This window comes from Antarctobacter sp., from assembly GCF_048262615.1.
In the GTDB taxonomy this organism is placed as follows: Bacteria; Pseudomonadota; Alphaproteobacteria; order Rhodobacterales; family Rhodobacteraceae; genus Antarctobacter.
This window is the reverse complement of record NZ_JBLXFB010000018.1, coordinates 1-91,128: the sequence shown is the minus strand read 5'-3', so window position 1 is coordinate 91,128 and position 91,128 is coordinate 1. Positions and strand designations below refer to the sequence as shown.

Sequence of the window (91,128 nt, the reverse complement as noted above, 5' to 3'; positions counted from 1 at the left end):
AACCTGCCGGTCAAGATCGTCTGCGCCCTGCCCGGCCTGACCACCGGCTACGGCCCCAGCCATCAGGCGACCGAGGACCTCGCCATCTTTCGCGGCATGCCCAACCTGACCATCGTGGATCCCTGCGATGCGACAGAGATCACGCAGGCCACCCATGCCATCGCCGACCACCCCGGCCCGGTCTACATGCGCCTCCTGCGCGGGCAGGTGCCGGATGTGCTGGGCGAATACGGCTACACGTTCAAACTGGGCAAGGCACAGGTAATCCACGGCGGCAGCGACGTGCTCTTCATCTCCACCGGTTTCATGACCATGCGCGCGCTGGACGCCGCCCGCGCGCTGAAGGCCGACGGCACCGATTGCGCCGTCCTGCACGTGCCGACGATCAAACCGCTGGACACCCAAACCATCCGCGCCGAAGCCGCCAAGACCGGCCGCCTTGTGGTCACGCTGGAAAACCACACCATCGTCGGCGGGCTGGGTGAGGCGGTGGCCGCAGACCTCATGCGCGCCGGCATCCACCCGGCCTTCGACAGCATCGCCCTGCCGGATGAATTCCTCGACGCGGGCGCCCTGCCCACGCTGCACGATCAATACGGGCTCTCGGTCAAGGCCATCACGGAGCGCGTGAAATCCCGGCTCTGACCCGCGCTTCTTCTGTCCAGAAATATCCCGGGGGAGTCGCCCAAAGGCGGCGGGGGCCATGCTGAAAGCATGCCTCTGGCATGATGCCCCCTCCCCGGCCAACCACAGGAAAAACGATGCTTCTGAAACACAAGACCGCTCTGATCACCGGTGCCGCCAGCGCGCGCGGCCTTGGCAAGGCGACTGCCAAACTCTTTGCCGAAAACGGCGCGCGCATCGCCATTCTGGACCTGAATGCCGAGGCCGCCCGCGCCGCCGCCGCCGATCTGCCGGGCGAAGGCCACATCGGCCTGCCCTGCGACGTCACCAGCAAGCCGCAATGCGAGGCCGCCGCTCAATCCGCCATCGAGGCCTTTGGTCAGGTCGATATCCTCGTCAACAATGCCGGGATCACCCAGCCGCTGAAACTGATGCAGATCGAACCGCAGAACTACGATGCGGTGACAGACGTCAACCTGCGCGGCACGCTCTACATGTCTCAGGCGCTGATCCCGCACATGCGCGACCGCAAGACCGGCAGCATCGTCAATATCTCGTCCGTCTCCGCCCAGCGTGGCGGCGGCATCTTTGGCGGTCCGCACTATTCGGCGGCCAAGGCGGGCATCCTTGGCCTGACCAAGGCCATGGCGCGCGAACTGGCCCCCGATGGCATCCGCGCCAATGCGGTCTGTCCGGGCTTCATCGCCACCGATATCACCGAGGGTAAGCTGACCGACGAGATGATGGCACAGATCCTCGCCGGCATCCCCATGGGCCGCGCGGGCGCGGCCAGCGACGTGGCGGGGTGCTGCCTGTTCCTTGCCTCGAACCTCTCGGCCTATGTCACCGGGTCAGAGGTCGACGTGAACGGCGGGTCGCTGATCCACTGACCAAAACGCAAGCGGCGGACCTATGGCCCGCCGCGCAGTTTCAAGGGTGAGACGAATTTTCGACGAAAATTCGCCCCGCCTGACTTACGATGCCGCCACGGTCGTCTGGCGCTGCTCGCCCAGCCCCTCGACCCGCACCACCATCTCGTCACCCGGTTTCAGAAAGCGCTGCGGTTTCATGCCCATGCCAACGCCCGAGGGCGTGCCGGTGGCGATGATGTCGCCCGGTTGCAGCATCATGAATTGCGACATGTAGCTGATGATCTCGGCCACGGTAAAGATCATGTCCGAGGTATCGCTGTCCTGCACGGTCTCGCCGTTCAGGTCCAGGCTCACCTTCAGGTTCTGCGGGTCGGCAACCTCGTCCGCCGTCACCAGCCACGGACCGGTCGGGCCAAAGGTCGGGGCCGATTTGCCCTTGATCCACTGGCCGCCCTTCTCGATCTGGAACTCGCGCTCGGACACATCATTGATGACGCAATAGCCCGCCACGTAGGACAGCGCGTCCGCCTCAGAGACGTAAGAGGCGGTCTTGCCGATCACCACGCCCAGTTCGACCTCCCAGTCGCCTTTGACCGAATTGCGCGGGATCACCACCGGATCATAGGGGCCGGACAGGGCAGAGCTGGCCTTGGAAAACAGGATCGGTTCCTTGGGCGGCTCCGCCCCGGTCTCGGCCGCGTGTTTGGCATAGTTCAGACCGATGCAGAAAAAGTTCGGCACCGAGGCCACGCAGGACCCGATCCGGCCCGGATCGGCCACCACCGGCAGGCTGGCGGGGTCGATGGCGCGCAAGCGGTTCAGGGCCTCCAGCGACACGGAATCGCCTGCGAAATCCGTCACATGGGCCGACAGATCCCGCACCTGCCCGTCGCTGTCCAAGATGCCGGGCTTTTCGCTGCCCGCCGGGCCAAATCGCAATAGTTTCATCTCTGTCCCAATCCTTGTTTCTGGGGTCCGTGATTGTCCGTTCCGGGGTCACTCCACCGCCGGTGTGTACTCTGTGTCGTCGGCATCGAAAACATCGACGATATTGACCAGCAAATGGTCCAGATGCGCCTGCACATGGGCCTGCGCCGCGACGGCATCGCGGGCACGCAGGGCGGCCACGATATCCGCGTGCTGGCGCAGCACCCTGTCGCGGGACCGTTTGCGGCTGGCCGACAGATACCGCGCGCGCCACAGCCGCGCCAGCAGCGCCGCGTGGGTTTCGGCCAGAACCGGGTTGTTGGCCGCCTGCGCAATCGCCCGGTGAAAGCTCATGTCGACCTCGAACAGGTCCAGCCGGTCAAACGTGTCATAGTCGCGTTCCATGCGGTCCGCCACTTCGGCGATCTCGTCGATCTCCACATCGCTGGCGCGCTGGCAGGCCAACCGCACCGACAGCACCTCAAGCGCGGCCATCACCTCGATGTTGTTGGCGACTTCCTCAAAGCTTGGCTTGGCGACGATGGGCGATCTTGCCGGGCGCAACTGCACCAGGCCCTCTTTCGCCAGCATCCGAATCGCCTCTCGCATGGGTGTCCGGCTCACCCCGAGTTCCGCCGCGTGGTCGCGTTCCTTGACCGGTGTCCCGGGGGGCAGCAGCCCGCGCAGAATGTCCCTGCGGAGCCGAGTCGCGATCTGTTCCGGCAGCGTACCTTCTCCCATGGCGCAGCCCACCTCCCTGATTCCGCACCCTTTTTGCGCCTGCCAAGGCACCCTTGCATGAAGAATATTTGGTATACCAAATTTCCTTGCCTGTCGATAAGGCTTTGGTTAGCGTGGCGTTACCGGATGGTATACCATCCCGAGCAGGGGCGTCGCCCCGGAAGTCAAAACAGGCGGGGGGGAGCCCGCCGCAGGGAGGAATATATGAAGAATCTTCTGACGACGGCCGCTGCCGTTGCCATTGCCGCGTCCGCGGCATCCGCGCAGGACGTCACCCTTCGCATCCAGACACACTACGCGACAGAACACCCCTCGGGCATTCTCGCGGCCCAGTTCGCCGACGATGTCGAGGTCATGTCGGGCGGCACAATCGACGTCGAGATGTTCTACAGCTCGTCCGTCGTCGCCACCACCGAGACATTCGACGCCGCCATCAACGGCATCCTCGATTGCGACATGACCGGCGGCGCGTACCAGACCGGCAAGAACCCCGCGTTCCAGTTCGTCGGCGACATCATGGGCGGGTACGACACCCCCTGGCAGCAGCTCAGCTGGCTCTACTACGGCGGCGGCTACGAGGCCGCGCAAGAGCTTTACAACGCCGAGAACATGCAGCTTGTGGGCTGGTGGCTCTACGGTCAGGAATCGCTGTCCTCGTCCAAGCCGCTCGCCGGTCCCGAAGACCTCAAAGGCTGGAAATTCCGGTCGCCTCCGGGTCTGGAAACCGAGATCTTCGAGGAAATGGGCGCACAGCCCATCGTGATGGACTTCACCGAGATCTTTACCGCGCTTGAAACCGGCATCATCGACGGCGCAGACGCCTCGGGCCTGAACAACAACGTCGGTCTGGGCCTCTACGATCTCGTCAACCACGCGACCTACCCCGGCTTCCACTCGATGCCGTCGGACCACCTTGCGTGTAACCTCGATGTCTGGAACGGCCTGAGCGATCAGCATCGCCGCATCCTCGACACCGCGATGCAGAAACTGTCGCTGCACACCGCCCTGTCGAACGAAAAGAAGAACGCCGAAGCCGCCGCCATGCTGACGGCCAAGGGTGTGACTCTGCACGACTGGTCGGCCAAGGACCGTGCCGACTTCCGCAAGGCGGCTCAGGTGGCCTGGGATCGCTGGGCCGAGAAAACCCCGGAGGCCGCAGCACTTGTCGCAAGCCACCGCGGTTATCTGGGCCAGCTTGGCCTGATCGCCGACTGATCGCCTGACCTGACGGACGTGTGACAAAGCGGCGGACTCTGCTCGGGGTCCGCCGCATCGCGTCTCCGCAGCGCGCCGGATCGACGATCCGGCCGTCATCAGGACACCAGGAAATGAAAGCAGGGAGGTTGGGCATGAATTCCGAAAGCGTGTGGCTGGGGCCACTCAGAGCACCAGTTAGATGGGCCATGATCGTCTTTTCGGCGTTGGCAGTGGCGACTTACGCATGGCTGATCCTCAGCCTTTTCATCAAGGCCGAACCGCTCGGCATGCATGACATGATCCGTCCACAGGGGCGTTTCCTTGTCATTCTGATGATGACCACACTCACGCTTGCGCTGATCTTCGGCGCGATTTTCACCTCTGACATACGCGGCAGCATCGAGGTCGAACGCACCGGACCTTTCGACATCATCAGTCTGGTGATGGGGCGGCTGGCGATGTTGGGGATCACCTTTATCGTTATCGTGATGTCCTATGAGGTGGTCGCCCGCTACGTCTTTAGCGGCGGCACGCTCTGGGCCAACGAACTGTCGCTGTGGATTGCCGCCATCGTCTTTCTGTTTGCCGGCCTCTACGCGATGCAGCAGCGCAGCCATATCCGCATCTATGTAATCTATGACATGATGCCCCGCTGGATGCAGAAACTCTCGGACGTGATTTCCGTGTCGCTGATCTGGGTCTTTGCCTTCTGCCTTGTCTGGGGCGGCTACGCGGACGCGAAACGCCGCCTGCTGCGCCTCGAAGGCTATGGCTCTGCGTGGGATCCGCCGATCCCCGGCACCGTCAAGACCGCCGTTCTGGTGATTGTCATTCTGGTTGCGCTTCAGGCACTGTCGAACCTGATCGCCGACTGGAACAAGGCCCCCGAACACCACAACCCCGCCGATGAGATCGACGAGACAGAGATCGAGAACATCCGCAAAACCCTGGAAGTGGACAAGAACTGATGGTCGACATCGGCACACTCTCCCTTATCGTTCTCCTGCTGATGTTCGTGCTTCTGGCCATCGGTATGCCGCTGGGCTTTGCCTCGGCCTTTCTGGCCGTTGTCACGCTGGTGCTGAAATTCGACGTCGACATCCTGTTCCGCAGTTTCGGGCAGGGGCCGTTCAACGTGCTGGGTCAGGCGGTCTATCGACAGATGGTCAACTACGTCCTGATATCGGTGCCGCTCTTTATCTTTATGGCGGCGCTGCTGGAACGGTCGGGCATCGCGCGCGACATGTATTCGTCGCTGAACGTCTGGCTGTCGCGCACCCGTGGCGGCATCGCCATCGTGACCTCGATCATGGCCGTCATCATGGCCGCCATGTCCGGGATCATCGGCGGTGAGGTGGTCCTGCTGGGCCTGATCGCCCTGCCCCAGATGCTGCGGCTGGGCTATAATCAGAACCTTGCCATCGGCACCATCTGCGCGTCGGGCAGCCTTGGCACCATGATCCCGCCGTCGATCGTGCTGATCTTCTACGGGCTGGTGACAGAGACCTCGATCAAGGCGCTGTTCACCGCGTCCTTCCTGCCCGGCTTCATGCTGGCGACCTTCTTTATCGTCTACATCATCGTGCGCACCCAGCTTGATCCCGATCAGGCCCCCCTGCCGCCGCAGGAACCGGGCGCGCCCGAAGGCAATGAGAAACGCCTGATGTTCGTTGGCTTCGTGTCGCGCTTTGGCATGTGGATCACCGGGGTGCTGACGCTGCGGGCGCTGTTCTTCACCGTGACCGGCAACAACGTGATCACCGAAGGCGTCGATCCGATCTTTCTTGGCATGGTCGCGGATATCCCGTGGCTGATCGGCACCTTCGTGCTGTTCGGCGTGATCATGTATTTCATCGTAGGGATGGAACGCACCGCCAAGGGCTGGGAGATGGGTCAGGGCCTGATTGCCCCCATCGTCGTCATCGGCGTGGTGCTCGGGTCGATCTACGGCGGCATCACCGGCATCACAGAGGCGGCTGGCATGGGTGTGGTGGCGGTCTTCACCATCAGCCTGATCCGACGCGAGATGACCTTTGAGATCGTCTGGGACGCGCTATTGCGGACGCTGAAATCCACCGGCACGATCATCTGGGTCACCATCGGCGCGGCGGCCCTTGCGGCGGCCTATACGCTGGCGGGCGGGCCAACCTATGTGGCCAACCTGATTGTCGGCGCGGACATGCCCACCATGGGGATCATCCTGATCATGATGCTGGTTTTCCTGATCATGGGGATGTTCATGGACTGGGTCGGCATCGTGCTGCTGATCATGCCGGTGTTCCTGCCCATCGTGGTGCGCCTCCCGGCAGAGGAAATCGGGTTCCTGGGCAGCGTGGATGCGCGTTTTGTCCCGATCTGGTTCGGTGTGGTGTTCTGTATGAACATGCAGGTCAGTTTCCTGTCGCCGCCCTTTGGTCCTGCGGCCTTCTACCTCAAATCGGTGGCGCCGCCGCATATCTCGCTGACAGATATCTTCCGCGGCTTCCTGCCCTTCATCGCGCTGCAACTGCTGGCGTTGACGGTGCTGCTGGTCTGGCCGCCCATCGTCACGATCTTCCTGTGACGTCTTGATCCTTGGCCGGACCGGGGTCTGCCCCGGTCCGGCCTGCCACCCACCACCCGCCGGGTATTGCACCGGCGGTTTCCGCGACAAGCGGTCAGGCGCAGCGCGCGCCCGCCCCGCAACGACGACTGCATACGACCCAGACAAGCCCCCCACGGGTTCCTCAAGGGAGATGAGTCCATGCCCCTCATGCTGACCCCGGACCAGATCGAGTTTTTCAACACCCAAGGGTACCTCGTCGTCGACGATGTGCTGGACACCGCCACGCTGGGCGCGGTCAAATCGGAATACGCCGACCTGCTCGACAGCCTTTATGCGGGCTGGCAGGCCGAGGGCCGCGTGCCCGCCGACGCCACCGGCCTCGATTTCTGGCAAAAGCTGCTGATCTCCTACAAGGCGGGCTGCGACTGGTTCCAGCCGATGGATATCTCGCTGCCCGGCGGCGAGATCGCCGCCGACACGCCGTTCCACTTTGGCCCCGCCGTCTTTGACATGCTGACCACCCCGCGCCTGCTGGACATGGTCGAGGATCTCATCGGGGCCGAGCTGACCTCGAACCCGATCCAGCACGTCCGCCTGAAACCGCCCGCCGTGACGCTGCATTCGGATGAATTGCGCGCCCATGTCACCGCCACCGACTGGCATCAGGACCGCGCCGTCGCCCATGAGACGGGTGACAAGACGCAGATGGTCACCGTCTGGCTCGCGATCTCCGACGCCACCGTCGAAAACGGCTGCTTGCAGGTGGTGCCCGGCAAACCGCAGATGTACCCGCATTGCCCGCAGAAACAGACCGCCATCGCGCCCGGCTGTCTGGATGAGACAAAGGCCCTGCCCCTGCCCGTCAAGGCCGGCGGCGCGGTGCTGTTCCACCCGCTCACACCGCACGCCTCGCTCGCCAACCGCTCCGATCGGTTCCGGTGGAGCTTCGACATCCGCTTCAACGTCACCGGCCAGCCCACGGGCCGCGCGCATTTCCCCGCGTTCATCGCCCGCTCGCGCAGCGCCCCCGACAGTGAACTGCGCGACTGGCGCCTCTGGCAGGCGATGTGGCACGACACCCGCGCCCGCCTGTCCGGCCAGCCGCATATCCCGATCCACCGCTGGAGCGCCGACAGCCCGGTCTGCGCCTGACCGCGACACGATTTTTCGACGAAAAATCGCCTCACCGACCCGATCAAGCCCGTAAAGGAAACCCATGACCACCGTTCGTCTGTCCGACGCCGACAATGTCGTCACCGCCGTCCTGCCTCTCGAAATCGGACAGGAGGGCGCCACGCAACTGATCCCGCGCGGGCACAAGCTGGCCACGCAGGACATCGCCAAAGGCGCGCCGGTGATCAAATACGCCCAAGTCATCGGCTACGCGGCAGAGGACATCGCCGCAGGGGCCCATGTCCACACTCACAACCTCGAATTCCGCAACGTCGACACCGCCTATGAGTTCGGCACCAACCTGCGCCCGGTGCCCCCCGCCACCACCAAAGACACCTTCAAAGGCTACCGCCGCGACACCGGCCGCACCGGCACCCGCAACTACATCGCCGTCCTAACGAGCGTGAACTGCTCGGCCACCGCCGCGCGCAAGATCGCCGCCCATTTCACCGAAGACAAACTGGCCGACTACCCCAACGTCGACGGCGTGGTCGCCTTTGTCCACGGCACCGGCTGCGGCATGGCCGGTCAGGGGTCCGAAGGGTTCGAGGCGCTGCAAAGGGTCATGTGGGGCTATGCCCGCAACCCCAATGTCGGCGGCGTGCTGATGGCGGGCCTTGGCTGTGAGATGAACCAGATCGACTGGCTGGTCGAGGCCTATGGCCTCAAACCCGGCCCGCTGTTCCAGTCGATGAACATTCAGGACGTCGGCGGCCTGCGCAAATCCATCGAACTGGGCATCGCCAAGATCGAAAAGATGCTGCCCGTGGTGAATGAGGCCACGCGCACCGACTGCCCCGCCTCTGACCTCATGGTGGCCCTGCAATGCGGCGGCTCTGACGCGTGGTCCGGGATCACCGCCAACCCCGCCGTGGGCTACGCCTGTGACCTGCTGGTCGCCCAGGGCGGCACCGGCGTGCTGGCCGAGACACCGGAAATCTACGGTGCCGAACACCTGCTGACCGCCCGCGCCGTCGACCGCGCCACCGGCGAAAAACTCATCGACCTGATCCGCTGGTGGGAAGATTACACCGCCCGCAACAAGGGCAGCATGGACAACAATCCCTCCCCCGGCAACAAGAAGGGCGGGCTGACCACCATCCTCGAAAAATCGCTGGGCGCGGCGGCCAAGGGCGGCACCACACCGCTCACCGGCGTCTACAAATACGCCGAGCCGGTAACGGCCAAGGGCTTTACCTTCATGGACAGCCCCGGCTACGACCCGGCCAGCGTCACCGGCCAGATCGCCTCGGGCTGCAACCTTGTCTGCTTCACAACCGGGCGCGGATCGGCCTTTGGCGCAAAACCCAGCCCCTCGATGAAGGTGGCCACCAACACCCAGATGTACACCCGCATGACAGAGGACATGGACATCAACGCCGGCAGTATCCTCACAGATGGCCGCAGCGTCGAAGAGGTGGGCCGCGAGATCTATGAAATGTGGTTGCGCATGGCCTCTGGCGAGCAATCGAAATCAGAGGCGCAGGGCCTTGGCGATTACGAATTTGTACCATGGCAGATCGGGGCGGTGATGTGATGGCCGCCCCCCTGCCCCTCTGCGTGATCGGTGCAGGCAGCATCGGGCGACGCCATATTGAGGTCGCCACCCTGTCCCCCGCCATCCACCTGACGGCGGTGGTCGAACCGCAGGCCGACACCCGCGCAAAGCTGGCGCAACAGGGCCTGCCCATGGTCGCCTCGCTGGAAGAGGTGCCAAAGGAAACCCGCGCCTGCGTCATCGCCACGCCGACGCCGGATCATATGCCCTCGACCCTTGCCGCGCTGTCGTGTGGCTGGGCGGTGCTGGTGGAAAAACCCTTTGCCGAAACGCTCGACAATGCCCGCACCATGATGCAGGCCGCCGACACCGCCGGTCTGCCGCTGATCGTCGGGCACCACCGCCGCTGTCATCCCTATGCGATGGCCATGCGCGACGCCCTGCCCGCCATCGGTCCGCTTGTGGGCCTTCAGGGCTTTTGGTCGGTGCGCAAACACGACACCTACTACGATGTGCCGTGGCGCCGCCTGCCCGGCGCGGGGCCTCTGGCCAGCAACCTCAGCCATGAGATCGACCTGCTGGGCTTTATGACCGGCATCCCGACAGAGGTGACGGCGCTGACCTCTTCCGCCACCCGCGGGCTGGTGATCGAGGATACAACTGCACTGGCCTTCCGGTTTGAGAACGGCGCTCTGGGGTCTTTCCTGATGTCCGACGCCGGGGCCTCGCCCTGGTCGTTTGAGGCGACCTCGGGAGAAAACCCCGAGATTGCCGGATCGGATCAGGATTACCTGCGCTTCACCGGCACCCTTGGCGCGCTGGCCTTTCCGTCGCTGACCCTCTGGGGCGCGTCAGGTCCGGGTGAGGTCGAATGGTCCAAACCCTTGACGCGCACCCCCGGCCCGCATTTCGACAAGATCGACCCGATCCGCGCCCAGATCGACCGCTTTGCCGCCCTTCTGGACGGTGGAACAGATGACGTTCTGTGCCGCCCCGAAAACGGATTCGCCGCGCTGGAAATGACACTGGCCACGGCCCTGTCCGGCCAGACCCACCGCCCCGTCAAACGCGGCGAGGTGCCGGGCGACTTCACAGGAGTTCTGACATGAGACTACAGGGCAAACGCGCCTTTATCACCGCCGCCGGTCAGGGCATTGGCCGCGCCATCGCCGAAGGCTACGCCCGCGAGGGCGCGGATGTGACCGCCACCGACCTGAACCCCGACCTGCTGGAGGGGCTTCAAGGCACCAGTTTTGCGCTGGACGTGACCGACAAAGCCGCGCTCACCCGCGCGATAGAGGCGGCAGCCCCGGATATTCTGGTGAACTGCGCCGGGTTTGTGCACGCGGGCGCGCTGCTCGACGCGACAGACGACGATTTTGACTTTGCCATGACGCTGAATGTCCGCTCGCAATTCCACGCGATGCAGGCGGCGCTGCCGGGCATGATTTCACGCGGCGGCGGGTCGATCGTCAATATCGCCAGCATCGCGGGCAGCATCGTCGCCGCACCCAACCGCTGTATCTACGGCGCGTCCAAGGCGGCGGTGATCGGCCTGACCAAATCCGTGGCGCTGGATTATGTGACCAAGGGCATCCGGGTGAACTGCATCTGCCCCGGCACCGTCGACAGCCCCTCGCTGCATGACCGGCTGCGCGCCATGGGCGACTACGAGGCCGCGTTACAGGCCTTCAACGCGCGTCAGCCCATGGGCCGCATCGGCACGCCGCAGGAAATCGCCCATCTGGCGATCTACCTTGGCTCGGACGGGGCCGCCTTTACCACCGGACAGGCGCATGTGATCGACGGCGGCTGGGCCACCGGCTGAGGCACCCGCGCCGGGCGGCGGCGACAGGCCTCCGCCGCGGGCGCAAGTCCTAACACTTCGTAAAATCGTCTCTGTAACCCATTGATTTTACATATCCCGAAACCTGTCCACACGTGGACACCCCATTGACGCCCCTACACGAACGGCCCAAAACCCCCTCATGTCCGAAGCAAAACCCCGCGAAGACCGCACCGCCTCCGGCGTGCTGATGATGATGCTGGCCGTGGTCGGCTTCACCTGTATCGACAGCGCCGCGAAATGGCTGATCCTCGCGGGCCTGCCCGCCCTTCAGGTGGTCTTTGCCCGCTACGCCGGGCATTTCATCGTCGCCGTGGCGCTCTACGGCTCGCAAGAGGGCCGGGCGGCCTTCGTCTCCAACGCCCCCGTCCGCCAGCTCCTGCGCAGCTTTTTCCTGCTCGGCAGCACGGTGTGCAATTTCACCGCGCTGAAATACCTGCCGATCACCGTGACCACGACCATCATGTTCGCGGGGCCCATCGTCGTCACCCTGCTGGCCATCCCGATCCTCGGCGAAAAGGTCGGCCTGCGCCGGATCGCGGCGGTCTGCGTCGGCTTTCTCGGGGTGATCGTTGTGATGCAGCCATGGGGCGTCTCGTTCCACCCCGCGATGTTCCTGTCGCTCGCCGCGCTGACCATGGCGGCCTTCTACTTCATCATGACGCGGCTGCTGGCCGGGATCGAAGGCAACGCCACACAACAGATCTGGTCCAGCGGCGTCGCCATGCTTGCGCTGCTGCCCTTTGTTCTGGGCGGCTGGGTCTGGCCGCAGGGCAGCACATGGATCGCCTTTATCGTGATCGGCATCTTCGGCGCGGGTGGCCATATCGCCGCCGTGACCGCCCACCGCTGGGCCGACGCCTCGATCCTCGCGCCGGTGATCTATATCCAGATCTTCCTCGCCGCGCTGGCGGGCATCCTTCTGTTCGACACATGGCCGACCGTCTGGACGCTGGGCGGCGGCGCGATCATCATCGCTTCCGGCCTGTATATCTGGCAACGAGAGCGCAAGATCCGGGGCCGCGTCCGCCGCCCCGTTCCCAGCACCCGCTGATCATCATGGGGTGACACGAATTTTCGTCGAAAATTCGCCTCTCATCCCCGCCCGATATAGGGCATCGCCGTCGCCATCACGGTCATGAACTGCACGTTCGCCTCCAATGGCAAAGACGCCATGTGCAGCACGGACGACGCCACATTCGACACATCCATCACCGGTTCGACCGCGATAGAGCCATCCGCCTGCGGCACACCCTTGGTCATCTTGGCCGCCATATCGGTCAACGTATTGCCGATGTCGATCTGTCCGCAGGCGATCCCATAGGGCCGACCGTCCAGCGAAATCGACCGCGTCAGCCCGGTGATCGCATGTTTCGACGCGGTATAGGGCGTCGAGCCCCAACGCGGCACATAGGCCGACACCGACCCGTTGTTGATGATCCGCCCACCCTGCGGGTCCTGCGCCCGCATCCGGGCAAAAGCCGCCCGCGCACAGATAAAAGACCCGGTCAGATTGATGTCGATGCAGCGCCGAAAATCGTCGACGCTGATCTCGTCCACCGATCCGCCCATGACCGATACGCCGGCATTGTTGAACAGCGCGTCGATCCGCCCCCATTGCGCCAACGCCTTGTCAAAGGCCGCATCCACCGCCGCCTCATCCACCACGTCACAAACCATCGCCAGCGCGTTTTCGTGGCTGTCGGCCATGGCCTCCACGCTCTCCGCCGTGCGCCCGACGATCCCCACGCGCCACCCCGCGCCCAGAAATACCTCCGCGCAGGCCTTGCCGATTCCGCGCGCGCCCCCGGTGATGATGATCGTCTTGGACATACGCCCCTCCTTGTATTTCTTCTGTCTGAAAATATCCCGGGGGGGCCGAAGGCGGGGGGCAGCGCCCCCCTCCCGGCCTCACCCCCCCATCCCCGATCAGTGATTGTCGCGCGGCAAGTCCTTGGCGATGCGCTGATAGGCTGTCGCCAGTTCCAGACAGCCGCCCTCGGCCAACTGCCCCACATGGGTGCGATAAATCTCTTCCCACGGCGTCTGGTGGACGATCTCCGGCGCCTGCCACGCGTCGATGCGCGCCTGCCACGCGGCGTCATCCACCAGGGCATTCATGGTGCCCGCCTTCAGGTCCAGCCGCACCCGGTCGCCGGTCCGCAGATGGGCCAACCCGCCGCCCACCACCGATTCCGGCGAGGCGTTCAGGATCGACGGCGACTCCGACGTGCCCGATTGCCGCCCGTCGCCCACCGTCGGCAGGTGGTTGATCCCCGCCCGGATCAGCGCGTCGGGCGGCTGCATATTGACCACCTCGGCAGAGCCGGGATAGCCGACGCAGCCGACGCCGCGAATGAACAGGATGGTCTTTTCGTCGATTTCCAATGCGGGATCGTTGATCCGGTCGTGGTAATCCTCCGGTCCCTCGAACACCACGGCCTTGGCCTCGAACACCCCCTCATTGCCCGGCTCCGACAGGAACCGCTTGCGGAAATCCGGTGAGATCACGCTGGTCTTCATCAGCGCACTGTCAAAGAGGTTGCCCGACAGCACCTTGAATCCGGCCTTTTCCCGCATCGGCGCGTCGTAGCGGCGGATCACATCGGTATCCAGACTGTCGACCCCGGCAAGGTTGGCCGCCATGCTGTTGCCCGTGGCGGTCATCGCCTCACCGTGCAACCGCCCCGCGCTCATCAATTCGCCCATCACCGCCGGCACCCCACCGGCGCGGAAAAAGCTTTCGCCCAGATACTCCCCCGCAGGCTGCATGTTGACCAGCAGCGGCACGTCAAAGCCGACCGTCTCCCAGTCCTTGACGTTCAGATCGACCCCGGCATGACGGGCCACCGCCTGCAAATGCGGCGGCGCATTGGTCGAGCCGCCAATGGCGGTGTTCACCACGATGGCGTTCTCGAACGCCTCGCGCGTCAGGATGTCCGAGGGTTTCAGGTCCTCATAGACCATCTCGACAATGCGCTGGCCGGTCTCATAGGCCATGGTCATCCGCTCCCGGAACGGCGCGGGGATGGCGCTGTTGCCGGTCAGCGACATGCCCAGCGCCTCTGCCATGGCGTTCATGGTGCTGGCGGTGCCCATGGTGTTGCAATGGCCAAGGCTGGGCGCGGAGGAGCAGACCCGCGCCATGAATTCCTCATAATCGATCTTGCCCTCGGCCAGCAAACGGCGCGATTCCCAGACGATGGTGCCGGACCCGGCGCGCTTGCCCTGCCACCAGCCGTCCAGCATCGGACCGCCGTTCAGCGCGATGGCGGGCAGGTCCACCGTGGCCGCCCCCATCAGCATCGCCGGCGTGGTCTTGTCACAGCCCGTTGTCAGCACCACCCCGTCGATCGGATAGCCATGCAGCACCTCGACCAGCGACAGGTAGGCAAGGTTACGGTCCAGCGCGGCGGTGGGGCGCTTGCCGGTTTCCTGTATCGGATGCACCGGGAATTCCATCGGCACACCGCCCGCCTCGCGGATGCCCGCCTTGATCCGGTCCATCAGAAAGACGTGGATCTTGTTGCAGGGGGCCAGATCGCTGCCGGTGTTGGCGATGCCGATGATCGGCCGCTCGCCCTGCAATTCCTCGCGGGTGAAGGTGCTGTTCTGGTAGCGCTCTACATACAGCGCGGTCATCCCCGGATTGTTCGGATTGTCGAACCACTCCTGTGAGCGAAAGCGCTTGTTTGCGCGGGTATCGGACATGACCATTCTCCCCCTCTGGCGCCCGCCGATTCTGACGGGTCTCAACTCTTGTGCGAGCATTTCAATTTGGTATACCAAATGCAAGCAACCTCGCACGAGAGCGCAAAAGACAGCAAGGGCGCAGAACGCCCTGCCCCCGGAGGAAACATCATGGCATGGAACCCCGCCGCACGCCTCGCGGCGTCACTGGCGCTGGTCTTGACCTGCACGACACCCGCCGCCGCAGACGACCGGCTGGACCTTGACGCGGTGCGCGCCTGCGTCGCGACCGCCATCGATCTGGGCAAGAAACCCACCGGCTGCGTCGACAGCGCCCACACCGCCTGCCTGCGTGTCACGTCAGAAACACCGGCGGTGGCCGCGCTCTGTTTCGAAGAGGCCCGCACGCAATGGTCAGAGGCCATCGCCAACCGCATGGACCACCTGCGCGACACCGCGCCGGAACGCATCGCGGCGCTGGCCGGGATCGAATTGAAATACGATCTGCTGTCGTCACTGGTGCAATGCGACCGGATGGAAGAACTGGCGCTCCTGCGTGAGATCCCCTCCGAAGAGATCCGCACCCAGAAAAGCCGCTGCACCGCCACCGCCTCGGGGCTGGCCTATATCCGCCTGCTCTGGCGCTTGCCCGACCCCGACCCCGACCCGATCACCCCGGAGGAAAAACAGCCATGATCGAAGTCCCGCCAAAGCTGACACTGGTCAAAGGCGCGCCGCGCCCGACAGCCGACCAGATCGCCGCCTTTCAAGGCGTCGAGACCGCCTTTCTCTGCGATGCCATGGGCGGCATGGGCGCGATGGACACCAACATCGCGCCACTTGGATTTGGCCGCGACCTTGCCTGTGTCGCCGCGGGCCCCGCGCTGGTCGCCGACAGCGGCCCCGGCGACATCATCGCCACGCTGGCAGCGGTCAACCTGCTGACACCGGGCGACGTGTTGGTCCATGCGGGCCACGGCTTTCAGGGCAGCGCCACCATTGGCGACCAACTGTCGGGCATGCTGAAAAACGCAGGTGCAGCGGGCTTTGTCACCGACGGCCCGATGCGCGACTACGAAGGCATCGTGGCCGCCGGGCTGCCGTCATGGTGCACCGGCCTGAACCCGAACTCGCCTTGCGTCTCGGGCCCCGGAACGCTCGGCGGATCGGCAAATGTCGGCGGCCGCCATGTGGCCACGGGCGACATGATCGTGGCCGACCGCAATGGCGTCGTGGTGATCCCCTTTGCCCAGATCGACACGGTGATCGCCAAACTCCAGGAGGTCGCCCGGCTGGAGGCGGAACTGGAGGTCAAGGTCAAAGACGGCTTTTGCAGTCCGATGGACATCGCGGCCATGCTGGCGGACGGCAGCGCGGTGGAGATCGGGTAAAGAGGGGGCGCTGCCCCCGCCTTCCTTCGGTCGGCTCCCCCGGGTGTATTTTTACAGAGAAGAAACACAAAGCCCGTGGCTTCTTCTCTGTACAAATACACCCGGGGTGAATGCGCGAAGCGCAGAGGGGCAGCGCCCCTCTCTCCGCCCCCGGTCAGGCGAAGGCGCTTTTGGCCCCGCCGCTTTGCTGCGTCTTGAAGATCGAGCTGTTGTCGGGGGCGGGCGGCAGCGGCATCCGCACCGGCACCTGTTCCAGTCGCGGTTCCAGACAGGGCTGGCCGGTGATCATGCGGTCCTGCAAATCCTGCCAGAACAACCGTTGCCCCAGCGAGTGGATATAGCTCGACGCGCCCAGGAGCGGCCAGGCGTCGGCGCTGGCGCATTCGTAAAACAGGATTTGCCGCGCCCGGTCAGACACATTGGGGGCCGAGCCGTGCAGGATCCGCACGTGATGCACCGTCATGTCCCCCGCGCGCCCTGTCAGCGTCACCGCCTTGTCGCGATGGAACTGCGGGTCGTCCGGGTCTACCGCACCGCAAAACACGCCGCCCGCATGGTGGCTGAGCACCGGCCCCTTGTGAGAGCCCGGCACCACCATGAGCGGGCCGTTCTCCGGGGTCACATCGCGCAGCATCAGGCCAAAGGCCAGCAGCGAGTCGTTGGTGGCCGGGTAGAACGCCCAGTCCTGATGCCATTCCACCGCAGCGCCGCCGCCCGGCGCCTTGGTGTTCAGCTTGGAGGTGTTGAGGAAGGTGTCCGGCCCCAGCAGGTCGTTCAGGACCTCGGTGACTTTTGACCGTTTCAGGATCTGGTCATAGATGGCGTGCCGCTTGTGCGGCAGCTTGATCCGGGTCAGGCGCGGCGCATCGGGACCATGCCCGCGATCGAGATCATAGATCTCGTCGCTTTCCGTCACCTGCCGCGAGGCGTCGATCAACCCATCCGTCACCGTTTGCAGGTCGGCCAGTTCCTGCGGTGTCACCACCTGTTCGACCTTCAGATAGCCATTGTCAGCGTAAAAAGCCTTTTGCGCGTCAGTCAGCATTGTCACGACCTTTCTTTGCCTCTTGTTCCAGATCCAGTCCGTTCATCCGGGCCACGTGGTCGGACAGGAACGGGACATAATCGTCGGCGTAGCCCTGCGCCTCTACCTGGGCGAAATATTGCCGCGTGGCCGAGGCCATGGGCGACAGCGCCCCCGCCTCAGCCGCCATGGCCAGCGCATAGCGCACGTCCTTGGACGCATTGGCGATCGAGAACTTGTGCGCGTCGCGGTCCCGGTCCACCGCATAGCTCATGAAGGTGTCGAAGAACCCGTTGCCCAGCCGGGACGAGCCGATCACCCGCTGGACCGTGGAGGGCGGAATGCCGACCTTGGCCCCAAGGCATGTCACCTCGGCGTAGAGCGCGGCATAGCTCATCGCGATGGTGTTCATGATCAGTTTCATCTTGTGGCCCGCGCCGACAGGCCCGACGTGGTTGATGTTGCCCGCCCAGCATTCCAGCACCGGCAGGATGCGCTGGAACACCGCCGCATCGGCACCGACCATCGCGTCCAGCGTACCGGCCTCGGCCTCTTTCGGCGTGCGGCCCAGCGGCGCGTCCACCATGTGCCCGCCCCGTTCTGCCAGTTCAGCGGCCAGTGCCAGCGTCACGTTGGGATCGGAGGTCGAGCATTCCACCACGATCAGCCCGTCGCGCATCCCGGCCAGAATCCCGTCCGGGCCGCGAAACACGCTTTCGACCTGCGGGGCGTTGGACAGGCAGATGTGAATCACCTCACAGGCTTCCGCCACCTCGCGCGGGGTTGTGACCTCGGTGGCGCCGCGCGCCAGCAGATCCTCGACGGGCGCGCGGTTGCGGTTGCCCTTCACCACCAGCGGGTGTCCCTTTTCCAGCAGGTTCTTCGCCATCCCGTGTCCCATCAGACCGACACCGATGAACCCTACACTGACCTTCTCCGACATACGCAGCCTCCCCTGTTGCGCGACCCCGGCCGGGACAGCGGGCGGGGTGATGCGGCGACAGGCCGCGAGCGGCGTTCAGTCGTCCCCCACACGCCGTTGACTTCCCGCCCCGGCTGGTCTTGAGTGCGGATGGTATACCAAATGGGCCGCCATGCAAGCGCGCCCCGACAGCACGTCACGGGAGGAAAAACATGCCGGCACCACGGGGGCCCGCCCCATGCTGACCTTTGCGCTTGCGGTCTTTTTCCTGATCATCACCCCCGGCCCCGGCGTGTTGTCCACCGCCGGTCTGGGCGCGGCATACGGGTTTCGTCCCGGTCTGGCCTATGTGCTGGGTCTGTTCATCGGCACCAACCTTGTGGCGCTGGCGGTGATTTCGGGTGTGGCGGCCATCGTGCTGTCGGTTCCGGTCATCCGCACCGTCCTGATGGCGGCCTCCATCGGCTATCTGCTGTATCTCGCCGCGCGCATCGCCTTTGCCGGCAGCAAGATCGCCTTTATCGAGGCCAAGGCCCCGCCCGCCGTCCTGTCGGGCATCCTGTTGCAGGCGATCAACCCCAAGGCCTATGCGGTCAACACCACGCTGTTTGCGGGGTTTCCCTTTGCGCCGGGCAATATCCTCTTTGAGACCACCGCCAAACTGCTCATCGTCAACGCCATCTGGATTCCAATCCATCTGGTTTGGCTTTATGCCGGGGCGACGTTGCACCGGTTGAACCTGTCTCAGACCGCGCATCGCCGCATCAACTATGCCATGGCCGCCTCCATGCTGGCGGTTGTGGCCCTTGCCATCCTTTCCGCCGGAGGTGCCCTGGATGCCGAATGACGCCGCAATCGCAGCGCTGTCCCACCTGTTGGGAGACCGCCTGTCCACCTCCGACGCAGAGCGCCGCCTGCACGGTCAGAATGAGACCTACTACCCCGACACCCCGCCCGATGCGGTGGCCTATCCGGACTCCACCGCTGAGGTGTCGCAGATCCTCGGGATCTGCCACGCCCACGCCTGCCCGGTGACGGCCTACGGCGCGGCCAGTTCGCTGGAGGGACAGCATCTTGCGCTGCACGGGGGGATCAGTCTGGATATGAGCCGCATGAACCGCGTCCTCAGCGTCCAGCCAGAGGATCTGACCTGCACCGTGCAGCCGGGCCTCACCCGCAAGCAGTTGAACGAAGAGCTGCGCGCCACCGGGCTGTTTTTCTCGGTCGATCCCGGCGCGGACGCCAGCATCGGCGGCATGGCGGCCACCCGCGCCTCGGGCACCACCGCCGTGCGTTATGGCACGATCCGCGACAACGTGCTGGCGGTCGAGGTCGTCATGGCCGACGGCACGGTGATCCGCTCCGGCAGCCGCGCCCGCAAATCCGCGACCGGATATGACCTGACCCACCTGATGGTCGGCTCCGAGGGCACGTTGGGGATAATCACCGAACTGACCCTGCGCCTGCACGGCCAGCCGGAATGCATCACCGCCGCCACCTGCCGGTTCACCGACGTCCAACAGGCCGTCGCCTGCGTGATCGCCACCATCCAATGCGGCATTCCGATGGCCCGCATCGAACTGTTGGATCACATGATGGTGCGCGGCTTCAACGCCTATGCCGACGCGGGCCTGCCGGAAGAGCCGCATCTCTTCCTCGAATTTCACGGCGCGCCGGAGGCGGTCGCCGAACAGATGGCCAGCTTTGAAGAGATTGCGCAGGACAGCGGCGCGCGTGGCTGGAAGACGGCAACCACCACGGAAGATCGCAACGCCCTTTGGGCGATGCGCCACAACGCGCATTATGCCTCCGCCGCGCTTGGCAAAGGCAAACACATCTGGCCGACGGATGTCTGCGTGCCGATCTCGCATCTGGCAGAGGCCATCGCCCAGTCGCAGGCCGATGCGCAGCGCCTTGGCCTGACCGCCACCATCGTCGGCCATGTGGGCGACGGCAATTTCCACGCCGGTCTGTCGGTGGATCCAAACGACCCGGATGAAATGGCCCGCGCGCATGAGTTCACCCATGCGCTGGGCGACACCGCGCTGCGCCTTGGCGGCACCGTGTCGGGCGAACACGGCATCGGCATCGGCAAACAGGCCTTCATGACGGTCGAGCACGGGCCTGCCCTTGGCTACATGCGCGCCATCAAACAGGCCTTCGACCCCAAAGGCATCCTCAATCCCGGCAAGCTGTTGCCGCCCGAGACCCAAAAAGAGGCCGCAGAATGACGCATTTTCTGACGCTTGGCGAAATCATGGTGGAAATGGCCCCGGCCCCGGACAGCCCCGGCCTGTTCCGCCTCGGCTATGCCGGCGACACCTTCAACACCGCATGGTACGCGCGCCGCCTGCTGCCCGCCACATGGACGGTCAGCTATGGCACCGTGATCGGCGACGACCCGATGTCCGACGACCTCGCCCAATTCATCGAGCGTCAGGGCATCGCCACCGACACGCTGCGCCGCGTGTCGGACCGCACCGTGGGCCTCTACATGATCCAGACCCGCGACGGCGAACGCAGCTTTTCCTACTGGCGCGGGCAATCGGCGGCCAAGACGCTGGCCGATGACCCGGACTGGCTGGACTCGGTCTTCAAGGACCGCGCGGTGATCCAGTTTTCCGGCATCACCCTGGCGATCCTCACGCCCGCCGCGCGCAAGACGCTCTGTGCCGCGCTGGCCCGTGCCCGCGCCGCAGGCAGCCACATCGCCTTTGACACCAACCTGCGCCCGCGCCTCTGGGACAGCGCCGAGGCGATGCGCTCCGGCCTGCTGCAAGGCGCAAGCGTCTCCGACACCGTCCTGCCCAGCTTTGACGAGGAACAACTGGCCTTTCAGGACGCCACGCCAGAGGACACGCTGCGACGCTATCGCGCCGCCGGGGCCACCTGCGTGGTGATCAAGAACGGCGAGGCCCCCTGCCACGGCTGGTCCGACACGGACGGCACCATCACCTGCACCCCGCCAGAGGTGCCCCGCGTGGTCGACAGCACCGCGGCGGGCGACAGTTTCGGCGCCGGCTTCCTTGCCGCCCGCGCCACCGGGGCCAGTCTTGGCACCGCCATGACGCGCGCCGCCCATCTGGCCGCAGAGGTCATCCAGCACCCCGGCGCGCTGGCGCCACAGATCTTCGATGAAGGAAACAACCTATGAACATCGTCATTCTCGGCGGCGCCGGACTTGTCGGCCAGAAACTCGCCCGCGCCCTTGCCACACGCGGCACCCTGCGCGGGCAGGCCATCTCTCGCCTGACACTGGCCGACATCACCGACCCCGCCCCGGTCGACGCGCCCTTTGCGGTCGACAGCCTGACCTGCGACATCACCAATCCCGCTTCGGTCGCGCAGGCCATCCCCGACGGCACAGATGTCATCTACCTGCTGGCGGCGGTGGTCTCGGCCCATGCCGAAGAGGACTTTGACTTTGGCTACAAGGTCAACATGACCGGCACGCTCAACGTGCTGGACCGCGCCCGCGCCCTCGGCACCCAGCCGGTGCTGGTCTTCACCTCGTCCATCGCGGTCTTCGGCGGCGAGACACCCCAGCCCTTCACCGATCACTCGATCCCGAACCCGCAGATCAGCTACGGCGCGCAAAAGGCCATCGGCGAGATCCTCGTGAACGATTATTCGCGCCGCGGCTTCATCGACGGGCGCGGCTTTCGGCTGCCGACAATCTCTGTCCGGCCCGGCAAACCCAACCGCGCCGCCTCCGGGTTCATGTCGTCGATCATTCGCGAACCGCTGCAAGGACAAACCGCCAATTGCCCGGTCGACAGGGATTTCCCGCATTTCTACCTCTCGCCGCGCAAATGCGTCGAAAACCTGATCAAAGGCGCGGAAATCCCGCGCGAAGCCCTTGGCCTCAACCACTGCATGACGATGCCCGGACGGGTCTGGACCATCGGCCAGATGATCGACGCCCTGACAGCCGTCGCCGGGCCGGCCCCGGCCAAGCTGATCACATGGGACAGGCAGCCGGAAATCGACCAGATCCTGCAAGGCTGGCGCATGGACATCCGCCCGGAAAAAGCCGCCCGCCTCGGGCTTGAAGCGGATGAAAGCTATGAGGACAACATCCGTTATTTCATGGAGGACGACCTGCCCGCCTGACAATGGCCTCGGGTTTCTTCTGTCCAAAAATATTCCCGGGGGGCGGCTCGCAGAGCCGGGGGGCAGCGCCCCCGTCCCCGACCAGACAAGGACGACACACATGCCAGATTTCGCACTCTATCCCAGCCTCAAGGGCAAGACCGTCTTCATCACCGGCGGGGCCTCGGGCATTGGCGAGGAAATCGTCCGCGCCTTTGCGGCGCAAGGCGCGCGCACCGGGTTTGTCGATTTCAACCGCGACGCAGGTGAGGCGCTGGCCGCCGAGACCGAGGGCGAGGTCGCCTTTGAATATTGCGACCTGCGCGACATCGAAGACCTGAAATCCGCCTTCGCCGCGCTGGCCGAAAAACTCGGCCCCGCGACCGTGCTGGTCAACAACGCCGCCCGCGACGACCGCCACAACTGGCAGGACGTCACCCCCGACTATTGGGACGAACGCATGGCCACCAATATCCGCCACATGTTCTTTGCCATCCAGACGGTTGCACCGGGCATGATCGCCGCCGGTGGCGGCTCGATCATCAACATGGGGTCAAACAGCTGGTGGGAGGCGGTCGGCGGCATGCCCGCCTATACCACCGCCAAATCCGCCGTCCACGGGCTGACCCGCACCATGGCGCGCGATCTGGGAGACCACAGCATCCGGGTCAACGCCGTGGTGCCCGGCTGGATCATGACCCAGCGGCAAAAGGATCTCTGGGTCACCCCCGAAGCCATCGAGAAACACCGCCAGCGCCAGTGCCTGCCCGACCTGATCGAGCCGGTCTATCTGGCGCGGATGGTGCTGTTTCTCGCCTCTGACGACAGCGCCATGTGCTCCGCCAGCAACTTCATGGTCGAGGGCGGCTCTATATAGGGCGCGGGTGTCGGGCGGGGTTTCCCCCGCCGTCCCCTGCTATTCCGCCGCCATCTGCGCCGTGGGCGTCGACTGCGACATCGCCATTTCCTCGTCGGTCATGCCCTCGGCCACGCCTTCGAACAGCGGCGTGGACAGATAGCGCTCACCGGTGTCGGGCAGCATCACCAACAGCACCGATCCCGCGGGCGCGTCCTGCGCCACCTCCATCGCGACGGCAAAGCTGGCCCCGCCGGAGATGCCGGTAAAGATCCCCTCTTCGGCCGCCAGCCGCCGCGACCAGCCGATGCTGTCCGGCCCGCCAACCGGCAGCAATGCGTCATAAAACCCGTTGTCGATGCTTTCCTGGAGCACCCAGGGGATGAAATCCGGGGTCCAGCCCTGGATCGGGTGCGGGTTGAAATCGGGGTGGCCTTCGGTCGGCTGATGGTCCGCGTTGCGGGTGTTCACATAGCCCGATCCGACAATGGCCGCGTTGGACGGTTCGCTGAGGATGATCTTGGTCTCCGGGCGCTCTTTGCGCAGGACACGTGCAACCCCCGTCACCGTGCCCCCGGTGCCATAGCCGGTCACGAAATAATCCAGCTTGTCACCGTCGAAATCGGCCAGAATCTCACGCGCGGTGGTGCTTTCGTGGATGTCGGCATTGGCGGCGGTCTCGAACTGGCTGGCCAGAAACCAGCCGTTCGCCTCGGCCAGTTCCTTGGCCTTGGAGTACATGCCAAAGCCCTTCAGCTCCTTGGGCGTCAGCACCACCTTGGCCCCGAGAAAGCGCATCAACTTGCGCCGCTCGACAGAGAAACTCTCGGCCATCGTGACCACCAGCGGATAGCCCTTGGCGGCGCAGACCATGGCCAGCCCGATGCCGGTGTTGCCGGAGGTCGCCTCGACCACCGTCTGTCCCGGTTTCAGCCGCCCGTCGCGTTCCGCCGCCTCGATGATGCCGATGGCAAGACGGTCCTTGACCGATCCGGCGGGGTTGAAGGCCTCGAACTTGACGTAGACCGTGACGTGCTCTGGCGCGATCCGGTTGATGCGGATCGCGGGGGTGTTGCCGATGGTGTCGAGCACGCTGTCATAGCGACGCCCGCGCCCCTCTGTGCTGCGCTGGTTCATGGTGGTCTCCCTGCTGTTGGTCCGCGCGCCGGCGCGGTGTCCTGTCGGGCAAGCCTAGCAGATTCGGGGCGGGTCTGTCCGCGCGGTCAGGCTGCCTTGGCCACCCATTCATCGACCAGCGCGCCCAGCGCGTCCCAGTCGGTGTATTCGTGGTCCACATCCAGATCGGCACCGGGGTCTTTGGCGGCCACGATGCGGCGCATCACGAAGCGGCGGAAAATGTCGTAGTCGGAGGGTCTGTAAGCCCCCGCCACCTGCGCCACTTGCCCCGGCTGCCAGCCGGTCGCATCGGCAAAATCCTTTACGATCCCGTCCAGCCCGCGCCAATCCCCGGCATCATGCCCGGCGGCGGCCAGAGAGACGGACAGGAACAACACCGGACGGGCCTGCAAGGCGCGGGCCTGCGTGGCGGCGAATGCGCTTATCTCGCTCTGGTAATGGCCAACGTGGACAGAGGCCGCAAGGATCACGCGGTCAAACCGGGCGGGATCAATATCCTGCGCGGCAGACACCGGCAGCAATTCGACGGAATGCCCCGCATCCACCAGTCGGTCGGCGACAAAGCGGGCGATCTTGCGGGTCTGCCCCTCGGTCGAGGCATAGGCGATCAGCAGTTTCATGGCACATCCTCCTGTGGCGCGGAGGATGGCCGGTCTTGCTCGCCGCCGCCTTGACCAAAGTCATGGCGATGACATCCGGCGTAGGGTGGGTTTTCAACCCACCCTTCCGGCCCGGTCAGTTCACCGGGGTCAGCAGGTCGCGCCCTTCGAGAAAGGCCGCCACGTTGTCCAGTTGCAGCACCGCCATGGCGGTGCGTGTCTCGACGGTGCCCGACCCCTGATGCGGTTGCAGCACCACGTTGTCCAGTTTCAGAAACCGCGGATCAAGGTTCGGCTCGTTCTCGAACACGTCCAGACCCGCGCCCGCGATGGTGCCCGCCTCCAGCGCGTCCAGCAGCGCGCCCTCGTCAATGGTCGATCCGCGCGAGATATTGACCACCACACCGCGCGGCCCCAGCGCCTCGATCGCCGCGCGGCTGACATGGCCCTTGGTTTCCGGCCCGCCGACCAGCGCGATCACAAGGAAATCCACCGCCTTGGCCAGTGACACGACATCCGCGTGATAGGTCCAGCCCGGTGTCTCTTTTTCAGAGCGCGAGGTATAGTGGATGTCCATCTTGAACGCCGCCAGACGGTCGGCGATCTCACGCCCGATGCGCCCCAGACCGACAATCCCGACAGTCGACCCGGACACCTTGCGGTTCAGCGGGATTTCTCCTTCGGTGGCCCAGCGGCCCGAGGCGGCATGCGCATGACCCCGGATCATCGTCCGCGCCTGCGCGATCAACAGCGCCACCGCCAGATCCGCCACATCGTCCGACAGCACATCCGGCGTGTTGGTCACCTTGACGCCGCGCGCGCTGGCGGCGGTCACGTCGATGGCGTCATAGCCCACGCCGTAGTTGGCGATCAGGCCCAGTTGCGGCAGCAGGTCCATCGTTTCCGCGCCAAAGGCCGTGTGCCCCTTGAAGGCCACCGCGCGAAGGCTGGCGCGCAGACCCGCGTCCAGCGCCGCGATATCCGCAGGCCCGTCCACAAAGGCCGCCGGAAAGGCCGCGCTCAGCCGGTCACGCTCTTCTTGCTTGAAATTCTTGCCGCAGATCAGCAGTTGCGTATCGCTCATGGTCCTCGCCTTTTGTCACAGAAGTTTGCGGATGCGCGACAGCGCCTCCAGAATGTTTTCGGTCGAATTGGCATAGGAGAACCGCAGATAGCCCTCGCCCCACGCCCCAAACGAGGTTCCGGCAACCGTCGCCACACCGGCCTCGTCCAGAAACCGCGTTTCGGCCTGTTTTGAGGTCAGCCCGGTGCCTTCGACATTGGGGAAGGCATAAAACGCCCCCGCCGCGTCGGCGCAGCGCACCCCCGGCAGCGCGTTGAGTTCGCGGACGATCACCTGACGGCGTTCGTCAAAGGCGGCGACCATGTCGCGCACCGCGTCCTGCGGGCCTTCCAGCGCCGCGATCCCGGCGTATTGCGTCGCCGCGTTCACGCAGGAATGGTCATTGATGCACAGCCGCGTGGCATGAGCCACCAAGGCATCCGGCCAGACCGCGTAGCCCAGCCGCCAGCCGGTCATGGCATAGGTCTTGGACCAGCCGTCCAGCAGGATCAGCCGGTCGCGGATTTCGGGGTAGTTCAGCAAGGAGGTGTGTTCCCGCCCGCCATAGAGCATGTTGGAATAGATCTCATCCGACATCAGCGCCACCTGCGGGTGATCGGCAAGGCCCGCCACCAGCTTGTCGATCTCGGCCTTGGGCGTCACCCCGCCGGTGGGGTTGGCGGGGGAGTTGATGATGATCAGCCGGGTCTTGTCGGTGATCTGGCCCAGCACCTCTTCGGCGTTGAAGGCAAAGCCGTTTTCCTCTTTCAACGCGATCGGCACCGGGGTCGCGCCGGAATACTTGATGACGCTTTCGTAGATCGGGAATCCGGGGTTGGGATACATGATCTCTGCCCCCGGCTCACCGAACATCAGCACCGCAAAGAACATCGTCGGCTTGCCGCCCGGCACCACCACCACGTTGTCGGGGTTGACCTCTGCGCCGTGGCGGCGGTGCAGGTCGGCGGCCACCGCCTGCCGCAGCGCGGGCAGGCCATTGGCGGGCGTATAGCCGTGATGGCCATCGCGCAGCGCCTTGATCCCGGCCTCGACGATATGCGCGGGCGTCTGGAAATCCGGCTGGCCGATGCCAAGGTTGATGATGTCGCGCCCCTCGGCGGCCAGCTTCCCAGCGCGGGCCAGTACCACAAAGGCGGATTCGGTGCCCAGCCGGGACAATCCCGCGGCGAGTTTCAGTTCGGTCATGGTCCCTCCCCGGCCCGCTTGGGCCTCGTTTGTGATTTTGGTATACCAGAACGCGGGTAAGGAAAAGTGTCAAAGCCTCGGGGCGCAGGCCCTGCACAAGATTGACTCACCTCCCAAAGATTGTTTACTTGGAAACCAAAATCCCGGCATTCGAGAGCCCGGCATTCGAGGGAAGGAGCATTCCGCGATGACTGCGCAACCACAGACCATGGGCGACGGCCTGATCACCTATTCACTGGACGGGGACGTGGCCCTTATCGGCCTCAACCGCCCGGACAAGCGCAACGCCCTGTCCGACCGTTTTGTGATCGCCCTTGGCGAGGCCGTGGCCCGCGCCACGACCGAGGCGCGCGCCGCCGTCCTGCATGGACATGGCAAACATTTCTGCGCCGGGCTGGACCTTGCCGAACATTCCGAAAAGCCGCTGTTCGAGGCGGTCAAGGGCTCGCGCCTCTGGCATCGCACCTTTGAGACCATCGAGATGGGAGAAATCCCCTTTGTCTCCGCCATCACCGGGGCCGCCGTGGGCGGCGGGCTTGAACTGGCCGCCAGCACCCACATCCGTGTCGCCGAGGACAGCGCCTTTTTCGCCCTGCCCGAAGGCACGCGCGGCATCTTTGTCGGCGGTGGCGGGTCGGTCCGCATCGCGCGGCTGATCGGGCCCGCGCGCATGGGGGACATGATGCTGACCGGGCGCTCTGTCTCGGCCTCGGACATGGAACGCTGGGGCGGCGTGTCCTACGTGGTCGCCGACGGCACCGCGCTGGCGCGCGCGACAGAAATCGCCCGACGGATGGCCCAGAACGCCGAATTCACCAATTACGCGATCCTGAACGCCCTGCCGCGCATCGCCGACATGTCCGCCGACAGCGGGCTGTTCACAGAGGCCATGGTCGCCTCGCTGGCCACCATGACGCCCGAGGCGAAACAACGCCTGAAGGATTTTCTGGAAAAACGCGCCGACAAGGTGCAGGCACCCGACGCGCACTGAGGGCAAAGCCCCGGGAGGAGACACCATGCTGAACGCCGACGACCTGATCGCCATTGATTTCCACACCCACGCCGAGGAACCCTGCTGCGGCGCGCGCGACGACGGCTATGACGACTTTCAGGCGGGGATGGCGAAGTACTTCAAGAACCCCGCCGGCGCCTCCGGCATGTTGCCCTCGGTCCAGCAGACCGCCGAATACTTTCGCGAGCGTAAGATCGGTGCGGTGATCTTTCCTGTCGATGCCGAACGCGAAACCGGCTTTCGCCGCTACTCGAACGAGGAAGTGGCCCAGATTGCGTCTGAGAACGACGACATCCTGATCCCCTTCGCCAGCATCGACCCCGCCAAGGGCAAGGCCGGTGCGCGTGAGGCGCGACGTCTGGTCAAGGAATTCGGTGTGCGCGGCTTCAAGTTCCATCCGACGATGCAGGGGTTCTATCCCAATGAACGCTGGGCCTATCCGCTCTATGAGGCGATTGCCGAGGAAGGCGCGATCATGCTGTTTCACACCGGCCAGACCGGCGTCGGATCGGGGATGCGCGGCGGCATGGGCATGCGGCTGAAATACTCCAACCCGGTGCATGTGGACGATGTCGCCGTCGACTTTCCCGACACGCCCATCGTGCTGGCGCACCCGTCCTTTCCATGGACCGAAGAGGGGCTGATGGTCGCCCAGCACAAACCCAACGTCTATATCGACATGTCCGGCTGGTCGCCGAAATACTTCCCCAAGCTGTTTGTGCAATACGCCAACACGATCCTGCGCAAGAAGATGCTGTTCGGCTCTGACTGGCCTGCCATCACCCCGGACCGCTGGCTCAAGGACTTTGCCGAGCTCGACATCCGCGAAGAGGTGCGCCCGCTGATCCTCAAGGACAATGCCCGCCGGTTGCTGAACATCTGACGCGGGCCCCTGCCGCACCTCTTGTCCGATACAGACCCGCAGGTTCCGCGTAGGGTGGGTTTTCAACCCACCGCCTGCACCCACCGCCTGCACCACATGAGGCCTGACATGACACACCCCCGCGCCCTTATCGCCGGTGGCGGCATCGGCGGTCTGGTGACCGCGCTGACGCTGCACCAGATCGGCCTGCCCTGCACCGTGTTCGAATCCGTCCGCGATCCGAAACCGCTGGGCGTCGGCATCAACCTGCAACCCAACGCGGTGCGCGAACTGTTCGATCTGGGCATCGGGGCGGACAGGCTCGACACGGTTGGCCTGCCCGCCCGCGAATGGGCGCTGGTCGGGCTGAACGGTGCGGACATCCATGCCGAACCGCGCGGGCTGGAGGCTGGCTATCACTGGCCGCAATACGCCGTGCACCGGGGCCGCTTTCACATGATGCTGTACCAAGAGGTGCTGGCCCGGCTTGGCCCCGACGCCATCCGCACCGGCTGTCGCGTCACCGGCTACGACCAGACAGGCAAGGACGTCACCGTCCGGGGTGAAAGCGCCAATGGCCCTTTCACCGAAACCGCCGACCTGCTGATCGGGGCCGAGGGCATCCATTCGGCCACGCGCGCCCAGATGTTTCCCGATCAGCCGCCGATCCACTGGGGCGGGGCGCTGATGTGGCGCGGCACCACCCGCGCCAGACCCATCCGCACCGGGTCCAGCTTTGTCGGGCTGGGCACGCACCGGCACCGCATGGTGATCTATCCGATCTCGCACCCGGACGCGGAGGGGCTGGCCGAGATCAACTGGATCGCCGAGCGCACGCTGGACGCGGGCGAGGACTGGCGCAAGACCGGCTGGTTCCGCGAGGTGCCGATTGACAGCTTTGCGCATCACTTCGACCCGTTCCGCTATGACTGGCTGGACGTGCCCGCGCTGATCCGGGGGGCCAGCCGCGCCTTTGAAAACCCGATGATCGACCGCGACCCGATCCCGACATGGGTACAGGGGCGCGTGGCGCTGTTGGGTGACGCGGCGCATGCGATGTATCCCACCGGCTCGAACGGGGCCAGTCAGGCGGTGGTGGATGCGCGCTCATTGGGGGCCTGTCTGGTGGCCCATGGCGTGACGCCTGCGGCGCTCCGCGCCTATGACGACAGGCTCTGTGGCCCGGTGTCCAAGCTGGTCCTGCGCAACCGGGGGGCTGGCCCCTTTGGTCTGCTGAACATCGTCGACGAGCGTTGCGGCGGCCACTTCGACGACATTGACGCGGTGATTCCACCGCAAGAGCGCACCGCGTTTCTGGCCGACTACAAGGCGGCCGCCGGCTTTGCCATCGAGGCGCTGAACGCCGCACCGCCAACCCTGCCCACGGGCGCAAGGATTCCCCCTGCACCGCCCTCTTGATGATGGAATTTCGTCATTCTGGATGCAATAGACTCTCACGGATGACGAAAACCATCGCTTTCAAAACCCTGTCCCCTCGACGGATGACGCCGGATCGGTTAGCGATAACATGCCGGTTCCGGGGTGGGAGGAGGCAGCGGACATTCTCTGCTGACAAGACACCGGGGCATTGCTAGGCTCATCCCCGGAACAAGGTCCGGGACAGGGCCGATCCGTCAAGAAAAGCCCGGCTGTCCGGGAATTCTGTCCAATGGAGGAGACATCTATGAAGAAACTACTGCTGGCCACCGCGGCCCTCGCAGCCATGGCATCCGCCGCCGCAGCCGAGCGTTATGTCCTGATCACCCACACGCAGGGCACCGACCCGTTCTGGCCAGTGGTCGAAAAGGGTGCCAAAGACGCCGCCGCCGCTGTTGGCGCAACCCTCGAATACAACTTCGACCCCTCCGGTGACATGTCCGGCATGGCCAAGCTGATCGAAGCGGCCGCCGCAACCGATCCCGATGGCATCATCGTCTCCTTGCCCGACGCCGACGCTCTGGGCGGCGCGATCCGTGACGCCGTCGACTCCGGCATCCCGGTCATCACCATCAACTCCGGTCTCGAATTCTCGAAAGACGTCGGCGCCCTGATGCACGTCGGCCAGCCCGAGTACGACGCCGGCAAGGCCGCCGGTGAGCGCGCCAAGGCAGAAGGCGTGACCAAGGGTCTGTGCCTCAACCAGGAAGCCTACAACACCGCGCTCGTCGACCGCTGCACCGGCTATTTCGACGCGTTCGGCGCCGAGCTGAACCAGATCGACGTGTCGAACGACGTCACCCAGATCAAGACCCGCACCGCCGCCGCCCTTCAGGCGGATGAGTCGATCGACGGTCTGCTGGCCGCCGGTCCGCACGTCTGCGAAGCCGCCTGGGCCGCCGTCGAAGAGGTCGGCGCCGACGTGCATCTGGCCTGCTTTGACCTGTCGCCCGGCGTGATGGACCTGATCGAAGCTGGCAATGTGGCCTATACCATCGACCAGCAGCAGCGCCTTCAGGGCTATATGCCGGTCATCGTCCTGCACCTCTACAACACCAACGCAGGCATGTTGCCGGGCTCCAACATTCCGTCCGGCCCCGGCTTTGTCGACGCCACCAACGCGGGCGACGTCAAATCACAGGCCGGCGTGAACCGCTGATCGCGGGCACGGACCGGAACAACGGGGGGACAGACGGCAACGGCTGTCCCCCTTTTTGATAAATCCTAACAGTATTGGGGGGTCTCATGTCTGACCGCAGTGAAGCGGACCGACTGGCTCAGGAATCCGCCCTGGCGCGCCTTGTGCGCCGCCCGGAAGCCGGTGCCTTTATCGTCATGATCGTCGTGGTGACGATGATCACCTTCGCATCGGACTTCAAGGCGTTCAACGCTCTGGGTCTGAAAAACAATCTGGCCATCATCGCCCAGTTCGGGATCATCGCCACCGGCGCGGCCCTGCTGATGATCGGCGGCGAATTCGATCTGTCGATCGGTTCGATGATCGGTTTTGCCGGCATGTCCATGGCCATGATGTTGAAATGGGGCCTGCCCTTTGGTCTGGGCGAGGCGACGCCGTTCCTGGCCTTTGCCATCACATTGGCCATGACCCTCTCGCTGGGCTGGCTGATCGGCACCATCGTCGTGCGCTCCGGCCTGTCCAGCTTCATCGTCAGCCTCGCCTTCCTGTTCTTCCTGCGCGGCACCACAGAGGTCTCCTTTCGCCTGATCAACCAGTCGACACAGATTTCCGGCCTGCCCGATTTCAAGGAAGAAAGCTGGGTCGCATGGATTTTCGGCGGTGAGGTCTTTGGCTGGTTCTACGACGCATGGTTCGCGCTGGGCGGCAATATCAACCGCCGCGGCGAACAGTGGGTCGATGGCTTTGACGCCCGCGTCTTGTGGTGGATTGTCATCGCCGGTCTGGCCTATTTCATCCTGTCGCGCACCCAGCTTGGCAACTGGATCTTCGCCACCGGCGACAACAAGGACAGCGCCCGCGCCAACGGTGTTCCGGTGAACCGGGTCAAGACCGGCCTGTTCATGTTCACCGCCTTCTGCGCGACGGTTTTCGCCGCCTGCCAGGTGTTCGACACCAACACCGCCGACGCCGCCAAGGGCAACCTGATGGAACTGAACGCCATCGCCATCGCGGTTGTGGGCGGCACATTGATGACCGGCGGCTTCGGGTCGGTGATCGGGGTGGCCTTCGGGGCCGTGACCTTTGGCCTTGTGGCCAACGCAGTGTTCTACATTCCGTGGCTCGACGGGTCGTTCTACCGCGTCTTCGTGGGCGTCGTCCTGCTGGCCGCCGTCTTTGCCAACGAACGTATCCGCAAGCGCATCACGGGGGGAATTTGAGATGGCGGAACCATATCTTCGCGTCGAAAATATCGTCAAGAAATTCGGCCCCTTCATCGCCCTCAACGGCGTCAACCTTGAGGTCTACCCCGGCGAGGTCCACGCGCTGCTGGGCGACAACGGGGCCGGGAAATCGACCCTGATCAAGACGCTGGCGGGCGTGCACAGCCCGACCTCCGGTCAACTCTACATCGAGGGCAAACCGGTCAGCTTCCGCAATCCCCGCGATGCGGCGGACGCCGGGATCGGCACGGTCTATCAGGATCTCGCCGTCAACCAGTTGATGAGCGTCACCCGCAACTTCTTCATGGGGCGTGAACTCAAAGGGCCACTGGGCACCATGCGCATGCGCGAAATGGACCAGATCGCCCATGACGAGATGCTCAAGATCGGCATCGACTTTTCCGATCCGACGCAGGCGGTGGGCACCATGTCCGGTGGCCAGCGCCAGACGCTGGCCATCGCACGCGCCATCTACTTTGGCGCCAAGGTGCTGATCCTCGATGAGCCGACCTCGGCTCTGGGGCAAAAGCAGCAGATGGAAGTCCTCAAGACGATCAAGCAGGTGAAAAAGCGTGGCGATATCGCCATCATCTTCATCACCCACAATGAGATCCACTCGCGTCTGGTCGGCGACCGCTTCACCTTTCTGGCCCTCGGACAGGTGATCGGCGCAGGCAAATCCGAAGACATCAGCGATCAGGAAATGCGCCGCCTGATGTCCGGCGGGACCGAAATGGGCGACCTCGCGGGCGAACTGGCGGCGATCTGACGCCCCCTGCCCGCTGCGTTTCAGACCCGCCCCGGCACCGGGGCGGGTCTTTTCATGTCTCGTGGGCCGCGCGGTTGATAATGCCGCGACGCCCACCTAGGCTGAACACGCCACCATCCCAACAGCTTGGCCTGACCCGCATGACGTCGCTCATCCCGCTTGGACATGACCTCTGGACCGTCGAGGGCGCCGCGATCCGCGGTGCCGGTGGCTTTGATTTCCCGACCCGCATGTGCCTTGCCCGGCTGACCGACGGCAGCCTCTGGGTCCACTCCCCGATCGCGCTCACCGCCGCCCTGACATCCGAAATCGCCCGGCTGGGCCCGGTCCGGCACCTTGTCGCGCCCAACGATCTGCACCACAGGTTTCTCTCCGACTGGGCTGCGGCCTTTCCGGCGGCCATCGTCCACGCAGCCCCCGGCGTGGCGCAGAAAAGCCCCGGCGTCGTGGTCGATGACGTCTTGACACCGGACCCGCCCGCCATCTGGGCCGACCTGTTCCAGCAGGTGATCTTTGACGGCAACATGATCACCACGGAAGTGGTGTTTTTCCATCAGCCCAGCGGCACCCTGATCTTCACCGACCTGCTGCAACAAATGCCGTCCGGGTGGTACAAGGGCGGGCGCGCCACGGTGGCCCGCGCCGACCTGATGACCGGGGACTATCCCTCGGTGCCGCGCAAGGTCCGCATCGCCTTTCGCAACCGCCGCGCCCTGCGCGCGGCCATCGCCAAACTGCGCCGCCTGCCGGTACAGCAGATCGTCATGGCGCATGGCCCGGTTGTCAAAGAAAACGCCGCCAAGGCGCTGGACAATGCCTTTGCATGGGCGCGCTGACGCCCGCCCACCGCACGGTGCCCTCAGCTTTCGTCAAGGATCGGGGCGCATACCCATCCCCGGTACCACTGAAAACCGGATCATGACCCCGCTTGGGGGCCTTTTGATCTGCGCAGATCTCGGGGGCGACGCCCCATCGGGCCGGGTTTGACACCCCGGATCGACGATCCGTCCGGCGGCCGCCGTTTTCAGCTTTCCCGATACCCTGCCTTCCCCGCCCGGTCGCGCACCGCTGGCGGGCAAAGCTGCTGTCTTATCGCTTCTTCTCTGTCCAAATACACCCGGGGGTGAGGCCGCAGGCCGAGGGGGCAGCGCCCCCTGCCCCGCCCGCCGCTACAGACCGACCGCCACAAAGGCGCGGGCCAGCTTGTCCACCAGTTCCTGCGCCTGATCCTCGGTCAGGATAAACGGCGGGGCCAGCAGCACATGCGCGCCGTCCTTGCCGTCGATGGTGCCGCCGCCGGGATAACAGATCAGCCCCTCGGAAAAACCCGCCGCCTTGATCTGGGCATGGATCTTGCGGCCCGCGTCGATGGGGGCCTTGCTGTCGCGGTCCTGCACCAGTTCCAGCCCCAGAAACAGCCCGCGCCCACGAATGTCGCCGACATGCGGGTGCTGGCCAAAGCGGTCCTCCAGCAAGCCGCGCAGCACCGCGCCCATGGGCGCCACGCGCCCCACCAGATCATCGCCCACCAGCCGGTCCAGCACCGCGCCCGCCGCCGCACAGGCCACCGGGTGGCCGACATAGGTGTGGCCGTGCTGGAAAAAGCCGCTGCCACCGGCGATCACCTCATGCATCGCCTCGGTACACAGCATCGCGCCAATCGGTTGATACCCCGCGCCCAAGCCTTTGGCCACGCACAGGATATCCGGCGCAACCCCGTCCTGCTCGCAGGCGAACAGCGTGCCGGTGCGGCCCATGCCGCACATCACCTCGTCAAGGATCATCAGGATGCCGTGGCGGTCACAGATTTCGCGAATGCGGCGGAAATATCCCGCCACCGGCGGCACCGCGCCCAGCGTCGCGCCGACCACCGGCTCTGCCACAAAAGCCATGACATTCTCCGGCCCGACGCGGGTGATCTCAGCCTCGATTTCGGCGATCAGCCGGTCGCAATAGGCCGCTTCGCTTTCGCCGTCTTGTTGACCGCGATAGGCATAGCAGGGCGCGACGTGGCTGACCTCCATCAACAGCGGCGCAAAAGGCGCGCGCCGCAATGCATTGCCGCCGGTGGCCAGCGCGCCCAGCGTGTTGCCGTGATAGCTCTGCCGCCGCGCGATGATGCGGGCGCGGCCTGTGTCGCCGCGTTCCAGATGGTACTGACGCGCCAGTTTCAGCGCCGCCTCCATCGCCTCGGACCCGCCAGAGACCAGATAGGCCCGGTTCAGCGCGCCGGGCGCCAACGCGGTCAGCCGCGCGGCCAGCGCCTCGGCGGGGGCGGAGGTGAAAAACCCGGTATGGGCAAAGGCCACCTCCTCCAACTGGCGCTGGATGGCCTGCGTCACATGGGCGTCGCCGTGGCCCAGACAGGACACCGCCGCCCCGCCGGAGCCGTCCAGATAGGCCTTGCCGGTGGTGTCGTACAGATACGCGCCCTCGCCCCGGCTGACCGTGGGCGGAACATGGGTGCTGCTGCGGTGAAAGACATGGGTCATGCGGGTGAATACCTTGTGGGGTGCGGGGCGTGTGGGTCGGCGGGATGCGCCGCCAGCGCGGCCCGGAACCGGGCGGACTTGTCCGCTGTGCTGTCGGGTGCGCGGCCCACAGGACCGACGCGGTGCCGATCCGCCCCGTTCGGGGCCTCCGACAGGCAGGGGCACAAAGGCAGGGATCGCGGGGGAAACGCCATGGCGCGGTTGCTTTTCTCGACGCACCGCTGACCTTGCGGCAGCGTCCAATGAAACACATGTTTCCCATGTTGACAAGATTTAAAACATATGAAACACCTTGAAACAGTAGGTTTTCCGGGGGGAAGATGCCGGTAGAGCGTCTGGAGACACGCATTGCCCGCCGTTACGGCGGGCTCAGCCACAAACTGCGGGAGGCGGCGGACTATGTCATCGCCCACCCGGTCGAGGTGGCGACGCGATCCTTGCGGTCAATCTCGGCGTCCAGCAGCGTCTCGCCCGCCACCTTTTCACGGCTGGCCCGCGCGCTGGAGTTCGACAGCTACGAATCCCTGCGCGAGCTGTCGCGGCAGGTGGTTGGCGCGCAGATCGTGACCTTCTCCGAAAAAGCGGCGCAATTGCGTGCCTCCGGCGAAGGGGACGGTGAGGCCGCCATGCTCGACCGGCAGGTCGGGGCCTGCATGGCCAATCTCGCGGCCCTGACGCAAGAGATCGACCGGAGCCAGTTGCAGACGGCGGTGGACCGGCTGGCGCAGGCGCGCCGGGTGATGCTGTTCGGCGCGTTTGCCTCACACGGGGTGGCGGAACATGTCGCCTATCTGACCAACTACATTCAGGCCGACTGGACGGTGGTGTCGCACTCCGGCACCCCGCTGGCCGCCAGTCTGGAAACCCTGTGTCCAGAGGATGTCTTTCTGGTGATCACCAAGACGCCCTATGCCCGCCGCGCCGTTCTGGCGACCCGCATGGCGCGCGAACAGGGCGCGACCACAGTTGTTCTGACCGACCGCCACGCCTGCCCGGCGTTGATGCATGCCGACATCGGATTTTGCGTGCCGTCGGACAGCCCGCAGTTCTTTTCATCTTACGTAGCGACACTTGCCTTGATGGAAACTTTGGTTGCGATGCTCGTCTCGCAATCCCAAGATGACGTCAGCGAAAAGATTCGCTTGGTAGAGGAAAGAAACGAACGTCTGGGCGATTTCTGGGCGGACTGACACCTCAATCAACAAAACCGACAGGAGAGTAAGTATGTTTATCAAAGGAAAACTTGCAGCCATGGCGGCCGTGGGTGTGGCGCTCACCGCACCGATGGCCTCGGCGCAAGAGTTCATCTCGATCGGCACCGGCGGCGTGACCGGCGTGTACTATCCCACCGGCGGAGCGATCTGCCGTCTGGTGAACAAGTCGCGCAAGGAGCATGGCATTCGCTGCGCCGTGGAATCCACCGGCGGGTCCGTCTACAACATCAACACCATCAAGGCAGGTGAACTGGAATTCGGCGTCGCCCAGTCTGACTGGCAGTACCATGCCTACAACGGCACCTCGACCTTCTCGGACAACCCCTTCCCGGAAATCCGCGCGGTGTTCTCTGTCCACCCCGAGCCGTTCACCCTGATCGTGCGCGCCGACAGCGGCATCGAAAGCTTTGAGGGCCTCGAAGGCAAGCGCGTGAACATCGGCAACGCCGGCTCCGGCCAGCGCGCCACGATGGAAGTGGTCATGGAGGCCTTCGGCTTTACCATGGACAGCTTTGCACTGGCGACCGAGTACAAAGGCTCGGAAATGGCCAAGCAACTGTGCGACGGCAATATCGACGCGATGATCTACACCATCGGTCACCCCGCCGCCGCCATCAAGGAGGCCGCGACCACCTGTGACGTCAAACTGGTCGACGTCGTGGGCGAGCCGATCGACAAGCTGGTTGCCGACAACCCCTACTACCGTGTCGCGACCATCCCCGGCGGCATGTACACCGGCACCGATGAAGACGTGACCACCTTTGGTGTGGGCGCGACCTTTGTCACCTCCGCCGACGTGTCCGAGGACGTGGTCTATGTGGTCGCCAAGGCGGTGATGGAAAACATCGAGGATTTCCGTCAGCTGCACCCGGCGTTCGAAAACCTCGACCCGGCGCAGATGGTCAAGGACGGCCTGTCGGCCCCGCTGCATGACGGCGCGGCCAAGGCCTACAAGGAACTGGGCCTGATCGAATAAGGATCGCCCGACATGCGGCGGCGGGAGATGCCCGCCGCCGCATTTCCTTTGGGCGATCAAATATCTTCGAAGATATTTGCAGACGCAGTCCCTGCGTCTTTTGGCACCCGGTGGCCGCGGTCTGACCGATTATCGTGCAAACCGCCGCTTTCACCCCGCGCCACCAAATGTCTTCGAAGACATTTGCAGGGCTTTGACGCAGCCTTGCCCAAGAAAAACAAACCAGGGGGACACCATGGCCGAGACTAAGGCACAGGACCGCAGCGCCGACGATATGGTCGCAGAGGCCGATACCGGCGCGCGCAATCCGTCGGCCGCATGGCAGGCAAAACTGATCATCGGCACCTGTATCGTCTGGTCGCTGTTCCAGCTTTACATCGCCTCGAAGGTGCCCAGCATTCTGGCCACCTCCACCGGCATCGGCTTTTTCGCCAATATCGTGGCGCAGTCGCGGTACGTGCACCTTGCCTTTGCGATCATGCTGGCGACGTTGGCCTTTCCGCTGACCAAATCCGCCCCGCGTGACCGTATCCCGGCCTATGACTGGGCGCTACTGGTGCTGGGCGTGGCGGCCTGTCTGTACCTTGTGGTCTTCCGCTTTCAGATCGCCGACCGTCCGGGGCTGTGGAGCACGTCGGACATCGTCATGTCCGCCGTCGGCATGTCCGTGCTGATGGTCTCGGTCTACCGCTCTCTGGGTCTGCCGCTGGTGGTCATCGCCTCCTGTTTCATCCTCTTCGCCTTCTTTGGCGGCTATTCCGAATGGGCCCGCAATATCACCAACTACGGCGGCGCCTCACTGTCCAAGGCGCTGGGCCACTACTGGATGCAGACCGAAGGCGTGTTTGGCGTGGCCCTTGGCGTCTCTGCCGACATGATCTTTTTGTTTGTGCTGTTCGGCGCGCTGCTGGACCGCGCGGGTGGCGGCAACTGGTTCATCAAGGTGGCCATCGCCCTTCTGGGCGCGCTGCGCGGCGGACCGGCCAAGGCGTCGGTCCTGTCGTCGATGCTGACCGGCATGATCTCCGGCTCGTCCATCGCCAACACCGTGACCACCGGCACCTTCACCATTCCGCTGATGAAACGCATCGGCTTTCCGGCGGAAAAGGCCGGCGCGGTCGAGGTGGCGTCCTCCACCAACGGCCAGCTGACCCCGCCGGTCATGGGGGCCGCGGCCTTCCTGATGGTGGAATACGTCAATATTCCCTACATCGACGTGGTCAAACACGCCTTCCTGCCAGCGGTAATTTCCTACATCGCGCTGCTCTATATCGTGCACCTTGAATCGCTCAAGATGGGGCTGAAGGGACTGGAAAAGCCCGGTCGCAAGATCGGCGTGCTGATGATCCTGATCCTGTTCCTGTCGGGCTTTATCTTCCTTGGCATCTGCGCCTTCCTGATGATCGGTCTGCGCGGCATCCTTGACCCGATCATGGGCGACTCGATCTATGCCGCCGTGGCGCTGATCGGGGTGCTCTACGTGGCGCTTGTGTCACTGTCCGCGCGCTATCCCGACATCGAAGAGGACACGGACACCGACGCCGCGCCCATCGCGCCGCGCCTGACACCAACCCTGATCGGGGGCCTGTATTTCTCGATCCCGATTTTCATCCTCGTGTGGAACCTGATGGTGCGCACCGAAAGCCTTGACCGGCTGTCCCCGGCGCTGTCGGCCTTCTGGGCCACCATCTTCATGATCATCATCGCGCTGACGCACCGCCCGCTAAAGGCGTTCTTTCGCGGCGAGGGCCACGCGGCAGAACTGGTCGCGGGCTGGCGTGATTTCGTCAACGGGCTGATCCTTGGCGCGCGCAACATGATCGGTATCGGTGTGGCCACCGGGGCCGCCGGTATCATCGTCGGCACCATTTCCCTGACCGGCGCGCATCAGGTCATCGGTCAGGTGATCGAGGTGATCTCTGGCGGCAACCTGATCATCCTGCTGGTGCTTGTCGCGGTGCTGTCGCTGATCCTTGGCATGGGCCTGCCCACCACCGCCAACTACATCGTCGTCAGCTCTCTCATGGCGCCGGTCATCGTCAGCGTCGGCGCGCAGTCGGGCCTGATCGTGCCGCTGATCGCGGTGCATATGTTCGTGTTCTACTTCGGCATTCTCGCGGATGACACGCCCCCCGTGGGCCTAGCGGCCTATGCGGCGGCGGCGATCAGCCGGGGCGACCCGATCAAGACCGGCATTCAGGGCTTTGCCTATGACATCCGCACCGCGCTGCTGCCCTTCCTGTTCATCTTCAACACCGACCTGCTGCTGATCGACGTGGGGCTGTTCAAGGCGATCTTCGTGTTCTTCATATCGCTGACCGCAATGCTGCTCTTTGCCGCCGCGACACAGGGCTATTTCATCGCCAAATCGAGGATGTGGGAAACCGGCGTGCTGCTGCTGATCGCCTTCATGCTGTTCCGACCGGGCTATTTCCTGGATCAGGTGACAGAGAAATATGTCACCGCCCAGGGCCCCGCCGCGCTGACACTGATCGAGGAAACCGATCCGGGCAAGGACGTGCGGATCACCGTCGAAGGGCCGGACTTCGACACCGCCAAGGTGCGCCCGGTCACGGTCCTGCTGCCTGCCGCCGGTGCGTCGACCCTGTCGGACCAAAGCCTGTCGGTGTTCGAGGAGGACGGCAAACTGCTGCTGGACGAACCCTTTGGCGGCCCCGAGGTGATCCAGCCACTGGGTGGCACAGAGTTCGACTATTACGGCGACAGCCCGGTGACCATCACCCGCGTCGAGGTAGAGGCGGATCGCATCCCCAAGGAGATCTTCTTTCTCCCGGCGCTGCTGCTGCTGGCCGGCATCGTGCTGGTCCAGCGCCGCCGCGCCACGCAAGCGCCGTTCTGACCCAACGCAAGGAGAGACAAGATGTATGGCAAGATCCTTCTGGCGGTTGATATGAACGACACCGCAGGCTCCGCCCGCGTGGCGGAATACGGGGCGGCACTGGCGCGGATGTGCGACGCCGAGGTCCATGTGATCAGCGTGGTGCCCAACATGGGCTTCGCGCTGGTGGGCTCCGCCTTTGGCGGAGACTTCGCCGGCACAATGATGGAGGAAACGCGCGTCGCCCTGCACAAATGGGTCGACGAGGTACTGGGGATCGCGGCACATCTGCACATCGATCAGGGCACGGTCTACGACAAGATCATCCGCACCGCCGAAGCCATCGACGCCGAGGCGATTGTGGTCGGGGCCCATCGCCCGGAACTGCGTGACTATCTGGTCGGCCCCAATGCCGCCCGTGTGGTCCGCCACGCAAGACAATCGGTGCTGGTGGTGCGCTGACAGGCGCATCCCCCCGTCCCGCCACCAAGTGGCTGTTCCCCGGAGCCGTCTCTCGCTTGATGCCGAAAAGAGCCGGGCGTCAGGGCCGCGCAAGGGGGCGCAGCCCCGCGCCTTTGCGCGGCCTGCCCTTGCGCGGCGCTGGCGGCTGGTTCAGGCAGCAAAAAAGCGAGGGATGGCTGCGGGGAACAGCCACGGGCCTGTTCGCGGGTGAGTCTTGAAGTGGCGACCCGCGCCGCAAGGCGCGCTTGCCGCCGGGGACGGTGGGCGGGGCGACGTCGCAGCCGCAGGCTGCGTCGAGCGCCGTCCCCGGTCCCCGGCCCAAATTCCCGGCCCAAATTTCCGGCCCAAAAACGCGGGCCCAAAATTCCGGTCAGTAATCCCGCTCAGTAATCGCGCTCAAAGAACACGCCGATCCCGCTGGTGCCATCGGACCCCAACCTCCCGCGCACGGTCACGTTTGGGTTCACCGTCAGGTTCAGGTTGATCTCGCTGGCGCCTTTGGCGTCCACGGTCACGTCGCTGTACAGGTTTTCCCCCAGATAAGCCCCCGCGCGGGCCTCGATGGTGCCATCGTCGGCGGTGCCGATGTCCAGTTCCGACACCCCCAGCCCGCTGCGCAGCGATTCCGTCAGGCCCAGCCCGCCGCGTCCCGACAGGGTGCGCACGGCAGAGGCAAGCTGCACCGCCTGCAATGCCGACAGTTCCGTCACCGAGCGGCCAAACAGGAAGAACGACAGCGCCTCGTCCTGCGGCAGTTCCGGCACCGAGCCGACCACCAGCTCCGGCGAAGAGGCCGGTCCCTCGATGGTGATGGTGATGTCGGTGTCCTCGACCCGCGTGGTGGCGACAAAGCGCACAACCGGGTCAAAGCTGCCGCGCAGCGCCACAGAGCCTTCGGTCAGGTCCAGCCGTCGGCCCAGCAGGTCCAGACGGCCCCGGATCAGGTCGAACTGCCCCACCGGCACGATGTCCGACGTGGTGCCGCGCAGGCGCAGCGTGCCGCCCAGTTCCGCGTCCAGCCCGCGACCACGCACAAAGATTCGGTTGACCGCCCGCACCGTCAGGTCCAGCGGAAAACTGACGGCGGGGCCGCGGGCCGCGCCGGCCTCTCCGTCCAGACCGGCGAATTTCAGCGTCAGCGCCACATCCTGCGGCATGCCCTGATGGCGCAGCCCGTCCAGCGCCGCATAGCTGGCGCCGATGTTGGGGATACGCGCCTCCACCGTGCCCAGATCCACCACCCCGCCGATCCGCGCGCCGCCGGTCAGCGGGCCGTCGATGCGAACCTCGCCGTTGGCGGTGGTCTCGAACAAGTCGGGCTGGCGCACCACCGCGTCGCGCAGGCGCAACACCAGCGCCCCGTCGAACGGCGGGCTCAGCGTCACCGGCCCCTCCAGCGCAACCCGTCCGCCGCTGTCCAGCGCGCCGGTGACCGACAGTTGCGCCCGGCCCCCCGACAGGCGCACCTGCCCGCCAAGATCGTTCAGGATGATGTTGAGCGCGGGCGCGGCAAAGCGCGCGCCATTGGTCGCAATCACGCCCGACAGAGCCGACAGTTGCGGCGGGCCGTTCAGGCCCAGATCAAAGGTGACGATGCCGTTGACCACCTGCGGGGCCAGCCGACCGTTGGCCAGCGCCAGCGGCGCGGAGCCGTTCAGGTTCAGATCGAACCGGCTGAAATCCTCGGCCGCCGTGCCGCTCACCCGCGCGCCGATGCCGCCCGGTCCGGTGCCGTCCAGCGCCAGCCGCCAAGGCCCGCCATCGCGCCGCGCGCTGCCGGTGACCTGCGCCGATCCCGGCAGATCGGGCACCAGAGCGCCCAGATTGGCCAGCGCGACCACAAGGTTCAGATCGGCGGCGGCCCCCGGCCCGTAGCTGCCGGTCACGCGCGCGTCGATGCCGCTGGCGTCCAGCATCGCCTCGCTGATGCGATACGCGCCGTTTTCCTGCCGCGCCACGGTCAGGTCCAGCCGGGTATTGCCCGTCAGCAGCGGGTCCACCGTGCTCTGGCCGATGCCCAGCCCCTGCCCGCGCACCACCGCCGACAGGTCCAGCGGGCCTTTCAGCACCCCGCCCGAGGCCTGCGCGTCGATCTGCGCCGCCCCGCGCAGGGACAGGCCGGTCAGCCGCGACAGCGGGGCCAGCGAGGCCATGTCCGCCGTCAGCCGCCCGTCCACCTTGGGGCCTTGCAAGCCACCGGGCGTCACCGTGCCGGTGAATGTCGCATCCACCACCCCGTTCAGGGTCAGCGGGTCAAAGGTGATCGGCCCATTGGCGGTGCGCGCGGCCTTGACGCTCAGCGCGCTGCGTCCCGCCAGCAGCGGGTCGATCTGGGGCAGCCCAAGGCGCAGGTCCGTGGTGCGGCCTTCGGCGGCGACCGAAAAGGCGCTGCCGTCGATGCGGCCCTCGCCGGTGACGGTCAGGTCGGCAGCGCCATTCAACGGCTGCCCGGCCAGATCGGAAAAGGCCGACAGCCGCGAGATCGCCGCCTCCAGCCGCCCCGACGCCTTGGGCACATCGGTCCCGAAATCCACCGTGCCCGCGTAGATCAGCCGCCCCGCCTCGGCCAGCGCGCCATTGGCCTCCAGCGTCCAGAGATCGCCGTTCTGATCGGCCTTGAGGTCCAGCGTGGTGGGTCCCGACAGGTCCGGCAGGACCAGCGCGGTCTCGCGGATGCGGGCCTCTGCCCGCAGGCTGCTGGCCCCGGTAACCAGCCTGCCGCTGCCCTCGATCCGTGCCTCTGGCGTGACCAGCAACAGACGGTCGGCGCGCAGGCCCGCCTCATCGCGGACCGCCTCCAGTTGCAGGCTGCCGACCCCGGCAATCAGCGGATCGACCTGCGCAATGCCGGTGGCCAGCCCCTGCGTGGTGCCATCAAGGCCAAGGTCGAAACCGCCGGTGACGGGCCGCACCTCACCCTTGATCGACAGTTGCGCAGCGCCGCGCAGGGCGATGCCGGACAGCGCGGCAAAGCGCGACAGGTCCTCAGCCGACAGCCGCACGTCCGGCGTCACCACCGGGTTCAGGGTTTCAGCCTCGCCCACGGTGACGGCACCGGTCAGGCCATAGTCGGCCCCCGACAGATCCAGCGCGCTCAGCACCAGCGGCGCACCCGGTTGCCAGTCAAAGTCAAAGCGGCCGCGCAGGCCGGTGCCCACCGCCTCGGCCAGTGCCTGTTCCGACAGCGCCAGCCCCCCGGCGGCCAGCCGCAGCCCACCGGTCACGCGCGACGCGGCGCGATCGATCTCACCCGCGCCGTTCAGCACCAGCCGGTCGGCGCGGCCCGCATCGGTGGTGATGCCGGTGGTCTCAAGGTTCAGCGTCCAGCCGTTGCCGGCACCGGCGTCAAAACCGCCCTCCAGCGTCGCGCCGGCGACATAGATCTTTTGGCCCGGCAGCGGCAGCAGCACCAGTTCGCCCTCGGGCGGCACAATCTGCCCCGACAGCGCCAGCCGCTGCGGCCAGCCGTCGCCCGCGATGGCGGCAGAGCCGGTCAGCCGCAGCGCATCGGCGCGCAGGTTCAACTGGTCCAGCGCAATCGCCCCGTCGGCGCGGCGGGTCGCATCGGCCCGCAGGCGGATGTCATCCCCCAGAAACTCGCGGTAGGCGGGGGCCAGCATCGGGGCAAGGTCGCCGCCGATGTCCAGCGACACCTGCTGCGTGTCCGCATCGCCATTGGCGCGCAGCACGATGTCGCCCGCCAGTCGTTCGACCCCGTCGGTGGCCAGCACCAGTTCGGCGGCGAAATCGTCGATCGGTGCCTCGCCTTTCAGGCTGAGCGCCACCGACGGCTCCCCCGGCAGGCCCAGCATCCGCGCCGCCAGCCCGCCCGCCGGTTCCTCAAACGCGGTGTCGATCCGCAGCACACGGCTGGCGTTGCTGTAGGCCCCCGCCAGCCGCAGGCTGCCCCCGGCGTCCAGCCGGTCGATGGTCAGGGTGGCATCGCCCTCGCCGCCGGAAAGCTGCGCATTGCCCTGCACCCGCAGCACCAGATCCTCGGTCGCCACCGGCGCGCCCAGCACGACCTCTTGCAGGTCCAGATCCGCCAGCCGCAGCGACACCGGCAGTTCCGGCAGTTTGAACGCGCTGCGCGCCTCGGGTGAGGGCGGCGCGTCAGAGGCCAGCGGCACCGGCAAGCGCGGCATCTCGATCCGGCCCACGGTGATCTCATCGATCTCGACCGCGCCGCGCACCAGCGCGGTGCGGGTCCAGATCATCGCCACGTCGCTGGCGGTCAGCCAGACGCCGTCCTCATCGGAAATGATGATCCGGTCGATGGTGGCGCGCGAACTCAGCGCCCCGGCAAAGCCTTCGATCCGCACCTCGCGGCCCGCGTCGGACAGCGCGTCCTCCAGCAGACCCTGAATATAGCCGCGATCGTCCTGTTGCGCGACCAGCGTCACCGGCCAGAGAACCAGCACCAAGAAAACTCGTAAAAAACGCATCAGAATGCCTGCCCGATCCCGATATAAATCTGTACGCCCTCGCCGGTGTCACCGGCCACGGGCCCGGCCACGTCAAAGCGGATCGGCCCCACCGGGGTGGCATAGCGAATGCCCAGACCCGCGCCCGCGTGCCAGTCGCCGCTGCCGTCCGGAAAGCTTTCGGCCCCGACATAGCCCGCGTCGGCAAAACCCACGACGCCGATGCTGTCGGTCACATCCACCCGCACCTCTGTCGACAGGCCCACAAAGCTGCGCCCGCCCAGACGGGTGCCGGAATAGTCCACGTCCAGCGATTGATACGGCTGGCCGCGCACGGTGCCGCCACCGCCGGAATACAGCAGAAAGTCGGGCGGCGCGTCGGCGGCCTCTGGCCCAAACATCCCGGCCACCTGCAAGCGACCGGCCAGCACCACGGATTCAGCGGCGCCAAAGGCGCGGTAACCGCGGATGTCAAAGGCATAGCGCCCGCCGCTTTCGCCCCGGTTGACGATGGCGAACGGCTCCAGCTCGGCGCGCAGATACAGCCCCTCTGTCGGGTCCAGCTTGTCGTCGCGGCGGTCGATGGTGACCGCCGTGGGCAGCGACAGGATCGTCAGCAGGCGCGTCGGATCGCCCGGCAGATAGAGATCGGTGATGTTCGACCGGCTGTAGGAAATGCCCACCTCGCCGGAGACCTGTTTGGAGAACGCCCGCGTCACGCCAAGGCCGAAATTGAAACTGCGGTCGATGTAATCCGGCTCATCGTCATAGCTGAGACCGGTGGTGGCAAAAAACATCGTATCCGGCCCGTAGACCGCCGGTTTCTCGAACCGCGCGGTGAGATCGTAGTCCGGTTTCATCCCCGCCCCGCCCAGTTGCGAGGCCTCGCCCTCCACCCGGAACCGCTCGGCCCCGCCGAAAAGGTTCCGGTGTAGCCAGAACCCCGACAGCATCACGCCCTCGGAGGTGGACAGTTCCGCGCCAAAGCCAAAGCGGCGCGGCTTGCGGTCGGTGACGTCGATCAGGATATCCAGCGTGTCGTCCGGCCCGCCCTCATCGGCCTCTGTCACGGTGACGGACCGGAAGGTGCCGGTGGCGCGCAGCCGCTGCGCCGCATCCTCGACCGCGACCGGATCAAAGGTTTCGCCGCGCGGCACCCCGGCGATCTGGCGGATGCGCGCCTCGCGCACCGCGCTGTCCGATGTCACCTGCACGTCGCCGAAACGGAACTGACGGCCCCGCGCCACGGCCAGCGCCACGTCCAGCTTGGCCGCGGCATGGCGGGCGGTGATGCTCTGGTCGGCGATCTCGGCCTTGGCGTACCCCGCCGCGCGCCAGCCCTCTATCGCTGCCTGCGCGGTGTCGCGGACCACGGTGGCCTGCGCCGGTGCGCCGGGGGCGAATCCTTCGGGCAGCGGGGCCCGTTTGTTGACGGGCGCGACCTTGGCCTCACCAAAGGTAAAGCGTGCGCCGGGTTCGACCCGCACCCGTACCTTGTTGATCTGCTTGGGGGCGGAAAACGGCGGAATGGTCGCCGCCTCTTGTCCGTCCAGCGTGATCCGCACCACGGCTGAATAATAGCCCTGCGCATACAGCGCCTCGACCAGACGCGCGTAATCGCCCTGTGCGGCGGCCAGCACGTCCTGCGGGGCCTTGTCGCCGTCTTTCTCAAGCTGCGCCAGAATGGAGGCCGCGCGCAGACTGTCCTCAAGCGTATCCCTGTCAGGCCCGATGATCTTGAAGCCGAGACTGTCAAAGCTCTGCGCGGGGAAAGGCAGAGTGAGGCAAACGCCTGTCAGAACGGCAAAAACCGTGCCGCGCAACAAGGTGGCGGCGCGCGGGGTGCCCCGCGCGGTCCGGCGGCACCTGACGGCCCGCGAGGGTATATCTAGCCCTGTTTTCATGGTTCCACCCTATAAGATGTGACGCGGGCGCAAAGAGGCAAATTACAAAGGTGAGTCACAATCACGCGGGTTTCGGCGGGGAGTTGCCGTGGTGCCGCCGGACACGCGGATTCTGCCTGTCAGATAGGGCGCGTGTGTCCGCCTGCAACGCCCCGCGCGTAACGTTTGAAGTCTTCGACCTCTTCCTTGGACGGAACCACGCCCGTGAAGCAATACAAATAGCCCTCAACCCGGCTTAGCCGTTCTTCGACGGTCTCGGACAATTCCAGCGCGTAGTAGCCGATCTGCTGATAATACAGCACGCGGGCGCGGATGTCGGCTTCTGCCGGGTCATAGCCGTGGCGGGCGAACATCCGTGCCAGCGCCTGCTGGCGGGCTGTGTCGGACCGGTCGATCACGCCGCGCACGCGGGCATCGCGCCGCGCCCATTCGCGCACCGCAAAGTCCAGTTGATGATTGAACCCCTCAGGATCGACCACGCAGCGAAAGAAATTGTTGAGCGCGGCGGTGATCGTCGGCGCGGGCAGCGCGGCATGGGCGATCATGACGCCGGTGTTGGTGCGCTCCCACTCCGCCAGCAGTTGGTCCAGCAGATCCTGACGGCTTTGGAAATACCAGTAGAACGAGGAGCGTGACACGCCCAGGCGGGTGCCGATGGTCTGCACCTTGACCGACTGCACACCGTCCGAAACCAGCAGCTCCATCGCGGTGCGCAGCCAGTCGGCGCGCGTCACCTTGATATTGCCGGGGAGGTCGTCTTCGGCCATCAGTCGGCGGGCGGCGCGCCGCCCTCCTGCGTGCGTGTAGCGATAAAGCCATCCAGCGCCGCCAGACGGTCGCCGGTGGCATTGGCGGGCGCGCGGTGATCGGACAGGATCTGTTGCCAGAGGTCCAGCGCCCGGTCGTTGGCGTCCCGCGCGCCGCGTTCCGTCCATGTGCCAAAATTGGTCCAGTCCGCCACCAGCGGTTCATAAAAGGCGGTGGCGTAGCGGTCCATGGTATGCGCGCAGCCAAAGAAATGCCCGCCCGGCTGCACCTCTGCCAGCGCGTCAAAGCCGATGTCCGCGTCCTCGGCCGGGGTGGCGGCGCAGAGTTCGGCCATGACCTGCACCATCTCCATATCGGTGATGAGCTTTTCGTAAGAGACGGTCAGTCCGCCCTCGATCCAGCCTGCCGCGTGGATGATGATGCTGGCCCCGACAGCAGCGCCCCCCAAGCGCTGATCTCTGTCTCATGCGCGGCCTGCGCGTCGTTGGTGTTGGCGGCGCATCCGGCGGCGTTGCGCCACGGCAGACCGACCAGCCGCGCCAGTTGCCCGGCGGCAAGGCTGGCCTTGACCTGTTCCGGCGTGCCAAAGGCGGGCGCGCCGCTTTTCATGTCGACGTTGGACGCAAAAGCCCCGTAGCAGACCGGCGCGCCGGGGTTGGCAAGCTGGGTGAGGGTGATCCCGGCCAGCGCCTCCGCATGGGAGAGGGTGATCGCCCCGGCCACCGTGACCGGCGCCATGGCCCCCATCAGGCAAAACGGCGTGACGACAGAGACCTGCCCGTGGCGGGCAAAGTCGATCAGCCCCTGCGCCATGGGAATGTCGATCTGGCGCGGCGAGTTTGTGTTGATGATCGTATAGCAATGCGGGTTTTGCATGAACTGATCGTCCGACAGCCCGCGAAAACCCGCGATCATCTCAAACCCGTCGCGGACCTGCGCCGTGCCACGCGAGAACACAAAAGGCACCTTGTCCGAGATACTGAGCTGCATCCGGGTAAAGGCGTAGTGGCGCAGATGGACGGGAATGTCCTGCGGCTCTACCCCCGGTGACAGCATCTGGATGGCGTCGAAATGCTGAACGATCCTGGTCAGTTCCTGAACGTCGCGCAAGGTGCCGGGACGGCGACCGCGCAACATGTCGGAACAGTTCGGCGCCCCTGCCCCGGACTGGAACGCAAGGCTGCCTAACTGCATGTCAATATGTCGGTCCGGCGCGCCGCCGTGCAGGGTGAACTGACGCGGGGCGGAGGCCAGCGCGGCAGTAACAATATCGCGCCCGATGTGGACCATCTGGCTGTCGTCATCGACGCGCGCGCCCGCCTGTGCAAACAGCCTGCGGGCCTCGGGCAGCAGCACCTTGATGCCCAGTTCCTCCAGCACCCTTAAAGAGGTGTCGTGGATCGCGGCAACGCGGTCTTCGGAAAAGACGGTTTGCGGCGTGAAAGGGTTCTTCAACTGGCGATAGTTGACGTGGCGTTTGGCGGTGGGGGTGTCGCCGCCGCGTTTGCGGCGACGACGGCCGGTGTTTTCCGCCAGCGTGCTCATGACGCCGCGCCCGACTTTGCGCGCATGGCCTTGCCCGCCGGGTCATAGGGTGAGGGCGCGATCACGCGGGCCGGACATTCGACGCCGACCACATGCACGGACAGGTTTGTGCCCTCTGCCGCCGCATCGGTCCGGACCATCGCCAAGGCGTAGGATTTTCCCAATGTGTGCCCGTATCCGCCCGAAGTGACAAAGCCGACCTTTGCGCCGTCTTTCCAGACCGGTTCATACCCGCTGGCGTCGGCCTTCAGGCTGTCGACCTCCAGCGTCACCACCCGGCGCGCGGCCCCGGCCTCCCTTTCCGCCAGAGCCGCCTGTTTGCCGATGAAATCGGGTTTGTCCCAGTCGATCCAGCGGTCCATGCCGGTCTCACCGGGCGTATACCCTTGGGTGAATTCCGCCGACCAGATGCCAAAGGATTTCTCCAGCCGCAGCGACAGCATGGCGTTGAAGCCGTATTCGCGGATGTCCTGATCGGCCCCCGCCTCCAGCAGCAGTTCGCGCAGCTTGATATGGTCGCCGTAGCGGACGTTGATCTCGTACCCCAGTTCACCCGCCACCGACATGCGCGCGACGCGCGCCCGGAACAGACCCACATCCAGCGCCGCGCAGCCCATGAACGGCAGGTCGCCCGCGCGCTCGCAGACCTTGTCGATCACGGAGCGCGAGCGCGGCCCGGTCAGGGCAAAACCACAGACCTCTTCGCCCAGATCGCGGACCTGCACGCCGTCGTCGATGTGATCCTCAAACCAACGCATGTGCCATGCGCGCAGGTAGTAGCTGCCCATGATCCACCATGTGCCATCGCCCCAGTTGAACACGGTAAGATCGCCCTTCAGCCGCCCGCCCGGTTCCAGCATCGGGGCGAGTTTTGCCCGCCCCGGCGCAGGCAGTTTCGAGGCCATGATGCGGTCCAGCCAGCCTTCGGCGTTCGGGCCGGACACCTCAAACCGCGAAAAGCCGGTGATGTCGATCAGGCCCACCTTGTCGCGCACATGGCGGCATTCCGCGCCCACGATGTCAAAGGCATTGGAGCGTTTGAGCGTCGGTGTCTCCTCAAACCCCTTGGGGGCAAAATACAGCGGCACCTCTAAATCCCAGCTGACGCCCCATTTGCAGCCCGCATCGGACATGGCCGAATAGGCCGGCGCAGTTTTCAACGGGCGACCAGCGGGCAGTTGTTCGTTCGGGTAGGTCATCACGAAACGGCGCGAATAGAACTGCCCGGTGGTTTCCTTGATATAGCGTTTGTTCTGCGCGTAATCTCCATAGCGCGCCACGTCCATCGACCATGCGTCGGCCTCTGGTTCGCCGTGGATCATCCATTCGGCCAGTGTTTTGCCGACGCCGCCGCCCTGTAGGAACCCGGCCATGACCGCGCAGGCCGACCAGTAACCGCGCTTGCCCCGCACCGGGCCAACCAGCGGGTTGCCATCGGGGGAAAAGGTAAAGGCGCCGTTGACCCAAGTCTTGATGCCGACGTTTTCCAGCGCGGGATAGCGTTCATAGGCGCAGATCAACTCCTTTTCGATGCGGTCGGTCTGTTCCTGAAACAGCTCCATCCCGTAATCCCACGGCGCGCCGTCCATCGCCCAGTGTTCGTGGTCGACCTCATAGATACCCACCAAAAGGCCGTTCTGGTCCTGCCGCGTGTAGGTGAACCCCTCAAGGTCGACGGTCATCGGCACCTCGAAATCGAGGGCCGCGATGTCCGGCACGGTGTCGGTGATGAAGTAATGGTGTTTCAGCGGCGACAGGGGCAGGTCGATCCCCGCCATGCGGCCGACCTGCTTGGCCCACAGGCCAGCAGCGTTGACCACATGTTCACAGGTGATCGTGCCCTTGTCCGTCACCACTTTCCAGCCATCCCCGGTCTGTTCCAGCGCCTGAACCCTGGTGTGTTCGTGGACCGTGGCCCCGCGCTTTTTCGCGGCACCTGCGTAGGCGTGAACGGTGCCGGTGGTGTCCAGATAGCCCTCACGGTCGGCCCACATGGCACCAAGGATGCCGTCGGTCGACATGATCGGACAGCGTTTTTGCGCCTCTTCCGGCGTCAGCAGTTCGCAATCCTCGATGCCGATGGACTGAAACACCCGGTAGGCCGATTGCAGCCATTCCCAGCGGTCGGGCGTGCCCGCCAGCGTCAGACCGCCGGTCATGTGCAGGCCGATGTTCTGACCGGATTCCTTTTCGATCTCTGGCAGCAGGTCGATGGTATAGGCCTGTAGCGCGGCCATGTTCGGGTCCGCGTTCAGCGCGTGGATGCCGCCCGCCGCATGCCACGACGACCCCGCCGTCAGGACCGCGCGTTCCAGCAGGCAGACATCGCGCCAGCCCAGTTTCGCAAGGTGATAGAGTACAGACGCGCCGACAACGCCCCCGCCGATGACGACCACGCGGTAATGAGTGTTCATGTCCGACCCTCTCTGGCTTCGCTGTTTGAAGGCAGGCTAGGGGGCGCTTTCAAAGAGCACTAGACAGAAATGTCCAGAACATGATCCAAAGGCGACATGGCAAAGCCCCCGCCGCCGTCAGGGCCGGGTGAATTCCGGGGTGTCTGCCGGGGTGTCCGGGCGGTCAGACCACATCAACTGGGTCGTCGAGCGGGTCTTCTTCGTCCACCGAGGCGAGCGTTTCCCAATGTGCGGCGCTCGACAGCATCAATTGCTCATACAATCCACCAGATCCGAAAGGATCACCGGACGGGGCGGGCGGTGGGTCAACAGGCGGCGGGTCAACGGGGTCCGGTGTCGGGTCGATGGGATCGGTCGGCCCCGGTGTCGGGTTGGGCAGAGCGCCCCATTTCCCGGCATTCCCGGCAAGGAACTGGGCATAGGCCCCGTTCGGGCCGAAAGCGCCGCCGCCCGATGGAACGGGGTCAACCGGATCAGGGTCTACTGGGTCTGGATCCACCGGATCGGGATCGACAGGCTCGGGGTCAACCGGGTCCGGGTCAACTGGCTCGGGGTCAACCGGATCAGGGTCAACCGGATCAGGGTCAACTGGCTCAGGGTCCTCTTCGGGCAAGGGGCCGTCTATGCGTTCACCGTCAACGATGTGGTATTGTTCGGTCACGTATTCGCGCAGTACCCAGTCGGTATAGGGTTCGCGCAGCGCGCCGGTTTCGTCTGTCACCAGCGGATCATAGGCGGCGTAGGTCTCGAACACACCTGTCACAAGCGCGACCTCATCCGGGGTCAGGTTCTCTTCTCCGGCCCAACTGATGTAGCCGGTGAAATGCGTCACCGTCACGTCCTCGCCGTACAGCGGCAGAGCCGCCTCGGCGAGCTCGGTGGTGTGGACGTGGTCGCTGTGCTCGATCTCGCTGGTGTCGTCCTGCAACAGGATGTCGTCGGGCATGTGCCGGGTCATGATCGCGCCCAGCACCTTGGTCAGATCCTCGGTGGTGTAGGTCGTCAGACCGTCCACCGTGGTGATCCGGTCGGCCTCGCCCTCCAGCAACCGCTCCAGACTGCCAAAGCCATAGGTGTCGGTGCCGCCGCCGTCGATCCCGTCCGGCGTGCGCAGGAAATACAGCCGCACCTGCGGATCATCGGCAAGATAGCTGCTTTGCACCTCCCAGGCGACGCCATCCACGTCCAGCGTCACGGTCTCATCCACCCAGTCCGCCGGATCGGCGCCCGCCATCTGGGCATAGGCGGCCTTGGCCCCCATTTCGCGCGCTTCCCAATAGCCGGCATCGTCCCCGGCGTCGCCCGAGGTCAGGTAAACCGTGGTCATCGGGCCGCCATCGGCGATGGTCTCGGCCACATGCGGGTTCATGAACAACAGGTCATCGTCGGGATGCGCGACAATCGCCATGTCACCGCCGGCCATGGCCGGGCTGATCGGCTCTACGGTGAGGTCGATCACCGTGGCGTCGTTTGGCGTCGCCGGTCCGCGCAGGTCATCGACCGGCAGCGCCAAAGGCACCTCGGCGGGCCTCTCCGCCAGCAGCGTGTCATCCTTGAACAACGCCATGACGCCGTTTTCGTCGATCACGGCGGCAAAGCTGGCGGTTTCACCGGACACCAGCGCCTCATCGGCCACCAGCCGGTACACCGACCCGCCCTGCACAAGTTCGAAATACAGATCGTGACTGGCCCCAAGCTGGCCAAGGGTCAGGCGCGCCGCGCCCCCCTCTGCGCCCAGCGCAACCAACGGCTGCGACGGCCCCGTGCCCAGCCCGTCATACTGCACCGCGACGTCAATCCGCAGCGGGCCTGTGAAGGTTCCGGTCGGCGCTGGCAGCGTCATCGCAGGTTGTCCCTTTTTCCGGGGCGGATCGCATCCACCGGGAGCTCATACGTCGATCATGGGGCCTATTCGCCCCGAAGTTGCCACAAAACTGCGTTACTCGAATGGGCGCAGCCTATACAGACCTGTTCGCATTCTGGTGGCGATTTCGGGCACATTTGGGAAACACTCTGTTCAGGGGTGCGACCTTGGCCGGAAAAGGCCTGTTTTCAACCGCTTGGAACAATTATTGCCGGTATCGGCCCGTGCCGGAAAAGTGGTCAATTCGCAACAAATTGGCCCCGGACCCGCCTCCTGGTCCGACCGAATCGGACAAAAACGAGGGCCACGCCCGGCGCAGGGTGCTTGAAGCGGCGCGCATTGCACCTAAGCTGCGCCGAACCCCTGACGAGGACATGCCGATGCCTCTGGACCTGCGCCGGATACCGCTGTTGATACTGATACTGGGCCTGTGCGCCGCCCTGCCCCGCCATGGTGCGGCGCAGGACGGCTGGCCCGGTGACTGGCAAACCTATTGGTCCGCCGGAGAGGCCTTTGTCCTTCTGGAACAGCGCGGAGAGGCGGTCTATGGCACCTATCAACCCGGCGACGGGCGGATCACCGGCACCACGCAGGACGGTATTCTGCGCGGCCTCTGGCAAGAGGCGGGGGAAAGCGGCGATTTCATTTTTGTGCTGTCTCAGGATGGCCAAAGCTTTGCCGGACGTTTCGGCACCGGCGACTGGTGGAACGGCCACCGCGCCGGGATCGCCCAGCAGCAACGCCCCGACTGGTGGAGCGGGGCAACCCCTCAGGCGACCCTGCGCAGCATTCTCGCCGCGGGCAACGACGCGCAATATCATGGCCGCGAGGGTCAGGTCCGCTGGATCGAGCCGCTGCTGGCCTATGACGGACCCGATGGCGATTCTTCGGATCATGACCGGCGGCGGCGCGCGCTTTGGCATATCCTCGACATTTCCACCTTTCGGCTGTGGGATGCGCCGGTGCCCGCAGACGAGGCAGAGCCGGGCACCGAGCTGCGCTTTGAGATCGGCCCCGCCGGGTCGGGCACGACGTACCAGTTGAAATTCCGGCTGGACGACGCGGACCTTTGGCGGCTTGTGGTGCCGCCCGGCCCGATCCTTCAGGCCGATCTGGCCCGGCTGATCCGGGCGCGCGGACATGAGACACTGGACGAGCTGGAAAAGGCGCGGGCCGGGTCGCCGCGCATGGTGATGATGGACTTTATCCTTGGGTCCAAGGATTGGGATGGCGCGGGCGGCGCGCGGGCCTTGCGCGCGCTGGACCTTGACCACGTGCCGCGCCAGTTGCGCCGCGCCGAGGGCGCGCTGATGGCCGACTATCTCAAGCGGACCCTCGACAGGATCGGCTTTATCTACTGGCAAGAAATCCCGGACGATCCCGCGCGGCCGCTGCCCTATCCCTATTACCGGCATCCGATGGGCAAGATCACCATCGCGCCGACCGAAATCCGGGACGAGGACGGCCGCCCGGTCGAGCGGCTCTGGCGGTTCTCGCGCGAGACGATTGAGGCGCTGCCCGCGCTGTACGAAACGTTGGAGCGGATGCCGCTGGCCCCCGGTCTGAGCGCGCCGCCGCCGCTGTCGCAGTATTTCGCCACGCGGCAGGCGGTTCTTGAATGGTCCGGATGGCTGCAACGCCGTGTCTTGGGTCTGGAGATCTGGCAATGGATCGGGCTGGCCGGCTATCTGCTGGTGATGGCCGTCATGCTGGCACTGGCATGGCGCGTGGTGCGGGCGTTGGCATCCGGCAGCGGGGTCCTGGCCAACATTGTCGCGCAACTGGCCGGACCGGCGGGGTTGTTGCTGGCGGCGCTGCTGTTTCTGGATGCCAGCGAGCGGCTGGGGCTGGCGCTGCGCGCCTTCGGCCCGGTGTCGGCGCTGTCGGCGGTGCTGTTGATCCTGTCCATGGCGGCGCTGGCCTATCGGACCGTATCGCTGATCTTTGGCGGGCTGATGACACAGGCAGAGCGCACCTCGGCCTTTACGGATGAAATTGTCCTGTCCCTTGCGCAGGGGCTGCTGAAACTGCTGATCATCCTCGGGGCGCTGATCGCCTGCGCGGATGTTGTCGGCCTGCCCTACGAGGGCGTGTTGACCGGGCTGGGCATCGGCGGCGTCGCGGTGGCCTTTGCCGCACGCGAGACGGTGGCGAACATCATCGGCGGCGCGATCCTGCTGTCGGACCGTCCCTTTCGCAAAGGCGACATGATCGAGGCGGCGGGGACATTGGCGGTGATCGAAACGGTCGGCCTGCGGTCGACCCGGCTGCGGACACTGGACGATACGCTGATGATCATGCCCAATGCGCAACTGTCCGATCAGGTGATCTCGAACTGGGGCAGTCGTCGGCGGCGCAAGATAAAGATGCAGATCCAGCTGACCTACGACACCCCGCGTGACCATCTGGCGCGGTTTGTCGAGCGGCTGAAAGAGGTCTATCGCAATCAGCCGGACGCCGACACCGACAACGTCACCATTGGTATCACCTCGCTGGGGCCGCAGAGCATCGACATCGAATTGTGGGGCCATTTCAAGGTGTTCACCTACGACGCGCAGGTTGCCGCGCAACAGGCGCTGATCCTCGACATCCTTGCACTGGCCGAAGAGATCGGCGTCGCCTTTGCGTTTCCCACACGGACGGTGCATCTGGTGCGGCCCACCCCCGAGACGGGTCAGGACGCCCCGGCCTGACGCGCGCCCCGTGTGGTTCGGCGGGCGGGGGCGCCCCCGCCCGGCGGGCGTCACAGCAACAGCCGCCGCCGCCGCGCCCCGCCGCGCCGCTGCGCGCGTGGCAGCGTCAGGTCCAGCGCCCGCAGCGGCTGCCGGAGCGATGCGTCCAGCAGCGCGCAAAAGACCGCCACCGCCGGATCGGTCCGGGCGAAGGGCTGTGCGCGCCGCCATGCGCGCGCCGCCTCGGCCTCATAGCTGGCACATCCGGGCAAGCCGCCCAGCCATTGCATGTAGCCCATGCAGCCCAGTTCATGCGCCCGTTCCGGCGTTTCGGCCCGGCATTGCAACTGGGTCAGGATTAGTTCGATCGACATCGCGCCCTCCGCGCAAGGGGCGGGTTGCAGATCGGATCAGCGATGTCAGCAGGCGGTAACGCGCCATGGGTCCTCGCATCTCCGGAGCACCCCGCCCGGTTTCAGTGAAAACGGACCCAAGACGGGCCCGGCGATGGCAGGTCTCCTGACTTGCGGGTCAAGGCACAGTCCCGAACCTTCCCGGACCGATGGCCCAGTGGTGTTTACGGGATGGCTCGCCGCTTACAGTTGCGGGGGCAGTCACGGACTTGGGGGCCTGCCCCGCACCGTATTCCCTATTCGACCACGCCGGGGCGCGGTCACCATCGCCGCCAGAGTGGCGCAGGCCAACGCCCCGGTCAAGCGGTCCGCGCGCCGCAGGGATATGGTAAACCGCGCCCGCCTTGGCTATGCAGACTCACACCCCGGCGGTATTGCGCGCCGGGGGATCACCCCTGCCCGAGGATGGAGCGTTCGCCACATGGCCACCCTGCAATTTCCCTCAGCGCCCACCAAAACGGCCTATGACGTCATCATCATCGGCGGCGCGATCATGGGATCGGCGACCGCGTGGTTCCTGACCGAAAACCCGGATTTCGACGGCTCTGTTCTGGTGGTGGAACGCGACCCCAGCTATGCCATGTGCTCGACCGCGCACACCTATTCCTGCATCCGGCAACAGTTTTCCGACCCGCTGAACGTGCGCATCTCACAGTTCACCGCCGCGTTTATCAAGGACCTGCCGGACCGCATCGGCGATGCCCGCGCGCCGCGTCTGTCGGTGCAGAATTTCGGCTATCTCTACCTTGCGGACAATCCGCGCTTTGCGGATGAATTGCGGGTCAACGCGCGGATGCAGCGGAGCGTCGGGGCCGAGACGGAACTGCTGACCCCGGACGATATCGCCGCGCGCTATCCGTTTTACGCGCTGGACGACATCCTGCTGGGGTCGATCAACACCAAGGACGAAGGGTACTGGGACGGCGGCACCCTGTTCGACTGGTTGCGCCGGTCGGCGCGCAGCCGGGGCGTCGAGTATATCGGCAACGAGGTGGTGGCCATGACCCGCGACGGCGCGCGCGTGGCCTCAGTCACGCTGGCCTCGGGTGAGGTCATCGCCTGCGGCCATGTGGTCAACGCCTCCGGACCGCGCGCCGCACGCACGGCGGCGATGGCGGGGATCGCCCTGCCGGTGGAACCGCGCCGCCGCTTCAACTGGGTCTATACGGCGGAAAAGCCGCTGGACCGCGCGCTGCCGCTGACCATCGACCCCTCGGGCGTGCACACCCGGCAGGACGGACCGACCACCTATATGGCCGGGGCCGCCCCCGCCGAGGATCTGCCGGTCGATCCGGACGATTTTCGCATGGATCACGACCGCTGGCAGGATCACGTCTGGCCGATCATCGCCACCCGCATCCCACAGTTCGAGGCGATCCGCGTCGTCACCGAATGGGTGGGGCACTACGCCTATAACACGCTGGATCAGAACGCCATCGTGGGGCCGCATCCAGAGGTGGACAACCTGCTGTTCCAGAACGGCTTTTCCGGCCACGGGTTGCAACAAGCCCCGGCCATGGGGCGGGCCATCGCGGAATTGATCACCCACGGCGGGTTCCGCAGTCTCGACCTGACGCCGATGCGGTTCGACCGGATCCTGAGCGAACGGCGGGCGGTGGAAACGGCGGTGATATAGGCGCGGATGGCAGCGCCGGACCACCCCGACCGGCCCGGACGCATCACCGGTCCGTCCCTGTCCGGCCTCCGTCCAGCGCCACGCCCAGCATCTTGCGCAAGAGCCGTTTCAGTTCCGCGGCTTCGGCGCGGTCCAGAGCCCGCGCATCCCGCGACTCGTGGTCGGCGAAGGTTGGCATCAAGGCCCTGACCCGCGCCTCTCCCTCCGGGGTCAGGCGCAGTTCCATGGCGCGCTTGTCGTCTTCGGGGACGCGGCGGGTGATCAGGCCGTCGGCCTCCATCTGGCGCACCATCTTGGTCATATGCGCCCGCTTGATGCTGAGCGCGCGGGCCAGCAACCCCTGCCGGATACCGGGGTTTTCATGGAGCACCATCAGCACCGAGATCTCTCCGGGTCTGACCTCTTCGCCCTCGAAGGTGCGAAAGAAATCGGCAAAGCTTTGCAACTGCGCCAGTCGCAGCAGAAAGCCCAGAGAATCCGACAGGCGGCCATAACGCACGGCGGTTTCGGTCGCGTTTTCAGAGACTTCACTCATGGCACTGGCCCCTCCGCATGGCGTGTGCCGCAGTCCGGACGGCCGGTCCGCCGGACCGCTCTGCATCGCTGACCTGACATCCGGTTCCGTGCATCCGCCCTCGGTGTTTCGCTGTTTGCGATATCATTATTGTTTCCTAGTAGACAATTTATCCGATTCGAGTCAAGTTCAGCACCGACATGGGGGGCAATCCGCCTCCGGTCATGGAGGAGGAAACATGGCCAATACCGAACGGCTCGTCGCATTCTGGGACCCGGAGCTGAACATCACAAGACGTCCCGACGGCACCATCCTGCTGTCGCAGGCCGCGCCGCTGGCGCCCTATCCACGCTGCATCACCGACAGTTTTGCCCATTGGGCCGCAACCACACCCGAGGTCGACTGGATCGCCCAGCGCGGCCCCAACCGGGAATGGCAGACCTTGCGCTATGGCGAGGCGTTTGACCGCATCCGGTCCATCGGCGCGGCGCTGGTGGCGCTGGGGCTGGGACCGGACCGCCCGGTGCTGATCCTGTCGGGCAATTCCAACGCCCACGCGCTGATGGCGCTGGGGGCGCAGCATGTCGGCGTGCCCTCCGCCGCGCTGGCCCCGGCCTATGCGCTGTCCGGCGGCGACTACGCCAAGCTGCGTGACATTGCCGGGCAGTTGACGCCCGGCCTAATCTTTGCCGAGGACGCCACGCCCTTTGCCGCCGCGATCACAGAGGTTTTTGGCACCGCTATCCCGGTGGCGTCCCTGCGTGGCAGCGTACCGGGCTGCGCCATGCACGCTTTTGAGGCGCTCAGCACCACCGCCCACAGCGCCGGGATGGAGGCCGCCAACGCCGCGATCACCGCTGACACGGTGGCCAAGTTCCTGTTCACCTCCGGCACCACCGGCACCCCCAAGGCGGTGATCCAGACGCAAGGGATGCTGTGCTCCAACCAGCAGATCGTCCGGCAGGCCTGGCCCTTTCTGACGCAGACGCCTCCCGTGGTCGTCGACTGGGCACCGTGGAACCACACCGCCTCTGGCAACAAGGTGTTCAACATGGTGCTGTGCAATGGCGGCACCTACTACATCGACGATGGCCGCCCCACACCGGACGGGATCGGGCGCACGATCGAAACCCTGCGCGAGGTCTCTCCGACATGGTATTTCAACGTGCCGCTGGGCTACCAGATGTTGCTGGACGCGTTTGAGACAGACGCCAAACTGCGCGAGACCTTTTTCGCGCGGTTGCAGATGATGTTCTACGCCGGGGCCGGCATGAGCCAGCCGGTCTGGGACCGTCTGACCCGTGTCGCGGACCAGATGGTGCCGGGCGGCGTGCTGCTGACCACCGGCTTTGGCGCGACAGAGACCGGCCCCTTTGCGCTGATCAATTGCGACCGGCAGGAGACCGCTGGCAACCTCGGCCTGCCCGCCCATGGGGTGACGGTCAAACTGGTGCCGCAGGGCGACAAGCTGGAGGCGCGGATCAAGAGCCCGTCGATCACGCCGGGCTATTGGCGCAACCCCGATCTGACGGCAGAGGCGTTTGACGACGAAGGCTTTTATTGCTTTGGCGATGCGTTCCGGTTCGCCGACCCGGACGACCCCGCCAAGGGGCTGCTGTTCGACGGGCGGCTGGCCGAGAATTTCAAGCTGGCCTCGGGCACTTGGGTCGCTGTCGGGCCGCTGCGCGGCAAGCTGGTCGACGATCTGGGCGGGATCGCCACCGATTGTGTGATCGCGGGCGAAGGCCATACCGACCTGGGCGCGTTGGTGGTGCCAGACCGGGCCGCCCTGCGCGAGATCGCGGGCGCGGATCTGGACGGTGAGGCGCTGTTGACCCACCCGGCGGTGCGCGCCGCCGCCGCGTCCCGGCTGTCGGCCCACGCCAGCCGGGCCACCGGCTCTGCCAGCCGCGTCAAACGCATGATGTTCCTGTCGGTGCCGCTGGATTTCAACAAGGGTGAGGTGACGGACAAAGGCTCGATCAATCAACGCGCGGTGCTGCGCCACCGGGCGGACCTTGTCGCCGCGCTGTGGGGGGAAGACCCCCGCGTGATCACGGTGACGTCATGACGCCAGAGCTGTTGGCGCAGATCCTGTCCCGCACACCGGGCTGGGCCGCGCAATCGACCGCTGCCGGGCTGGATGACACCGCCGTGACGCAGATCCTTGCCGAGACGTTCAAGCTGGCCGAAGAGACGCTGACGCCGCTGGCCGCGCGGGCCGACGCCGAGGGGTGCCGGATCGACAAGGGCCGGGTGCGCACGCCAGAGGGCTATGGCGCGGCCTATCGCGCGCTGGGGGACGGCGGTTGGCTGGCCGCCGACCTGCCCGGCGATCTGGGTGGCCTGGGCCTGCCGCTGGCGCTGCACGTTGCCGCCGCCCTGCCGATGGAGGGGGCCGCCCTGCCCTTTATGATGCTGCCGGGATCAAGCCGCGCAGCCGCCTTTTGCCTTGCGGCCAACGCGCCGGATCTGGCCGCCGAATGGTGCCCCCGGCTGGCGGACGGCACATGGGCCGCGACCATCTGCATCTCGGAGCCCGACGCCGGATCGGACGTGGGCCGCATCCGCACCAAGGCCCGCCCCGAGGGCGACGGCTGGCGCATCTCCGGCACCAAATGCTGGATCAGTTTCGGCGATCAGGACATGACCGACCGCATCGGCCACCTGTTGCTGGCGCGTACCGGCGACCCGGCAGAGGGGACGCGCGGGCTGTCACTGTTCCTTGTGCCCAATGTCACCGGCGACGGCGCGACCAATGGCATCCATGTTGAGCGGATCGAGGAAAAGCTGGGGCTGCATGGCTCTCCGACCTGTGTGCTGCGGTTCGAGGATGCGGCAGGTACGATGATCGGCGCGCCGGGGCGCGGGTTGCCCGCATTGTTCACCATGATCGAGCGGATGCGCCTGCAAGTGGGCACCCAAGGTGCGGGTGTCGCCGCCAGTTGCGCGCGCCTTGCCCGCGCTTACGCGCAGGACCGGCGACAGGGCGGCGACCCGGCGGCGCCCGCCGTTCCCCTCACCGCGCATCCCGATGTGGACCGGCAATTGCTGCTGATGGAGGCCCGCGCCCTGCTGCTGGCCGCGCTGGTGCTGGACACCGCCTGCACGCTGGACGCCGCCAAGGCGGGCAGCGATCGGGCGGCGGCGCTGGCCCCGGTGCTGTTGCCGCTGGCCAAGACCTTTGGCGGCGAGTTGGGTCAGGACAACGCCAGCGCGGCGATTCAGGTGCTGGGCGGGGCGGGCTATACCCGCGAATGGCCCGCCGAGCGGCATTTCCGCGACGTGCGCATCGCCACGATCTACGAAGGGACAACCGGGATGCAGGCGCAGGATCTGGTGCTGCGTCGCCTGCTCAAGGACAACCGCGCGCTTGACGCCTTTGCCGACACTGTGCCCGACGACCGCTCCGTCACCCCGCTGCTGGCGCGTTTCGCGGATCTGATCGGGCGGCTGAAGGTGGCGGATACCAAGGCGCGTCTCTATGCTGCCGATGCGGTCCTGCGCGCGGCGTGGTGCGTCCAGAGCGCCGTGCTGGCCGTTCGGTTGCAAGGGCTGTCCGTGCAGGCCGACCGGGCGCTGAACCTGTGGCTGTCGCAATGCCCCGCACAGATGGCGCAGGCCGAGGCCGGGGTGGACTGGGCGCTGGCGCAAGATCGCTGAGGGCGGCAATTCGACCTTTGCCCTTGGCCAAAACGGCTGGCATGGATTGCGCGACGGAAATTGCCGCCCGATGCGTATAACCCCGGTCGCATGTTGCCGGGGGTCCGTCCCGAGCCAGACTGGAGCCTTGACCGATGAATTTGAAACCCCTGCTTGTGCTGCCGCCCCTCGCGCTTGGTGTGGCCGGTTTCATGTGGATGACCAGCGGTCAGGACAGCCAGCCGCAAACGCGCGAGGAGGCCCGGCTTGCCGTTCGGGTGATGACGGTCAAGGCGGGGGCCCTGCCCTTGTCCGCCACCGGCTATGGTCGGGTCGCGGCGATGCACAGCTGGACAGCGGTGACGCAGGTGGACGGCCGGATTCTGGACCTTGTCGGCGATCTGGCAGAGGGCACTCTGGTCGAGGAAAACACCCTGCTGGTGCAGATCGACAAGACCGATTTCGATCTGGCGATCCAGAAATCGCGTGCCAATATCGCCGCCGCAGAGGCCGCGCTGACGGAACTGGACCGCGAAGAGGAAAACGCGCGCCGCCTGCTGGCGCTGGAGGAAAGCATCCGCGTCGTGGCGCAGGCGGAATTCGACCGGGTCCGTGACCTTGTGGACCGGGGCACCAGCACTGCGGCCTCGCTTGATACGGCGCGCAAAGCCCTGTTGGCGCAGGAAAACGCGGTCACGCAACTGTCCAACACGCTGGACCTATACCCGGCGCGGCGCGCCTCTGCCGAGGCGACGCTGGCGGTGCGGCAGGCCGAACTGGCCGAGGCCGAACGGGCGCTGGACAACACCACCATGACGGCCCCGTTCCGGGGGCGCGTGGCCGAGGCGAATGTCGAGGTCGGCCAGTTCGTCCGCACCGGAGAGCAACTGCTGACGCTGGATGCCATCGACGCGGTCGAGGTCGTGGCCTCGTTCCAGCCGCAGGTGCTGGGCTCTGTGGTGCAGACATCGCTGGGCCAGAGCATCGCCGAAACCACAGAAATCGACGCGACAAAGGTGGTGGACCTGCTCAAGCAGTCCGGCGTGACCGCCAGCGTGCGGCTGGATCTGGCCGGGGGCGCGGCGCGTTATCCGGCGGACATCATCCGGTTCCGGGGGACCATCGACAGCGAGACCGGCACCATCGGCATCGCGGTCCGCGTCGACGACCCGTTTCTGGCCGGAGGACCGGCCCGGCGGCCCCCGCTGAACGTCGGCGGCTTTGTGTCCGTGGTGCTGGAGGCGACATCACCGGAGGACGCCATCGCCATTCCGCGCACGGCGGTTCATCAGGCCGATGACGGCACCCCCTTTGTCTATGTCGCCGATGCCGACGACCGGCTGGCGATCACGCCGGTTGTGTTGGGCCCGGTCGCGGACGCGCGCATTCTGGTACGCGACGGGCTGGTCGCGGGGGACCGTCTGGTCCTGTCCGCGCCGCGTCCACCGATAGCGGGCATGGCGCTTAGCCCGGTCGACGTGGACGGAGAACCCAAATGATCTCCTACTTTGTGCGCCACCCGGTGGCGGCCAACCTGCTGATGGCGCTGATCTGCATTCTGGGCATTTCTGTCATCAGCACTATCGAACGCGAAACCTTCCCCGAGTTCACCTCGGACAGCGTTGCCGTCTCTGTCGCCTATCCCGGCGCATCGGCGCTGGACGTGGACGAAGAGGTCTGCGGCCCGCTGGAGGACGCGCTGACCGGCCTGTCCGGGCTTGCCGACTTCCAATGTCTGTCCATCGATGGACGCGCCGCCGCCACGGCGGAACTGGAGGAAGGTGGCGACATCATCCAGTTTTTCAACGACGTGTTTTCCGCCGTCTCGGGCATTGGCGACTTTCCCGACGACGCCAATACTCCGGCGGTCGAGGTCGCCTCGCGCAGCGATCTGGTGGCGATGATCGCCATTTCCGGGATCACCGGCAAAGAGGGGCTGATCGCCTATGCGGACGAATTGGCCGACACCCTGCTGGCCTTGCAGGGGGTGGCCGACGCCACCGTGTCGGGCATCACCGGGCGCGAGTTGCAGGTGACCTTTGACCAGCAGGCGCTGCGCCGCTTCGGCCTGTCCAGCCGCGATCTGGTCAATGCCATCGAGGCGCGCAGCCTGCGCCAGCCGCTGGGCAGCGCGGATCTCAGCGAGTCGAGCGTGATCCTGCGCTATGTCGGGGCCAGCCGCACCGTTGCCGATCTCGAAGACCTGATCGTGATCGAAAACGCCGATGGCGGGCTGGTGCGCCTGTCCGATCTGGCAAGCGTCAAACTGGTGGACAGCGACGAGAACCGGCAAAGCTATATCAACGGCGTGCAGACGGCGATCATCTCGATCTCCAAATCCGCCGACGAGGACAGCATCCGCGTCTATGAACGGGTCGATGCGGTTCTACAGGCAGAACGCGCCACATGGCCCGATCCGTTTGAAATCACCGTGATCAACAACATGACAGAGCTGATCGAGGAACGGCTGACGCTGATCCTGCAAAACATCGGCATGGGGCTGGTGCTGGTCTTTGTGACCATGTGGCTGTTCTTTTCGCTGCGCGAGGCGTTGTGGATTTCCGCCGCCCTGCCGGTGTCCTTTCTGGGCGGGCTCTTTGTCATGAGCGTGCTGGGCATCACCATCAACATGATCACCCTGATCGCCCTGCTGATGGCCGTGGGTCTGATCATGGACGACAGCATCGTGATCGCCGAGAACATCGACAAATGGCGTCGCCGCGTCCCCCCGCTGGAGGCCGCCGCGCGCGGCACGATGGAGGTTCTGCCGGGCGTATTGTCCTCTTTCCTGACCACCGCCTGCGTTTTTGGCCCGCTGATGTTCCTGTCCGGCGAGATGGGTCAGATCCTCAAGTTCATTCCGATGGTTCTGCTGATCACCCTGTCCCTGTCGCTGATCGAGGGGTTCCTGCTGCTGCCCAACCACCTCAGCCACGTGGGTCAGGTCGATCCCGACGCCCATGAGACCCGCCCCGCCGCCCGCGCGCTGGACTGGTTCAAGGAGCGGCTGGTGATGCCGCTGGCGTCGGCCCTTGTGCGGCTGCGTTACCTGACGTTCGGGTCCGTGATCGCCGCGCTGATCCTGTCGATCGGGCTGATTGCGTCTGGCCAAATCAAGGTGATCGGTTTTCCGGCGACAGAAAGCGATACGGTGGTCACGCGGGTGTCGCTGACCTCTGGCATCGCGCGAGAGCGCACCGTGGCAACGGTGGACCAGCTGTTGCGCGGCTTGGAACAGGTGAACGCGCAATTGACCCCCGGCACCGAAGGCGGCGCGCCGCTGGTCGAGCGGGTGCTGGTGCAATACGCCGTCAACGCCGATGTGTCGGACAATGGGTCGAACACCGCGACGATCACCGTCGACCTGCTGGAAAGCTCCTTGCGGAACGTGCTGGCCGACGACGTGCTGGAGGCTTGGCGCGTGGCCGCAGGCCCGCTGCCCGACATTGTCCAGATCAGTTTTTCGCAGGCCGAGACCGGCCCCGGCGGGCAGGATCTGGATGTCGAACTGCTGGGCCGCGATCTGGGGGAACTGGAAGAGGCCTCGGGGGTGCTGCTGACCAAACTGCTGGCCCGCGATGACGTGACAGAGGCCTTTCAGGACCTCTATGGCGGCCGCGACGAGGTACAGATCCGGCTGAACAACTACGGCTATTCCATCGGGTTGACGCCGCAATCCCTGTCCGCCCAGTTGCGCGACGCCTTTGAGGGGTCCGAGACCGACAGTTTCCGCCTTGGGGCCAGCGACCGGACGGTACGGGTGCAACTGGCCGATACCGTCGCCAGCCTGACAGAGCTGGAGCGGTTTCCCATCGTTCTGGCGGGCGGTGTCCTGACCAGCCTGTCCACGGTGGCGGACCTGACGCATTCGGCGGGCTACCCCACCGTGACGCGCAAGAACGGCATGGCCGTGGCGCGCATTCAGGGCAAGATCGACCGCAGCGTCACCACCTCGACCGCCATTTCCAAGGTTGTGCTGGATGAGCTTGCGCCGCAACTGGCCGAGGCGTTCCCCGGCGTCCGGATCAAGATCGGGGGTGCCACGGAAGAACAGCAGCAATCGCAATCCTCGATGATGTCGGCGCTGTTGCTGGGGCTGGTCGGGGTCTACTTGGTGCTGGCCTTTCAGTTCCGGTCCTACAGCCTGCCGGTGGTGGTCATGTTGTCGATCCCCTTTGCGCTGATCGGCACCATTCTAGGGCATTGGGGGCTTGGCATGGATATCTCGATGCCCAGCCTGATCGGCTTTGCCTCGCTGGCGGGGATCGTGGTGAACAACGCGATCCTGTTCCTGACCTTCTTCCAGACGCACCTGACGGACGACGACTATGTCTCGGCCTCGCTGAACGCGGTCCGGGATCGGTTCCGGCCTATCCTGCTGTCGACCTCGACCACCTTCATGGGGCTGATCCCGATCATTCTGGACAACAGCCCGCAGGTGCAGACGCTGGTGCCCTTGGTGGTGTCCGTGGCCTTTGGCCTTGTGGCGTCGATGGTGCTGGTGGTGCTGGTGTTCCCCTCTGTCCTGTCGATCTATTTCGACGTGGTCAGCGTGCGGAAATGGATCGGGCAGTTTGACGAGGACGGCGTAGCCTCCCCGACCAAGGCAGCAACCAAGGTGGCGGCCACATCGCCCTGAGCCGGGGCGACCCCGTGCCAAGGTCAGTCGGCCCGGTCGAATGTCACCGCGGTCTGCCCCTGCCGGTCGGTCCAGATCAGCCGCGTGGCCGAGACGAGGGTCAGCAGATTGCCGTCCCGGTCCCGGAACACGCCGGGGGCCACCAGACGGAACGTCACCGGCGACGAGGCATAGCTGTGCCGTTGCAGCGTGATCATGTCCGGCGTGACCATCTGCACGGTCTCGACCAGCGGCGGGCCGTCGCGCCACTGACCGACATAGGTGCCGCTGACAAGCGCCGCTTGAGGACCGTCAGCCCCCCGCCATGGGCCATCGGGCGGGTCGGCTTGCGACCTCTCGGGGGCAAGGTTCAACACCAGCAGGATCGCGCAGCAACGGGCAATGGCATGAGGGGGCATGGGGGCAATCCTGTGCAACGCCGGGTGCGGTGCCCCGGCAGACGGCCTCAAGGATAGCGCCGGGTCATCACGCCCCGAATGGGGGTGATCCCCCAATTCCCTGATGGGTTTTGCGCGCTCCCCGGCCCCTCAGTTGCCCGCGCGAAAGCCGGTGTCGGCGCGCCGCAACTCTCCGGGAGTGGCCAGACCGTTGCGGTCTGCATCCACCCTTCGGAATGCAAGCCGGTAGGCCCCGAAGGTGCGAATGGTGATCGCCGTGGACTGCCCCCCGGCGGCCATCTGCCGGACAAACACCCGGAATTCGGCAAAGCTCAACAGCCCGTCACGGTTGGCATCCGCACGGGTGAAGGCCTGCACCTCCAGCGGGGTGACGGCCCCCGCGCCCGGCACGGTGGTCTGGGCGTTGCCGCCCGCAGCGGGCCACAGGGCGGTGCACAGCAGAATAACGCTGGCGGGTCGCATCATGTATCCGTCTCCCTTGGCATCCGTAGGGAAAACACCGTGCCCGCCCCCGGATGGGACACAACCGTCAGGTCAAGCCCGTTCTGCGCCGCAAGCTGGTGACAGATGGCAAGGCCCAGCCCGTGCCCGGTGCTGTCCGCACCCGATTGCCAGGCTTGCCGGGTCCGGTCCAGATCCTCTGGACCCATGCCGGGGCCGGTGTCCAGCACCTGTAGGCACAGGTGATCGCGGCCCCTGCGGACACCGACAAGCACCCGCCCCTGATCGGTATATTTCACCGCGTTGGACACAAGGTTCGACAGAATACGCATCAGGTGCAGGGGCGGGACGCGCACCTGCGCCGAACTTGCGACGATGCGCAGGTCCAGCCCCTTGGCCCGCGCCTCATCGGCAAACATCTGGCCGACGGCCTCCTGCACCAGCGACACCGGATAGGGTTCGGTTTCATCGGCCGAGTCCTGCCGGGGTGTGCCCTGAACCTCTGCAAGGGCCTCATCCCTTGCCGCGTCCAGTTGGCGCGCGGTCAACGTCTGGATATAATCAAAAGCCTCTTGCAGTTGGGCCTGCGTCTCTTGCGGCGCGTCGCGCGCCATGCCCTCGATCGACAGGCGCAACGCGCCCAGCGGCTGGCGGATATCGTGGGACATGCCCGCCATCTGCAACCTGCGGTGATCCGCAAGTTCGCGCATGCGGGCATGGTTCCGCTCTGCCGCCAGCAGATCGCGCGCGGTCGCCGCCTCTTTGCGGGTGGCGGCCATTTCGCGGGCCAACGCCGCGGCATGGGCGCGCCGCATGTCGATCAGGCCCGCCGACAGGCTGGCCATGATCCCGACGGCCAGCGTGGCGTAGGTGCCCTTGATCGCCCACGGGATCGACAGCGCCCCGACCGGGCTGCGCGCAATGGCCAGCACAACGACGCCGCCCAGCCCGATCAGCGCAATCACCGGGATCAGCCGCGACAACCGGCGCGACAGCTCGCCCAACCTGTCCCAGTGAAAGACCGCAAAAACCTGCGCCACCAGCATCCCCGCCAGCAGGACATAGGCCGCCGTCGCCATGACCTCTACCGGCAGCACAAAAACCAGACCGATGGCGGCCAGCGTCCCCCCCGCCAGCACCACAAGGGGCCGCCTGACGCCGGGCGCACCGCCAAAACGGCTCAGCGACAGCGCCGCGCTGTAGAAACCCAGCGCGGTGAGGACCAGCAGAAAGGCGATGCCGAACGGCAGATGAAATTCGGGGCGCGCGGGGTACAGCCAGCGGAACAGGAAGTTGTCCAGATAGGCGACAAACCCCAGCCCCAGCAGCAAAAGCGCCGCATAGGTCACGCCGACACTGTCCCGCATCAACGCGCTGAACACCGCGAAGATGATCAGACAGGACAGCAGGAAGGCGTAGAAGGCGGCCAGCGCCAGACCGCTGGCAAAGGCCTGCGCCCGCACCGCCTCGCCGCGCTCAAGGCGCAGGTCCAGCGACTCGACCGCGCCGTGGACCATGCGCACCACCAGCAGCGCCCGCTCTTCGGGGCGCAGCGTGAACGGGGCGCTGACCAGCCGGGTGACGGCGTAGTCACCGGGCGCAAAAGGGCGGCGGATGTCATGCGCCAGCAACTGTTCGGTTTCGGCACCCAGCCGGATCAGAACCACGTCCAGCGCGATCAGCCCGTCAATGTCCGAAGCCAGCACCCAGTCGTCCGGCGGCCGCCCGTCGCGGGGTGCGCCGCTCTGGAGTTCGACCAGCCCCCACAGCGGTTGATAGGGCCGCACCCCGGCGGCGCTGTCAGCAAAGGAGGCCGACAGCTTGCCATCGGAAAACCGCTGCGCCAGATCGCCGAGGGTATCGCCCACGTCGGGGGCAAAGCGCATCTGCCCGCCGTTCAGGTCCACCGGGCCATCGGGATCAAGGACCAGCACGGGCGGCGGCTCTGCCCAAGGGGCCGACGCGGCGAACAGAACCATCGAACAGGACAGGAAAAATGCTATGACTGTCCGCAAGACATCCTCTCCATGCGTCCCGGACAAAGCATACAGTGACCCAGCCCCGTTTCCATGCCGTTGTCGCCGACGATCACGCCATTGTCCGCAGCGGGCTGCGGGCCGCGCTTGAGACACCGGGCCTTGTGGAACCGGCGGGAATCGCGGTGGTGGCAGAGGCGGCGGACGGTCTGTCGGCCATTGCCGCGGTGCGCAAGCACCGCCCGGCGCTGTTGCTGCTGGATGTGCAGATGCCCATGGCCGGAGGTCTCGAAGTGCTGATCGAGGCGCGGCGCTGGTCCCCCGAAAGCCGGGTGGTTGTGCTGAGCGGTGTGACCGCGACCGGCAAGATCAGTGAACTGGTGGCCAGTGGCGTCGATGGGTTGTTTTCCAAGGGCAGCGACAATGCAGAGATGTTTCGCGCCCTGCCCGGCATCCTGCGCGGGCAACGTCACATCGCGCAGGTGTTCCGTCAGATGCTGGAGGACGCGCCCCCGGCCCCGGCCCTGTCGGACCGTGAACGCCAGACGCTGAACCTGATTGTCGCGGGACGGTCGAACCGGGAAATCGCCGGGATTCTGGGCATCAGCGCCAAGACCGTTGACCGGCACCGGACCAACCTGATGCAGAAACTTGACGTGCATTCGGTGGCGCAATTGATCGCCTTTGCGCTGCGCGAGGGCCTGATCGCCCCCTCGCCGGACCTGTAACGCGCCGTCTTTGTCAATGTCACCCGCCGAATGGGGGATGCACCCCATCCAGTTCGGTCATCGGGGTCCGTAGGTTTCGGGCAGACCCGGATTGCCGGACCCTTGATTTGACGGAGACATTCCAATGCCAAGCCAACTTTCCCTGTTGGACGACACTGTTCAGGACACAAAACAAGCGGCGCAGACATCATTGGACGCGGTCGAAGGCGCGATTGATGCGCTGGAACTGGTCAGCGATGTGTTCGAGGTTCTCGAAGAGATCGACGAGGACGCGGAAAAACTTCAGGACATTGCGCAGGGGTTGAAGAATGCGCTGGCGCTGATCTCCAAGGTCGGGCCGCCCCTGTCGAGCGTCGCGCCGATCCTCAAGCGGGTCATCACGCTGGTCGAGGAACGCGCCGAGGACGTGGCCAACGGCATCGACGTGGACAGCAAGTTCGGCGCGTTCAAGGACCGCGTCGATGCGATGATCGACGGGCTGGAAACCGTCCGCGACGTGCTTGAGATTGCGGTCTCTGAACTGGCTGCGGTGGAAAACGGCATCGCCGACGCGGCTGGGGCGATCGAGACGGCCTATGATATCCCCTCTGTGCTGCAAAACGCCGCCGATGAGGCCAATGTCATTGCCGGCAACCTGAACGCCGCCACCTCTGGCATTGCCGATCTGACCGATGACATCAACGCGATGGACGCACGGATCGACGCGGTGCTGGGCGATTTCCCTGCGGTGGCCGCAACCTTGCTGGGCGTCGCGCGCGACTTTACCGACATGCTGGGCAAGGTGGATTTCCTGCAAACGCCGATGAATGCGCTGAACGACGCGCTGGAGCCGGTGCAATGGGCATTGGACGCGGCCGAGGCGGTGATCGACGCGGTCATCAACCCCGTCCTTGATCCAATTCTGGACAGTCTGGGCATCACCGACCTGTTCGACAAGATGGCCGGGGCCATCGACGAGCTGATCCCCGAGCTCAGCCTGTTCACCGGCGTCGATCTTGACCTGAGCAGATTCGAGACCGAGTTCGGCGACCTGACCGTTGCCGTGCCCGGTCTGGATATCGCGCTGGAGACCGACCTGATGGCGCGGCTGCGGGACGATGCCGGGCGGCTGGCGATTGAGGTACGCAAACTGATCACGCCTTTCGATCCGGTGAACATCATTCTGGATGACAACGCCAATCTGGCGGTCGGCTATGACGGTTTCGACACCCGCGATCCCAATGGCATCATCGCCGGGGGGACGCAGATCTTTGCCGGGGACGGCGATGATCTGGTGTCTGGCGGGCTTGGCGGGGACGTTCTGAACGGCGGCTTCGGCAACGACATCCTGATCGGCGGCGCGGGCGACGACATCATCGACGGCGGCGGCGACGATACGGTGAACGGGATCGACTACACCGACGGTGTGATCCTGCAAGGCAACCTCAGCGAATTCAGCATCAAGCGCGACACGGACACTGGCGCGATCATCGTCAGCCACACCCACGGCGCGCCCGGCGCGGTCGATCTGGGCACCGATGTGATCACCAACGTCGACTATTTCATCTTCAAGGACCGCACGCTGCATCTCTCGGACTTCGACTATTTCTATGACGCGGCAAATGGCGAAACCGAAGGCGACGGTCTTTCGCTGCCCTCGGTCCCCGACGCTCCGGCGCGCGATTTCATGTTCGGGACCGACAGCGCCGAGGCGATCTCTGCCTACGCGCTGATGGACTATATCGCCGCGCGCGGCGGCGATGACACGCTGAACGGCGGCAGCGGGGATGATTTCCTTGAGGGCGGCGCGGGGAGTGACCGCATCTACGGCGGCAGCGGAATCGACGTGGGATCATACCTTGGCGACGCGGGCAGCGCGCATTTCGCGTCGTTGCTGGCACCGGGCGATGCGCGTCAACCCTTTGTGTCCGAAGACATTTATGTCGATGTCGAAAACCTGACAGGCAGCGACAACGCCGACTGGCTGTGGGGCGATGACGGGGCAAACCGGCTGGACGGGCGCGCATCCAATGACGTGTTGCGGGGATTGGGCGGCAACGATTCCCTGATCAGCGGCAGGGGCACCGACCTGATGCTGGGGGATGCGGGCAATGACACGCTGGTGGCGACCGGCGTGGACTATGACCCCACGGACCCCTCGACCATCGGGCGCAAGCTGTTTGTCGCCGGGACCGGGAATGATCTGTTCATCAACGAACGCGGCAACTTTACCAGCCTCTGGTACGGTGGCGTGGATTTCGCCAGCACGTTTCCGGGCTTTCCCTCGCTGACCTCTGTTGGCCTGACGGCGACCGAGATCGACGCGATGCTGCCAGACCACCTGTATGTCAACGGCCCCGCAGGCTCTGTCGTGAAATTCGACGCGGCGGGTGCCCTGACGGGCATCGACAGGACGCAAGGCGGGTTTCAGATCTTTGGCGCGGAGGGCGATGACACCTTTGCCAGTTCGGCCAGTCAGGACTTTTACTATGGTGGCGCGGGCGACGACCTGTTCATCGGCACAGCGCGCAACTTTCGCCCGATCTGGGACACCACCGATCCGCAAAACAGCTTTACCGTCCATGACTTTTACGATGGCGGTGCCGGGGAGGACCTGTTCCGCCCGGCGCAGGGCCGCACCAATATCGAAGGCGGCAGCGGCGACGATACCGTCGAGATCACGCAACAGGGCTGGTTGTTGCTGAACGGCAGCGACCGGACAGAGCCCGCCACCAGCACGGAATCCGACAGGCTGGATTTTTCCGGCAGCGATCTGGGGTGGATCGTCGATCTTGACGGCAGCTATATCGGCGACCCGCTCAAACTGGGGTACAAAGGCGTGGCCGAAGGGCATGAACCCGGCACGGTCGATCTGCCGGATGAGACGGATTATGCCGCCTTCGACAGCCTGCAACGGCAGCTTGGCCAGCCGGGCGGCAGCTATGACCTGCTGTTGGGGGAATCCTATCTGGAGATCCAGAGCTTTGAAGCGGTCACTGGCAGCGCGCAGGATGATTTCATCGCGGGCAACGACCGCGCGAACATCCTGATGGGCGGCAACGGCAATGACGTCATTCTGGGCCATGCCGGGACCGGCGGCGATCTGCTGTCGGGTGACGGCGGCGACGACACCGTCATCGGCAGCAGCAGCGACGACACGATCCGTGGCGGTGACGGCAATGACGATCTGCGCAATGCCGAGCGCGCGGGCCTTGCCGGTGGCCTCGACCTGCTGTCCGGCGGCAAAGGCGATGATATCCTGCGCGTCTTCAACGGCTTCTCTCAGATCCATCTGTCCGGCGGCCCCGGCACCGACACGGCGGATTTCTCTGGTGCCAGTGGGCCGGTCACGCTGGACCTGTCGCAAGGCGGCTCCGCCTCGATTGTGACCAGCGGCGTTGAGAACCTGCGCGGCAGCCCGTCCGCAGACAGTCTGACCGGCAACCATCTGGGCAACAAAATCAACGGTCAGGGCGGCGACGATTTGATCGACGGCGGCGCGGGCAATGACATCCTGTTCGCCGGGGACGGCGTCGACACGCTGCGCGGCGGCAACGGCAACGACCTGCTGGTTGTCGGGCTGGGCGGCGGCGTGCTGCACGGCGGTGCCGGGATCGACAGGGCGAGTTTCGGCCCGAACCAGAGCGGCGCACTGTCCGACGGCACGGCCAACTGGCAGCCTGAGCAAACGCTTGGTCAGGCGTCGGTCAACCTGGGCGACGGGCTGGCCGTATTTCGGGATCTGGCCACCGGCACGGCCTATTCCTATGCGCTGGACGGGATCGAGAACCTGACCGGGTCTTTGTCCGACGACAGTCTTGTGGGCGACCATCTGGACAACCAGCTAAGCGGCGACGCCGGGGACGACCTGCTGATCGGTCACGGCGGCAATGATATCCTGTCGGGGGGCGACGGCAACGACAGGCTGCTGGACTCCCGCGATGTCCCGGCCTTTCGGCTGAACGAGGGCGCAACGCGGGACCAGATGCTGGGCCTGAACGGCTATGACGACATGCCCGGCGGGTCCTTTACGGTAGACCTGATGTTCCGCGCGACAGAGGCCTTTGGCGCGCTGCACAGCCCTTTTGTCTCATACGCGGTTCCGGGCAGCATCAATGAGTTGGTGATCTTTGGAAACCGCGGCGGCAACGGGCTGGAAATCTGGCTGAATGACCGGCTTTACGTGACCAATGTGCCCACCGCCCTGCTGTTCGACACCCAGCCGCACCGGATCACCCTGTCGGTTGCCACGGTTCCGGGCTCGGTGGCGCCCGGCGACAAGGCGGGCTTTACGCTCTACGTCGACGGTCAGAGCGTCTACAGCTACCGCGCCCCGGTGTTTTCCACTTTTGGGGGCCTGACTTCGGGTGGGTCCTTTGTGGTGGGTCAGGAGCAGGATCAGGTCAATGGCGGCTTCGATCCCAATCAGGTGCTACAGGGAGAGGTCAGCGAAGTCCGCGTCTGGGACCGCGCGCTGAGTGGCGCAGAGGTCGCCGACACGGCCTTTGCCCCCCTCGACGATCCGGCGACCGAACCGGGGCTGGTGTCGCATTGGACCGCCGACCCGGTCTCTGGTCTGATGCTGGACGACACCGGCGGCGCGGCGCTGTCGCCCGGAACGACTGGGGGCGGCGGCACGCCGCCGCGCATCGTGACGCAGACCGGCGGCGGCGACGATACAATGAACGGCGGCGCGGGCGATGACCTGATCGCGGCGGGCGACGGCGACGATGTGCTGGATGGCGGCACGGGTGACGACACGCTGGATGGCGGCGCAGGCGAAGATACCGCCTCTTACACCGGCGCGGATGCCATAAATGTGGACCTGAGCATAACCGGACCGCAGGACACCGGGCACGGGGTCGATACCCTGCTAAGCATCGAACACCTGCGCAGCGGTGACGCCAACGACAGGCTGTTTGGCAATGGCATGGCCAACCGACTGGACGCCGGGGATGGCAATGACATCCTGAACGGTCTGGGCGGCAACGACATTCTGAACGGCGGCGCGGGGGCGGATTGGCTGATCGGGAATACCGGGCTGGACGCCGCCACCTATGAAACCTCTGAGGGCGGCGTGATCGCCGATCTTGGCGACGCGGGTCTGAACCTTGGCGAGGCGCGCGGCGACACCTATCTGGGGATCGAAAACCTGACAGGCTCGCGCTTTGGCGACAGCCTGCGGGGGGACGACGCGGCCAATCTCTTGTCCGGTCAGGCCGGCGACGACACGCTAGTGGGGCGGGCCGGAGACGATGTCCTGATCGGTGGCCCCGGTCGGGACAGGTTGATCGGGGCCACGGGTCTGGATACCGCCTCTTACGTCACCGCCACCGCCGGAGTGATCGCGGACCTTGGCACCCCTTCGCTGAACCTCGGTGAGGCGCTGGGGGACAGCTATCTGGATGTCGAGAATCTGACCGGCAGCGCCTATCGCGACAGCCTGCGCGGCGATGCCCGCGCCAACGTCCTGACCGGGCTAGCCGGGGACGACACCTTGATCGGCTATGACGGGGACGACACCCTGTCCGGCGACGCGGGCGGCGACCGCCTGATCGGCGGCGCAGGGTCCGATACCGCGACCTATGCCACAGCCAGCGCCGGGCTGATCGCCGATCTGGTGGATGCCACCGTGAACACCGGGGACGCCCGCGCGGACAGTTACCTGTCGGTCGAAAACCTCACCGGGTCAGACTTTGGTGATATTCTACGCGGCAACCATCTGGGCAATGTGCTGCGCGGCGGGAACGGCAGCGACACGCTGATTGGTCGCGAAGGCTCTGACACGATCGAGGGCGGAGCGGGCAGTGATGTTTTGCGCGGCGACGCCGGGGCGGACCGTCTGACTGGGGGGCTCGGGCAGGATTTCTTGACCGGAGGGCAAGAGGTGGATGTCTTTGTCTTTGCATCCACAACCGAAACCGCCACCGGGGCGACCCGCGACCGGATTCTGGATTTCGAGGTATTGGTCGATGTGATCGACCTGTCGGGCATGGCTGCGGGAACCTTGACGTTTGTCGAAAGCGGCCCCTTCACCGGAGCAAATCAGGTCCGGGTGATCGAGACCACAGACGGATCGAGCATTGTCCAGATCAACACGGACACCGATCTGGCCCCGGACGCCGAAATTCTGGTGGCGAATGTCACCGGGCTGACAGCGGATGATTTCGCCTTGTGATCCCCGCCGCCGCGCGCCGGGGTGCTGGTGGCAATGATGTTGCCCTATCCCCCACACCGCATCCGACAAGACCTGACTGCAAAAATATTCCGGTTTCCGACACATCAACTACACTGTATCGCCTCTGTTCATGAAAATCGCGCTGTCAGGTCGGTTGGTGATTGCAAGGCTTGAAGAAGTCCGGGCGCAGGTGACTGCGCCTGCGACTGAGGCCGATATCACGCTGGATCTGTCGCAGGTCGAGGCCATGGACACCGCCGGGGCCTGGCTGCTTGTGACCACGCAAAATGCTGTTCAGGGCCGGGGCGGACGGTGTGAGATCGCGGGCGCATCGCAGAATCACGCCGACCTACTGGAGGTCGTCCGACAGAGCATCCCGGATCAAGCCCCCACGGCAAAGCCGCGTCATGGATTTTTCGACTGGTTGGAAGTGATCGGCCAGAAGACATGGTTCGGCATTCTTGGCGTGATCGAAATGCTTGGCTTTCTGGGCGCGGTGCTGGCGCGGCTTGGCTACGTCGCGATCCATCCCCGACGGCTGCGGGTGACGTCGCTGGTTCACCACATGCAAGAAGTCGGGCTGAACGCGGTGCCCATCGTCTCGTTGATGGCCTTCCTGATCGGCGTTGTCATGGCGTTTCAGGGCGCGGTCCAGTTGCGGCAGTTCGGGGCCGAGGTGTTTGTCGTCGATCTGATCGCCATCTCTGTCCTGCGCGAACTGGGCATTCTTCTGACAGCCATCATTGTCGCGGGCCGGTCGGGGGCTGCGTTCACTGCGGCCATCGGGTCGATGAAGATGCGCGAAGAGATCGACGCGATGCGGACCTTTGGCCTCGATCCGATCGAGATCCTGATCCTGCCGCGTGTTCTGGCGCTGGTGATCATGCTGCCATTGCTGGGGTTCGTGGCGGACGTCATGGGCCTGCTGGGCGGCGCGATGATGTCGTGGATCGAACTGGATGTGTCGCCCGGCATGTTCCAGACCCGACTGTACGATTCCGTCGATGTCTGGCACTACGCGGTCGGCCTGATAAAGGCCCCGTTCTTCGCCGTTATCATCGCAATCGTAGGATGTTACGAGGGCATGAAGGTCGGCGGCGACGCCGAATCCTTGGGCCGATTGACCTCGACCTCTGTTGTCTTGTCGATCTTTCTGGTCATCGTGGCGGATGCCATGTTCTCAATCCTCTTCGCCGTGATCGGCATCTGATGACCGACGCGCGCGACGCCATCATCCAGGTCCGCGGACTGCGCAACCAGTTCGGCGATCACGTGGTTCACGACGGGCTGGACCTTGACGTCTATCGGGGCGAGGTGCTGGGCATTGTCGGCGGCTCCGGCACCGGGAAATCCGTTCTGTTGCGCGCCATCGCCGGTCTGCGGCGGCCACAGGCCGGCACTGTGACCGTTTTTGGCACCAACCTCACCGATGCGCCGGACGAAACCCGCCGCGCCGTCGAGCAGCGATGGGGCGTGATGTTTCAGGACGGGGCGCTGTTTTCTTCGCTGACGGTGCGCGAAAACGTCGAGGTTCCGATGCGCGAACACACCGACCTGTCGGCCGAAACCCGGCGCGCGCTGGCCGAACTGAAAATCTCGATGGTCGGATTGCCGCCAATCGCCTGCGACAAATACCCTTCGGAACTGTCGGGCGGGATGCGCAAGCGCGCCGGGCTGGCCCGCGCGCTGGCGCTGGACCCGGAAATCGTGTTTCTGGACGAGCCCACCGCCGGTCTGGACCCGATTGGCGCCGCAGACTTTGACGCCCTGATCAAGAAACTGCAAACGACGATGGGCCTGACCGTCTTTATGGTGACGCACGATCTGGACAGTTTGCATGCAATCTGCGACCGGATTGCCGTTCTGTCGGAAAAGAAAGTATTTGTCACCGGAACGATGCGCGACATGTTGAAGGTGGATCACCCCTGGGTGCATGAGTATTTCCATGGCCCCCGCGCGCGGGCGGCCGGTTTAGGAACCGAGGGCTGAGTTCGAATGGAAACCAAGGCAAACTTCGTTTTGATCGGGGCCGTGTCGGTGCTGGGGGTTCTCGGGCTCCTGGGGCTGCTGGTCTGGTTCGCGAAGGTCGAGATCGACCGCCAGTACACCTTGTACGAGGTTCTGTTCGAAAACGTGTCCGGTCTGGGGATGGCGGCGGACGTGCGCTACAACGGGCTTTCGGTCGGCAAGGTGGTCAGTCTGGCGCTGGACGAGGACGACCCGGCCAAGGTGCGGGTCCGAATCGAGGTGGCCGCCGACACGCCGATCAAGACCGACACCAAGGCGCAACTGAACTCGCAAGGTGTCACCGGGGTCGGCTTTGTCGCCCTCAGCGGCGGCAGCCCGGAGGCGCTGTTGCTGCGCACCTCTGTCGATCCCTCGTCCGTCCCGCTGATCCCCACCGAACGTTCTGTGGTGCAGGCCTTGACCGAGGATTCGCCCGATCTGGTGGCCGAAGCGCTGGCCGCGATCAAGGAAATCCGGACCTTTCTGGGGTCCGAAAACCAGTCCTCTGTCGCTTCGCTGCTCAAGAACCTAGAAAGCGCGTCGGGGAAGTTGGAAACCGCGCTTTCGGATTTCTCCGAGATTTCCCGCACCGTCTCCGAAGGTACAGCCGAAATATCAAAATTCACCGGGCGTCTGGACAGCATCAGCACGTCGATCCAGACAACGCTGGGCAAGGTCGATGAGACATTGGATGTCGCCAAGGTCGCCCTTGCCGAGGTTCAGCCGACGATGAAATCGGCCACAGGGGCGTTCACCGCCGCCGAGGCCACCATCACCGAGGTGGATACCTTCGTCCAGAAACAGGTGCCGAAGATCGCAGACCAAATGTCCGCCGCCGTCCTGTCCTTCGAAACCGCGACCAAGGACCTGAGCCAGCAACTTGACAAGGTGCTGACGCAATTCGGCGGGACCGCCGATGCGGCGACAAAACGGTTTGCCGAGTTGGAGAAAACAATCGCCTCTCTGGACCTGACGCTGGCGGAGGGGCGCAAGTCGCTCGCCGCCATCGAAAGCGCGTCGATCAACTTTCAGGGGATGATCGACGGCGAGGGAACCGCCCTTCTGAAAGATGCCCGCACGACCCTGACATCGGTGCAGCAGGCCATCTCTGGCGTGGACAAGATCCTGAAAGAGGACGTCCCCACCATCCTGACCGATGTTCAAAAGGCCGTTGCCTCTGTCACCTCGGTTGTCGATCAGGTGTCGAAAGACGTCACCGGATTTACCAAGCGTCTCGACCCGCTGGTCGAAACCGGCGAAACCACGTTGAAGGCCGCCACCGAGACGCTGAAAAACGCCAACCTGACACTGGCCAATCTGGACGTGGCCCTGAGCGCCACAACAGAAACGCTGGACATCGCGCAGGGCACATTCGCCAGCGCCGACAAGCTGATTTCGACCGACCTTGGCCCCGCCATCTCTGACGTCCGCGCCGCCGCCGACCAGTTCAAGACGACAACGGCCAAACTGTCCGACGACCTGCCCGCGATCACCGCCGATTTGCGCAAAATCATGGCGCGGGCGTTGGAAGTGGTCGAGAACATCGATACAACCGTTGCCACCACCACACCGCCCATCCGGGCCTTTGCACAAACCGGGCTGCCGGAATTCACCAAATTTGCGCGCGAGGCGCAGCAGTTGGTCAACCGTCTGGAGCAATTGGCCAAAAAGATGGAACGCGATCCCGCGCGATTCTTTTTCGGCAACAACGTGCCTGAGTTCAGGAGATAATCGGTTATGGCGTTTTTTGTGACACTTCGCTCGACGGCGCTGGGGCTCAGCCTGCTGGCGATGGCCGGATGCTCTGCCATTTCGAGCATTCAGACCGCGTCAAAACCGCTGGACACCTTTGAGCTTAGCCCCCTGCCCGCAGGCACGGTGTCCGCCCGGCAAAGCCGCCGCTATCTGGAGGTTGCGATGCCCTCCGCCACCGGGGCCTTTGCAAGCGACCGCATCGTGGTCAAACCGACCCCGCTCAAGATCGAGTCGCTGCCCGATGCGCGCTGGATCAATGACGCCACGGAACACGTTCAACTGTTGCTGGTCCGGTCGCTGGCGAATTCCGGACGCTTTGCCCTTGTGACCGCCGCAGGATCGGGGCCGTCGCCCGACTATGTGCTGATGACCGATTTGCGGGCGTTTCAGGCAGAGGTCGGCCCGGAAAGCGTGACAATTGTGATCCGGAGCACGATGAGTTTGCTGAGCGACAGCGACGGTCGGGTGGTCTCATCGCGCAGTTTCGACAGTTCGGCGACGGCCCCTGACACCTCCAGAGAGATGGTCGTTGCGGCCTTTGACGCAGCCATGACGGCGCACCTGACCGAGGTACTCGACTGGATCGCCAAGACACCCTTGCGGTGATGAAAGCGGACAGCCGTCCGAGAGGCCGGTTTTCACGAACAGAACCTCGCCCTGATCGGGGCGCTGCCGGGTTGGATTCCGACCCGCCGGGCCAATTGTATCGCGGCGGTGTCGACGTTGCGTTTTGGTCCCCCGAAGGCGCATTGATCCGGTCAGGATTACCGAATCCGACATGGCCGTCAGCGTAGCAAGGTGACAGCGCCCGCGCGGTCGCGACATACCATCGGCCCGACGCTGAAGGCTGCGCCAAGGGTTTCAATTATTCTCGGGCGTTTTCACATGGCGCAGGCCATCGAGAGATTGGTGATCTCGGCCGCGTCGTGCTCTTTTGGGAAGAAGTGGCAGCCCGTAGGGTTGTCTCAGAATCCAACAATAACAACTGCATAAGTTGTCTAACCGGCGCCAACATCTCCTCTGAAAACAAAGCGGAAATTCCCGCTTTGTCCAACCGCAAAAAGCGTTCCAGCCTAGCCAAATTCATGGCTCCGGCACACAAACGCCTGTCCAAGATGCTGGGATACACCCTGACCTTGGGCGGCGCTGAGGCATGGTCCGGGTTCAGCGATGTTGCCGCCGCGCGCCTTTCGACTGAGGAACGCGCCGCGCTGGCCTATGCCGCGCTGCGGTCCCTGCATCCTGATCATGCGGAACTGACCGCGCGCGCCGCGATCCATGCCGCTGGCGCGCCCATCCCTGCGTTCCTTGGCCAGATGGTTGAGGCCCGGTCTTGGGCGGCGTTTGCCAGCCGGGCTGAGCTGAAATGCTATGCAGCTGCGGCCTTTGAAGCCATGAGCGACGGAGATCAGGCGGCATTCTTCCGACACATCAGCGAAGTGGAGTTGGCGGCATGAGAATGCTTGTGGACCGCAGCCGGGACGGCACTGACCTGCCGTTTGACCTTGATAGCGTGAAACTTCACCTGCGAGTGGTCGGCACCGAAGAAGACGCGGCAATCACGAACATCGGCCATGCAGCTTGTGCCGAGATTGAGCACTTTGCACAGATCGCTCTGCTGACGCAGACCATCACTGTGACCATTGTTAGGCCCGTGCTGGAGGGGTGCTTGAGGCTTCCCATTGGTCCGCTGATCGACGTCACAAGCGTGGCAATCCGAATTGATGGAACCGCCTTTGACGCGTTTTCAGTTGTCGGCGGCATTCGCCCGCTGGTGCATTGGGAAACCCATCTTGCACCGCCTGCCCCCGCCGAAATGGTTGTGATCTACGAAGCGGGGTTTGGCACAGACACGGCGGACATCCCGCCCGATCTTGCCCAAGCCCTCATGGATCAGGCGGCGCTGCACTATGACGGTCGCTCCCCGATGGACGCCAAAAGCCTCACCACATCGCCGCATATGGCCCGGATCGGCGCAAGGTATCGCGGGGTTCAGGTATGACCGACCAAGAGCTTGATGAGATTCTGAACCACCGCTGGCCCATCGTTCTGCGGCGCATAATGGCGGACGGCTCAGACGAATGGCTCAAGGGCTTTGTGCGATCAATCGCGAAGCACGGCAAACGTGCGTCGTGGCGTCCGTCTTCCAAGCAACAACAGATCATGCGGCGACTGGTGTCCGAACTGGGCACCGAAGCGTTCAGCATGGGTGAGGTGATCGAGGACTGATCAACAATAGCGCCCCTACGCGCTTTCGTAGGGCCTGTCGGTGTCGGGGAAACCACGGTGCGCCAACAGGAGCTAAGGGCAAACACGGGCAGGGATCACATTGCCCAGGGCAGTCCGAAAGGTTGAGGCCCGATCCCCGGCACCGCGCTCAGGTGTCGCAAGCAGCAACTAACCGACCGGCAAGAGCGCGTGACCGGACGGGCCCAAAGCGATGGACCGGCTCCGTTGAGCAGGACTTGCACGCGGAGGGCGTAGGGACTGCCACAGCTTTGCGCTGTGGGCAGTCGTCCTATGCCCTTCGCTCCGAACCTCACCATTGAGCAGGTGAGAATTGAACGACGGTTAAACGAAGAAATACGCGCAAGAGGAAACACGATGAACACGGCGGCAAACAAAGACAGGCAGTGGAGAAAGGCAGACGGATCGAAGATCGAGCCCAAGCTCTCACCTGCCGTCTTACAATCGGATCCCCGGCAGGCCTGCCTATTTCGAGATGGTCCCAATGCCGCAATTCCCGGCCATATGGGAAACCGTACTACCAAGTTTTCTCTTTTCGCGCAGGGCTTGGAACTGGACGGAACGGCCCCCGCCGAAAGAGCTATGCAATTCATGCATAGGCTTTGCATCCCCGAGGGGCCGAATTCGGGCAAGCCTGTTTCGCTGGCCCCCTTCCAGTGCCAGTTCATCGAAGGAGCATTGGCGCAAGAAACCGCAACTGCCGTTCTCAGCATCGGGCGAGGGAACGGAAAGTCCGCGATCACCGCTGGCCTTGGCCTCGGCGGCCTCCTCGGGATCTGGGATCACCAACCCCGCCGCGAGATCATCGCTGCGGCGCGCACGCGAGATCAGGGCCGGATCATCTGGGACTTTGTGGCGGGCTTCTGCCAATCGCTTCCGAAAGACATTCAAAGCCAACTGATCTTCCGCAGGCAACCCCGGCTTGAAATCGAGTACGAGGGCGATGGAGGAGGCCACATCCTGCGCGTTATCGCTGCGGACGGCAAATCCGCCCTCGGCGGCGCGCCAACTATCGTGATCTTGGACGAGCGCGGTCACTGGGCGCTGGATCGCGGCGACGAGCTGGAACATGCGCTTTTGTCTGGCCTTGGCAAACGCGGCGGCCGGGCCTTCTTGATCAGCACCTCGGCGGCCGACGACACGCACCCCTTTTCACGCTGGATCGATGATCCGGCACCCGGCACCTATGTGCAGGAACACCGCCCGCCCCCCGGCCTTCCGGCCGACGATCCCGACAGTCTTTTGATTGCCAATCCCGGCGCACCTCATGGCATTGGCGGCTCGCTTGATTGGCTCGAGGCACAAGCCGCGCGGGCAATTGCGCGCGGCGGGTCCAGCCTCTCTACTTTCCGCCTCTACAACCGCAATGAACGAGTTTCTGGCGAAGCTCGAGACATGCTGATCACACTGGACGAATGGCTTGCCTGCGAAGCGTCCGACCTTCCACCCCGCGAAGGGGGATGCGTCATTGGGATCGACCTTGGAGGTTCGGCGTCGATGACCGCCGCCGCGTTTTACTGGCCTGCGACCGGCCGCCTTGAAGCCCTCGGCACCTTCCCAAGCGCCCCTACCCTACTTGACCGGGGGCAAGCGGATGGCGTGGCTGGGCGCTACGTCGAGATGGAAGAGCGTGGCGAGTTGACCACTCTGGGCGACAAAACAGTTCCGGTAGCACCTTGGTTGGTCGAGGTAATGCGGCACGTCCAAGATGAGCAGATCGCCGCGATCACCATGGACCGTTACAAACAAGCCGAGCTGGGCGAGGCGATCAGTCGGGCCGGTATCCGCGCGCCGCTGGTGTTCAGAGGCCAAGGCTTTAGGGACGGTGGCGAAGACGCCGAACGGTTTCGGCGCGCTGCTTTTGACGGGATGGTAATGGCCAAACCGTCGCTGCTGCTGCGCTCGGCATTCGCTGACACCGTGTGCCTGCGCGACCCCGCCAACAACATCAAAATTGCCAAAGCGCGGTCTACGGGCCGGATAGATGCGGCTGCGGCGTCGGTACTGGCAGTCGCTCAAGGCGCGCGGATTGCGGCTCTACCTCAGAAGAAAGCGAGGATGCTGTGGGTTTGAGAAAAGAGCACCAGCGGCACTCTCAGAAGGTCACGCGCACCAAGCGTTGGAAAGTCCTCCGCGTCGAGATCCTCGAGCGTGACCGCTACCGCTGCAAGTCCTGTGGCTGCGGCGGACGGCTCGAGGTGGACCATATCAAACCGGTCAGGACACATCCCGAGCTGTCGTACAGCCCACCGAACCTGCAAGCCCTTTGCCCGTCCTGCCACACGCGCAAGACGCGGATCGAGTGCGGCCACCCGCCGCCCCGAGAAGACCGCCAAGACTGGCGGCAAGCAGTCGAGGCGCTCGAGCGTCCCGACAAGAACCTCAAGAGCAGAAAGGAAAACACATGCTCGAAAGTGTGAAGATCGCCCGGCGTCAGTCGGAAATCCGCCAAAGCCTTGCCGAACTGGCAGGCAAGGAAACCCCATCTGACGATGAAATCCGTCAGATGGACACGCTGGATCGGGAATACCGTTCCAACGAAACCCGCTACCGCGCATCCCTGATCGCGGAGGACACCGAACGCCGTGATGCCGGGTCCGAACTGGAAACCCGTTCTGCCCAGGAATGGGCCGACCTCATGGCGGGGTTTGAGCTGCGCCAGGTCGCGCTTGCCCTGGACGAAGGGCGGCAACTGGACGGCCAGACCGCCGAAATTGTGACCGAGCTGCGCAGCGCAGGCGGCTTCCGGGGCATTCCGGTGCCGTGGCAGGCGCTTGAAACCCGCGCCGGTGAGACTGTCGCCAGCGGCACGCCCAACCCGACCCAGACCCGCCCGATCATCGACCGGCTGTTTCCCGACAGCGTGGCCGCGCGCATGGGGGCGCAGATGATCAGCATCGACGCGGGCGCTGTGGAATGGCCGGTGACCACCTCGGCCGTCACCGCAGGTTGGGCGGATGGCGAGACGGCCAACGTGGCAGGCCCGACCACTTACGCCACGACCGACCGGGCCATGTCACCGGACCACAACCTCGGCATTCAGATGCGCATCACCCGCAAGACCCTGAAACAGTCCGGCGCTGCGCTGGAACAGGCGGTGCGGCGCGACATGAGCGGCGCCATGGGCGCGGCGATGGATCAGGCGGCGTTCCTCGGCACCGGGGCCAACGGCCAGCCGCTCGGCGTCATCACCGGCGCGGCAACCTACGGCATCACGTCCACGGCGGTGGATGCGCTGGCGAGCTGGGGCGCGTTCCGCTCGGCTGTCACCCGGTTTATGACCGCCAATGCTGCCGGTTCGCCGGACGCGGTGCGGGCACTGATCCGGCCCGAGCTTTGGGACTACCTCGACAGCGTTCTGATCAGCGGCACCGCCGTGTCGGAATGGGATCGCTTGGTCAAGAACCTGCCTTCGGGCAATATTGCTATGACCAACAACGCCATTGCCGCGCCGTTCGGCACGCCTTCAGCAACTTCGGCGCTGCTGACCACAGCCGCGGGCGGCGTGGCCCCGATCTTTATCGGCGCATGGGGCGCGGTGGACATGATCCGCGATCCCTACAGCGATGCCCAGTCCGGCGGGCTGCGGATCACCGCTCTTGCGACCATGGACGTGACCGTTGCGCGCCCGGCCCAGCTTGAACTGCTGACCGGCCTGGAACTGGAAGCCTGATGCTCTGGGGCGCGCATATCGGCAGCCTTGAGCTGCGCACCGAGGGCGGGGAAACCCGCCTTCGGGCAACCTTCCCTTATGGCCGGGAAACCGTACTGGCGGAGGGCATCGGCAGGCGAGGTGAACGCCGCGAGGTGATCGCCGCCCGCGCCTTTGCGGATCGCATCGACGGCGGAGAGGATATTCACTTTCTGGCCGGCCATGACTTCAACAAGCCCTTGGCGTCCCGCTCCGCAGGCACGCTGACCCTGTCGGAAACGGACGACGCCCTGACCGTTGACGCGCAGATCAGCGCCGACATGGCGCAGGTGTCCTACGTCCGCGACTTCCTGTCCGCCCATGCCGCCGGTCTGGTGCGTGGCCTGTCGCCGGGGTTCCGGGTTCGGCCCGGTGGCGAGACGGTGGAGGAACGCGGCAAGGCGGTCCTGCGCACCATCCGGGCGGCGGACCTGATCGAAATCAGCGCCGTCACCAAACCGGCCTATCCGGCGGCGCAGATCGAGGCGCGGGACTGGGCGACCACCCCCGAGGTGCGCCGGATCAATCTGGCCTACAACAACCTGTCCCGGTGGAGGTGACACCATGTTCGGATGGCTGAAAACCAAACTGCGCCCGATCGACACCCCGCTAGAGGAACGGTCCAGCGGCGCAGGCTATACCGCCCAGGTCATGGCGGCGCGGGACAGCTTTATCAGCGGGCGGCGCGGCGTGGCCGAACTGACCGCCACGGTGCAAAGCTGTGTCTCCCTCTGGGAAGGCGGCTTTGCCATGGCGGACGTTGACGGCACCGACCTCCTGACCCGGCAAGCCATGGCGATGATCGCCCGCGCCGTCGCGCTCAATGGCGAAGCTGTGTTCCTGATCAGCGACATGGGGCTTGTCCCGGCAAACGACTGGGACGTCACCACGCGCGACGGCAGGCCGCGCGCCTATCGCCTGTCCATCCCCGAGGCGGGCGGCGGACGCACTGTGACCGCCCTTGCCGCCGAAGTGCTGCACCTGCGGATCGGCTCTGACGTGCTGACGCCATGGATCGGCACCGCGCCGCTGCGGCGATCCAGCCTAACCGGGGCCATGCTGCACGCGGTGGAATCGGCGCTTGGCGAGACCTTCGAGAACGCGCCTCTGGGATCGCTGATCGTGCCCTTGCCCGACACCGGGGCCGAAGACATGGCCACCATGCGGCACGCCTTCAAAGGGCGGCGCGGGTCAACCCTTGTAGTCGAAGGTGTCGCCCAGGCGACGGCGGCGGGCATGAATCCGCAGATCGGCCAAAAGCCGGACCAACTGTCACCGGACCTGTCCAAAAGCATGACGGCTGAGACGCTGGCAGCGGCGCGCGAAGGCATCCTTATGGCCTATGGCGTCCTGCCGTCTCTGGTCAATCGGGCGGCAACCGGCCCGGCGGTGCGAGAGGCACAGCGCCAACTGGCGATCTGGACCTTGCAGCCCATCGCCGCCCTGCTGGCGGATGAGGCTGCGGCCAAGCTGGGCGCGCCGGTCCAGATCGACACCATCCGCCCTCTGCAAGCCTTCGACGCAGGCGGACGCGCCCGCGCCCTGTCCGCGATCATCAAGACGCTGGCAGAAGCGAAAGAGGCGGGCATACCGCCTGCTGACGTGTCCGGGGCCATGCGCATGGTGGATTGGAAGGAATAAGGCAAGGATCGCCTTGGGCATTGAAAGGCCCTAAAGCAGCCCGGATCAGTCGGTAAGTGCCGGAACAACCCCGACAGCGCGCGGCCCGTTTGTTTCATGCGGGCGCGGCGCGCAACCTATCCAATTGAGAGCAACCCAATCAATGCACCTACAAGCCCAGTGATCGAACCAATAATTGTCGCTGCAAGCATCACCCAACGCGAGACCACTTCAAATCTCCGCGCTTTAGTTTCATGAATCACTTTCTCAAGCTCATGTACACCAAAACGGTTCAGGAAGCGGCGGTGGGTCAACTCCGAAACATTCTCCCAGTAGGAACCTTCAGGCTCAAGTCCTATGTAGGTGGGAGAAGGGTAAGGGATACCCAGTCTTGCACAATTTGCGATTGTAATTCTAGATACTGCGTAGGAGTAGTCCTCATAGGCTAATCGCATTTCGTCGGCGTCTACGCCGTCGCGTTCGTACTCATCGACCGCCCTACGCAATTGTCGCTTGGCTTTTCCAGCTTCAATTCGCCACCGAAATATTTTTCCAAAAGACATTATTTCCTCAACCTCACACCGGCGCCGCCACCGTTTTCTGAGATGAACTCCACCCCGGCGGCTTCGAGGGCAGCGCGGATAGCGGCGATAGTATCTGCTGCGACAGTATCGGCGTCCGTTTCTGCCCGGCGAATTGTCTTTGTTGTCTTCCCGGTGAGCCCGGCGACGTCTGCTTGTGACAGCCCCAGAATTGCCCGAGCCGCGCGAAGTTGGTCAGGTGTCGTCATTATTCCTTGTCCGCTTTCGGACAATCTGATATGTCCCATAACGGACAATACCACATCTGGAGACCATGACAATGACCGAAGACCGCGCCTGCGCGAACAGCACCGCTTTGACCTGGGACCGCCTCGAGCAAATCCACCAGCTCGCCATCGTCGCCCAAGCGGCTCTTAACACGAACCTGACAACACCGCACATCGACAAGGCTGTGGCGGAGCTGCTGGGGCTGATCGCTGATTTGAGTGCGACGGCGGCGGATCATGCGCTGCTCGAGGCCAAAAAACCTCTTAGTGCCCATTGACACAAGTGCTCCTTTGAGCACATTTAAAGATAAGTGCTCAAAGGAAGGTGTTTTGATGGAGCTCACGCAGAAAATAAGGTTCTCGACGGTTGCTCAAGCTATTGACCTTACACCAAAGGCCTTTCGCAATTGGTTGCAGCGCTATGAGCTGCACTTGGTCAGTGACCATAAGACAAAGGGCTGGACTGACTTCGCCCTAGCGGACGTCGCGGTACTCGCACTAACGAGGGAAATGGTCCGGTGGGGCGTTGGCGTCGAGGCTGCAAATAAGCACGCATACGATTACTTAGTGCTGTGCGCTGGACCACTCTTTCAGTATCGCAGCGCTCCGCCAGAGGCCTTGCTTGCACTATTGGATGGAAGGCAATTCTGCGTTGCTTATAGGCCCGGCACGGAAGATCTCTACCTCTTTGCAGAGCCTTTGAGACAAGAGCAGCCCGTCACCCAGACTGACTTCGAAGCGGCCCTTTGGGTTACGCCGATGTTGGTGGTTTCAGATGCTTTTGACCGCATTCCTGGCCACCGCGAAAGGAGGGCTGACAGATGACCGATCTCGACAAAAGCTACGTTCTAGAAGCATTCGATCAGTTCGCAGTCAGTGAACGCAAGGTAAAAGCCACTCTGGGCATTTCGAAGCGCGATATTAACAAAGGCATCACGAACGGCACGTTCCCGTTGCCGGTTGAGCTACCTCCCGAAATTCGGACACTGACATAAGCTATGATTTGCAGTCTGCTGATCTTCGACGAGAAGGAGATCA

At 65.0% G+C, this 91,128-nt stretch carries 73 protein-coding genes, 1 pseudogene and 1 riboswitch; of the genes and pseudogenes, 51 read left to right on the top strand and 23 right to left on the bottom strand.

Features of this window, described 5'->3' with window-relative positions; translation table 11 throughout:
* Together ACN0S5_RS17670 and ACN0S5_RS17665 are read left to right on the top strand one after the other, a co-directional pair.
* Positions 1 to 645 (top strand): transketolase family protein (locus tag ACN0S5_RS17670; RefSeq protein WP_417210061.1); only part of this gene is annotated, 645 nt, incomplete at its 5' end.
* 116 nt (positions 646 to 761) lie between these two features.
* Positions 762 to 1,514 carry an SDR family NAD(P)-dependent oxidoreductase gene (locus tag ACN0S5_RS17665; protein WP_417210060.1) on the top strand — a complete coding sequence of 251 codons (753 nt, stop codon included), beginning with the start codon at positions 762 to 764 and terminating at the stop codon, positions 1,512 to 1,514.
* An 84-nt stretch (positions 1,515 to 1,598) separates the two neighbouring features.
* Here the strand turns inward: ACN0S5_RS17665 and ACN0S5_RS17660 are convergent, their stop codons facing one another.
* Positions 1,599 to 2,444, bottom strand: coding sequence for a fumarylacetoacetate hydrolase family protein (locus ACN0S5_RS17660; RefSeq protein WP_417210059.1), 846 nt, complete (start codon positions 2,442 to 2,444; stop codon positions 1,599 to 1,601).
* Between the two features lie 48 nt (positions 2,445 to 2,492).
* Positions 2,493 to 3,164 carry a GntR family transcriptional regulator gene (locus ACN0S5_RS17655; protein WP_417210058.1) on the bottom strand — a complete coding sequence of 224 codons (672 nt, stop codon included), beginning with the start codon at positions 3,162 to 3,164 and terminating at the stop codon, positions 2,493 to 2,495.
* A 204-nt stretch (positions 3,165 to 3,368) separates the two neighbouring features.
* On the opposite strand from ACN0S5_RS17655, the gene ACN0S5_RS17650 reads away from it, so the two are divergent.
* The 8 genes from ACN0S5_RS17650 to ACN0S5_RS17615 all read left to right on the top strand — a co-directional run bounded on the left by ACN0S5_RS17650 (position 3,369) and on the right by ACN0S5_RS17615 (position 12,477).
* Positions 3,369 to 4,379 (top strand): TRAP transporter substrate-binding protein, encoded by a 1,011-nt coding sequence (locus ACN0S5_RS17650; RefSeq protein ID WP_417210057.1) that lies wholly within the window; start codon positions 3,369 to 3,371, stop codon positions 4,377 to 4,379.
* Positions 4,380 to 4,513: 134 nt separating this feature from the next.
* Positions 4,514 to 5,329 carry a TRAP transporter small permease subunit gene (locus tag ACN0S5_RS17645; RefSeq protein WP_417210056.1) on the top strand — a complete coding sequence of 272 codons (816 nt, stop codon included), beginning with the start codon at positions 4,514 to 4,516 and terminating at the stop codon, positions 5,327 to 5,329.
* On the top strand, positions 5,329 to 6,924 hold the full coding sequence (locus ACN0S5_RS17640) for a TRAP transporter large permease (RefSeq protein WP_417210055.1): 1,596 nt from the start codon (positions 5,329 to 5,331) through the stop codon (positions 6,922 to 6,924). The genes ACN0S5_RS17645 and ACN0S5_RS17640 overlap by 1 nt, the downstream gene beginning before the upstream one ends.
* A 180-nt stretch (positions 6,925 to 7,104) precedes the next feature.
* The gene (locus tag ACN0S5_RS17635; RefSeq protein ID WP_417210054.1) at positions 7,105 to 8,058 is read left to right on the top strand and encodes a phytanoyl-CoA dioxygenase family protein; all 954 of its coding nucleotides are present in this window, start codon (positions 7,105 to 7,107) and stop codon (positions 8,056 to 8,058) included.
* Between the two features lie 64 nt (positions 8,059 to 8,122).
* On the top strand, positions 8,123 to 9,616 hold the full coding sequence (locus ACN0S5_RS17630) for a UxaA family hydrolase (RefSeq protein ID WP_417210053.1): 1,494 nt from the start codon (positions 8,123 to 8,125) through the stop codon (positions 9,614 to 9,616).
* The gene (locus ACN0S5_RS17625; protein WP_417210052.1) at positions 9,592 to 10,686 is read left to right on the top strand and encodes a Gfo/Idh/MocA family protein; all 1,095 of its coding nucleotides are present in this window, start codon (positions 9,592 to 9,594) and stop codon (positions 10,684 to 10,686) included. The genes ACN0S5_RS17630 and ACN0S5_RS17625 overlap by 25 nt, the downstream gene beginning before the upstream one ends.
* On the top strand, positions 10,683 to 11,405 hold the full coding sequence (locus ACN0S5_RS17620) for an SDR family oxidoreductase (protein WP_417210051.1): 723 nt from the start codon (positions 10,683 to 10,685) through the stop codon (positions 11,403 to 11,405). Before ACN0S5_RS17625 ends, ACN0S5_RS17620 begins: the two co-directional genes overlap by 4 nt.
* Before the next feature lie 160 nt (positions 11,406 to 11,565).
* The gene (locus tag ACN0S5_RS17615; RefSeq protein WP_417210050.1) at positions 11,566 to 12,477 is read left to right on the top strand and encodes a DMT family transporter; all 912 of its coding nucleotides are present in this window, start codon (positions 11,566 to 11,568) and stop codon (positions 12,475 to 12,477) included.
* A 41-nt stretch (positions 12,478 to 12,518) separates the two neighbouring features.
* Here ACN0S5_RS17615 and ACN0S5_RS17610 read toward each other — a convergent pair whose 3' ends face one another.
* Both ACN0S5_RS17610 and ACN0S5_RS17605 read right to left on the bottom strand, forming a co-directional pair.
* Positions 12,519 to 13,256: an SDR family oxidoreductase gene (locus tag ACN0S5_RS17610; protein WP_417210049.1), complete on the bottom strand. Its 738-nt coding sequence runs from the start codon at positions 13,254 to 13,256 to the stop codon at positions 12,519 to 12,521.
* 96 nt (positions 13,257 to 13,352) lie between these two features.
* The gene (locus ACN0S5_RS17605) at positions 13,353 to 15,134 is read right to left on the bottom strand and encodes an IlvD/Edd family dehydratase (RefSeq protein WP_417210048.1); all 1,782 of its coding nucleotides are present in this window, start codon (positions 15,132 to 15,134) and stop codon (positions 13,353 to 13,355) included.
* Positions 15,135 to 15,284: 150 nt separating this feature from the next.
* On the opposite strand from ACN0S5_RS17605, the gene ACN0S5_RS17600 reads away from it, so the two are divergent.
* Positions 15,285 to 15,809: a hypothetical protein gene (locus ACN0S5_RS17600; protein ID WP_417210047.1), complete on the top strand. Its 525-nt coding sequence runs from the start codon at positions 15,285 to 15,287 to the stop codon at positions 15,807 to 15,809.
* Positions 15,806 to 16,504: an RraA family protein gene (locus tag ACN0S5_RS17595; RefSeq protein ID WP_417210046.1), complete on the top strand. Its 699-nt coding sequence runs from the start codon at positions 15,806 to 15,808 to the stop codon at positions 16,502 to 16,504. The genes ACN0S5_RS17600 and ACN0S5_RS17595 overlap by 4 nt, the downstream gene beginning before the upstream one ends.
* 154 nt (positions 16,505 to 16,658) lie before the next feature.
* On the opposite strand, the gene ACN0S5_RS17590 is transcribed toward ACN0S5_RS17595, so the two are convergent.
* Positions 16,659 to 17,549: a phytanoyl-CoA dioxygenase family protein gene (locus ACN0S5_RS17590; protein WP_417210064.1), complete on the bottom strand. Its 891-nt coding sequence runs from the start codon at positions 17,547 to 17,549 to the stop codon at positions 16,659 to 16,661.
* Positions 17,539 to 18,471, bottom strand: a complete 933-nt coding sequence (locus ACN0S5_RS17585) for an NAD(P)-dependent oxidoreductase (RefSeq protein ID WP_417210045.1) — start codon at positions 18,469 to 18,471, stop codon at positions 17,539 to 17,541. The genes ACN0S5_RS17590 and ACN0S5_RS17585 overlap by 11 nt, the downstream gene beginning before the upstream one ends.
* A gap of 217 nt (positions 18,472 to 18,688) precedes the next feature.
* Here ACN0S5_RS17585 and ACN0S5_RS17580 point away from each other — a divergent pair, with 217 nt between their 5' ends.
* From ACN0S5_RS17580 to ACN0S5_RS17560, 5 genes are all read left to right on the top strand, one after another.
* Positions 18,689 to 19,297, top strand: coding sequence for a LysE family translocator (locus tag ACN0S5_RS17580; RefSeq protein ID WP_417210044.1), 609 nt, complete (start codon positions 18,689 to 18,691; stop codon positions 19,295 to 19,297).
* Positions 19,287 to 20,681: an FAD-binding oxidoreductase gene (locus ACN0S5_RS17575; protein WP_417210043.1), complete on the top strand. Its 1,395-nt coding sequence runs from the start codon at positions 19,287 to 19,289 to the stop codon at positions 20,679 to 20,681. The genes ACN0S5_RS17580 and ACN0S5_RS17575 overlap by 11 nt, the downstream gene beginning before the upstream one ends.
* On the top strand, positions 20,678 to 21,604 hold the full coding sequence (locus ACN0S5_RS17570; protein ID WP_417210042.1) for a sugar kinase: 927 nt from the start codon (positions 20,678 to 20,680) through the stop codon (positions 21,602 to 21,604). The genes ACN0S5_RS17575 and ACN0S5_RS17570 overlap by 4 nt, the downstream gene beginning before the upstream one ends.
* Positions 21,601 to 22,563 (top strand): D-erythronate dehydrogenase, encoded by a 963-nt coding sequence (gene denD / locus ACN0S5_RS17565; RefSeq protein WP_417210041.1) that lies wholly within the window; start codon positions 21,601 to 21,603, stop codon positions 22,561 to 22,563. Before ACN0S5_RS17570 ends, denD begins: the two co-directional genes overlap by 4 nt.
* A gap of 100 nt (positions 22,564 to 22,663) precedes the next feature.
* Positions 22,664 to 23,419 carry an SDR family NAD(P)-dependent oxidoreductase gene (locus ACN0S5_RS17560; protein ID WP_417210040.1) on the top strand — a complete coding sequence of 252 codons (756 nt, stop codon included), beginning with the start codon at positions 22,664 to 22,666 and terminating at the stop codon, positions 23,417 to 23,419.
* Between the two features lie 39 nt (positions 23,420 to 23,458).
* Here ACN0S5_RS17560 and cysK read toward each other — a convergent pair whose 3' ends face one another.
* The 4 genes from cysK to ACN0S5_RS17540 all read right to left on the bottom strand — a co-directional run bounded on the left by cysK (position 23,459) and on the right by ACN0S5_RS17540 (position 27,403).
* A complete protein-coding gene (gene cysK / locus ACN0S5_RS17555) occupies positions 23,459 to 24,535 on the bottom strand; it encodes a cysteine synthase A (protein ID WP_417210039.1) in 1,077 nt (358 codons plus the stop codon).
* 86 nt (positions 24,536 to 24,621) lie between these two features.
* Entirely contained in the window at positions 24,622 to 25,155 is a 534-nt protein-coding gene (locus ACN0S5_RS17550) for a flavodoxin domain-containing protein (protein WP_417210038.1), read from the bottom strand.
* A 115-nt stretch (positions 25,156 to 25,270) separates the two neighbouring features.
* Positions 25,271 to 26,218 (bottom strand): 2-hydroxyacid dehydrogenase, encoded by a 948-nt coding sequence (locus ACN0S5_RS17545; protein WP_417210037.1) that lies wholly within the window; start codon positions 26,216 to 26,218, stop codon positions 25,271 to 25,273.
* 15 nt (positions 26,219 to 26,233) lie between these two features.
* On the bottom strand, positions 26,234 to 27,403 hold the full coding sequence (locus ACN0S5_RS17540; RefSeq protein ID WP_417210036.1) for a pyridoxal phosphate-dependent aminotransferase: 1,170 nt from the start codon (positions 27,401 to 27,403) through the stop codon (positions 26,234 to 26,236).
* Positions 27,404 to 27,590: 187 nt separating this feature from the next.
* Between ACN0S5_RS17540 and ACN0S5_RS17535 the strand changes: the two genes are divergently transcribed.
* From ACN0S5_RS17535 to ACN0S5_RS17505, 7 genes are all read left to right on the top strand, one after another.
* A complete protein-coding gene (locus tag ACN0S5_RS17535) occupies positions 27,591 to 28,394 on the top strand; it encodes a crotonase/enoyl-CoA hydratase family protein (protein ID WP_417210035.1) in 804 nt (267 codons plus the stop codon).
* Between the two features lie 28 nt (positions 28,395 to 28,422).
* The gene (locus ACN0S5_RS17530; protein ID WP_417210063.1) at positions 28,423 to 29,298 is read left to right on the top strand and encodes an amidohydrolase family protein; all 876 of its coding nucleotides are present in this window, start codon (positions 28,423 to 28,425) and stop codon (positions 29,296 to 29,298) included.
* Between the two features lie 108 nt (positions 29,299 to 29,406).
* Entirely contained in the window at positions 29,407 to 30,696 is a 1,290-nt protein-coding gene (locus tag ACN0S5_RS17525; RefSeq protein WP_417210034.1) for a flavin-dependent oxidoreductase, read from the top strand.
* Positions 30,697 to 30,961: 265 nt separating this feature from the next.
* Entirely contained in the window at positions 30,962 to 31,873 is a 912-nt protein-coding gene (locus ACN0S5_RS17520) for a substrate-binding domain-containing protein (RefSeq protein WP_417210033.1), read from the top strand.
* A gap of 86 nt (positions 31,874 to 31,959) precedes the next feature.
* The gene (locus ACN0S5_RS17515; RefSeq protein ID WP_417210032.1) at positions 31,960 to 33,072 is read left to right on the top strand and encodes an ABC transporter permease; all 1,113 of its coding nucleotides are present in this window, start codon (positions 31,960 to 31,962) and stop codon (positions 33,070 to 33,072) included.
* Position 33,073: 1 nt separating this feature from the next.
* Complete coding sequence (locus ACN0S5_RS17510) at positions 33,074 to 33,844, top strand: ATP-binding cassette domain-containing protein (RefSeq protein ID WP_417210031.1); 771 nt, start codon at positions 33,074 to 33,076, stop codon at positions 33,842 to 33,844.
* A gap of 140 nt (positions 33,845 to 33,984) precedes the next feature.
* On the top strand, positions 33,985 to 34,680 hold the full coding sequence (locus tag ACN0S5_RS17505; protein ID WP_417210030.1) for a DUF4336 domain-containing protein: 696 nt from the start codon (positions 33,985 to 33,987) through the stop codon (positions 34,678 to 34,680).
* 333 nt (positions 34,681 to 35,013) lie between these two features.
* On the opposite strand, the gene ACN0S5_RS17500 is transcribed toward ACN0S5_RS17505, so the two are convergent.
* Positions 35,014 to 36,336, bottom strand: a complete 1,323-nt coding sequence (locus ACN0S5_RS17500; RefSeq protein WP_417210029.1) for an aspartate aminotransferase family protein — start codon at positions 36,334 to 36,336, stop codon at positions 35,014 to 35,016.
* A gap of 320 nt (positions 36,337 to 36,656) precedes the next feature.
* On the opposite strand from ACN0S5_RS17500, the gene ACN0S5_RS17495 reads away from it, so the two are divergent.
* From ACN0S5_RS17495 to ACN0S5_RS17480, 4 genes are all read left to right on the top strand, one after another.
* A complete protein-coding gene (locus tag ACN0S5_RS17495) occupies positions 36,657 to 37,526 on the top strand; it encodes a MurR/RpiR family transcriptional regulator (RefSeq protein WP_417210028.1) in 870 nt (289 codons plus the stop codon).
* Positions 37,527 to 37,560: 34 nt separating this feature from the next.
* On the top strand, positions 37,561 to 38,526 hold the full coding sequence (locus ACN0S5_RS17490; protein ID WP_417210027.1) for a TAXI family TRAP transporter solute-binding subunit: 966 nt from the start codon (positions 37,561 to 37,563) through the stop codon (positions 38,524 to 38,526).
* A gap of 235 nt (positions 38,527 to 38,761) precedes the next feature.
* A complete protein-coding gene (locus tag ACN0S5_RS17485) occupies positions 38,762 to 41,386 on the top strand; it encodes a TRAP transporter permease (RefSeq protein ID WP_417210026.1) in 2,625 nt (874 codons plus the stop codon).
* 21 nt (positions 41,387 to 41,407) lie between these two features.
* Positions 41,408 to 41,827: a universal stress protein gene (locus ACN0S5_RS17480; protein WP_417210025.1), complete on the top strand. Its 420-nt coding sequence runs from the start codon at positions 41,408 to 41,410 to the stop codon at positions 41,825 to 41,827.
* A 383-nt stretch (positions 41,828 to 42,210) separates the two neighbouring features.
* Here the strand turns inward: ACN0S5_RS17480 and ACN0S5_RS17475 are convergent, their stop codons facing one another.
* The 6 genes and pseudogenes from ACN0S5_RS17475 to ACN0S5_RS17450 all read right to left on the bottom strand — a co-directional run bounded on the left by ACN0S5_RS17475 (position 42,211) and on the right by ACN0S5_RS17450 (position 54,725).
* The gene (locus ACN0S5_RS17475; RefSeq protein WP_417210024.1) at positions 42,211 to 46,272 is read right to left on the bottom strand and encodes a translocation/assembly module TamB domain-containing protein; all 4,062 of its coding nucleotides are present in this window, start codon (positions 46,270 to 46,272) and stop codon (positions 42,211 to 42,213) included.
* A complete protein-coding gene (locus ACN0S5_RS17470) occupies positions 46,272 to 48,155 on the bottom strand; it encodes an autotransporter assembly complex protein TamA (RefSeq protein ID WP_417210023.1) in 1,884 nt (627 codons plus the stop codon). The genes ACN0S5_RS17475 and ACN0S5_RS17470 overlap by 1 nt, the downstream gene beginning before the upstream one ends.
* A gap of 119 nt (positions 48,156 to 48,274) precedes the next feature.
* Complete coding sequence (locus ACN0S5_RS17465; RefSeq protein WP_417210022.1) at positions 48,275 to 48,922, bottom strand: TetR/AcrR family transcriptional regulator; 648 nt, start codon at positions 48,920 to 48,922, stop codon at positions 48,275 to 48,277.
* Positions 48,922 to 50,468: pseudogene (locus tag ACN0S5_RS17460) on the bottom strand (trimethylamine methyltransferase family protein). The gene ACN0S5_RS17465 and the pseudogene ACN0S5_RS17460 overlap by 1 nt, the downstream one beginning before the upstream one ends.
* Positions 50,465 to 52,882, bottom strand: a complete 2,418-nt coding sequence (locus ACN0S5_RS17455) for a GcvT family protein (protein ID WP_417210021.1) — start codon at positions 52,880 to 52,882, stop codon at positions 50,465 to 50,467. Before ACN0S5_RS17455 ends, ACN0S5_RS17460 begins: the two are co-directional and overlap by 4 nt.
* 163 nt (positions 52,883 to 53,045) lie before the next feature.
* Positions 53,046 to 54,725: a PIG-L family deacetylase gene (locus tag ACN0S5_RS17450; RefSeq protein ID WP_417210020.1), complete on the bottom strand. Its 1,680-nt coding sequence runs from the start codon at positions 54,723 to 54,725 to the stop codon at positions 53,046 to 53,048.
* A 401-nt stretch (positions 54,726 to 55,126) separates the two neighbouring features.
* On the opposite strand from ACN0S5_RS17450, the gene ACN0S5_RS17445 reads away from it, so the two are divergent.
* Positions 55,127 to 57,439, top strand: a complete 2,313-nt coding sequence (locus ACN0S5_RS17445) for a mechanosensitive ion channel family protein (protein ID WP_417210019.1) — start codon at positions 55,127 to 55,129, stop codon at positions 57,437 to 57,439.
* A gap of 50 nt (positions 57,440 to 57,489) precedes the next feature.
* Here the strand turns inward: ACN0S5_RS17445 and ACN0S5_RS17440 are convergent, their stop codons facing one another.
* Complete coding sequence (locus tag ACN0S5_RS17440; RefSeq protein WP_417210018.1) at positions 57,490 to 57,792, bottom strand: hypothetical protein; 303 nt, start codon at positions 57,790 to 57,792, stop codon at positions 57,490 to 57,492.
* Positions 57,793 to 57,909: 117 nt separating this feature from the next.
* Positions 57,910 to 58,114: riboswitch (cobalamin riboswitch) on the bottom strand.
* 138 nt (positions 58,115 to 58,252) lie between these two features.
* Between ACN0S5_RS17440 and ACN0S5_RS17435 the strand changes: the two genes are divergently transcribed.
* Complete coding sequence (locus ACN0S5_RS17435) at positions 58,253 to 59,467, top strand: NAD(P)/FAD-dependent oxidoreductase (RefSeq protein ID WP_417210017.1); 1,215 nt, start codon at positions 58,253 to 58,255, stop codon at positions 59,465 to 59,467.
* 43 nt (positions 59,468 to 59,510) lie between these two features.
* On the opposite strand, the gene ACN0S5_RS17430 is transcribed toward ACN0S5_RS17435, so the two are convergent.
* Complete coding sequence (locus tag ACN0S5_RS17430; RefSeq protein ID WP_417210016.1) at positions 59,511 to 60,002, bottom strand: MarR family winged helix-turn-helix transcriptional regulator; 492 nt, start codon at positions 60,000 to 60,002, stop codon at positions 59,511 to 59,513.
* Positions 60,003 to 60,219: 217 nt separating this feature from the next.
* Between ACN0S5_RS17430 and ACN0S5_RS17425 the strand changes: the two genes are divergently transcribed.
* The 4 genes from ACN0S5_RS17425 (at position 60,220) to ACN0S5_RS17410 (ending at position 68,262) form a co-directional block, all read left to right on the top strand.
* Complete coding sequence (locus ACN0S5_RS17425; protein ID WP_417210015.1) at positions 60,220 to 62,052, top strand: feruloyl-CoA synthase; 1,833 nt, start codon at positions 60,220 to 60,222, stop codon at positions 62,050 to 62,052.
* Positions 62,049 to 63,644, top strand: coding sequence for an acyl-CoA dehydrogenase family protein (locus ACN0S5_RS17420; protein WP_417210014.1), 1,596 nt, complete (start codon positions 62,049 to 62,051; stop codon positions 63,642 to 63,644). The genes ACN0S5_RS17425 and ACN0S5_RS17420 overlap by 4 nt, the downstream gene beginning before the upstream one ends.
* A gap of 134 nt (positions 63,645 to 63,778) precedes the next feature.
* Positions 63,779 to 65,122: an efflux RND transporter periplasmic adaptor subunit gene (locus ACN0S5_RS17415; protein WP_417210013.1), complete on the top strand. Its 1,344-nt coding sequence runs from the start codon at positions 63,779 to 63,781 to the stop codon at positions 65,120 to 65,122.
* Entirely contained in the window at positions 65,119 to 68,262 is a 3,144-nt protein-coding gene (locus ACN0S5_RS17410) for an efflux RND transporter permease subunit (RefSeq protein WP_417210012.1), read from the top strand. The genes ACN0S5_RS17415 and ACN0S5_RS17410 overlap by 4 nt, the downstream gene beginning before the upstream one ends.
* A 23-nt stretch (positions 68,263 to 68,285) precedes the next feature.
* On the opposite strand, the gene ACN0S5_RS17405 is transcribed toward ACN0S5_RS17410, so the two are convergent.
* From ACN0S5_RS17405 to ACN0S5_RS17395, 3 genes are all read right to left on the bottom strand, one after another.
* Positions 68,286 to 68,660, bottom strand: coding sequence for a hypothetical protein (locus ACN0S5_RS17405; protein WP_417210011.1), 375 nt, complete (start codon positions 68,658 to 68,660; stop codon positions 68,286 to 68,288).
* A 129-nt stretch (positions 68,661 to 68,789) separates the two neighbouring features.
* Entirely contained in the window at positions 68,790 to 69,125 is a 336-nt protein-coding gene (locus ACN0S5_RS17400; protein ID WP_417210010.1) for a hypothetical protein, read from the bottom strand.
* Positions 69,122 to 71,116 (bottom strand): ATP-binding protein, encoded by a 1,995-nt coding sequence (locus tag ACN0S5_RS17395; RefSeq protein WP_417210009.1) that lies wholly within the window; start codon positions 71,114 to 71,116, stop codon positions 69,122 to 69,124. Before ACN0S5_RS17395 ends, ACN0S5_RS17400 begins: the two co-directional genes overlap by 4 nt.
* Positions 71,117 to 71,151: 35 nt before the next feature.
* Here ACN0S5_RS17395 and ACN0S5_RS17390 point away from each other — a divergent pair, with 35 nt between their 5' ends.
* From ACN0S5_RS17390 to ACN0S5_RS17325, 14 genes are all read left to right on the top strand, one after another.
* Complete coding sequence (locus ACN0S5_RS17390) at positions 71,152 to 71,805, top strand: LuxR C-terminal-related transcriptional regulator (RefSeq protein ID WP_417210008.1); 654 nt, start codon at positions 71,152 to 71,154, stop codon at positions 71,803 to 71,805.
* 124 nt (positions 71,806 to 71,929) lie between these two features.
* Complete coding sequence (locus tag ACN0S5_RS17385) at positions 71,930 to 77,962, top strand: LamG-like jellyroll fold domain-containing protein (protein WP_417210007.1); 6,033 nt, start codon at positions 71,930 to 71,932, stop codon at positions 77,960 to 77,962.
* Positions 77,963 to 78,065: 103 nt separating this feature from the next.
* Complete coding sequence (locus ACN0S5_RS17380) at positions 78,066 to 79,172, top strand: MlaE family lipid ABC transporter permease subunit (protein ID WP_417210062.1); 1,107 nt, start codon at positions 78,066 to 78,068, stop codon at positions 79,170 to 79,172.
* Positions 79,172 to 79,951 carry an ABC transporter ATP-binding protein gene (locus ACN0S5_RS17375; protein ID WP_417210006.1) on the top strand — a complete coding sequence of 260 codons (780 nt, stop codon included), beginning with the start codon at positions 79,172 to 79,174 and terminating at the stop codon, positions 79,949 to 79,951. Before ACN0S5_RS17380 ends, ACN0S5_RS17375 begins: the two co-directional genes overlap by 1 nt.
* A 6-nt stretch (positions 79,952 to 79,957) precedes the next feature.
* Positions 79,958 to 81,700, top strand: coding sequence for an MlaD family protein (locus tag ACN0S5_RS17370; RefSeq protein ID WP_417210005.1), 1,743 nt, complete (start codon positions 79,958 to 79,960; stop codon positions 81,698 to 81,700).
* Positions 81,701 to 81,706: 6 nt separating this feature from the next.
* The gene (locus ACN0S5_RS17365) at positions 81,707 to 82,330 is read left to right on the top strand and encodes an ABC-type transport auxiliary lipoprotein family protein (protein WP_417210004.1); all 624 of its coding nucleotides are present in this window, start codon (positions 81,707 to 81,709) and stop codon (positions 82,328 to 82,330) included.
* 479 nt (positions 82,331 to 82,809) lie between these two features.
* Complete coding sequence (locus ACN0S5_RS17360; protein ID WP_417210003.1) at positions 82,810 to 83,181, top strand: hypothetical protein; 372 nt, start codon at positions 82,810 to 82,812, stop codon at positions 83,179 to 83,181.
* Positions 83,178 to 83,726: a head-tail connector protein gene (locus ACN0S5_RS17355; protein WP_417210002.1), complete on the top strand. Its 549-nt coding sequence runs from the start codon at positions 83,178 to 83,180 to the stop codon at positions 83,724 to 83,726. The genes ACN0S5_RS17360 and ACN0S5_RS17355 overlap by 4 nt, the downstream gene beginning before the upstream one ends.
* Positions 83,723 to 83,953 carry a hypothetical protein gene (locus tag ACN0S5_RS17350; RefSeq protein WP_417210001.1) on the top strand — a complete coding sequence of 77 codons (231 nt, stop codon included), beginning with the start codon at positions 83,723 to 83,725 and terminating at the stop codon, positions 83,951 to 83,953. Before ACN0S5_RS17355 ends, ACN0S5_RS17350 begins: the two co-directional genes overlap by 4 nt.
* Positions 83,954 to 84,328: 375 nt before the next feature.
* Entirely contained in the window at positions 84,329 to 86,044 is a 1,716-nt protein-coding gene (locus tag ACN0S5_RS17345; protein WP_417210000.1) for a terminase large subunit domain-containing protein, read from the top strand.
* On the top strand, positions 86,035 to 86,391 hold the full coding sequence (locus ACN0S5_RS17340) for an HNH endonuclease (protein ID WP_417209999.1): 357 nt from the start codon (positions 86,035 to 86,037) through the stop codon (positions 86,389 to 86,391). Before ACN0S5_RS17345 ends, ACN0S5_RS17340 begins: the two co-directional genes overlap by 10 nt.
* A complete protein-coding gene (locus ACN0S5_RS17335) occupies positions 86,376 to 87,644 on the top strand; it encodes a phage major capsid protein (RefSeq protein ID WP_417209998.1) in 1,269 nt (422 codons plus the stop codon). Before ACN0S5_RS17340 ends, ACN0S5_RS17335 begins: the two co-directional genes overlap by 16 nt.
* Complete coding sequence (locus ACN0S5_RS17330; RefSeq protein ID WP_417209997.1) at positions 87,644 to 88,222, top strand: HK97 family phage prohead protease; 579 nt, start codon at positions 87,644 to 87,646, stop codon at positions 88,220 to 88,222. The genes ACN0S5_RS17335 and ACN0S5_RS17330 overlap by 1 nt, the downstream gene beginning before the upstream one ends.
* Positions 88,223 to 88,226: 4 nt before the next feature.
* Positions 88,227 to 89,303: a phage portal protein gene (locus ACN0S5_RS17325; RefSeq protein ID WP_417209996.1), complete on the top strand. Its 1,077-nt coding sequence runs from the start codon at positions 88,227 to 88,229 to the stop codon at positions 89,301 to 89,303.
* A 116-nt stretch (positions 89,304 to 89,419) separates the two neighbouring features.
* On the opposite strand, the gene ACN0S5_RS17320 is transcribed toward ACN0S5_RS17325, so the two are convergent.
* Positions 89,420 to 89,845, bottom strand: a complete 426-nt coding sequence (locus ACN0S5_RS17320; protein ID WP_417209995.1) for a hypothetical protein — start codon at positions 89,843 to 89,845, stop codon at positions 89,420 to 89,422.
* Positions 89,846 to 90,143: 298 nt separating this feature from the next.
* Between ACN0S5_RS17320 and ACN0S5_RS17315 the strand changes: the two genes are divergently transcribed.
* From ACN0S5_RS17315 to ACN0S5_RS17305, 3 genes are read left to right on the top strand one after another with little or no spacing between them, the layout of a single operon-like run.
* Positions 90,144 to 90,368 carry a hypothetical protein gene (locus ACN0S5_RS17315; RefSeq protein ID WP_417209994.1) on the top strand — a complete coding sequence of 75 codons (225 nt, stop codon included), beginning with the start codon at positions 90,144 to 90,146 and terminating at the stop codon, positions 90,366 to 90,368.
* Positions 90,369 to 90,423: 55 nt separating this feature from the next.
* On the top strand, positions 90,424 to 90,915 hold the full coding sequence (locus ACN0S5_RS17310; protein ID WP_417209993.1) for a hypothetical protein: 492 nt from the start codon (positions 90,424 to 90,426) through the stop codon (positions 90,913 to 90,915).
* Complete coding sequence (locus tag ACN0S5_RS17305) at positions 90,912 to 91,085, top strand: hypothetical protein (RefSeq protein ID WP_417209992.1); 174 nt, start codon at positions 90,912 to 90,914, stop codon at positions 91,083 to 91,085. Before ACN0S5_RS17310 ends, ACN0S5_RS17305 begins: the two co-directional genes overlap by 4 nt.
* Positions 91,086 to 91,128: the final 43 nt, after the last annotated feature.

Bases quoted from the DNA above. Each gene is read 5' to 3' on its own strand.
- ACN0S5_RS17360 (WP_417210003.1), top strand. From the start codon at position 82,810: ATGGCTCCGGCACACAAACGCCTGTCCAAGATGCTGGGATACACCCTG.
- ACN0S5_RS17650 (WP_417210057.1), top strand. From the start codon at position 3,369: ATGAAGAATCTTCTGACGACGGCCGCTGCCGTTGCCATTGCCGCGTCC.
- ACN0S5_RS17465 (WP_417210022.1), bottom strand. From the start codon at position 48,922: ATGGCCGAAGACGACCTCCCCGGCAATATCAAGGTGACGCGCGCCGAC.
- ACN0S5_RS17540 (WP_417210036.1), bottom strand. From the start codon at position 27,403: ATGACCGAACTGAAACTCGCCGCGGGATTGTCCCGGCTGGGCACCGAA.
- ACN0S5_RS17350 (WP_417210001.1), top strand. From the start codon at position 83,723: ATGACCGACCAAGAGCTTGATGAGATTCTGAACCACCGCTGGCCCATC.
- ACN0S5_RS17570 (WP_417210042.1), top strand. From the start codon at position 20,678: ATGACGCATTTTCTGACGCTTGGCGAAATCATGGTGGAAATGGCCCCG.
- ACN0S5_RS17590 (WP_417210064.1), bottom strand. From the start codon at position 17,549: ATGCTGACTGACGCGCAAAAGGCTTTTTACGCTGACAATGGCTATCTG.
- denD (WP_417210041.1), top strand. From the start codon at position 21,601: ATGAACATCGTCATTCTCGGCGGCGCCGGACTTGTCGGCCAGAAACTC.
- ACN0S5_RS17345 (WP_417210000.1), top strand. From the start codon at position 84,329: ATGAACACGGCGGCAAACAAAGACAGGCAGTGGAGAAAGGCAGACGGA.
- ACN0S5_RS17470 (WP_417210023.1), bottom strand. From the start codon at position 48,155: ATGAAAACAGGGCTAGATATACCCTCGCGGGCCGTCAGGTGCCGCCGG.
- ACN0S5_RS17615 (WP_417210050.1), top strand. From the start codon at position 11,566: ATGTCCGAAGCAAAACCCCGCGAAGACCGCACCGCCTCCGGCGTGCTG.
- ACN0S5_RS17605 (WP_417210048.1), bottom strand. From the start codon at position 15,134: ATGTCCGATACCCGCGCAAACAAGCGCTTTCGCTCACAGGAGTGGTTC.
- ACN0S5_RS17580 (WP_417210044.1), top strand. From the start codon at position 18,689: ATGCTGACCTTTGCGCTTGCGGTCTTTTTCCTGATCATCACCCCCGGC.
- ACN0S5_RS17505 (WP_417210030.1), top strand. From the start codon at position 33,985: ATGACGTCGCTCATCCCGCTTGGACATGACCTCTGGACCGTCGAGGGC.
- ACN0S5_RS17445 (WP_417210019.1), top strand. From the start codon at position 55,127: ATGCCTCTGGACCTGCGCCGGATACCGCTGTTGATACTGATACTGGGC.
- ACN0S5_RS17375 (WP_417210006.1), top strand. From the start codon at position 79,172: ATGACCGACGCGCGCGACGCCATCATCCAGGTCCGCGGACTGCGCAAC.
- ACN0S5_RS17490 (WP_417210027.1), top strand. From the start codon at position 37,561: ATGTTTATCAAAGGAAAACTTGCAGCCATGGCGGCCGTGGGTGTGGCG.
- ACN0S5_RS17500 (WP_417210029.1), bottom strand. From the start codon at position 36,336: ATGACCCATGTCTTTCACCGCAGCAGCACCCATGTTCCGCCCACGGTC.
- ACN0S5_RS17440 (WP_417210018.1), bottom strand. From the start codon at position 57,792: ATGTCGATCGAACTAATCCTGACCCAGTTGCAATGCCGGGCCGAAACG.
- ACN0S5_RS17370 (WP_417210005.1), top strand. From the start codon at position 79,958: ATGGAAACCAAGGCAAACTTCGTTTTGATCGGGGCCGTGTCGGTGCTG.
- ACN0S5_RS17325 (WP_417209996.1), top strand. From the start codon at position 88,227: ATGTTCGGATGGCTGAAAACCAAACTGCGCCCGATCGACACCCCGCTA.
- ACN0S5_RS17320 (WP_417209995.1), bottom strand. From the start codon at position 89,845: ATGTCTTTTGGAAAAATATTTCGGTGGCGAATTGAAGCTGGAAAAGCC.
- ACN0S5_RS17595 (WP_417210046.1), top strand. From the start codon at position 15,806: ATGATCGAAGTCCCGCCAAAGCTGACACTGGTCAAAGGCGCGCCGCGC.
- ACN0S5_RS17480 (WP_417210025.1), top strand. From the start codon at position 41,408: ATGTATGGCAAGATCCTTCTGGCGGTTGATATGAACGACACCGCAGGC.
- ACN0S5_RS17485 (WP_417210026.1), top strand. From the start codon at position 38,762: ATGGCCGAGACTAAGGCACAGGACCGCAGCGCCGACGATATGGTCGCA.
- ACN0S5_RS17655 (WP_417210058.1), bottom strand. From the start codon at position 3,164: ATGGGAGAAGGTACGCTGCCGGAACAGATCGCGACTCGGCTCCGCAGG.
- ACN0S5_RS17385 (WP_417210007.1), top strand. From the start codon at position 71,930: ATGCCAAGCCAACTTTCCCTGTTGGACGACACTGTTCAGGACACAAAA.
- ACN0S5_RS17630 (WP_417210053.1), top strand. From the start codon at position 8,123: ATGACCACCGTTCGTCTGTCCGACGCCGACAATGTCGTCACCGCCGTC.
- ACN0S5_RS17575 (WP_417210043.1), top strand. From the start codon at position 19,287: ATGCCGAATGACGCCGCAATCGCAGCGCTGTCCCACCTGTTGGGAGAC.
- ACN0S5_RS17665 (WP_417210060.1), top strand. From the start codon at position 762: ATGCTTCTGAAACACAAGACCGCTCTGATCACCGGTGCCGCCAGCGCG.
- ACN0S5_RS17520 (WP_417210033.1), top strand. From the start codon at position 30,962: ATGAAGAAACTACTGCTGGCCACCGCGGCCCTCGCAGCCATGGCATCC.
- ACN0S5_RS17430 (WP_417210016.1), bottom strand. From the start codon at position 60,002: ATGAGTGAAGTCTCTGAAAACGCGACCGAAACCGCCGTGCGTTATGGC.
- ACN0S5_RS17425 (WP_417210015.1), top strand. From the start codon at position 60,220: ATGGCCAATACCGAACGGCTCGTCGCATTCTGGGACCCGGAGCTGAAC.
- ACN0S5_RS17620 (WP_417210051.1), top strand. From the start codon at position 10,683: ATGAGACTACAGGGCAAACGCGCCTTTATCACCGCCGCCGGTCAGGGC.
- ACN0S5_RS17410 (WP_417210012.1), top strand. From the start codon at position 65,119: ATGATCTCCTACTTTGTGCGCCACCCGGTGGCGGCCAACCTGCTGATG.
- ACN0S5_RS17510 (WP_417210031.1), top strand. From the start codon at position 33,074: ATGGCGGAACCATATCTTCGCGTCGAAAATATCGTCAAGAAATTCGGC.
- ACN0S5_RS17515 (WP_417210032.1), top strand. From the start codon at position 31,960: ATGTCTGACCGCAGTGAAGCGGACCGACTGGCTCAGGAATCCGCCCTG.
- ACN0S5_RS17455 (WP_417210021.1), bottom strand. From the start codon at position 52,882: ATGAACACTCATTACCGCGTGGTCGTCATCGGCGGGGGCGTTGTCGGC.
- ACN0S5_RS17475 (WP_417210024.1), bottom strand. From the start codon at position 46,272: ATGCGTTTTTTACGAGTTTTCTTGGTGCTGGTTCTCTGGCCGGTGACG.
- cysK (WP_417210039.1), bottom strand. From the start codon at position 24,535: ATGAACCAGCGCAGCACAGAGGGGCGCGGGCGTCGCTATGACAGCGTG.
- ACN0S5_RS17495 (WP_417210028.1), top strand. From the start codon at position 36,657: ATGCCGGTAGAGCGTCTGGAGACACGCATTGCCCGCCGTTACGGCGGG.
- ACN0S5_RS17415 (WP_417210013.1), top strand. From the start codon at position 63,779: ATGAATTTGAAACCCCTGCTTGTGCTGCCGCCCCTCGCGCTTGGTGTG.
- ACN0S5_RS17435 (WP_417210017.1), top strand. From the start codon at position 58,253: ATGGCCACCCTGCAATTTCCCTCAGCGCCCACCAAAACGGCCTATGAC.
- ACN0S5_RS17635 (WP_417210054.1), top strand. From the start codon at position 7,105: ATGCCCCTCATGCTGACCCCGGACCAGATCGAGTTTTTCAACACCCAA.
- ACN0S5_RS17600 (WP_417210047.1), top strand. From the start codon at position 15,285: ATGGCATGGAACCCCGCCGCACGCCTCGCGGCGTCACTGGCGCTGGTC.
- ACN0S5_RS17625 (WP_417210052.1), top strand. From the start codon at position 9,592: ATGGCAGATCGGGGCGGTGATGTGATGGCCGCCCCCCTGCCCCTCTGC.
- ACN0S5_RS17550 (WP_417210038.1), bottom strand. From the start codon at position 25,155: ATGAAACTGCTGATCGCCTATGCCTCGACCGAGGGGCAGACCCGCAAG.
- ACN0S5_RS17660 (WP_417210059.1), bottom strand. From the start codon at position 2,444: ATGAAACTATTGCGATTTGGCCCGGCGGGCAGCGAAAAGCCCGGCATC.
- ACN0S5_RS17315 (WP_417209994.1), top strand. From the start codon at position 90,144: ATGACCGAAGACCGCGCCTGCGCGAACAGCACCGCTTTGACCTGGGAC.
- ACN0S5_RS17310 (WP_417209993.1), top strand. From the start codon at position 90,424: ATGGAGCTCACGCAGAAAATAAGGTTCTCGACGGTTGCTCAAGCTATT.
- ACN0S5_RS17560 (WP_417210040.1), top strand. From the start codon at position 22,664: ATGCCAGATTTCGCACTCTATCCCAGCCTCAAGGGCAAGACCGTCTTC.
- ACN0S5_RS17525 (WP_417210034.1), top strand. From the start codon at position 29,407: ATGACACACCCCCGCGCCCTTATCGCCGGTGGCGGCATCGGCGGTCTG.
- ACN0S5_RS17355 (WP_417210002.1), top strand. From the start codon at position 83,178: ATGAGAATGCTTGTGGACCGCAGCCGGGACGGCACTGACCTGCCGTTT.
- ACN0S5_RS17645 (WP_417210056.1), top strand. From the start codon at position 4,514: ATGAATTCCGAAAGCGTGTGGCTGGGGCCACTCAGAGCACCAGTTAGA.
- ACN0S5_RS17405 (WP_417210011.1), bottom strand. From the start codon at position 68,660: ATGCCCCCTCATGCCATTGCCCGTTGCTGCGCGATCCTGCTGGTGTTG.
- ACN0S5_RS17545 (WP_417210037.1), bottom strand. From the start codon at position 26,218: ATGAGCGATACGCAACTGCTGATCTGCGGCAAGAATTTCAAGCAAGAA.
- ACN0S5_RS17335 (WP_417209998.1), top strand. From the start codon at position 86,376: ATGCTCGAAAGTGTGAAGATCGCCCGGCGTCAGTCGGAAATCCGCCAA.
- ACN0S5_RS17365 (WP_417210004.1), top strand. From the start codon at position 81,707: ATGGCGTTTTTTGTGACACTTCGCTCGACGGCGCTGGGGCTCAGCCTG.
- ACN0S5_RS17610 (WP_417210049.1), bottom strand. From the start codon at position 13,256: ATGTCCAAGACGATCATCATCACCGGGGGCGCGCGCGGAATCGGCAAG.
- ACN0S5_RS17400 (WP_417210010.1), bottom strand. From the start codon at position 69,125: ATGATGCGACCCGCCAGCGTTATTCTGCTGTGCACCGCCCTGTGGCCC.
- ACN0S5_RS17420 (WP_417210014.1), top strand. From the start codon at position 62,049: ATGACGCCAGAGCTGTTGGCGCAGATCCTGTCCCGCACACCGGGCTGG.
- ACN0S5_RS17450 (WP_417210020.1), bottom strand. From the start codon at position 54,725: ATGACGCTGCCAGCGCCGACCGGAACCTTCACAGGCCCGCTGCGGATT.
- ACN0S5_RS17330 (WP_417209997.1), top strand. From the start codon at position 87,644: ATGCTCTGGGGCGCGCATATCGGCAGCCTTGAGCTGCGCACCGAGGGC.
- ACN0S5_RS17305 (WP_417209992.1), top strand. From the start codon at position 90,912: ATGACCGATCTCGACAAAAGCTACGTTCTAGAAGCATTCGATCAGTTC.
- ACN0S5_RS17585 (WP_417210045.1), bottom strand. From the start codon at position 18,471: ATGTCGGAGAAGGTCAGTGTAGGGTTCATCGGTGTCGGTCTGATGGGA.
- ACN0S5_RS17640 (WP_417210055.1), top strand. From the start codon at position 5,329: ATGGTCGACATCGGCACACTCTCCCTTATCGTTCTCCTGCTGATGTTC.
- ACN0S5_RS17535 (WP_417210035.1), top strand. From the start codon at position 27,591: ATGACTGCGCAACCACAGACCATGGGCGACGGCCTGATCACCTATTCA.